Origin of the sequence: Micromonospora avicenniae, from assembly GCF_900156065.1 — a bacterium.
Taxonomy (GTDB): Bacteria; Actinomycetota; Actinomycetes; order Mycobacteriales; family Micromonosporaceae; genus Micromonospora; species Micromonospora avicenniae.
Window position 1 is genome coordinate 56,659 of record NZ_FTNF01000004.1, and the last position, 115,343, is coordinate 172,001.

Below are 115,343 nucleotides of genomic sequence, written 5' to 3' on the forward strand. Positions count from 1 at the left end.
GATCTGCTCGCAGTAGGCGGCGGTGACGTCGTCGAGGGAGCCGAGGTCGGCCGGGGCGTGATCGGTGCCGGCGCCGGCGGCAATCCGGCCGCCCACCTCGCGCGCGGTCGAGGCACTGCGTGCGATCAGTTCCCGGGTGCTGGCCCAGCCCAGACCCATGCCACGCTGGGCGGTGTCCATCGCCTCGGCCACCCCCAGGCCGTACGACCAGAGATGCCGGCGGAACGCCAGGGTGGCCTCCCAGTCGAGGGCCGCCGGTGCGCCGGGGGTGTTGTCGCCCAGCGGGTCGGCCACCACGTGCGCCGCGGCGAAGGCGACGCGGGAGGTGATCGGCCCGGACGGCCGCGGCCACTGGCCCGGCTCCGCCAGCCGCCGCTCCTCCACCGTCCCGTCGGAACGGGGCAACCGCACCGAGGCGCTCATGCCGTCAACTCGGTCAACTCGACGCGGCGTCCCTCCCGCGATGAGCGGAGCCCGGCCTCGGCGAGTTGCACCCCGCGGGCACCGGAGAGCAGGTCGTAGGGGTTCGGCGCGTCCTCGACGACATGCCGCACGAACTGTTCCCACTGGACCTTGAAGCCGTTGTCGATCAGGGCGTTGTCGGGTACCTCCTGCCACTGGTCGCGGAAGCGCAGGGTCTCCGCGAGGTCCGGGTCCCACACCGGCTTCGGGGTGAGCGTCCGGTGCTGCGCCCGGCAGCGGTGCAGCCCGGCCACCGCGCTGCCCTCGGTGCCGTCGACCTGGAACTCCACCAACTCGTCCCGGTTGACCCGGACGGCCCAGGACGAGTTGATCTGGGCGATCACTCCGTCGTCGAGTTCGAAGATGGCGTACGCGGCGTCGTCGGCGGTCGCCTCGTATCGCCGGCCCTGCTCGTCCCACCGTTGGGGAATGTGGGTGGCCACCCGCGCGGTGACCGCCCGTACCCGGCCGAACAGGTTCTCCAGCACGTAGTTCCAGTGCGGGAACATGTCCAGCGCGATGCCGCCACCGTCCTGTGCCCGGTAGTTCCAGCTGGGACGCTGGGCCGGCTGCCAGTCGCCCTCGAACACCCAGTAGCCGAACTCGCCGCGTACGGACAGGATGCGGCCGAAGAACCCGCTGTCGACCAGCCGCTTGAGCTTCATCAGGCCGGGCAGGTAGAGCTTGTCGTGCACCACACCGTTCTTCACGCCGGCCCGCCGGGCGTGCCGGGCGAGTTCGAGCGCGGCGGCCAGCGATTCGGCGCTGGGCTTCTCGGCGTAGACGTGCCGGCCGGCGTCCATCGCCTTGAGGAGCGACTTCTCCCGGACCTGGGTCACCTGGGCGTCGAAGTAGACCGGGTAGTCGGCGTCGGCCAGCGCGGCGTCCAGGTCGGTCGTCCATCGGGGCAGGTCGTGCCGTTCCGCGATCTCGCGCAGCTTGGTGGCGCTCCGCCCGACCAGCAGCGGGTCGAGCTGCACCCGGGTGCCGTCGGAGAGCGCCACGCCGCCCTGCTCCCGGATGGCTAGGACGGATCTGACGAGATGCTGCCGGTATCCCATCCGGCCGGTCACCCCGTTCATAACCACGCCGAGCTTGCGAGCGGCCATCGACGACCTCCTTGGGAAAGCGCTTACCGGGACGGTATGGCAGAGCGAGCCGCCGGTGCAAGCCCCGTCCACACCGGCCGGTCAGCACCGAAACCGATCGACTCCTGCACATGGAAGATGCGCAGGTCACCGGGTTTGACGGCGTGATCGGCCGGTTCCTAGGCTGACGGCGGACGATTTCCGACCGGCGTCCACCGGGAAGGACGGTGTCGTGACCGGTTCCGTCACGCTGCACGACGTGGCTCGGCGCGCCGGCGTCTCGCTGGCCACCGCGTCCCGCGCCCTCAACGGCAGCGCCAACCGGGTCGTCGGCGAGGAGCTGCGCGAGCGGGTGCTGCGGGCCGCGGCAGAGCTGCGCTACTCCCCCAACGCGCACGCCCAGGCGATGGCCCGGGGTCGCACCAACATCGTCGGCCTGTCGCTGCACGACATCGCCGACCCCTACTTCTCCGCCGTCGCCGCCGGCGTGATGCGCGAGGCCGAGGCACACGGCCTGCTGGTCACCATGGCGAGCACCGAGCGGCGGCCGGGAGCCGAGACCGACTACGTGGGGGCGTTCCGCCGGCACTGGGCCAGCGTGGTCATCGTGGTCGGCAGCCGCACCGACGACCGGGCGGCCACCGAGCAGCTGGCCGAGGAACTCGCCGCGTTCGAGGCCGAGGGGGGCCGGGCGGTCGCCGTCAGCCAACCCCGCCTCCCGGTGGACACCATCTCGATCGACAACCACGCCGGCGCACGGGACCTCGGCCACGCCCTGCACGACCTCGGGCACCGGCGGTTCGCTGTGCTCGCCGGCCCCACCGAACTGCTCACGGCGACCGAGCGGGTGGCCGGGTTCCGGGAGGCGCTGACCCGGCATGGCGGCCGGCTCGCCCCGGAGCACGTCGTACCCGGTCCGTTCACCCGCGACGGCGGTTACGCGGCGATGCGCGAGCTACTCGACCGGGACCCCGACGTGAGTTGCGTCTTCGCTGTCAACGACGTGATGGCGGTAGGCGCCATGGCCGCGCTGCGTGACCGGGGGATCGACCCGCCGACCGGAATGGCGATCGCCGGGTTCGACGACATCGCCACCCTCCGCGACGTCAATCCGGGGCTGACCACCGTGCGGATCCCGCTTGAGGAGATCGGCGCGCTCGCGGTCCGGCTGGCCCTCGACGACGGCGTGGCACGCCCCCGCGTGCACCGCGTCGCCGGCGAGGTCGTCCTGCGCGCCAGCACACCCCGCCTGTCACCACCCCGTTGATCAGGTCACCACCCTGTTGATCAAGAGGTCGGCGGCCGTGTCGATCTCCACGAACACCGCCAACCTCTTGATCGACGAGAGCCTCGCCGCCCGGACGGACGATCAGTCCGCCGGAGTGCCGCGGACCGTGAGATCACGCAGCCGACCGACGTTGTCGAAGGAGCCGAAGCCCACCCGACCCGAACCGAACGTGGTGTCCCGGGCCGTCATCAGCGGGTCCTTCGACCCGTCGACGTAGACCGCGATCTCGCCGGTGGCCGGCAGGTGCCGGACGCGGACGCTGTGCCAGTCGGCGTCCACGATGGCCGGCGCGGCACCCCGCGACCGGCCGTTCCACTGGTAGTCGATCCGTTCCCGGTCCGCGTTGTCGACCTTGAAGATGCCGTTGTGCGGCAGGATCGTGTTGTCCGTCGACAGGTGCGCGTAGTAGAACTCCGTGTCCGAGCGGTAACCGAACACGATGATCACATCACGGTTGGTCACCTCCACCGGGGTGTCCAGCCGCACCTGCGCGGTGATGTCCACCGCGCCGAAGGCCGGACCGGCGGTGAGCACGGCGTACTCGAACGGGCGGCGCGGGCCGGGCCGCTGCACGCCCGCCTCGGCCAGGATGACCTCCTCGCCGGTGAACTGCCACTTGGACGGGGTGACGGGCGCCCAGTTGGTCGGGCGCATCGTGTCCCGGACCTTCGTCGTGCCAGGCCGCCCGCTGGCGAACTCCCGCGTACCGGTCACCTTCCAGATCTTTCCGTTCGCCTTGGCCAGGATGTACAGCTCACCCTGCGCGTCGGTACCGAAACGCAGATCGACGCGGTTCGGGTCGCCCGGTGCGCCCGGGGCGGAGAGGTCCTGCATCCGCACCGGGGTGCCGGCGGCGTCGAAGAGAGCCAGCCGGTGGATCGGGGCGAGCCCCTGCCCCCGCCGCATCTGCTTCGCCTCGGTGTAGAGCACCCGGCCGTCGACCAGGTCACCGAAGACGTACTTGCCGCGCAGCGCGGGCACGTCCCGACCCCGGTAGACGAACCCGCCGGCCACCGCGACGCCCACGTCCGAGGTGCAGTTCCAGCCCGGAGCGGGGTCGTGGTCGTACGCGGCCACCGGGTAGGTGTAACCGTACTGCTCGTCGTCCGCGGGGAGCGGGAAGAGCTTGTCGCAGGGACTGGTCGAGGTCTTGTCGAAGACGAACGCACCCTCGCGCTCGCTCCAGCCGAAGTTGTCTCCGGCACGCACCTCGTAGATCGCCTCGATGGCGTGCTCGCCGATGTGACCGAGGTACATCTTGCCGGTCTGCCGGTCCCAGCTGAAGCGGTGCGGGTCCCGGAAGCCGACCGCGTAGATCTCGCCGAGCGCCCCCTCCCGTCCGACGAACGGGTTCGACGGCGGAACGCCGTACCGGCCGCTCGCGGCGTTGGTGCCCAGCGGGTCGATCCGCAGCAGCTTGCCGTGCGGCAGGGCCAGGTTCTGCGGATCGGTGTTGCGGACGCCCAGCCCGCCGTCGCCGACGGCGAGGTAGAGCATGCCGTAGTCCGGGTCGTGCTTCTTCGCCGTCGGGTTGAAGTTGATCTCCTGGATGCCGTGCACCTGGCCGCCGAAACCGACCCGCAGCACCTCGCGGCGGCTGCCCGCGAAGGTGTCGGCCGCCGGGTCGTTCGCCGTCCATTCGGTGATGACGCCGTGGAAGAGCGTGCCGGTCTGCGACCAGTCCGGCACCTCGGTGGCGAGCGACGCCTGCTCGGTGTGGATCGTGTAGAACTTCCCGCTGCGCTTGAAGTCGGGGTGGAAGGCCACATAGCCGAAGCCCTGGCCCAGCCCTCGGCCGGAGAAGAACTTCGGCGCGAAGGTCGACGCGACGTCGAGGTAGACGTGCGGGACGCCGTTCTGCACCACGTACAGCTTGCCGTTGAGGTCGGGCACCGCCCGGCGGCCGGAGCCGTCGGGGATCTCCATGATGGTGTTGATCCGGGCGTGCCGCATCAGCCGCGCATCCGTCGGCGTCGGCGTCGGCTCGGACTTCGGGAACGCGGCGTACTCGGTGAGGACCAGCCCGAGGCGACTCTGGATCTGCGCTTCGGGTACCGGATCGTAGATCGCGTCGGCGGCGCGGGCGGGCGCCGCGGCCACCAGCGACAGGGTGAGCGCGGCGGTCGCGAGCGCCGCCGTGGCCGCCGATCTGCGCAGGCGGCGAGGGAAGATGCGCACGGGTCACTCCGTTCTCGATGGACGGGGGACGGTGACGGGTCAGCGTCCGTGGGTCATGTGCCGGTACTGCCGCTCGATCTCCCGCGCGTCGAGCGCGCGGTCGAGGAACATCAGCGAGTCCATCCGGCAGTCACACGGGTTCTGCTCTCGGTTGTCCTGCGGGTAGCTGCCGCCGATCTTGATGCCGCGCGGGTCGGAGGCGGTGGTGACGTACGGGCCCGGTCCGCCGACGAGCCACGGGTCGTCGGTACGGGTGTAGAAGCCGGACAGCGGTTCGCCGTCGCGGTAGAGCGCCATCACGCCGGTGCTGAAGTCGAACGTGGCGGCGAGGTGCACCCACCGACCGGCCGGCAGCAGGGTGCGCCAGTCCTTTGCCGCCGCGAACGTCTGGGAGTCGCCGCCGTCGAGCCGGCGGCCGAGCGCGACCAGCCGCAGTTCCCCGTTCACGTCGATGAGTTCCAGCAGGGCGCGTACGCCGTGCCCGTCGGAGTCGCCGGTCAGCACACCGGCCAGCCCGATGGCGTTGTAGCGGTCGCCGGGATCGGCGGTGTTCGAGTTCGGCAGGGGCGCGGTCATCTCGACCTTGAACCAGCCCATCACCGTGGTGCCGCCGACGGCGTTGAACGCGCGCAGCGTACGCACCCCGCCGGCCGAGAAGATGCCGGCCTTCCAGTCGTCGTTGCCGGCGACCGTCGGCCCGATCTGCCGGGTCTGCAACGCCCGGCCGCTGCCGGCGTACGCGCGGTCGGGCACGCGCATCGCCGGACCGCCGTTCACCAGTTCGATCTCGGTGCCGGAACGGCCCTGGTCGCGTTCGAGCGCCTCGTCACCGGGGACCGGATGGTCGAAGTCGTAGAAGGCGACCAGATCGTCTCGTAGGGACGGGTGGACGTCACGCGGGCCCGGCCGGAAGGCCGACGCCTGTGGCGCCGCGACGCCGACCAGCACCCCGGCCGCCACGACGGCGGCGGTGGCGGCGGCGACGCGTCCTGCTCTGGACATCGCGTACACCTCTCTGTGCCACGAACCTCGGCGGTCCGGTCCTGGTAAGCCCTTACCCAGGTGGCCGGACCTCGCTATGTCGGTTGTGCGGTGATGCCGTGCGAGCTTTCAGCGTTTCGGAACGACCGGCGGCTCGGCGGGGCGACCGCCGAGGTAGAGCTCGCCGAGCTGCGGATCCGCCAGCAGTTCGGACGCGGGACCGGAGATGTGCACGCGGCCGAGGTCGAGGACGCAACCCAGGTCGGCGGCCTCCAGTGCCCGCCTGGCGTTCTGCTCGACCAGCAGAACGGCCGTGCCGGCGTCCCGCATCCGGACGATCTGCTCGAAGACGGTCGCCGTCGCGTTCGGGTCCAGCCCCATGGACGGCTCGTCGAGCAGCACGACCTTCGGGTCCACCATGAGCGACCGGGCGAACTCGACCTGCTTCTGCTGGCCGCCGGAGAGCAGCCCGGCGAGGCTCCCCCACCGCTGCGCGACCACCGGGAACAGTTCCTTGACGAACTCGGCCCGGCGGGCGGCGAACGCCTTGTCCCGCAACGTGTAGCCGCCCAGGAGCACGTTCTCGGCCACGGTCATCTCGCGGAAAACGCTGTGCCCCTGCAGCACGTGCGCCACGCCGGCGGCGAGCATCGCCTGCGGCCCCTGGCCGGTCATCTCCCGGCCGCCGACCAGGATCCGCCCGGACCGGGGCTTGAGCAGCCCGCTGGCTGCCTTGAGCACGGTCGACTTGCCGGCGCCGTTCGGGCCGACCAGGCAGACGATGGAACCGGCCGGCACCGCCACGGAGAGCCCGCGCAGCACGGGGGCGGCGCGCCCGTAGCCGGCCTGGATGTCGACGAGTTCGATCTCAGACGCCAAGGTAGGCCCCCAGCACGCGTTCGTCGGAACGGATGACCGACGGCGGCCCTTCGGCAATCGGTCGCCCCCGGTCGAAGACCACGATGTGGTCGCTGATGCTCATCACCAGGTCCATGTTGTGCTCGACGATGACGAAGGTGCGGCCCTCGGCGTTGAGTTCCCGGACCAGGCCGCCGATCCGGTCGAGCAGGGCCGGGTTGACGCCGCCGGCCGGCTCGTCCAGCAGGACCGTCTCCGGGTCGCTCATCAGCACGCCGGCCAGTTCCAGCAGCTTCTGCTGCCCCCACGACATGTTGCGCGCCTCGACGTCGACGAGGTGCTCGATGCCCAGCCGGGTCAGCCAGCCGCGCGCCCGGTCGACCTCGGCCCGGCCGCGCGCGCCCCGCAACCGACCGAGCACACCCCCCGGGCGTACGGCGGCGAGCACGTTGTCCAGCGCCGACATGCGGGGAAAGACCCGACAGAGCTGGAAGGTGCGGCCGATGCCGGCGTGCGCGACGGCGTGCGGCGTGGCGCGGGTGATGTCCCGCCCCCGGTAGACGGTGCGTCCCGAGTCGGCGCGGATCATGCCGGTGACGCAGTTGAAGAACGTCGTCTTGCCCGAGCCGTTGGGCCCGATGAGCGCGTTGACCTGCCCGTGCCGGAACGCCACGCCGGCGCCGTCGAGCGCCACCACTCCCCCGAACGCCTTGGTGAGGCCCTCGGTCCGCAGCGCCTGGTCGGTCATGCTCGCTCCCTGGTCGATGGTGTGCCGGGGCGCGTTGCGGCCAACTCGGTCTCCGCCCTGACGCCGCTCTCGCGCTGCTCGCGCAACTCGGCGGCGGTCACCTCACGGATCGACTGCTGTGCCGGGCGGAACCGGTCGAGCATTGCGGCGACCGCCGGCAGCACGCCGTCGGGCATGAAGAGCACGACGAGGGCGAGCAGCAGGCCGGTGGCGACCAGATGCAGCGGGGTGCCGCCGTACTCGACCTTGAAGTACTCCAGCGCCGTGCCGACGACCAGCGCCCCGAGCAGCGGCCCGAAGAGGGTGCGAACGCCGCCGAGCAGCGCCATGAGCACCAGGTAGGAGCCGGTCAGGATGGAGAACTGGAAGACCGGGTCGAGGTCGCCGAACCAGAGCGCGTACAGGCCGCCGGCGGCGGCGGTGAAGCCGGCCGACACCACGAACACCACGAGTTTGTAGGCGAACGTGGGGATGCCCAGCGACTCCGCCTTGTCCTCGTCCTCCCGGATCGCCTTGAGCCCGAGGCCGAACCGGGAGCGGTCGATCAGCCACCAGACCAGCAGCGCGAGCGCCAGCAGCCCGGCGAAGAGGAACCAGAAGACCCGGTGATGCTCGGGACGCAGCAGGTCGGGGAACGGGCGCGGCACGGTCAGCCCGCGCGAGCCGCCGGTGAACGAGGCCCAGCTCTGGAACACCAGCAGCAGGACCAGCACCAGCGCGATCGACACGATCACGAAGGAGGCGCCGCGGACCCGCAGCGCCGCGTAGCCGATCGGCACGGCGAGCGCCGCGACGACGAGGGCGGCGACGCCGAGCGCCAGGAAGCTGGGCAGGCCGGCCCTGGTGACGAGTAGGCCGGTGCCGTACGCGCCGAGCCCGGCGAGCGCCCCGTGCCCGAGCGAGATGTACCCGGTGAAGCCGCCGACGAAGTTCCACGACGTCGACAGCAGCGCGTAGTTCAGCACGAGGATGCCGGCCGAGAGGATGTACGGGTTGGGCGCCAGCGACGGGAACGACACCACCGCCGCGACGAGGACCACGAGCAGCACGACTCGGCCGGCTCGGGCGACGGTGACCGTCGGTCGGCGGATGGTGGTGGTCGAGCTCGGGTCAGAAGCGCTGGGCAAGCCGGCCTCCGAAGAATCCCTGCGGGCGGAACGCCAGCGTGGCGAGGAGCGCGAGGTAGAAGACGGTCTGCGCCCAGGTGGTGTTGAGCGGGATCTGCAGCAGGCTCTGGGTGAGGCCGAGCACCATGGCCGCGGCTGCGGCTCCGGGCACGCTGCCCAGCCCGCCGACCACGATGATCGCCATGAGCGGCCCGATCCAGTGCCAGTGCAGCGACGGGTAGATGGTGGTGTCCAGGGCCAGCGCGGTGCCGCCGACGGCCGCGGTGGCCAGCCCGATGCCGAAGCCGTGACCGGCGACCCGGTTGGTGTCGATGCCCACCAGCCGGGCCGCGTCGGGGTGCTGGATGGTGGCGCGCAGGGCCCAGCCGAACGTGGTGCGCTTCAGCAGCAGATAGAGAGTGAGCAGGGCGGCCGCCGCGAGCCCGAACGCGATGAGCTTGACCACCGCGATCCGCGCGCCGAACAGTTCGAGGTTCGCCGTGCCGTACCCGAGCTGGATGCGGCGCTGGGTGCCGGTGAAGGCGTACCCGAGCAGTCCCTCGATGATGACCGCGATGGCGAAGGTCAGCAGCACCGACATCATGGTCAGCGTGGCGGGACGCAGCCGGGAGAGCAGGCCCCGTTGCAGCAGCACCCCGGCGGCGAAGAAGAGCGGGACCGTGACGACCAGGGAGAGCAGCGGGTCGACGCCGAACCGGGTGTGTGACCACCAGGCCAGGTAGGCGGCGAGGATGAGGAACGCCGAGTGGGCGATCATCACCACCCGCATGATGCCGAAGTAGAGCGTCAGGCCCGACGCCAGCAGGGCGTAGAGCCCGCCGAGGAGCAGGCCCAGGACGACACTCTGGAAGATCAGCGCTCCGGAGGTCATCGCGCCTACCAGGCCGGCTTGGGGTAGACGATGTCGGCCTCCTTGGCGTCGCCCGGGAGCACGATCTGGATCTCCCCGCCGACCCACTGCTGGATCATGTGCGCGCCCTTCGGCTTGCCGGTGGCGTCCCAGCTCAGCGGGCCGACGACCGTCTCGACGGTATTGCCGCGGACCCATTCGATGAGCTTGCGCTGGCAGTCGCCCTGCTCCGCGCAGCCCACCGCGGTGATCGCCGCCGCGACCACCTGGCCCGTGGTGTACGCGTTCGCCTCGTCCTCCTCGGGCGGCGTGCCGAACTGGGTGGTGTACTTCTCCACGAACTCGACGTTGCTGGGGTAGGGCGCCTGCTGGGTGTAGCCGGTCGGCGCCAGTATCCCCTCGGTCTTGTTGCCGATCGCGGCGGCGAACTCCGGGCTGGTCGGGGCCGTGGAGAACGCGGCGAGCTTCGGCTGGTACGCGAGTTGCTGGAGCGCGACGATCAGGTTGACGCCGTCCTGGTACTGCGAGCCGCCCACCACGATGTCCGCCTTCGACGAGGCGATCTTCGCGGCGATGCCGCTGAACTCGGTGGTGTTCGGCGGGTACACCTCGTCGACGACGGTGCGGATGCCGCCCGCCTCGAGCTTCTCCTTCAGCCCGTACGCCGTGCCCTGCGCGAAGGGGTCGTCCATCGCCGCGTACGCCGCCGTGGTGGGCCGCTGCCCCGCCGGCAGGCCGAGGATGTACTCGGCGAGGTGGTTGTAGTGGTCGTTCGCGACCGCGGGGGCGGCGTAGAACAGGTTCTTGAAGCCCTGCTCGAAGACCTCCTTCGCCGCGCCCGCGGGCTCGACGAAGAGCATCCCGTACTCCTCGGCGACGCGGGCGGCCGGTACGACGAGCCGGGTCGAGAAGGGACCGACCACGACGTCGACCTGGTCCTGACCGATCAGCTGTTCGTAGTCGGAGACGACACGGTCGGCATTGGACTGATCGTCGAGGATCTTCAACTCGACCGGCCGGCCCAGCAGCCCGCCCTTCTCGTTCACGATCTTCGCCCAGGCCTGGTAGCCGCGCTGAACACCCTTGCCGGGCTCGGAGAAGTCGCCCGTGAGCGGCAGCGAGATCCCGACCACGATCGGGTCGTCGGTGGAGGCCGATCCCTGCTCGCCTCCGCTGCAGGCGGCGAGCGCGAGGGTGGCCACCGTCGCGCCGAGCGCCGTCGCCCATCTTTTCTTTGTCAACCGGGTGGACATGCTCGGACGCTCCTTTGCTCCGGGCTGGAAGCGCTTGCGAAAGCGCTTCCGTACTCTAGGGTGTGTCCTACGTCACTGGCAATAGATAGCCGTACCGACATCGATGTCTCGGGAGAGTCGCTGATGCCCAAGCCTGGCTCGAGGTTGCGCCTCGTCGACGTCGCCGAGCGGGCGGGAGTGTCACTGGCGACGGCGTCCCGTGCCCTGTCCGGCCGCGACGGGGTCAGCGCGGAGGTCGCCGACCGGGTACGGCGGGTCTCCCAGGAACTCGGCTACGTCGCCAACCCGTACGCCCGCACCCTCGCCGGAGGCGCCAGCTCGACCGTGGGGCTCGTCGTGCACCAGGTGGACGACCCGTACTTCTCCGAGATCGCCGGTGGGGTCATCGAGGTCGCCGCGGAACAGGGGTTGCTCGTGCAGATCTGCCACTCGGGGCGCGACCCGCACTTCGAGCTGCGCCAGATCCGCCATCTCATCGCCCAGCGGGTCGGCATCATCCTCATCGCCGGCTCCGGCTACACCGACAACCGGGTCGAGGCGGAGACGAAGGCGGAGCTGGCCGCGTACCAGAGCCTCGGCGGACGCGTCGCGGTCATCGGGCGGCACTCACTCGGCGCCGACGCCGTGCTGCCCGACAACGAGGCCGGCGGCCGTGCGCTCACCGAGCACCTGCTCGGGCTGGGGCACCGGCGAATCGCCGTGGCGGCCGGTACCGAGGGACTCACCACCGTCGCCGACCGGCTCGCCGGGGTCGCCACCGCGTTGCGCGGCGCCGGCCTGGACCTCGCCGAACTGCCGGTGGTGCACACCGACTTCACCCGGGAGGGCGGGCGGCTGGCGGCCGAGCGGATCCTCGGCGAGCACCCGGAGACGACGGCCGTCATCGCGCTCAACGACGCGATGGCGATGGGTGTGCTCGCGGTGCTGCGTGCCCGCCGCATCTCTGTGCCAGAACGCGTGTCGGTGGTCGGCTTCGACGACGTCTCGGTCGCCGCCGACCTGGCACCCAGCCTCACCACCGTGCGGCTGCCGATGACCGCGATGGGACGCACGGCCCTCGCCCTCGCCCTCAAGCCCAGGTCGACCCGGCCGCGTCGGCGCCCCACCGGGCACACCCTCGTGGTTCGCGACTCCACCGGCCCGGCGCCCGCCTGAACGACGGGCGCCGGGCCGGACTCGGCGTCAGAAGCCGGGGAAGACGGCCCGCAGCTCGTCCATGCTCAGCGGACCGGTCAGCCGCACGTCCTCCGGCGTGTACTGCGGGCCGAGCCGGCCCACCGTGAGGCGCAGCCACGCCTCGGCCGGCGCCACCAGCTCGCCGTCCGGCTGCTCCGGCGCGTCGGTCAGCTCGACCCGCTCGCCCAGCCGCAGCCCGAACACCCGGGACGGGTCGTCCAGCCGCACCGTGAGGGTCACCTGCCGTCCGCCGAGCACGTCCGGCCGGCTCGCCCAGGCGAGCATCATCCCCACGTTGTCGAGCAGCAGCGGCACCGCGTCCGCCGACACCGTCGCGGACGGGTCGAACCCGACCTCGACGTCCCACCGGTGCAGGGCGAACTCGCTGAGCCGCATCCGGGCCGCGGTCGCGACCTCCACGGGCTCGGGAAGGAAGCCCAGGTCGATCCGGAGCTCCGCCCGAGCCGCCGGGTCCAACGACTCGTACTCCTCGACGAGCCGCGTGTTGGCCTCGACGAACCCGGCGGCCTGCTCGTCCGGGGACATGGCGTCCCAACGTGCCCACACCGACTTGTTGAAGTCGCCGTCCGGCACCGCGCCGCCGGACGTCGCGGCGCGTACCGCCGCCAGGTTGATCTCCGCGCCGCTGCCGAGGTGACTGAGCACCTGCGACACCTGCCAGTCGCTGGCACCGGAGGGCCGGACCAGGTCCTCCTGGCTCAGCTTCCCGACGAACGCGACGAGCGCGTCGTGCCCACTACGCAGGGCCGATATCGTCTGGTCCGCGATCGAAGACATGTCTCTCCTGTTCATTGCTCGGTGCCACCGCGCCCCGCGACGTACGGAGCCGGCCGGTGATCGGCACCGCTGACCATCATGCCGCGCCCCGTCGGTGCCCCGCGCCGTGCTGCGGACCTTCCCATGCTTTACTCTCGACGCCTTCGATCCGGACGCGCCCGCAGGCGCCGAGGGAGGCACCGTTGGTGGCCCGCCGGCAACCGACCGTCCGCGGCTCGCGCTGAAGGCGACGGACGTCCACGCGCGACGGGCGCGCCCCCGCGGGAGGAGCGCCGGGTCGGTGATGGTCTCCGTCGGCACGGCGGTAGCGTTGCGCGACCCCATGCCCCGTGGGGACGGCAGGATCGTACGGAGGATGTCGGATGTCCAACGGCGAAGAGCCGTTCACGGTACGCGACCACCGCGTCTCGCGGCCCGCCTTCGAGCTGACGCTGCGCGGCTACGAGAAACGGCAGGTCGACCGGTACATCGAGCAACTCGACGCCCAGATCACGGCGCTGACCACCGACCGCGATCGGGTGACCGGTCAGGTCCGGGAGCTGACCGCCCAGATGCAGCAGCTGCACACGGAGCTGACCGAGCTGCGGCACCGCCCCACCCAGCCCGACCGCGCGTCGTTCCGCGATCTGGGCCCGATGGTCGACCAGATCCTGGCCCTGGCCGAGAAGCAGGCGGGGGCGATCGCCGACGCCGCCGCGCAGCGCGCCGGGGAGTTGCAGGCCGAGGCGGAGCGGACGCTGGTCGACGCACGCGAGCGGGCCACCCGGACGCTGCAGGAGCTGGAGGAGGAGCTCTCCGCGCGCCGCACCGAGCAGGAGAAGGCGTACGAGGAGCGCCGCACGGCGGTCGAGACCGAGATCGCCGAGATCCGTGAGGCGGCGGAGAAACTGCGCGCCGACGGTGAGGCCGCACACGAGCGGGCCCGCCAGGAGGCGAAGCGGATCAGTGAGCAGAGCGCCCAGCAGGTCGAGCAGGCTCGGGCCGCCTCCGAGGCGCTGACCCGCGCGGCCCGTACGCAGATCCAGCAGGAGCTGCAGGCCGCCCGGAACAAGAGCCAGCAGGAGCTGGCCCAGTGGCAGGCCAACATCGAACGGGACGTCAACGAGCGGCGGGCCGCCGCCGAGCAGGAGATCGCCGAGCAACGGGCGACCGCCGAGCGGGAGATCGAGAACCAGCGCAACGCCGCCGAGCAGACCATCGGCTCGCTCATCGCCGAGGCGCAGCAGTACGCGACGGAGGTGCGGCAGCGGGCGGACGAGCAGGCCACCGCCCACCACGAGCAGCTCACCGAGTTGCAGCGGGAGATCGCGCTACGCCAGCAGGCGCTGGCCCAGGTGGAGTCCGAACTGGGCACGGCCCAGCGCGACCTGGCCGGGTCGCAGCAGGAGCAGGCGGCGGCGGAGCACGAGCTGGGCACGGCGCAGCGGCGGCTGGAGGAGGTCCGCCAGCAACTCGCCGCCGAGGCGTCGCGCCTCGACGAGGCACGCCGGGCCGCCGATCTGGCCGAACGGCACGCCAAGGACGTCCGCGCCCGGGTGCAGCGCGAGGCGAAGCGGGTCGCCGACCTCGCTGCGGCGGCGGTGATGGCGGCCGCGGCCGGCGGTGCGGAGACGGCCGAGTATCCGACGGTGGCCGCGCGCGAGTCGGGCCGGCGGCGGGCGAACGGCGGGCCCGCGCACGCGGAGGTGGAGCCGTCGACCGCGTCGGGCGAGGAAGCGCAGGTGCGGCCCGCCGCCGAGCAGGGCGCGCCCGCCGAGGCGCAACGCCCGGCCGACCAGACCGCCCAGCCGCAGGCGCACCCCTCGGCCGAACAGACCGCGCCCGCCGAGGCGCACGCTCCGGCCGTACCGGCCGGGCACCCGATGCCGGAACAGCCGGGCGAGCAGCGACTCCCGGCAGCCGGCAACGTGATCGTCCCCGAGCGGGCGTAGGGCCTACCGGGCCGTGGGTGGGTCGGCGCGGGCGCGCCGAAAGGGTACGGCCCGTCGACCCACCCACGCCTGGGGACCGCTGGGGCGCGCTCGCTCCCCCGCCGTCAGGCCGTGCCGAAGAGCGCGGCGTAGCCCGACGGCAGCTGGGTGATCAGGTCGTTCAGCTCACCGTCGGTGATCGCGTCCGCCACCGTCGACAGCACGGCGCCCGCGTCCCACTCGGCCGTCCGGCTGGTCGCCCCGGTGCCGGCGGCGATGCGCTGCAGGAACTCCTGGACCGACAGTTGCAGCGTGGGCTCGTGCGCCTCCTCCATGATCTCGGCGACGCCGTGCGGCAGCTGGGCGGCGAGGTCGTGCGCCTCGTCGGGGGTCAGGCGGGCGGCGAGCACGACGAGTACGGCCCGGATGGCCTCCTCCGCCTCGGCGGCGCTGGCGTACTCACCGCGCTGACGTACCGTGGCCACGAACTCGTGGTACTTCACGACGTCCTCCTTCGCCGGTCGCCGACAGTCCCGCGCCCCGAGTCTGGCACAGCGGACGCGGACGCAAGCGCCATTCGCCATCCGCCCGCCGCTCGGGTGCCCGGTCAGCGGGCGCGGTCCAGCCACCGGGGAAGCGGCATCGTCCGCCACGGCACCCGCTGGAGCGCCCGCACGATCAGCAGGCCCAGCAGGTAGCCGCCGATGCTGTCGGTCAGCCAGTGGTAGCCGAGGTAGGTGGTGCCGATGAAGACGAGCACGCCCGGCACCCACATCAGCAACCGACGGACCAGCACCGGCAGGTACGGGGCGAGCAGCATGGCGAGCACGCCGAAGTAGACGATGCCGTTGCTGACGTGCCCGGAGGGGTAGTACTCCTCCCACCCGTCGCTGAACATCTCCACCGAGCCGTGGTGCGGGGCGCCCCGCGAGGTCCACCGTTTCAAGCCCACGATCAGCAGGGTGCTGATGATCGGTGCGAGCCCGGCCGGGATGATCGGACGTACCGACCGGTGTCGCCAGGCCAGCCAGAACGACACCAGCACTGTCACGGCGGTGAGCGCGCCGCCCTGGCCGATCCGGTCGAACACGTACATCATCGTGGAGACCGGCGGGGGCCGGTGCTGGTCGCACCAGTCGCGTACGACGATGTCCACCCGCAGCAGCGGCCGCCACCAGACCAGGGCCGCGGTGAGCGCGGCCAAGGCGGCGAGCAGCAGTCCGTCGAGCCACCAGCCGCCGGGGACCGGCGCGAGCACGGGCACACCGAGCGGCCGGGGTGGGCGGCGGCGCGAGGATCTACCCGTTGGCATGGCCCTCTCCGCTCCACCTCCGGGCATATCCGGCTGACAGTGCGAAAATAGCGCGAGCGCCACCGGCTGCGGCCGGTACCCGACGGATTGCCCCCGGACGCGTCCCGCGTCGGCTACGCGCCGCCGGCCGCCTCGGCCAGAATCCCGGTGCCCTGGCCGAGCTCGATCAGGTACCCGTCCGGGTCCCGCAGGTAACAGCGGATCTCGACGCCGTGGTCCTTCGGCTCGGTCAGGAACTCCCCGCCCCGGGAGCGCCACTGCTCGTACACCGCCCGGACGTCGGTGACCCGGACGTTCATCGCGCTGCTCAACACGTCCGGGTCCGCCGGGGCCTCGGCCCGTACCGTCGGTTTGTCGTCGGTCGGGCCACCCTCGTCGTTGATCACGATGTAGCTGTTGTGGAACCGCAGGATGGCCGGTTGCCGCTCGCGCACCACCGTCGCGCCCAGGACCCGCCGGTAGAACTCCCGCGAGCGCTCCACGTTCCGCACGATCAGCAGGTGGGTGAGCACCACCCCGTTCTCCGGCCGGAAATAGTCCGGCGCCTCGATCGCCATCCGCGCCTCCCGGAGCTCGTCCGGCAGCGCGGGTACCCGTCGACGACGCCGGCACACCTCACGGCTTGCGCGCGAGCCCGGCCCAGTAGTACGCGGCGTGCGGGTCGGCGGGCTGCCCGTCCTCCGGCCGCCACGCCATGACCGGTGCGATGCCCGGCTCGACCAGCTCCCAACCACCGAAGAGGCGCTCCACCTCGTCGCGGGTACGCGGCACCAGCGTCATACCGCCCTGGGAGGCCGCGGCAACGGCGGCGTTCATCTCGGCCGGGTTGAAGTCCCCGGTCGGGTGGGTGATCGCCAGGTAGCTGCCCGACGGCACGGCGTCCATCAGCGCACGCAGCTTGCCGGCCGGGTCGTCGCTGTCGCGCAGCAGCATCAGCACCGCGATGAGGGTGAGCGCCACGGGCCGGTCCAGGTCCAGGGTCTCGGTGAGCCGGGCGTCCGAGAGGATCTTCTCCGGCTCGCGCAGGTCGGCGTGGATGTACTCGCTGCGCCCCTCCGGCCTGCTGACCATCAGCGCCCGGGCGTGCGCCAGCACGATGGGGTCGTTGTCGACGTAGACGACTCGGGTCTCCGGCGCCACCGCCTGGGCCACCTCGTGCAGGTTGGGACGGGTGGGGATCCCGGTGCCGATGTCGACGAACTGCCGGATGCCGGCCTCGCCCACCAGGTAGCGGGCCACCCGGTGGACGAACCGCCGATTCTCCTTGGCCATGGTGCGCAGCGTCGGGATCGCCTCGATGAGGGCCGCGCCCATCGCCCGGTCGGCGGCGAAGTTGTCCTTCCCGCCCAGCCACCAGTCGTACACCCGCGCCGAGTGCGGGACGCTGGCATCCACTCCGGATGGCGGGGTCCGGTCGAGCCCAACGATGGCCTCGCTGTGCGACACGATCGTCTCCGTTCCTTCGATCGGCCGATATCGACGAGCGCAGCCTAGAGGATCCGTCGCGATCCGGCCGCCCGCGGGCGCGGCGGGACGGGCCCGCGGGCGGCCCGCCGCCCGGTGACGACGGCGGCGGGCCGGGGCAGCGCAGGTGGATCAGGCGCCTGGTGACGAGCGCGGCAGCCTGGAACAGCACGGGTGGATCAGGCGCTGCCGACCTGCGCCGGGGTGGGCTCACCGATCGGCTCGCCGGCGCCGACGATCTCGATCTTCCGCCCGACGCCGGCGCGGAACTGGTCGATCGCGTCGGCGTAGCTGCCCAGCGGGAACCGGTGGCTGATGAAGACGCCGGGGTCGAGGATTCCGGCGGCGAACAGTTCACCGGCCCGTTCGAAGCTGTGCAGCACCGCCATCGACCCGGTCACCGTGATCTCCTGGTTGTAGATCCGGTACGGCTCGATCGTCGCCCGCGTGCGGTACTCGGAGACTCCGAACTGGAGGAACGTGCCGGCGGGCGCGACCCGGCCGAGGCCGTCGTCGATGGCCGCCTGCACGCCGGTGCAGTCGATGACGACGTCCCAGCCGCGCGGCCGGGTCAGCTCGTCGGCGTTCGACGCCGACGCCGAGCAGCCCAGCCGGACGGCGGTGGCCAGCCGGGCCGGGTTCGGATCCACCACGCTGACGCTCGCGGCGCCGCAGCGCTTGGCGAGCTCCAGCATCATCAGCCCCATCGTCCCGGCCCCGTAGATCAGGTAGTGGTCGCCCAGCCGCCGGGGCAGGACGTCGAACCCACGGACCGCACAGGACAGCGGCTCGATCAGTGCGGCGTCCACCGGCGCCACCCCTTCGGGCAGCGGGAAGCAGTTCTTCACCGGAGCCACCGCGAACTCGGCGGCCCCGCCGGAGACGGTGACTCCGATGGCCGCCCAGCGCTCGCAGAGGTTGCCCCGGGCCCGGCGGCACTGGTAGCACTCGCCACAGTGCAGCGAAGGGTCGACCGCCACGGCGTCGCCGACCCGTACCTCGGTGACGTCGCGTCCCGTCGCGACGACCGTGCCGGCAAATTCGTGTCCGGGAACTATCGGGTACGCGGGAGCGAACTCGCCGTCGAGGATGTGCAGGTCGGTGCCGCAGATGCCGCAGCCGGCCACCTGCACCACGACGTCACGGGGTCCGGGTGTCGGGTCGGGTACCGACTCGATCGAGATCTGACCCGGCGTGACGATGACCGCTGCTTTCACTTGACCGCTCCCATCGAGAGTCCACGGACGAGCTGCTTCTGGGCGATCCAGCCGGCGAGCACGACCGGCAGCGACACCAGCGTCGCCGCCGCGCAGAGCCGCCCCAGGAACAGCCCTTCGGAGGTGATGAAGCCGACCAGGAAGATCGGTGACGTGCCGGCCCGAGTGGCGGTCAGGTTCACCGCGAAGAAGAACTCGTTCCAGCTGAAGATGAAGCAGATCAGCGCGGTCGCGGCGAGCCCCGGCGCGACGATCGGCAACAGGATCCGGCGGATGGTCAGCAGCACGCTCGCGCCGTCCACCGCGGCCGCCTCGATCAGCGCCGGCGGGACCTCCAGCAGGAACGACCGCATCATCCAGACCGCGAGTGGCAGGTTCATCGCGGTGTAGAGGACGATCATGCTCCAGACGTTGTCGAGCAGGCCGAACTCCTTGACCAGCAGGTAGATGGGGAGCAGCGCGGCCACCGCCGGGAGCATCTTGGTGCTGATGAAGAAGAACAGCACGTCGCGCCACTTCGCCACCGGCCGGATCGACAGCGCGTACGCCGCCGGGGTCGCCAGCAGGAGCACCAGCAGCGTCGAGAGCAGGCTGGCCATCAGCGAGTTGAGCAGGTACGGGGTGATGTCCCGGTCGAAGACCTGCCGGTAGCCGTCGAGTACCGGGGTGAAAACCCAGGTCGGCGGATTGCTGGCGGCGTCCACCTCCCGCTTGAACCCGGTGAGCACCATCCAGAGCACCGGAAGGAAGAACAGCAGCCCGACCAGCCAGGCGAGGACGGTCCAGGCGGCTGCGGCCGGGGCGGCTGCCCGCCGGACCCGGCGGCCGGTGGACGTGGCGGCGGTCGGACCGGGGCGTACGGCGGTCATCGGGCGTCCTCCATCCGGAACAGGCTGGAGATGACCCGCAGCGCGAAGGTGGCGACGACGATCGTGCCGATCACCACCACGACGCCGGCGGCGGCCGCCTCGCCGTACTCGAACTTGCGGAACGTGGTCAGGTAGATCTCGTACGGCAGGTTGGTGGTGGCGGTGCCCGGGCCGCCCTGCGTGATGGTGAAGACCGCGTCGAAGGTCTGCACCAGGTAGATCGAGCCGAGCAGGGCGCCGAGTTCCAGGTACGGGCGCAGGTGGGGCAGCGTGATCCGGGTGAAGATCTGCCAGCCTCCGGCACCGTCGACCCGGGCCGCTTCGAGGATCTCCGTCGACTGGCTCTGCAGCCCGGCGAGGATGATCAGCATCATGAACGGGGTCCACTGCCAGACCAGGGTGGCGACGACGGAGAGCATCGGGTACTGCGAGACCCAGTCGGTGCTGCCGCCGAGCACGCCGTTGATCAGGCCGTACGCGGGGTTGTAGATGGCGTGCTTCCAGAGCAGGGCCGCGGCCATCGGCATCACCAGGAACGGTGTGATGAGCAGGGTCCGGACGATCCCCCGGCCGGGGAACCTCCGGTCGAGCAGGATCGCGATCCCGAGCCCGAGCAGCACCGACGCGACGACCGCTCCGGCGGTGAGCACCACCGTGTTGGTCAGGGCCGCCCGCAGCCGGGAGTCGGTGAGCACCTCGGCGTAGTTGGCGAGCCCGATGAAGCTGCGCTCACCGGGACGCAACGCGTTCCAGTCGAGTGTGGACAGGTAGAGGGTGACCAGGAACGGGACCTGGGTCACGACGATCGCGAAGATCAGGGCGGGCAGCAGCGGCGCGCGGCGGCTCCACCTGTCGGCGGCGCGCCGTCCGGCCGGCGCCACGACCGGGGCACGGGGCGTCAGGCCCGGGCCGGTGGCAACTGTCTGTGTCATCGGTTCACCTCGGGTCGGGCTGGGAGCGGCCGCGGCGGCGGCCGCTCCCAGCCGGTGGCTACCGGTTCTTACTGGCGACTTCCTCGGCCAGCTTCTGGCCGTCGGCGAGCGCCTTCTCCACCGTGGTGCCGCCCGCGATCGCCGCGGAGACCTCCTGCGACACCTTGGTGCCCAGGTCGGCGAACTCGGGTATGCCGACGAACTGCACCCCGAGCGCGGGTCGCGGCTGCACGCCGGGGTTCTTCGGGTCGGCCTCCTGGATCGACTTCAGCGTCAGATCTGCGAACGCCGCGGCGGACTCCCGGTACTCGGGGATGGCGTAGGTGGACTGCCGCTTGCCGGCCGGGACCCGGGACCAACCGAGCGACGAGCCGATCATCCGCTCGTACTCCTTGCCGGTGGCCCAGGAGATGAACTTCCAGGCGGCGTCGGCGTGCTTGGTGGTCTTGGGCATCGCCAGCGCCCACGCCCACAGCCAGCCGGACGACTTCGTCTTGTTGACCGGTGCGTACGCGTAGCCGACCTTTCCGGCCACGGTGCTGGCCGAGGCGTCCTCGAGGGTGCCGGCGGCCGACGTGGCGTCGTACCACATCGCCGCCTTGCCCTGACCGAAGGTGTTCAGGCACTCGGTGAAGCCGGCCTGCGGCGCCCCGGGTTCACCGTGCTCACGGACCAGGTCCACGTAGAACTTCGTGGCCTCGAGGAACTCGGGCGCGTTGACCTTCGGCGTCCAGTCCTTCTCGAACCAGGTGCCACCGAAGGTGTTCACGACGGTGGTGAGCGGGGCGAACAGCTCCCCCCAACCGGGCAGCCCGCGCAGGCAGATGCCGGAGACGCCGGCCTTCTCGTCGTCCAACTGCGCCGCGAACTGCGCCACCTGCTGCCAGGTCGGTCGCTCCGGCATGGTCAGGCCCTTGGCGGCGAAGAGCTCCTTGTTGTACATGAGGAACGACGACTCTCCGTAGAACGGCGCGGCGTAGAGCTTGCCGTCCTCACCGGAGAGCGACGTGACCATCGGCTGGAGCAGGTCGGCCCGGTCGTAGCCGGCGTCGGCGTCGGCGTACGAGCTCAGCTCGTGCAGCCAGCCGTTCTTCGACCAGATCGGGGCCTCGTACGCGCCGATCGTCGCCACGTCGTACTGGCCGCCCTGGGTGGCCACGTCCTGGGTGACCTTGTCGCGCAGCTCGTTCTCCGGCAGGATCGTGAACCGGACCTCGATGCCGGTCTCCTTGGTGAAGTTGTCGGCGGTGACCTTGGCGAGATCCTCCATCTGCGGGTTGCCCACCATGAGCACGGTGATGCTCTTGCCGTCGCCGTCGTCGGAGGACCCGCCGCCGGCCCCGGAGCAGCCCGTGGCGGTGAGGACGGCCACTACGGCCAGGGCCAGTGCCTGTCGCAAGCGGCGCGGAGACCATCTTCTGGGCACAGCGAACCTCCAGGATCCGTATCGGTGGTGGTGAGGGGTGTGGCCGGGCCGGTGGTCAGACGCGCTGAACCACCGGGCCGAGCAGCGAGTAGCGGTGTGCTTCGGACGCCGGCAGGCCGACGTCCGTGACGACGGCGTCGACGTCGGCGACGTCCGCGAAGCGGCAGAAGCTGCTGGCACCGAACTTGGTGTGTACGCCGGCGAAGACGACGCGCCGGGACACGCTGATCACTTGCGCCTTCACTGCGGCGACGGCCGGGTCGGGGGTGGTGAGGCCGTGCTCCCGGGAGATTCCGTTCGCGCCGACGAAGGCCAGGTCGATCACGAAACCGGCGAGCATGTCGACCGCCCAGTGATCGACGGTCGCCCGGGTCCGGCCCCGGACCCGGCCGCCCAGCAGCAGGACCGTGGTGGCGGGTGAAGCGGCGAGGATCGCCGCGGTGTCCAGCGAGGCGGTGACCACGGTGAGCGCCCGCTCGGCCGGCAGCGCCTCCGCGATCAGCCGGGGTGTGTATCCCTCGTCGATGAAGACCGACTCGGCGTCGCCGAGCAGTTGCGCCGCCGCTGTGGCGATTCGGCGCTTCTCCGTCACCAGCCGGGTGGTTCGCGTGTCGAGGGTCGTCTCGAACCGGGCGGTCTCCACCGGATAGGCGCCGCCGTGGGTACGCCGCACCAGCCCCTGCTGCTCCAGCCGGTGCAGGTCCCGCCGGACCGTCTCCGGCGACACGGCCAGGTCGGCGGCGAGTTTCTGCACGTCGACGGCACCCTGGTCCCGGGCGAGAGCGAGAATGCGCTGCCGGCGTTCCATCGAGTTCATCGCTCACCTCCCGCCCATCGGTTGCTAATTTTTAACACCGTGACGCGGAGGTGACGCCTATCGGAGCGGGCAAATTCCGGAGGATTCCTGCCCGTTTGAGGCGAGCGGTCGTGCGCACCAACACCAACAACCCAGTCGATGGCCGGCAAATGGTGCGCCCGTTTGGGCAGGATGGATGCCCGAATGATGCCCATCCTCGTTCCGAGGGCACGAACGGGCACCTCGGCCCGATAGCAGCCGAGTGCATCGGCGGGCGCGACGACGGCGCGGAGGGCGACCGGGCGCACCACGGAACGCGACGGCCGGCGAGGCTTTCGCCCCGCCGGCCGCTCGAATCGAAATGTGCTCGGCAGAAAGCCGTACGGTCAGTGCGCCACCACGGTTACCGCTGACGCCGCGACGTCGCCGAGCCGCGCCGGGCGCACGACCACGAACAGCACACCTACCGCGGCGATCATGCCGCCGGCCACCACCACGGCCATCGCCACGACCCCCGTGCCGAGCATGCCGACCAGCGGCGCGGCCAACGCGCCGACGCCGAACTGCACCGCACCGAGCATCGCCGCGGCCGTGCCGGCGGCCTCACCGTGCCGGGACAGGGCGAGCGCGGGCGCGTTCGGCATGGCCAGGCCCGCCGCGAACAGGACCACCCACAGCGACGCCAGCACGGTCGGCAGGCCGCCGACGCCGGTCACGGCGAAGGTCGTCAGCACGAGGCCGGCCACGGTGCCCAGCCCCAGTGCGGCGATCAGGATCCGCTGCGGCGAGTACCGGCTGAGCAGCCGGACGTTCAGCTGGGTGGCCGCGATCAGGCCGATGGCACCCGCGCCGAACGCGATTCCGAACTGCTGCTCGTCGAGCCCGTACTGCTCCTGGAAGACGAACGACGACCCGGACACGTACGCGAACAGCGCCGCCATGGCCAGGCCGGTGACCAGGATCAGGCCGACGAACACGCGGTCACGCAGCAGGGAACCGTAGACCCGGGCCGTCGCGCCGACACCGCCGCGACGGCGCAGCGCGGGCGGCAGGGTCTCCGGGAGGCCGAACGTCGCCACCGTGATCAGGATGATGCCGAACCCCGCGAGGGCGATGAACACACCCCGCCAGTCCGACCAGCGCAGCAGCCCGCTGCCCAGGGTCGGGGCGAGCACCGGCGCCACGCCGACGACCAGCATGAGCCGGGAGAAGAGCCGGGCGAAGGCGGCACCGTCGAACAGGTCGCGGACCACGGCCATCGCCACCACCGACGCGGCCGCCACGCCCAGCCCCTGCAGCACCCGCAGCACGCCGACCACGGCGATGCTCGGCGCGAGAACGCACAGCACCGACGCCACGATGTGCAGGGCGACACCGGCGAGCAGCGGCACCCGCCGGCCGACCGCGTCGGAGAGCGGGCCGATCAGCAGCTGGCCGACGGCGAGCCCCGCGAGCGTCCCGGTCAGGGTCAACTGCACTGCCGCGGACGTGGTGTGCAGGTCAGCGGCGATCTCTGGGAGCGCCGGCAGGTACATGTCGATGGTGAGCGGCCCGATCGCGGTCAGCGAACCGAGCACCAGGACCAGTCGCAGCCGGCGCGCGGTGCTCATCAGGTCGCCGGAGGCCTTGACGGCGGGAACTTCGGTGGGGGCCGGCGTCATGCCTGCGCCCCCATGGGTCTCTGGCGGACGTGTGCGGGTCTACGTGCAGCAATCACACCTGCCAGCAAACCGTCGGCGGCTGATCTCATTCCCGGACGGACCGAAGGTGCCCCACCTCACACGTCAGGGCTATGATCACGCCATGACTGCCGGGTCGGCCACGCGCCGTGCACAGAACGGACACCCGGCTGCCGGTTGATCACCGTGCGGGCCAGAGGCCCGCCCCTGTCACGAGACGGCGTCCCCGCCACTCGTGACGGAAGGGAGGTGAGCACATGAGTTGGCAGGAGTTCCTCGCCCGGCACCAGGTCGGTGACGTCATCGAGGGCGTCGTGACCCAGCAGGCGCCGTTCGGCTCGTTCGTCGAGTCCGAGGGTTGCACCGGTCTCGCGTACCAGCAGACCTGGCCGGTCGGCGCCCGCGTGAGCGTCCGGATCCTCGAGATCGACCCGGCGAACCAGCGGTTCAGCCTGGCCGCGGCGTAAGCACGCGCTGGCCCGGGGCAGCTCATCGCTGACCCGGGCCGGCCCCGGCCGGGTACGGGCGACGCCGACCCGCCGGCCGGGCCGGCCGACGCGGCCCGGGTCAGCGGCCGAGGCGTTGCCACGACAGGAACTTCGGCACACACATCCGCCACGCCTCGGTCACCAGTTCGGTCATGTAGGGATGGTCGAGCCGCTCGGCGTGACAGCAGATCCAGTTGAAGCGCAGGTCGCTGGGGCGGGGCAGGAAGAAGACGTCCGGCTCGGCCGCGATCAGCGCTTCGCGTTCCTCTCTGGGGAAGCCGAAACCCATCGACGCCTCGTCGCGGCTGAACGCGACGTAGACGATCGCTCCGACCCGGAACTTCACCCGGTCACGGACCAGGTGCTCGCTGCTGCGGGGCAACGTGCGGGCGAGGGCCCGGACGTCGGCGACGGTCACCACGCCGGCACGGTAGCGGTCGCCACCGACGGTTTCGCCCACGCCCAGCCCGGGTCTGGTCGTCATCACCAGGGGAACGCCGTCGAGGACGAGCGCCGCGCACGCCGGAGGACTTCTGGCGCTCCATCGACGGATCGTGACCGTGGGTGGCGGGGTCAGTCGAGCGTGGGTTTCGGGGTACCGCAGATCTTGGTGCCCGGCGGCGTGATCTCCTCCTTGCTCCATATCTTGTACGGCGGTGGCCCGAGCTTTCTCTCGCCCGCGATGGGTTTCACCTTGATCAGGTTCAGGAACTTGTTGACGAGATCGACCACCGGCTGGAGGATGCTGTACCCGATGCCGTAGCTCGCCCACACTCCGAGCCCGACGCCCCGGCACTCCACGAAGTGCGAGCCGAGGGTGCCCACCGCGCCCAGGGCGGACCCGAGCGTGGTGCCGTACGCGGTGCGGACCTCGAAGAAGACGCCGGCCTTGAAGACGAAGGCGTTGAACCCGACGTCGAACTTGACCCGATGCTCGATGAGCAGCCCCATGACGCCGACGGGGACTCCGGTGAGCGAGTCGATGAGGCTGCTCTTGCGCTGCACGTTCGTGCTCACGCGGGGGCCGAACGCGTTGTTGGCGTAGCCGTAGCCGAGCGATCCCGCGAGGGAGAACTCACCCGAGCCCTTGATGGTCCCGGCCTTGGCGCCGAACGCCGTCGTGACCTTCAACGTCTGGCTGATGGTGAACATGAGCGGCACGCCCACGACGGTGCCGATCGGGAAGGCCGCCTCGACGGGGATCGGCAGGACCGCCTTGATGTTCTCCCCGCCCTGGATTCCGGCCTCGAAGGCGACCCGGATGCCGAATCCGCCGGTGACCTCCAGCTCGGCCCGGGTCACCCGGCCACCGCGGATGTTGAGGTGGAAGTTCGCGTCCGGCGACTTGAAGGTGAGCGCAGCTCGCCCGCTCAGCTTCAGGCCGTCGCGGTCGTAGTGGAAGCTGACCTCCGCGCCGTCGTTGAAGCTCACTCCGTTTGAGAAGTTGGCGGCGACGGTCCGGGCCTCCCGCTCGCGCGTCGGCGGGGGCTGCACGGGCCGTCCGGGCGCCGAAACCGCGGGCGCCGCGCGTAGCGGCACGCTCCGGCCGAACCGGCCGGTCGGCGACGGTGTCGCGGTGGCCGTCTCGTCGGTGTTCGCCCAGAACGGTTCCCCGGCCTGGTACAGGACAGGGTCGGTGAGCCGCAGCCCCTTCTTGACGAAGGTGCCGTCCCGGATCACCTCGGTCAGCGTCACGGGTCCCAGCGTGACGAGCAGATCACCGCCGTCCCGCTCCAGATGCAGCACTCGGCCGACACTGCGGCCGGTCACGAACATGACCTTGCCGACGGCCACCTCGTCGGCGCGTTCGGCTCTGCCGTCGATGCGCCAGGTCAGCCCGTCCGCGGTGACCGACCTGATCGACCGGCCACCCCCACCGACGATGACCACGTCGGGCTGGAACGTGACGTCCGGGTTCGGGACCGGCGCCAGCCCGTAGCGCAGCGCCGCTTCGCTGAACGGGTCCTCGTTGCCCGGGCCGGTCGGCGAGCCCCCCTTGCACGCAGCGGCCGCCAGCAGCATCACGACGACGAGGACGATCGAACCAAGCTTCCGCACGCCGGATCGTCGGGTCATGCGACGACGCTACGGCGACGGCGGTGCCGAGGAATCGGGAGTTTCCCTATGTTCTGCCCGCCGCGCACCCAGGGTGCACGGCGGGCAGGCCGGACGGGCGGGCTACCGCTCCCCCACCGGGCTCACCGTGGGCAGGTCGAGGCCGTCGACCGCCGCCGCCACGAGCTGCTCCGGGCTGAGCGAGACGTCGAGCACGAGCACCGGCTCGTCCGGCTCGGCCGGCTCGAGGGTGGCCAGCTGCGACTCGAGCAGGCTGGCCGGCATGAAGTGCCCGGTGCGGCGGGCCATCCGGTCCCGGATGACCTCCGCCGGCCCGTCCAGGTGCACGAAGTCCACGGTGGGTGGGCCCTGGCGCAGCACGTCCCGGTAGGACCGCCGCAGTGCCGAGCAGGCCAGCACAGTCGAGCGACCCTCCGCCGCCCGCGCGGCCATCCAGCCGGCGAGTTCACGCAGCCAGGGCAGGCGAGCGGCGTCGTCCAGGGGTACGCCGGCCCGCATCCGCGCCACGTTCTCCGCCGGGTGGAACTCGTCGGCCTCGGCGAAGAGCAGACCGGTCGCCTCGCTGATCCCCCGGGCCACGGTGGTCTTGCCTGCGCCGGAGACACCCATGACCACGACGTGCCGGGTGGGCCGCCGCTCACCAGTCATGGACGGTCCCGTCCTTGAGCCGGTTGAACGGCAGGTACGCGGGCACGTACGGGAACTTCGCGGCGGCCGCCTCGTCGAGTTCGACGCCGAGCCCCGGCTGCTCCCCCGGGTGCAGGTAGCCGTCGGTGAATGTGAAGGACTGCCGGAACACCTCGTCGGTGAGTGGCCCGTGCCGCATGTACTCCTGGATGCCGAAGTTGTGGATCGCCAGGTCCAGGTGCAGGGCGGCGGCCATCCCCACCGGGGAGATGTCGGTGGGGCCGTGGATGCCGCTCTTGATCTGGTACTGGGCCGCGTAGTCGAGCAGTTTGCGCATGGCGGTGATGCCGCCGGTGTGGGTGACCGCCGAGCGGACGTAGTCGATCAGCTGTTCGCGGATGAGCGTCTGGTAGTCCCACACGGTGTTGAAGACCTCGCCGATGGCGAGCGGCGTGGTGGTGTGCCGGCGGACCAGCCGCAACGCCTCCTGGTTCTCCGCCGGCGTGCAGTCCTCCAGCCAGAACAGGTCGTACGGTTCGAGCGCCTTGCCGAGCTTCGCGGCCTGGATCGGCGTCATCCGGTGGTGCCCGTCGTGCAGCAGCGGCAGCTCCGGGCCGAACTCGTTGCGTACCGCCTCGAAGACGCCGGGGAGGTGGCGCAGGTACGCGCGGGTGTCCCAGTCCTCCTCGGCGGGCAACGGGGTGCGCTGCGCCGGCTCGTAGTCGTACCGCTTGCCGTCCACGCTGGGCTGGGTGGCCACCCCGTAGACGGCGTTGATGCCGGGCACCGAGGTCTGCACGCGGATCGACTTGAACCCCTCGTCCAGGTGGCGGCGGATCGAGTCGAACAGCTCCGGCAGGTCCCGCCCGGAGGCGTGGCCGTACGCCATGATGCCGGTACGGGAGGCCCCGCCCAGCAACTGGTAGAGCGGCATGCCGGCGGCCTTGGCCTTGATGTCCCACAGGGCCACGTCCACGGCGGCGATGGCCGCCATGGTGACCGGCCCGCGCCGCCAGTAGGCGGAGCGGTACAGGAACTGCCAGGTGTCCTCGATGCGGTGCGGGTCACGTCCGATCAGCAGCGGGACGACGTGGTCGCGCAGGTACGACGCCACGCTCAGCTCCCGGCCGTTGAGGGTGCCGTCGCCGAGGCCGGTCAACCCCTCGTCAGTTGTGATCTTGAGAGTGACGAAGTTCCGGTCGGGGCTGGTGACGATGACATCGGCTGCAACGATCTTCACGAGGGGTGCCTTTCTTCCGGTGGTACGACGGTCAGCGCAGGACGCTGCCTGCCTCGTGGCCGTCGAGGAGGGCGAGTTCGGCACGGCGCGGGAGGCCTTCGCAGTCGCCCCGGGTGGAGACCGCGAAGGCGCCCAGGGTGGCCGCGCGACGCAGCCGACCGGTCAGATCCAAGCCGTCGAACCAACCGGAGAGGTAACCGGCGGTGAAGGCGTCCCCGGCGCCCACCGTGTCGACGGCGGTCACGCTCACCACACCGACCTCCTCGACACCGTCGACCGTGTACGCCCGGGCCCCGTCGGCGCCGAGCTTGACCAGTACGGTCTCCACGCCGCGCCGCAGCAGCTCCGCCGCCACGGCGGGCTCGTCGGCCCCCGGGTCGCCGACGAGGTCCAGTTCGTCCGCGGAGGCGATGATCGTCGAGGCGTGCGCTGCCAGCGGCGTGAGCACCTCCCGTGCGGCCTCGCGGGACCAGAGCCGGGCGCGGTAGTTCACGTCGAGGCAGATCGGGATCCCCGCCGCGTCGGCCGTCTCGGCCGCCCAGCAGGTCACCTCCCGTGCGGTGTCGGAGAGGGCCGGGGTGATCCCGGTCAGGTGCAGCATCCGCGCCCCGGCGGCGAGCGGGGCCCGCAGGTCGTCGACGCGCAGCGCCGAGCCGGCCGATCCGGCGCGGTAGTACTGCACCCGGGTCAGGTCGGCGGAGCGCTGCTCCAGGAACATCAGACCGGTCTGCCGCTCGGCGTCCCGGGAAACCCCGTCGACGCCGACGCCCTCAGCGCGCAGCTGCCGCAGGACGTACTCGCCGAACTCGTCGGTGCTCACCCGACCCACCCAGGCGGCCCGGTGACCCAACCGGGCCACCCCGATGGCCACGTTGGACTCGGCGCCGGCCAGGTGCATGCTGAGCGGCGTGCCGGTGGCCAGCGGACCGGCGGACCGCATCGACACCATGGCCTCGCCGAAGGTGAGCAGGTCGGGGGTCATGCGCGTGCTCCCTTGACGGCGGTGAGGTAGGTGCGGGCCCGCTCGCGCAGCGCGACCAGGTCGCCGCCGGACGCGGCGTCGCCGACCAGCGGTCCGCCGACGCCGACCGCGATGGCGCCGGCCGCCAGGTAGCCGGGCACGTCGTCGAGGCCGACCCCGCCGACCGCGACGAACGGGATGTCCGGGAAGGGGTCGCGCACCGCCTTGAGGTACGCCGGGCCGCCCACCGAGGCCGGGAAGAGCTTGACCGCCGACGCGCCCATCCGCATGGCCGTGTACGCCTCGGTCGGTGTGAAGGCCCCGGCGGCGACCGGGATGTCGCGGCGGCCGGCCTCGGCGATCGACTCGACCACGGCCGGTGTGACGACGAACTGCGCCCCGGCGGCGGCCACGTCGGCCACGTCGGCGGCGGTGAGCACGGTGCCCGCACCGACCAGGGTCCCGGCGGGCGCGACCGCGCGCAGGGCGGCGATGGCCCGGGCGGCGTCCGGCGTCGTGAGAGCGACCTCGACGACCCGTACGCCCTCCTCCAGCAGGGCGCTGCCGGCGGCGATCGCGCCGGAGCTCGACGTGCCGCGGATGACCGCGAGGATGCGGGCCGCAGCGAGTTCGGCAGTGAGGTTGAGCGTCATGTGATTCACCATTCCGCGTAGGAGCCGTCGAGGTGCCGCCAGGTCGGGCTGCGCCAGGCGTGCCCGCTCTTGTCGGCGGTACGCACCGCGTGTTCGTCGATCTCGATGCCGAGGCCGGGCGCCCGCAGCCGCTCGACGTACCCGTCGACGAACGTCAGCGGGGTCTTGTCGACGCAGTAGTCGAGCACGTCGGCGCCGAGGTTGTAGTGGATGCCGATGCTCTGCTCCTGGATCAGGTAGTTGGTCGTGGCGAAGCCGACCTGCAGGCACGCGGCGAGCGCGATCGGACCGAGTGGGCAGTGCGGCGCGAGCTGCACGTCGTACACCTCGGCCAGCGCCGCGATCTTGCGAACCTCGGTGATGCCGCCCGCGTGCGAGAGGTCCGGCTGCGCGACCGCGATGCCGGCCTGGAGCACCGGCAGGAACTCCTGCCGGTTGTAGAGCCGCTCCCCCGTCGAGACGGGCGTGCTGGTGGAGCGGACGAACTCGCCGATCAGGTGCGAGTTCTCCGGAACCACCGGCTCCTCGAGGAAGAACGGCCGGTACGGCTCGAGCAGCGGCGCGACCCGGCGGGCGTTGGCGAGGGTGAACCGGCCGTGGAAGTCGACAGCGACGTCCCGCTCCTCGCCGAGCACCTCCCGTGCGGCGGCGACCCGCCGCACCACACCGTCGAGTTCGGCGACCGAGGCGATCGAACTCATCCGTCCGGACGCGTTCATCTTCACCGCCGTAAGACCCGCGGCGACGGCCGCGGCGATCTGGTCGCGCACCTCCGCGGGCTCGTCACCGCCGACCCAGCCGTACACCCGGATCCGGTCGCGGACGGGACCGCCGAGCAGTTGGTGCACGGGCGCTGCGAAGTGCTTGCCGGCGATGTCCCACAGCGCCTGGTCGAGGCCGGCGACGGCACTGGCCAGGATCGGGCCGCCCCGGTAGAAGGACGCCTTGGTCAGCACCTGCCAGTGGTCCTCGATCCGCAGCGCGTCGCGGCCGATCAGCAGCTCGCTGAGCTGCTCGACGGCGGTGCGGACGGTCTCCGACCGGCCCTCGCAGGTCGCCTCGCCCCAGCCCACGACGCCGGAGTCGGTCTCCACCCGGACGAAGAGCCAGCGCGGCGCGACGAGGAAGGTCTCCACCCGTGCGATCGTCGTCATGACGTGCTCAACCCTTCGTGGCGCCGGCGGTCAGGCCGGAGACGACGTACTTCTGCACGAACAGCGCGATCACCATGATCGGCAGGGTGACGACGGTGGCCGCCGCCATCAGGCCACCCCAGTCGATGCTGGCGTACCCGACGAAGTCGAAGATCGCCACCGGGAGAGTCTTCGTGTCGGCGCCGGAGAGCACGAGGGCGAACATGAAGTTGTTCCAGGAGAAGATGAACGAGAGGATGCCCGCGGTGGCGATGCCCGGCACCGAGAGCGGCATGGTGATCCGCCGGAACGCGCCGATGTGGGTCAGCCCGTCGACGAGGGCCGCCTCTTCCAGTTCGGTCGGCAGCCCGTCGAAGTAGCCCATCATGATGTAGACGATCAGCGGCAGCGACACGAACATGTGGCTCAGGATCAGCACGGTGAACCCGCCGACCATCCGCAGGTTCGAGAAGACGTAGTACCAGGGCACCAGGAGCGAGACGCCCGGGATCACCCGGGCCATGAGCACCACCAGCGCCGAGCGGCGCATGTTGAACCGGCTCATCGAGTACGCCGCGGGCACACCGAGGATCAGCGACAGCACGGTCGCGGCGAATGCGACCCAGAGGCTGTTGCCGATGAACTGGACGTAGTTGGCCCGCTGCAGGACGTTGGCGTAGTTGTCCAGGGTGGGCGAGAAGGCGAACGCCTTGCCGGTGTCGTAGATGTCGACGTTGGTCTTCAGCGACGCCGTGATCATCCAGAGCAGCGGCGCCAGCAGACCGATCACCACGACGGCGAGGGCCACCGTCCGGAAGATGCGGAACGACCGGCTCGGTCTCATCGCTGCAGCCCCTTCTTGCGGTAGGTCAGCGCCCACATCACCCCGATGATGATCAGGAAGAAGATGATGAGGACGGTCGACGAGACGCCGTAGTCGTTGTAGTCGAAGCTGAGCCCGTAGGCGTACACGTTCAGGGTCTCCACCTCGTGGAAGGAGCCGCCGCCGCGGCCCTTCGTCGCGTAGAGGATGTCGAAGGTCTTCAGCGCGTCGATGCCGCGCAGCAGGATCGCCACGACCACGGTCGGCATGAGCAGCGGAAGGGTGACGTGCCGGAACCGCTGCCAGGTGCTGGCGCCGTCGATCAGCGCCGCTTCCTGAGGCTCGTCGGAGAGCGAGGTGAGCCCGGCAAGCAGGATCAGCACGACCATCGGGGTCCACTGCCAGACGTCGATGAACATCGTCGTCGGCAACGCCGAGTGCTGGCCGGAGAGCCAGGGCTGGGGGCCGATGCCGACCCAACTGAGCACCTGGTTGGCCATTCCGATGTTGGGGTCGAAGATCAGGCGCCACATCATGCCGACGGCCACCGGCGTGGCCACCAGCGGCAGCAGGATCGCCACGCGTACCCACCGCTCGCCGCGGAACGGGCGCCACAGCAGCAGGGCGATCGCCATGCCGAGGACGATCTCGAAGAGCAGCACCACGCCGGTGAAGGCGACGGTACGCCAGACCGCCGGCCAGAAGCGGTCGGTGTCGGCGAGCACGTCGAGGTAGTTCTGGAAGCCGATAAACTCACTCTCGGCGCGTACCGAGCCCTCGGCGTCGGTCAGGCTGAGGTACCCGGTCCAGGCCACCGGGAAGACGATCAGCACGGCGACGAACGCCATCGCGGGTGCCGCGAAGAGCCACTTGCGGTGTGCGTTGGCCCAGCGCGACCAGGCCGACCCGTCCGGAAGCGCCGGGCGGGCCTCGGGTGATCTGGTGTCGGGGGTGGTGACGGTGGACATCGGGGTCTCCGGTTCGCAGGGGCCGTGACCGGTACGGTGGCGGAGCACGTCAGCGCCCCGCCACCGTCACGGTCGGGCTACTTCGCCTCGTCGTCGAGGAACTTCTGGAACGCCTCGTTGGCCGCGTCCGCGGAGGCGGCCGAGTCCTTGCCGGTGATCGCGTCGACGATCGGCTGGCCGACGATCTCGCGCGCCTCGGCGACCTTCACGACCAGCGGGCGGTCGTGGCCGACGCCGTTGGCGGTGCTGACCGTGGTGGCCTCGGCGAGGTCCTTCGGGTAGGTCGAGGTGGCCTCCGGGTTGGCCCACACCGAGGCCCGGGCGCCGGGAACGCCCGCCTTCTGCTGCACCAACGACTGCTCCTTGCCAGCCGCCCACTGGATGAACTTCCAGGCGTTGTCCTTGTTCTCCGAGGCGTCGTTGACGCCGAGCGCCCACGAGGGGATGTTGTACGGCTTCGAGCCGGCCGGGCCGGCCGGGAAGGCCGCGAAGCCCACGGTGTCGGCCACCTTCGACTTGGCCGGGTCGGTGGCGTTCTTGTAGAGCGAGTTGGCCTCGGTGTAGAAGGCGGCCTTGCCCTGGGTGAAGATGGCCATCGCCTCGGACCAGCTCATGTCGGTGCTGATGTTCTCCGGGCCGTGGTCCTTGAGCATCCCGCCGTAGTAGGCGTACGCCTGCTTGGCCTGCTCGGTGTCGACCGAGGCCTTACCGCCGGCGTCGACGAAGTCACCGCCGAAGCTGTAGAGGAAGCTGGAGAACTGGGTGACGGCGGCCGCCTTGCCGGTGCGGGCCACGAAGCCGGCCACGCCCGGGTTGTCGGCCTCGACCTTCGCCGCCTGCGCCTTGAGTTCGTCGAGGGTCTTCGGCGGGGCGGTGAAGCCGGACTTCTCCAGCAGGTCCTTGCGGTAGTAGAGGACCTCCTGCTCGGTGATGATCGGTACGCCGACCACCTTGTCCTCGTAGGTGGTGGCCTGCACCGGCCCGGGCTGGAAGTCGCCGAACTCGAAGGCGGAGTCCGACTTGGTGCGGTCGGTCAGGTCGGCGAGGTACTTGTTCTTGGCGAACAGCTTCCCCTCCTGCAGGGGCCGGTACATCATCACGTCGATGTCGCTGGAGCCGGCGTTCAGCTTGACGTTGTACTGGTCGGAGAGCTGGTCCTCGCCGAGCTGGGTCACCTCAACCTTGAGACCCGACTGCTTCTCGAACTCCGGCAGGGCCTTCTTGAGGTTCTCGGTCCACACGTGATTCACCAGGGTGATCCGCAGCGTGTCGGAGCCCTCGCCGCTGTCCCCGCCGCCACAGGCGGCCACACCCATCGCGACGACCACGGCCAGAGAAGTGCCGAGTATCGATCTACGTCGCACGCTTGTCTCTCCTTCTGTCGCGGCCATCGCCTCGATGAGGCGCCACCTCGCTCTTTACATCCGCTTAACGTCGGGATGCTAGGCGCAAAAAGCAGACTTATTCAAGGTGTTGATCTAACTGATATGATCAGTGGCGTGGAAGCGTCCGCCTCAGGGGCCCCCGTCAGCGCCGCCCCTGCCGAGACCGGACTGCACGCGCGCGTCCTCGAACACCTCGGCACCGCCATCTGCGGCGGCGAACTGACACCCGGATCGGTTCTCAACATCGACGACCTGGTCGACCGGTACGCCGTGTCGCGTTCGGTCGTCCGCGAGGTGCTGCGCGTGCTGGCCTCGATGGGATTCATCGAGACACGGCGCCGAGTGGGCGTACTGATCCGTCCGGCCGGCTCCTGGAACGTCTTCGACCCGCAGGTCATCCGGTGGCGGCTCGCCTCGGCCGGCCGGATGGCCCAGCTCAGGTCGATCACCGAGCTGCGCACCGCCGTCGAGCCGCACGCCGCCCTGCTCGCCGCCACCCGGGCCAGCCACGAGGAGGCGAGCGATCTCATCGGCCTGGCCGCGAAGATGTGGGCCGCGGGCAAGGCCGGCGACGAGGAGCGCTTCCTGAGCCTGGACATCGAGTTCCACCGCCGGGTGCTGCACGCCTCCGGCAACGAGATGTTCCTACGGTTGCAGGATCTGATCGCGGAGGTGCTCACCGGCCGGCACAAGCACCACCTCATGCCGCACCACCCGCACGAACAGGCCCTTCAACTGCACGCGGAGGTCGCCCAGGCCATCCAGCGGCACGACGGCGAGCGCGCCCGCCGAGCCATGGTGCAGCTGATGGAGCAGGCGTTCGACGAGATGAGGTCGCTCTGGGAGCAGGCCGGCGAGCCCGAGCGCTAGTCCCCGATGGCCGCCTGCTCGGCCGGGCGTGGCCGCACCGCCTCGACGCCGGCGCGCAGGTCGATCTCGTAGACCTGGCCGACGAGATCCACGCCGAAGCTGTGATGCCGTTCCTGCTCGGCGAGGGTGAAGCCCCGTGACAGGTACACCCGCCGGGCGGCGACCAGCGGATCGTTCGTCCACAACGTCATGTGCGTGTAACCGCTGCGGCGAGCGAACGTCAGGCACTCGTCGACCAACCGACCGCCGAGGCCGTGTCCTCGGGCGGACGGGTGCACGAGGAGGATCCTCAGTTGCGCGGTGGCCTGGTCTGCGGCGACGCAGAAGACGCACCCGACCCGGCGCCCGTCCAGCTCGGCGATCCACGCCGCCTCCCGACGTGGGTCGTGATCGGTGGCGTAGTCGGCGACGATCCGGCTGACCAACGCCTCGAAGGTCGCATCCCAGCCGAACTCGGCCGCGTACAGCTCGCCGTGCGCCATCACCACCCAGCCGAGGTCACCGGGCTGACCCAACGGACGGATCCTGAATCGCTCGTTCATCACGACCCCCAAGGCCACTGAAACGACTGTTTCAGTGGCAGAGTAACGCCATGAGCGACGCGACACGAGCCCCGTCCGGGCGCCGGGAGGAACTACTCGAGAGCGCCTACCGGTACGCCCTGCGGTGCGGCCTGGCCGATCTGTCGCTACGCCCCCTGGCGACCGCCATCGGATCCAGCCCGCGCGTGCTGCTGTTCCTGTTCGGGTCCAAGGACGGTCTGATCCGGGAACTGCTCGCCCGAGCACGCCGCGAGGAACTGGCGTTGCTCGACCAGGTGCGGTCAGACCCGGAGGGTGGTGATCCGACCACCGTCGTGCGGGCCATCTGGCGGTGGCTGGTCGCTCCGGCGCACCGTCCACTGCTGACCCTCTGGCTGGAGGCGTACGCACGGTCCCTCGTCGATCCGCGCGGCCCCTGGGCGGGCTTCGCCCGCCAGACCGTCGACGACTGGCTCACCGTCCTCGCCGGTTCACCTGACCACGAGGACACGGCTGACGCCCGCGCCGAACGCACCCTCACGCTGGCGGTTCTCCGCGGCGTCCTGCTGGACCTGCTCGCCACGGGAGACGTCGACCGCACGACCGCCGCCGTCGAACGACACCTGAACCTCGTCGACGCCGTGGTTCCTGGGCCTGCGGGCTCCGGCCCGAGGTAGCCGCCGCCGGCGACGGCGGCGTCAACGACGCTCAGTGCGGCATGCGCAGCCCTGCCGCGACCGCGCCCCGCTGGTCCACCAGGCCGGCGATCCGCCGGAGGACAGCCGCGTACCGGGCGCGCAGCAAGGCCGGCGACCCAGGGTCGGCAGCGGCGGCGGTCACGTCGACCACTCGCGCCAACGGCCGGTACTCCATGAAGGTCGGCAACACGTCCACGCCGGTGACCTTCCAGCGACCCGCCGCAGTACGAGTGAAGGTGAACTGCGGTACGACCGCGTCCTGCGAACGCTCCTCCGAGCCGTCGGCGAACCGCGTGATGAGATTCCCCATGCCGTAGGCGACCCACTTGTCGCCCACCTTCTCGAACGGCTGCACCACGTGCACGTGGTGACCGACGATCAGGTCGATGTCGGGCGAGGCCAGCAGATCGTGTGCCAGGTCCACCTGGTCGGCGGTCGGCTCGTGCTGGTACTCGGTGCCCCAGTGCATCGACAGGATGACGATCTCCGCGCCGGCCTCCCGGGCCCGCCGAGCCTCGGCCCGGATGGCGTCGGCGTCGATCAGGTTGGCCGCCCACGGCCGGCCCGCCGGGAGCGGGATGTCGTTGAAGCTCAACGTGTACGACAGGTGCCCGACCTTAACGCCCTTGACGTCCAGGATGGTGGGCCGGATCGCCTCCTCGCGGGTCCGGGCGGTCCCGGTGTGCCGCAGACCCACCCGGTCCAGGTTGTCCAGCGTGCGGGCGATGCCCTCGACCCCGGTGTCGAGCGAGTGGTTGGAGGCGGTGGAACAGGTGTCGAAGCCGGCCGAGGCAGCGGCGTCGGCCAACTGGGGCGGGACGCTGAAATTGGGCCAGCCGGTGAAGGGGCCGGCGGGCTCGGCGAGCGGTGTCTCCAGGTGACAGATGGCGAGGTCGGCGGCGCTTACCCTCGGCCGCACCGCGGCCAGGATCTGGGTGAAGTCGTGCCCGTCGCGCCCTGCCCGGCGCGCGTCGGCGGCCGCCTGCTCGCTGAGCGCGGGGTGCACGAGCAGGTCACCGGCAGCCACCACGGTGAGCGTGGTCGGTGGCGCGGCGCTGGTGGGCTGGGCGGACGGAGTCACCGGCCGGACGAAGGAATCCGGCTCGGGCGCCTCGCAGCCCGCCGTCAGAACGGCAGCCAGTATCGCCGCTACGGCGGGCAACTTCCTCATGACAGATCATGATGCCGGTCGCGCCCGGCCCGGCGGCGGGAACGGCGAAACTCCCCTTCCACCTGCCTGATTGACTTAACGGGCCGGGGGGTGAGGCGGTGCCATCGGCCGAACGGACGAGTGCGGACGAGCCGCCCACCACTTGATCCTCCAGGCATTACGTGCTAATATGCCCGTTTGGGACTGTTAGCGTGGCGGAGTCTTCGTGCTCCTGCCCCGCCGCGGCCCGGAGCGCCCCTCGTCCGCCGCCTCGTGCGGCGCGCTCCGGAAAGGGCCTGACATGCACGACGCTTCGCCCGCCACCCTCGACGACCGCGTCCGCGCCTTCCTCACCACCTTCTCCCGGGACACCGACCCGGCCGCGGTCGGCGAAACCTTCGCCGACCCGTTCCTGCTGGCCGACGCCACGGGCGCCCGACCGGTCCCCCGCGCGGCCTTCCTCGCCGCACTGCCCGGCCGGGAGCACGCGTTCCGCGACGCGGGCCTCGGCACGCCGGTCCTGACCCGCATCGACTGCCAACGGCTCGACGAGACCTACGTGCTGGCCCGGGGCGACTGGGATGCCCCGCGCACCCAGGGCCGCAAGCCGGTACGGCTGGCGTCGTCGTTCCTGCTCCACGACGACGGCGACGCCTTCCGCGTCGTGCTCTACCTCAACCACCAGGGCCTGCCGACGGCGTGACCGCAGCGCCCGTCGGCGGCGGCACGACCGCTGGGAGTACGGCATCGTCGGCGTACGGCGGCCGGATGTCGCCCACCGTTCCGCGACGTGGCATGCGCGCCGGGAGTCATCGAACCGGCACGGCCACCTGCAGCAGCGTCGGCGTGCGACCCGTGACCAGGTAGCCCCGCCCGGGCGGGTCGGTGAGGTACTGGTCCGGGTCCAGGGGGACGTTGTGCGCCAGCGCCGTCGCGCGGTCCTCCGGTGTGAGCAGCAGGCGGTACCCGGTGGTGAGCGCGGTGTTGATCAATCGAGCGGACGGGCCGGGGAACCCGGTCAGTACCGGCCGGGCGTCCGCGGTCAGGACGAGGGCGCGCCTACCCCGGGCCGTCGGCTGGGCGACCTCCTCGAGCAGGGTGGGTGTGTTGGTGAACCCCTGCTCGGTGGCGAGCACCGCGAGTTGGTCGATGTCGTCCACGATCACCACGTATCGGCTGTCTCCGAAGCTCGCGGCCACCTCACGCAGCTCGCCGTCCTTGACGGCCGTTCCGGTCAACACCCGTACGCCCGGGTTCTCGGGCAGCAGCAGCGGCAGGGGTGATCGCGGCGGCGCGACGACGAGTACGCCGACGTCGAGCCGCCGCAGGCCGTGTGCGACGACGGCCGCGGCCGTGCTGCGCCCGGCTCCGGCCGGCCCGGAAACCAACAGCAGGTGCGGCCCGGCCTCGAAAAGATCGACACCGACGCTGGCGTGCTCGTCGGCGCCGCGGCCGATCGGGATCCAGGCGCTACTCCGCTGCGGGTCGGGCCCGGGCAGCTCGGCGAGCGTGATCCGGGCGGGCAAGGCTGGGAACCGTCGCGGAAGCCGGGCCGGATCGACGTCCTGGGTCCTCGCCCGTGCCTCAGCGATCAGCTTGGCGGCCTTGCGGTCGGGCTGGCAGATCTGGATATGCCGACCGCTCGCCGCGTCGATGGCGCGGCCGGGTAACGGGGGTGGGCTCGCCATCGCCGAGCCGAGATGCGCCCGGCGGGTGTCCTCGTTGGGGAACGGCAGGAGCAGCCGGCGATTGTAGAGGCTCGGCAATTTGTGGTTGAGCATGTCCTGGCCACCGATGGCGATCACGTGCACGCCGAGCGGAGCACCCCCGGTGACGACCCCACGCAGCATCGTGAGCAGCGACGTCTCCACGAACTGCGGATCGGTGTGGTCCTCGAAGTGCTCCCAGCCGTCGACGATCACGACGACACGCGGCGGGGGTGCGGCATCCGGGGTCCGGCTGCTCGTCCCTCGGACACGTACCTCGTGGTGCAGCCAGGTGACGAGGCGGCGGATCCGGTCGGGGTGCGCCGGGCTGAACACACCACCGCAGTGCGGCAGGTCCGCGTAGTCGGCGAGGCCGCCGGGCCGGCGTTCGACGAGGTAGAGGTGCGCCTCGTCCGGCCCGAAGCGGGTGACGAGCCCGGTGACCAGGGACCGGGCGAATGTCGTACGACCGGACTGCGCGCCGCCGGCGACCAGCAGCCGGTCCGCCGCCGCGAGGTCGAAGAACTCGGCCGGCTGCGCCTGCACCCCCGGCTCGTCGGCGAGGGCGAACGGAACGCCGCTGGCCGGCGGCTCCTCGGTCTGCCGGCGCCGCAGGTCGTCGAGGGTCAGCAGCGGCGGCAGCGGGGGAAGCAACGGCCGGAAGGGGGCGGCCAGGCCGGCGATCCGGCCGGCTTCCTCGACGGCCGTGATCGCCAGCTCCTGATCGGTGACGGCCTCTCCCACCGGGACCGGATCGGGCGGCCTCGGCGCGCCGAGATCGACCCAATTCAAGGTACGAACGGTGACGGCGGCGGCTCCGGTGGGCGGTGGATCACCGAGGTAGCCGGACTGGAACTCCTGCGGCACCCGGGTCTCGGCGGTGGTGCAGAAGATCATTCCCCGGCCGCGCAGCGCACCCGGGATCCTGGCGGCGTCCGGGACACCGAGCACCTCGACCGAGTCCGACGCCTCGTTCTGCCGCAGACTGATCCGCAGCGAGACGTTGTTCTTCAGCTCCGGCGACAGCTTGCCCTGCAACGACTGGGTGGCCAGCACCAGGTGCATGCCGAGGGAACGCCCCTTGGCGGCGACGTTCACCAACTCCCGGACGAAGTCGGGTACGGTGTCGAGCACCCGGGCGAACTCGTCGAAGATCAGCACAAGCCGCGGCAGCGGCGGCAGGCCGGCACCCGAGCGCCGCTTCTGCCAGTACCGATCGATCTCCCCGTCGTACCGGGCCAGCAGTGCCTCCCGGCGGCTCACCTCCGCCCGGATGGACGCCAGCACACGAGCTGCGGCGGCGTCGTCGAACACGTCGGCGACCGTCTCACCCGTGGAACGGATGAGCGCCACGACGTGCGGACACCCCTCGAACGGCAGGAACGCGCTGCCGCCCTTGAAATCCACGAGCACCATGTTGAGTTCGTCGGGCCGGTTGCCGAGCAGCAGCGCGGTGACGAGGCTCTGCAACAGGACACTCTTGCCGGCACCGGTGGCACCGCCGAGAATCGTGTGCGGTCCCTGCTCTGCCAGGTCGACGTGGACCGGCCCGCTGGCGTCCACCCCCAACAGGACCCGGGTGCGCGGTCCCCGCCCCTCGCCCCAGAGCGCGAGTACGTCCCGCCCCTCGGGCACGCCCAAGCCGAACAGGTCGAGCAGCCGTACCCGGTTGGGGATGGCGTGCTGGGTGCCGGCCAGGGTGGCCCGGTCGCGCATCGGAGCCAGCGCACGGGCAAGCCGTTCCGCGGTGGGCATGTCCAGCCCCTCCCGCCGACCGCTGATCGGCGGATCGCCTTGGCCACGGGTGAGCTTCATCGAGTGCGGGCCGACCTCACACACGTCTCGGCACTCGTTCATACCGTGGCGGTCGGCGCAGATCACGTAGACCCCGACCGCCGGACCGTCGCGCAGCACCTCGTTCATTCCGGGCAGTTCGCGCAGGGCGAGCGCGCCGTCCAGGACAACGACCACTTCCTCACCGTACGAGCCGGCGGAGGCCCGGTCGGCACTACGGGCAGCGATCGTCCGCCGGAGCTCCTCCACCCGGGCGGCGCGGGTCTGCGCGGTGTTGCCGATCAGACACGGCACCGAAGCGGCGGCGCCGGGGTCGAGGTGCGGCAACCACCGGACCCAGCCCAGCCGATCGGCGTCCCCCGTGGTGATCAGCACCAGGCGCAGGTCCTCAGGCCCTCGCAGGGTGGCCAGCTGGATCACCAACCAGCGCAAGGTGTCGTCGACGGCCTCCTCGGGCCCTACCACGCCGAACACACCGGTGGTCCGCAGGTCCACGGTCACCGGCGCGGCGCGCATCGTCGGTTGTTCGAAACCCGGCCACGGGTCCCCGCGCAGCGTGACGGCGGCCGGTTGATCGGCGGTGCCGACGCGCAGCGTGAGACCGTGCTGTGCGTCCGACCGCCGCGTCCACAGGTCCCCTCGCTCACCGGACGCCGCCGCGACGACCTCCGCCGGCCCGGGTGCGAGCACCCGGCGGGCGGCTGCCTCGGCCTTCACCTGCGCGGCGATGCGGTCCTCGATCGCCCGCTGAGCAGCGGCGAAGGCCTCCTTCTGCTCGTTGGTCTGCTTCTCCTCCGACGAACTGACGACCAGGTAACCGACGATGGCCGCGACCGCGCCGAGCCACGCCAACGGGTGCTGGGTGAAGAGCGCGGCCACCACGGCCACTCCCGCCCCGACCAGGACCATCGTGGCCGATCCCCGGACGGCCGGCTGCCGCACCGGGAAGGTCACCTCGAGGTCGGGCACCACCGGCGCAACGGCGAAAGCGCGGTCGAAGTCGAGTCGCCCGTCGGGGGCGCGGGTGACCCGTAGGCCGTCCGGCGGGATCCGCTTCCAGTGCAGCTCGTTCGCGCCGATCCCGAGCACGCTTCGTGGGGTCAGCCGGGCCGTCCCAGTGATCCGAGCCCCGTCCACGAAGGTTCCGTTGCTGGACCCGGCATCGGTCACCTCGACGCGGCCGTCCTGATGGATCGTCAGCTCGGCGTGGGCGCGCCGAGAGACGTCCGGATCGCGAAGCGGCACCGCGACCGTGGAGTTCCGTGCGACGACGTGCCGGCCCGGGCGCAGGGCGACGGTGAGACCGCGGTCCGGGCCGTGCACGACTTCCAGCACCCCGGCCGCACCGACGTCGACGAGGCGACCGACCGGACCGGGACCGCCGACGCTGACGACCGAGCCCGGCATCAGCGGACTCTCCGCGAGGGTTGCCCGAGGATCCAATCGCTCGGTGCCCACGAAGCATGACCGGCCGTCGATCGCCACCGGCAGAGCCGACAACAGTGATCCGAGGTCGCTGTCCGGTGCCGCGGTGACCTCGACGTCGTCGCACTGCCCGGTCACGACGTCCCGCACCGTCAGGCGGAGGATCATGCCCGGTCCTCATGCTCGAACGCCCAGAGCCGGAGACCCTTCTCGCCGGCGCAGGCGATGCTCCGTCCGTCGGGGTTCAGGGCGATGACATCGCAACCGGGACCGCTGAGCGGGAACAAGCCGGTTGCGACGGCCTGCACCAGGTGACCGTCACTGACGCGCCACACTCGGATGCCGGCCTCGGCCGCGGTGGCGAAGAGGTCGCCGGCCCCGAAGGCGTACGCGTCGATGACGTCGTTGTTGCCGCGGAGCGTGACCAGGATCTGATCCGACCTGGCGTCGCGGATGAGGACGGAGTGGTCCGGCTGTACGTCCGCCAGCGGTGCGAACGTGCCGGACGGGCGGGTTGTGGCGCCGTTGCTCGTCTGCCAGAACCGCCGCGTGCCGGTGCTCTCGTCGAGGCCGAGGAGGACGCGGTTGTCCGCACTGAACCGGATGCTGTCGACATCCATGTCCTCGGTGTCGATCGGTATCAGCTTGGCGGGGTTGTTGAGGCGCCACAGCCCGACGTCTCCGAGCTCGTCGAGTGCCGCGACCGCCGTGCCGTCCGGGCTGAACTGGACGCTAACGATCTCATACTTGTCGGTCTCACGGATGCTGACGGTGGCCACGGCGCGTCGCGCGGCCACGTTCCACAGCTTGATGTTCCCCGAATCGTCGCCACTGACCAGGAGCTTCCCGTCAGGGCTGAAGCCGAGCGCGGTGACGTCGTACTGTCCGCCGAGCAGCACGTCGGCCCGGCGGGTCGCCAGATTCCAGATCGTGATCACGCCGGGGGTGGCGCCGGCGAGGGCAGTGCCATCGGGTGCGTAGGCCACCACCGAGGTCGCGTCCTTGGAGAGGGCGTAGGCGTCCTTGAGCTCGTACCGGTAGTAGTGGGTGCCCCCGATCAGGCCGAGGATGAGCAGCAGACAGAAGACCAGAGCGCCCCGGCGTGGCCGATGTCGGACCGCCCGGGAAGGCTCGTCGGCCACGGACTCGACCCGTACATGGTCGGGTGCCACGGCGAGGATCGCCGCCGCCACGTCGTCGGGAGCAGCACGCAGGTCCCCCACCGTCCATACCAGGCCGCCTCCCGGGCGCACCCGCAGGAACCCCTTGAACTGCCCTGCCGTCTCGGGGCTGGGCCAGTCCCCGCGCGCCAGCCCGACCGCGAGCACACTCCGATCGGTGGATCCGGCAGCAGGGGCGACGACGACGTCGCCGACGTCTTTCCAGCTCAACTTCACCTGACCGCCTGGCCGCCCCGCCGGGAACCGCCCGATGGCGAAGACCAGCGTCTCCTCGCGGATGTGCAGCAGGCCCGGCGGAGAGGAGTGGACGACCTTGAGGGCCACGAACATGAAAGCCAGCAGCGCCGCCCAAAAAGCCATCACAGGCGGCACACCCAACGTCTCGTACAGCAACAGCCAGCTCGCCCAGCCGCAGAGCAGCGGCAGGATCACGCGGAGGATCAGGTTCGTACGACGGATCCGGGGCGGTGTGGAAACCGGGAAGCCGGCATCCGCATCGGGAGGCGCGGGCATACGACGTTGCCGGGGTACGGGGCGACGACCGGCTGAGTCGTGCACCCGGGTCCGATGTTGTTCCCACTCCTCGCCCTCGGGCGCTGCGGCGGCCGGCACCGGCGGGCCCGGTGGCTCCTGCGCCGCCACGGCGTCGCCGATGAGTACCGCACGGGTCTGCTGGAGCGTCGACCGCCGGTCGGGGTCCCGCTGCAACAGCGCGGTTATCGCGGTGGCCAACGGCGGGTCGCAGCTCACCTCCGGCAGGTCTTCATAGAGGACCGCGTGGATCGTCGCCGCGGTGGACGGTCGCTCGAACGGAGCCTGACCGGTGACGGCCTCCAACAGCGTGACCCCGACCGACCACAGATCAGACGCCGGGCTCGGCTCAGCACCGTGGAACAACTCCGGGGCGAGATAGCCGCCGGAGCCCATGACCCCGCTCTTGGTCATTCGCTCCTCGCCGACGCCCTGCGCGACGCCGAAATCGACCAGCTTCACGTCGTCGCCGCCCAGCAGCATGATGTTGCTGGGTTTGATGTCACGGTGGACCACACCGATGGCATGCGCCGCGGCCAGCGCGTCCAGGATCCGGACCGCGATCGCGCAGACCCGGGCCGCCGGTATGGCTCCGTCCGCAGCGAGGACGTCGGCGAGGTTCGGTGCGTCCACCAACTCCGAGACGATGTAGACCGCGTCGTCTTCGGCGTCGGGAGGCACCACGTCGTGAATGGTGACGACCGCCGGGTGGTGGATGCGTCCGGCGGTCCGTGCCTCACGTAGCGCCCGTTTCCCGGACACGACACGTTCGGCGGGCGACAGGCCCGGACCGGGACGGATCTCCTTGACAGCGACGTCCCGGCCGATGAGCTCGTCGGTCGCCCGCCAGACCCTGCCCATTCCACCTCGGCCGAGCAGACCGGAGAGCCGGTAGCGCCCCGCCACCAGCCGCTGCGAGGCCGGGGACTCCTGCACACCCACTCCTTGCCGTTCACCTCTAAAGTCACTTTGGACAGTACCGGGACACGACCGGTGGCACGGCCCCTGATTCGGCGACGGATCGCTCGGGCTGCCGCGCTCGCGACGGCCGGGGAGGTGGCGAACCATGGCGGACCGTTTCAGCCTCGACCCCGAGGGGGTCCGGCGACTGTCCCAGGAACTGAGCAGCATCAGATCCGAGGCGACAGGAGCGGCGCTACGCCCGGATGCCGCAGGCATCGCCGGTTCCTCCGCCGTGGAGGACGCGGTGCGCCGCTTCGGAGATGCCACGGCGCGATCGCACCAGGAGTTGGACGACTCGCTGGAGCTGCTCGCCCGGTGGCTCAAGGACGTCGCCGCCGGGCAGCACTCGATCGACAGGATGCTGACACAGCACCTCTCTCGGGATTCGATCAGGACGAGGAGCGAGAAGTGACGGATGTGAACGTCGGCTACGACGGCCTGCAGCGAGCGGCGTCGCAGTTGCGGTCCGGGCAGACCGAGATGACCCAGCGCCTCCAGGCCCTCAAGTCGATGATCGACCAGTTGGTCGGCAGCGAGTTCCGGACCCAGCTCGCCTCGGGTCGGTTCCAGGACTCGTACCAGCAGTGGTCGACCGGTGCACAGAACATGATCGACGGCCTCGAGGGCATGTCGACGTTCCTCAACGACGTGGTCCGGGAGTACCAGGACCTCGACAACCGGCTCGCCGGCGGGCTCGGCTGAGCCCGCCGGATGGAGAACTGGTCGGTCCTGGATCGGACCAGCGACCCGGCACCCGGGTCACCCGAACAGGTCCGGGCGCTCGCGGAGCGGCTGCGGCAGCAGGCCGAACTGGCCCGCCGACGGGGTGACCGGCTCCGCGCGGTGATAGCCGACCGGGCGCGGCTGCGGCTCTGGGGCGACTACGCGGAGCTGCTCGACGGGCGGCTCGATCCGCTGCCGAAAGAGGCCGCCGCGTTGAATGCCGCGTACGGCGATTGCGCGACGGCTCTGCTCGTCTACGCCCAGGAGTTGGATCAGCTCCGGATCGCGTCCCGGGCGGCCCTCCAACGCGGGATCCAGGCCCACGAACAGTACGTGAGCCTGCTGAGGGCATATGCGCAGCATGCGCCGGTGCCTGCGGGCGTCGGCGGCCAGGTCTGGCGAGGCCTCGACGAGGCCGTTGCCTTCCGGCAGTGTCAGGCTCTTCAGGAGCCGTTACGGCAGTACCTCCTGGGACTCGGTCGCAACGCGGGCATGTGTGAGTTCGAACGGAAGATGGCCCGCCACACGGCAACGCAGATCGAGTACCGCCACCGGGACGCCGCGAACCGGTGTGCCCGGGCGGTCCTCGCCGCGGCCCCTCGGCCCCTCGGCGGATCGGGGGGTTCCGTCGATCAGCCGCGCGGTGTGGGCGGCCCGAGTCAGCAGCTGCTCGACCGGCTACGCGCCGCGCTGCACGGCGACCCGGAAGCGCTGACCGCCTTCGACACGGTGGTCGAGTGGATCGGCGCCGAGGACGCGGCGAAGCGCCTCGAGAAGATCCACGCGGCTGGTCGGCTCCGGGAACGCACTCTCCAACTCGCAACGAGCTTCAAGGACAAGGCGCCGCCGACCGGAGAGCGACGCGACAACGTCGACGTCTGGCTCAGGAATGCGGAGACCCTCGGCCGGAAGATCGACGAACTCGAGCGACGGTTCCCGAAGGCCAACATCGACGGACTGAAGAAGGACTTCCGGGAGCTGCGCCGGGATCTGGACCAGATGGGGCGGGACGGCAGCAGGTACGACGAGAAGCGGGGCGCGCGCGTGCTGACCATGGAGTGGGAGGTGGACGTGGCGCTCGCGCACCCGGACGTCCGGGCTGTGTCCGTCTACGTCAAGGGCATCGGGGAGACCAGGCGTGAGATCGACGTCGTCGGCTTCCGCGACGGACGATTCGAGTGGATCGACGCCAAGCGAGAGCGTCTGATCCAACTGAACGACGTGGACAAGCACTGGGAGCAGCTACGGGGGCAGATGAGCGCGGCCGAGAACCCGGATCCCGGGTGGCCGGTCTTCGACAATCCACGCATCATTCTCTACCCCCGCAACGGAATAACCAGGGACGCGGCGGAGGAGTTGCAGAGTCGGGTCGGCCCGGGCGGACGCCGGACGACGGTGCTCGGGCCGTGGATCGACGGAGGCGACCGATGACCGAGTGGCGCGACGCCACCGCGTTCTACCTTGCCTCAGGTGCGGACGACGACGAGCAATGGCTGCGGGGCCTGTCGAGTCGTATCGACCTTCGTTCGGACAGGCTCGTCTTCGACGAGCACTCGTCGATGTTGAACTGCGAGTGGGCGGGGCTCGACTGCCGGGCACAGCTGACCAGCGGTCCGACCGGAACAACGCTGATCATCAGCTACTTCGCTCGCGATTTCCGTGAGCATGTCGCCGCCGAGTCCGAGCGCTGGCGCGACTTCTGCCGGCTCTTCGCGCGGGCCTGCCTCGAACTCGACCCCGCTGTCGCGGTAGCTCTCGGCACCATCTCCGACGACGTTCTGTCCGACGTCCGCGACTTCGACTCGCTGGTCGCGGAGGGGAACGCTGCCGGACTTCAGGATCGGTGGCACGCTCTGCTGTACCTCTCCCCCGCGCTGGCGCAGTCGGCGGAACCCTCCCGGGCCACGGCGCCACTCGCCCGCCTGCTACCCAACGGTGGACGCGTCAGCTGGGACTGGAGGTACGACGACTTCCCGGAATGATCGCCGCAGTCCTGGCTACCGGCCGAACGCGGCGGCGAGTTCGTCGTCGAAGGTGGCGATCGGGTGGCCGCCCGCGTCATAGGCGACCAACCACCCATGCACCATGGTCGCGGACCGGAACGAGAAGACCCGGGGGCCTGGGTAGGGCGACAGCAGCGGAATGACGCGCGGTGGACCGCCCGGGGCCGAGTGGTACTCCAGTCGGGCCACCTCCGCCGACACCACCCCGTTCACCCGCACCTTCGTCTTCTCGGCCCGGGTGCCGAAGGTGACCGGCCCGCCCGTGTCGTAGGACGCGCACTCGACGGCGCTTCGGCAGACGAAGAAGTAGCGCGGGTTCGCCACGTCGTCGAGCGCGTACGCCTTGAAGGTCGGGTCCGCGCCCGCCGGCAGCGGCTGCACGGCGAAGAACGCGACGGCCGTCGCGGCCGCGACCCCGGTGCGCAGCCAGGCCCGGCCGGTAATCCGCGAGCGTCTCGTCCGGGCCGCGACGACCGCCACCCCGCCGAAACCGGTGAGGCAGAGCGCCACGACACCGAGCGCGCGGGCGTTCTCGAGCAGGAACTGCACCCCCGGCCGCATCGAGACGGCGCTCAATGCGGCGCCCAGCGAAACCACCATCGTGGTCAGCAGCGCGACGCCGGCCGCCCTGCGGGCCACCCCCGTGGTCCCGATCAGCAGCATCGCGGCCAGCACCGGCCAGACCTGGTGATGCGTCCAGGAGACCGGCGACGCGGCGACGGTGGCGCACCCGACGAGCACCGCGGCGTGCCCCGGGCACCCCTGCGTTGCCAGCTGGCGGGCGCGCAGTAGCGCCACCGCGCAGACGACAGCCACCAGGCCGGCCCAGACCAGCGGCAGGGAACCCGCGTCGAGCCCGAGCCGCAGCAGCATCCCGTGCAGGGACTGGTTGCCCAGTGAGGCGAGATTGCCGATCCGACTGGTCTCCAGCACCGTCCCGGCCCAGTAGGTCCAGCTCTCCCCCGGCAGGACGGCGGCCGCGAGCCCGGCGCAGGCCAGGAACGTGGCCGCCGCGCGGGCCGCGTCCCGGTAACGCCCGGCGGCCAGGTAGTAGACCACGAACAGCAGCGGGGTGAGCTTGATCGCCGACGCCACGCCGACGAGCACTCCCCGCAGGCGCGGCGGAACGACCTCCATGCCGTCGAGCAGTGCCAGCAGCACGACGAAGATGCTGACCTGACCGAAACGCAGGTTGCTCTGCACCGGGGCGGAGAGCATCAGCGCGAGCGCCACGACAGCCACCGCCGCGTGCCGCCGCGACCGGCCGCGCGCCAACACCCTGCCCACCGGCACCGCGACGACGACGACCGCCGCGCAGGTCGCCAGCAGCCACCCGACCTGCACCACCGACTCGGGCACGAGCGTGATCGGCCAGAGCGCGAGGGCCGCGAACGGCGGGTAGGTGAAGGGGCCGCCGTTCTCCGCGACGTACCCGTACAGCGGGCGCCCGGCGCGCAGGTCGAGCAGCGCCCCGTAGTAGATGTGCAGATCGGAGAGTCGGTCCTCGCGCCGCAGGACGAGCGCGGCGGAGACCAGCGCGACGGCGGCGAACGCCGACCACAGAAGTACCACCCGTCGATCCCGCACGGATGCCAGCATAGGGTTCCGTGCCGGGACGTAGGCCCCGCGGACCGCCTGGGTCCGACCGGCCGACCCGGCTACGGACCGGGCGGGGTGACGGCCGCAGCCGCCGCCCGTCCCGGTCCGCGCCGTCGGGTCAGCCCCAGTTCTGCGGGGCCGGCTGGCGGGTGGCGGCGTTGATCCGGTTGAAGAAGTTGGTGGTGGCGATCCAGAGCACGATCGCCGCCAGTTCCTTCTCCCCGAAGTGCCGGGCGGCCTCCGCCCAGACGTCGTCCGGTACGGCGTCGGCCCGGTCGGCGAGGCGGGTGGCGGCCTCCGCGAGCGCGAGCGCGGCCCGCTCGGCCTCCGTGAAGTACGGCGTCTCGCGCCAGACGGCCACCGCGAACAGCCGCTCGTCGGTCTCCCCCGCCTTGCGCATCTCCCGGGCTCCCGAGTCGACGCAGGCGCTGCACCCGTTGATCTGGCTGGCTCGCAGGTGCACCAGTTCCAGGGTGCGCTGGGGCACGCCGGCCGAGTGGGCCGCCTTGTACAGCAGGTTGACGGCCTTCACCGCGTCCGGCAGCAGTCCGGCGGGGTTCGCGATACGCGGTTCGATGATCATCTTGTTCGTCCCTTCCTCTAGGCTGGCCGGGTGTCCACCGTGGCGCGACGTCCGGCCCGTTCACCGGTATGTCGACGGCCGGCCCGAGTCCGTGACAGATGTGGCTGCGGTCACATCGACGCCCGTGTGAAGAGGTGTGCAGACATGCGCGATGCGGACCTGTTGGCTCAGCGCTTCGAGGAGCACCGACCGCACTTGCGGGCGGTGGCCCACCGGATGCTCGGGTCCGACGCCGAGGCGGAGGACGCCGTCCAGGACACCTGGCTGCGGCTGACCCGGGCGGAGACGGACGGGATCGACAACCTTCCCGGCTGGCTGACGACCACGGTCGGCCGCGTCTGCCTGGACCGGTTGCGGTCTCGTACCGTCCGGGCCGAGCAGCCGTGGGACGACGGCGAACCGGCGACCGGTCCGACGGACGGCGAACCTGCCGACCCGGAGCGGGAGGCCGTTCGCACCGAGTCGGTCGGACGGGCACTGCTGGTCGTGCTGGACACTCTCGCGCCGACCGAGCGGTTCGTCTTCGTGCTGCACGACATGTTCGCGGTCTCCTTCGACGAGATCGCCTCCGTCGTCGACCGCAGCCCCGCCGCCGTACGGCAGATCGCCAGCCGGGCCCGCCGACGGGTACAGGCCGGCGGCCAGGTCCGGGAGACGGATCCGACGCGTCAGCGGCAGGTCGTCGAGGCGTTCCTCGCCGCGTCCCGCGAAGGCCGGTTCGACGATCTGGTCACCCTGCTGGACCCGCACGTGGTGCTGCGGGCGGATCCGGTGGCCGTCGGCATGGGGTCCGCCCCGCAGACCCGTGGCGCGGCCGCCGTCGCCGCGTTCTTCAACGGCCGGGCGCAGGCCGCGGTCCCCGCGTACGTGGATGCCGCGCCGGGCGCGCTCGTGGTGGTCGGTGGCCGGACCCGGATCGTGCTGACCTTCATCGTCACCGACCGGATCATCGGCATCGAAGCGGTGGCCGACCCGGAGCACATCGCGTCACTCGACTTCGTCACGGACGACCTGGCGCGGCGGTGACCGGGCGAGAAGCCACGGCAGGCCGGCAGGCGGCGGACGGCGGCGTCAGGGAGCCAGGAGGACGACGTGCAGGTTCCGGGGGCCGTGCACTCCCTCGACCCGGTTCAGTTCGATGTCGCTGGTGGCGGAGGGACCGCTGATCCAGGTCAACGGGCGACGCGGGTCGAGCCGGGCCACCGCGTCCGGCACCCCCGCGACCACCTGCTCGGCACGCAGCACGCAGAGGTGCACGTCGGGCAGGAGCGTGATGACCCGCCGGCCCTGGTCGGGGGCGCCGTCCAGGACGATCGTGCCGGTCTCGGCGACGGCCACGGCCGCGGCGGTGACCACCCCGTCGGTGGCGGCGATCTCTTCGGTGGTGAGGTTGTCGTCGGTCACCGCGGTGACCGAGGCGGGCAGCCACCGCCGGGGCAGCGCCGGCGGGATCACGATCCGGCGGCCGCCGAGGACGGCGTCGACGACCCCCGGCACCTCGGGCTCGGCGCACCGGTGCACGGTCGCCCGGTAGTCGGTGAGCCGGTCCACCAGCAGGTCAAGGTCGACGGTGGCGCCGGCCGGCCGGTAGTCGCGTGGCACCTCGGCCGGTTCGCGCGGCTGGGCGCCGCGGGCGGCACGCAGCCGGGCGAGGACCTCCTCCCGGCCGTTCACCGCTGCGCCCACCATTCGCGGAACGTCCGCGGTGGCGGCTGCGGCAGGTCACGGCCGATCGTCCACCCGGACAGCGGTGGCGGCAGGCCGCGACCGCGGCGGCCGGCGAGACGGCTGAGCCGGGCCGCCCGCTGCGCCGCCGCGTAGAGCGCCGGCCGGTCCATGACGTACGCGGCGGCGGCCATCGCCGCGGCCTCGGACCTCGGATGGGGTACCTGGTCACGCAGGTGCACCAGCAGCTCCGGAATGTTGATCTTCACGGGGCAGGCGTCGTAGCAGGCGCCGCAGAGCGTCGAGGCGTACGGCAGGGAGGCATTGTCCTCCACCCCGGTGAGCTGCGGCGACAGCACGGCACCGATCGGACCCGGATAGACCGACCCGTACGCGTGCCCGCCGGTCCGCTCGTAGACCGGGCAGACGTTGAGGCAGGCGGAGCAGCGGATGCAGTGCAAGGCCTGCCGGCCCACCTCGTCGGCCAGCACGGCGCTGCGCCCGTTGTCGAGCAGGACCAGGTGGAACGCCTGCGGTCCGTCGCCGGGCGTCACACCGGTCCACATCGACGTGTAGGGGTTCATCCGCTCCCCGGTGGACGCGCGGGGCAGCAGTTGCAGGAAGACCTCCAGGTCACGCCACGTCGGCACGACCTTCTCGACGCCCATCACGGTGATCAGCGTCTCGGGCAGGGTCAGGCACATCCGTCCGTTGCCCTCGGACTCGACGACGGCGAGGGTGCCGGTCTCCGCCACGGCGAAGTTGACGCCGGAGACGGCGACCCGCGTGGCCAGGAACGTCTCGCGCAGGAAGCGGCGCGCGGCGGCGGCGAGGGCGGGCGGGTCGTCGGTGAGCGACGGGTCGACGCCCGGCATGGCGCGCAGGAAGATCTCGCGGATCTCGGCCCGGTTCCGGTGGATCGCCGGGACCAGGATGTGGCTCGGCCGGTCCTCGCCGAGTTGCACGATCAGCTCGGCGAGGTCGGTCTCCACCGCCGCGATGCCGGCCGCCTCGAGCGCCTCGTTGAGGCCGATCTCCTGGGTCGCCATCGACTTGACCTTGATGACCCGATCGCTGCCGGTCGCGGCGACCAGGTCGGTGACTATCCGGTTCGCCTCCACCGCGTCGGCCGCCCAGTGCACGGTGCCGCCGGCTGCGGTGACCGCCGCCTCCAGTTGTTCGAGCAGCTCCGGCAGGCGGGCCAGCACGTCCGCCTTGATCGCCGAGCCGGCCGCGCGCAGGGCCTGCCAGTCCGGCAGCTCACCGATGACCGCGCCGGACTTGGCGCGGATGGTGGTGGTGGCGTGTCCCAGGTTGCGCCGCAGCTGCGGGTCGGCGAGGCCACGCCGGGCGGCGGCCGGGAAGGGCTCCTCACCACGCAGGTGACCGACTCCGCGGGGCGCGGTCGCCGGCATGCCGAGGAAGGTGCGGCTCATGCCCGCACCGCCGTGCGGCCGGTCCGGCCGGTGGTGCCGTCGCGCTCGGTCGCGGCGAGGATCTCCGCCAGATGCACCGTGCGTACGCCGGTGCGCAGCCGGGACAGCCCGCCGCCGATGTGCATGAGGCAGGAGGCGTCACCGGCCGTGCAGACGTCGGCGCCGGTGGACAGGACGTGGCGCAGCTTGTCCGCGAGCATGGCGGTGGAGGTGTCGGCGTTCTTCACGGCGAAGGTGCCGCCGAAACCGCAGCACTGCTCGGCCTGCGGCAGCTCCACGAGGTCGAGGCCACGCACCTCCCGCAGCAGCCGCAGTGGCCGGTCCGCCACGCGCAGCATCCGCAGCGAGTGGCATGTCGGGTGGTACGTCACCCGGTGCGGATAGTAGGCGCCCACATCGGTCACCCCGAGCACGTCCACCAGGAACTCCGACAGCTCGTAGGTGCGTCCCGCCACCGCCTCGGCGCGCTCGGCGAGCCGCTCGTCACCGGCCCCGCGGGCCACCGCGGGGTGCTGGTGCCGTACCGAGCCGACGCACGAGCCGGACGGGGCGACCACCACGTCGTACGGCTCGAAGGTGCGCACGTGGCGGCGTACCAGCGGCAGGGCCTGCGCCGAATAGCCGGTGTTGACGTGCATCTGCCCGCAGCAGGTCTGCTCGGGCGGGAAGACCACCTGGTGGCCGAGCCGTTCCAGCAGCCGCACGGTCGCCTCGGCCGCGGCCGGGAAGAGTGTGTCCGCCAGGCACGTCACGAAGAGCGCGATCCGCATCGTCACCCGCCTCTCGGGTTCGGGCCGGCCCGACGCGCACCGGCCGCGGTTATTCGATCAGTTCGGCCACCTTCACGCAACGGTCGGACCGGGGGCCGGCCAGGACGGCTGCCGGCGTCCCGGCGGGCGGCGGAGTCAGCCGAAGGCACGGCTCTGCCACGTGCTGACCGCATCGGCTGGGAGCGCCTCGGGCAGGATGGCCATCCGGTCCACCTCGCCGGTGAGCCGCTGCCCGCCGCCCTGATCGGCGGCGAAACGCAGCTCCCGGGTGGCGCAGCCGACGATGCCGCCGTCCGGGACCTTGGCCGTGCCGGCCTGTCGACCGTCGAGGTAGACGGTGACGGAGCCGGCGTCGTCCATGGTGACCACCAGGTCGACGTACCGGCCGAGGGGCACGGTGGCGTTGGTGGTGACGCCGGTGCCGGAGCCGATGAACCGCACCTGGTTGGCAGGGGTCAGGTCGATCAGCACCCCGTCGGTGCCCGGATCGCCGCTGGGCTGGAAGTCGAACAGGCGCCGGTAGCTGCCGCTCGTGGTCACCTTGACCTCGGCGGCGAAGGTGGCGGTCTCCAGGAAGCCCAGCGTGGTGGGGGCGGTCCGCAGGTAGCGGGCGCCGTCCAGGGCCAGCGCGGTGCCGGTCGGCCCGTCGGCGACGTACGCCGCACCGGTCTGCACCGTGGCCGTGCGTCTGTTCGGCGACCGGTCGGCGATGGTGTCGCCGCTCTCCGGATCCCAGGCGACGAGCGGCCGGCCCGGGTCCGGCCGGGCGCACGGCGGCGGTACGGGCAGGGCGATGGCCGTCCACGCGGATGCCCGCCACCTGTCGTTGACCAACCGCGCCTCGATCCGGTTCCTGCCGGGCGCGGCGTCCCGGGTCGGGGTGACGGTGAACCGGTAGACCTGGGAGTCGCCGGAGCGCAGGCGCGGCACCTCGAACCGGGCGGGACGCACGTTCCATCCGGTCGGCAGGGCCGGCGTCAGCCGGGACGGCGGCAGGTTCTGCGCGGCGTCGACCGTCACCGAGACCGTCCCCGGCTGGTCGGCTTCGAGCATCGCCGGGGCGTCGATGGTGAAGCGGACTCCGGCGGTGGCGACGTAGCGGTGCCCGGCCTTGGCCGCGAACGTGAGCCGTTCGCCGCGGGCCTCGGCGTCGACCCGCTTGCCGGTCGTGGCGTCCACCATCCGAAACGGCCCGGCGAAGAGCGGGCTGCGCAGCTGCACCTCCCCGGTCCGCCCGGCGGTCACCGCGATCTCGGTCGCGGCACCGGCCGACCACGTCGTGTCGACGGTGAGGTCGCCGCGGGCGCGCAGCCCGCTGATCGAGCCGTCCTGCCAGGCGCTGGGCAGCGCCGGGAGGACGTGAACCTCGCCGCTCTGGCTCTGCAGCAGCATCTCCGCGACGCCGGAGGTGGCACCGAAGTTGCCGTCGATCTGGAACGGCGGGTGGGTGTCCCACAGGTTGGCGAGGGTGCTCTGCCGTAGCTGCTCGGTGAGCATCTTGTGCGCGTGGTCGCCGTCGAGCAGCCGGGCCCAGAAATTGATCTTCCAGGCCTTGCTCCAGCCGGTGCCGCCGTCGCCGCGCGCGGTGAGCGAGACCCGGGCCGCGTCGGCCAGCTCCGGGTCGTCCAGCGCCGAGATCTCGGCGCCGGGGTGCAGGGCGAACAGGTGCGAGACGTGCCGGTGCTCGTTCCCGGGGTCGTCCAGGTCCTCCTTCCACTCCTGCAACTGCCCCCACGAGCCGACCCGGATGCCCGGGTCGAGGTTGGCCAGCGCGGCTCGCAGCTCCTTGCGGAAGGCGTTGTCGCCGCCAACGATTCCGGCGGCCTCGACCGTGTTGGTGAACAGGTCCCAGACGATCTGCTGCGACATCGATGCGCCCGCGGTGAAGTCGCCCTGCTCCGGTGAGTAGCTCGGTGAGACGACGAGCTTGCCGTCGCGTGGGTCGACGACAAGCTCGTCGAGCCAGAACTGCGCCAGCTGCTTCATCACCGGATACGCGCGGTCGGACAGGAACCGCTGGTCCCGGGTGAACTGGTAGTGCTGCCAGTAGTGCTGGGCGAGCCACGCCCCGGCCTCCGGGAACCAGAACGAGGAGGCCCAGTTGTGCAGCCCGGTGAACCCGTAGATGTTGGTCTCGTTGTTCACCACCCAGCCGCGGTTCCCGTAGATCTCCCGGGCGGTCACCTGGCCCGGTGGGACCATCGAGTCGACGTAGTCGAACAGCGGCGCGGTGGTCTCCGAGAGGTTGGTGAGCTCGGCCGGCCAGTAGTTCATCTGCAGGTTGATGTTGACGTGGTAGTCGGCGTCCCAGGGTGGGTTGGTGGAATTGTTCCAGACTCCCTGGAGGTTCGCCGGCAGCGAGCCGGCCCGTGACGACGCGATCAGCAGGTAGCGGCCGTACTGGAAGAAGAGCGCCTCCAACGCGCGGTCGGCCGGGGCGGCGCCGCCGGTGTAGGCGCGCAGCAGTTCGTCGGTCGGCACGTCCGGCATCGCCTGGCCGATGTCCAACCGGACCCGGTCGAACAGGGCACGATGGTCGGCGGCGTGCGCGGCGAGCAGATCGGCGTACGTCCTGCGCGCCGCCGCGTCCGCGGTGGCGGTGACCGCCGCGTGGGGGTCGGCGCCCCGGTAGCTCGGGTAGCGGGACGCGTAGTCGGTGCCGGCGGCCAGGACCAGCGTGGCCGCGTCGGCCTCCCGTACGGTGACCGTGCCGTCGGTGCCGTCGGTCACGGCGCCACCCTCCGCGGTCACCTGGATCTGGGACTCGTACCGGAGCTTGTTGTCGTTGAGCGCGCCGGCGAACGTGATGCGTCCGCCGCTGGCGGTGATCGCCTTGGACCGGTTGCCGGGCGCGGTGACACCGGCGGTGAAGCCGATCCGGCCCGGCTGGTCGGCGGTGAGTCGGACCACCAGGACCTTGTCGGGGTGGCTGGCGAAGTACTCCCGGGTGTACCGCACCCCGTCGTCGAGGTAGGACACCTTCGCCACGGCCCGGCCGATGTCGAGCTCGCGGCGGTACTCCTGGACCGGGCCCGGGTCCTCGGCGAGCCGCAACGACAGCTCCCCGAAGGTGTTGTACGAGCCGAACCCGCTCTTGGGCTGGCCGAGCCGGCTCGCCACCTCCTCCGGAGCCAGCCGGCCCCGTTCGTTGATCAGTCGCTGGACCTCTTCGATGGCGCCCGGGCGCGGGGAGGTCCAGTTGCCGAAGTTGTAGCCGGCGGCCGAGCCCGGTCCGCCGGTCCACAGCGTCTTCTCGTTGAACTGGACTGTCTCGTCGGCGACCCGGCCGAAGATCATGCCGCCGAGCGCGCCGTTGCCGATTGGCAGCGCCTGGGTTTCCCAGTCGGCGGCCGGTTCGTCGTACCACAGGGTGAGCGGGTCGGCGGTGGCGCTGGTGGGGGTGGCAGCCGTGGCAGCGGCCGAAGGCGGTGCGGACCAGACGGGAAGCGTCGCGACCAGCACGGCCACCAGAAGGATCGCTGCCGAGCGCGGCGGGTGTCGCCACCGGGAGAGGTCGTCCATGGGTGTCTCCGGATCGTCCGAGGGCCGGGATGGACTTTGGCGGGCTGCGCTGCCAAGGGCCGAGCATCGCGGCACCTCGGATGTCTCAGCTCGAGGCTACAAAGGATGCCGCGCCACAACAAGAACTCATCTTCATCGATCTATCGTCTGGCGGCGTTGCACAACCTCGCTGACAACAGGAGCACGCACGCCCGCTCAGCGCTGTCGATGCGACTTTCGTCTATCGTTTGGTCTTGTGGAGCACCATGGGTCGCTGATAGACATCGGATGTATTGCTGGGCAACTGCGACACAGTCCTGGGAGCGACGCGTGAGGTTGTTGCGGGTGGGTGCGCCGGGCCGGGAAACTCCGGCGCTACTGGACGAGACCGGACGGTTACGCGACCTGCGCGGGGTGGTCGACGACCTCGACGCCGCCTTCCTGGCGGCCGGTGGACTCTCCCGGCTCGCCGCGGTCCCGGTGGACGAGCTGCCGGTGCTCGACAGCGCCGGCTTACGCGTGGGGCCGCCACTGCGTCCCGGAAAGATCGTCTGTATCGGCCTGAACTACCGGGACCACGCCGCCGAGACGGGCCTCCCGCTGCCCGTCGAACCGGTGGTCTTCCTGAAGGCGCCCGACACGGTCGTCGGCCCCGACGATGCCGTGCTGATCCCCCGAGGCAGCACGAAGACCGACTGGGAGGTCGAGCTCGCGGTGGTCATCGGCCGACCGGCCCGCTACCTGGCCACCGCCGAGGAGGCGCTGACCTGCGTGGCCGGGTACGCCGTCGCGAACGACGTGTCCGAGCGGGAGTTCCAGCACGAACGCGGCGGCCAGTGGGACAAGGGCAAGTCCTGCGAGACCTTCAACCCGTTCGGCCCCTGGCTGGTGACCGCCGACGAGATCCCGGACCCGCAGGACCTCCGGCTCCGACTCAGGGTCAACGGCGTGACCCGGCAGGACGGCACCACGAAAAACATGGTCTTCCCGGTGGCGGAGATCGTGCGCTACCTGAGCTGGTTCATGGTGCTGCACCCGGGTGACGTGATCAACACCGGCACACCCGCCGGGGTGGCTATGGGCCAGCCGGACCCGAAGCCGTATCTGACGGCGGGCGACGTCGTCGAGGTCGAGATCGACGGCCTGGGCCGGCAGCGTCAGGTGGTGGCGCAGGCATGATCTTCACCGAGCTGGAGATCTCCGACGTCCGCTTCCCGACCTCGCGGTCGCTGGACGGCTCCGACGCCATGAACCCCGATCCGGACTACTCCGCCGCGTACGTGGTGCTGCGCACCGACGTCGGGGACGGCCACGAGGGGCACGGGTTCGCGTTCACGATCGGACGCGGGAACGACGTCCAGGCGGCTGCCATCGCGTCGCTGCGCCCCTACGTGGTGGGCCGGCCGGTGGCCACGGTCCTCGCCGACCTGGGCGGGTTCTGGCGGGAACTCGTACACGATTCGCAGCTGCGGTGGCTGGGCCCGGAGAAGGGCGTCATGCACATGGCGATCGCGGCGGTCGTCAACGCGCTCTGGGACCTGCGGGCCAAGCGGGAGGGCCTGCCAGTGTGGCGCCTGCTGAGCCGGCTGAGCCCGGAGGAACTCGTCGACCTCGTCGACTTCCGCTACCTCGACGACGCCCTGACCCGCGAGGAGGCGCTGCAGCTCCTGCGGGCGGCGCAGCCCGGCCGGGCCGAGCGCGAGGAACACCTGTTGCGAGCCGGCTATCCCGCGTACACCACCTCACCGGGCTGGCTCGGCTACGACGACGAGAAGCTGCGCCGGCTCTGCAAGGAGGCGGTCGCCGACGGCTTCGGCCAGATCAAGCTGAAGGTCGGCGCGGACCTGGCCGACGACGTCCGGCGGATGACCATCGCCCGGCAGGCCTGCGGGCCGGACTTCCCGATCGCGGTCGACGCCAACCAGCGGTGGGACGTGCCCACGGCAATCAGGTGGATGCGCGAGCTGGCACGCTTCGACCCGCACTGGATCGAGGAGCCGACCAGCCCCGACGACCTGCTCGGCCACGCCACGATCGCCCGGGAGCTGGCACCGATGCGGGTCGCCACCGGCGAGCACGTCGCCAACCGGGTGGTCTTCAAGCAACTACTCCAGCTCGACGCGATCTCGTACCTGCAGATCGACGCGACCCGCGTCGCCGGGGTCAACGAGAACGTCGCGATCCTGCTGCTGGCGGCGAAGTTCGGCGTACCGGTCTGCCCGCACGCCGGCGGGGTGGGTCTCTGCGAGCTGGTGCAGCACCTGGCGATGTTCGACTACGTGGCGGTCTCCGGCGAGATGACCGACCGGGTCATCGAGTACGTCGACCACCTGCACGAGCACTTCGTCGACCCGGTGGTGATCCGCGACGGCCGGTACGTCGCGCCCGTTGCGCCCGGGTTCAGCACGACGATCCGGCCCCGGACGCTGGCCGAGTACGCGTACCCGCACGGCCGCGTCTGGTCGGGGGCCGCCCCGGCCGAGGAGGCGGTCGGAGGAACCCCGGAGCCGGGACGACCCGGACCGGAGATGGCATCGTGAGCGGCCTCCGTGACGAGTTCGCCGGCCTGGCGGCGCTGGTGACAGGCGGGGCGTCGGGCATCGGCCTGGCCACCGCGACCCTGCTCGCCGAGCGTGGCGCCCGGGTGGCGTGCCTCGACCTGAACCCGGAGGGCGTGCCCGAGCCGCTGCTCGGGCTCGCCGCCGACGTGACCGATGACGAGAGCGTACGGGCGGCTGTCGCCGCCGCGGCGGACGCGCTGGGTGGCATCGACGTGCTGGTCAACAACGCCGGGATCGGCGCGCGCGGCAGCGTCGAGGACAACTCCGACGAGGAGTGGCACCGGGTGCTCGACGTCAACGTGGTCGGGATCGCGCGGGTGACCCGGGCGGCGCTGCCCCACCTGCGTGCCTCGGCACACGCGGCGATCGTCAACACCTGCTCCATCGCCGCCTCGGCCGGCCTGCCGCAGCGGGCACTCTACAGCGCCAGCAAGGGCGCCGTGCAGGCGCTCACTCTCGCCATGGCGGCCGACCACATCCGGGAGGGCATCCGGGTGAACTGTGTGAGCCCCGGAACTGTCGACACGCCCTGGGTGCGCCGGCTGCTCGACGCCGCGGCGGATCCACCGGCGGAACTCGCCGCGCTACGGGCCCGCCAGCCCACGGGCCGCCTCGTCCGGGCGGAGGAGGTGGCCGCCGCGATCGCCTACCTGGCGGGTCCGCTCGCCGCGGCGACCACCGGCAGCGTGCTCGCCGTGGACGGCGGGATGCACGGGCTGCGGCTGCGTCCCGATCCGCCGCCCCGCTGACGACGTGGGCGGTCGCCGTGCTCCCGGAACATCCGATGTACGTCGTACGACCAGTGCCGGACCTGCTCCGCAAGCGTCCGCATCGCCCCTTGCCGGGCATGGACATTCATTGATAGGCATCGGAGGTATGAACTGCCCGCGTCCGGCTGCCACCGAGAACCCCACCGCATCCACACCGTTGGAGGACCACCGTGAGACATGCCGCCAAGACCCCGATCGGACTAGCGCTGGCCGCGGTCCTCGCCCTCGGCACCGTCGCCTGTGGTGACTCGTCGTCGGGTGGTGCGGGCGGCCAGAGCGGGTCCGGCCCGCAGATCGGTATCGACCTGCCCCGCGCCGACTCCGACTTCTGGAACTCCTACACCAAGTACGTCCCGAAGTTCGCCGACGAGTACGACATCAACCTGATGTCGCCGACCAACTCGCAGAACGACGTCTCGAAGCTCGTCGCGAACGTGCAGGCGATGGTCAGCCAGGGTGCGAAGGCGATCGTGATGGCCCCGCAGGACACCGGTGCGATCGCCTCCACCCTGGGCAACCTGGAGTCCCGCAAGATCCCGGTGGTCTCGGTCGACACCCGTCCCGACAAGGGCAAGGTCTTCATGGTGGTGCGCGCCGACAATCGCGCGTACGGGCAGAAGGCCTGCGAGTTCCTCGGCGAGAAGCTCGGCGGCAAGGGCAAGGTGATCGAGTTCCAGGGCTCGCTCTCCTCGATCAACGGGCGGGACCGCTCGGAGGCGTTCGCGGAGTGCATGAAGACGAAGTTCCCCGGGATCACGATCTTCGAGGAGCCGACCGAGTGGGAGGGGGCCAAGGCCGCGGCCGCACTGCAGACCCGCCTCGCCCAGCACCCCGACATCAACGGCGTCTACATGCAGGCGGGCGGGGTGTTCCTGGCCCCGACGCTGCAGGTGCTCCGGTCGAAGAACCTGCTGGTCCCGCCGACCGACCCGAAGCACATCTTCATCGTCTCCAACGACGGGATCCCCCAGGAGTTCGAGGCGATCCGCAAGGGCGAGATCGACGCCACGGTCTCCCAGCCCGCCGACCTCTACGCCAAGTGGGCGCTCTACTACGCCAAGGCCGCAGCCGAGGGCAAGACCTTCCAGGCCGGTCCGACCGACCACGACAGCACGATCATCGACATCGACAACGGCCTGGAGGACCAGCTCGCCGCGCCGCTGGTCACCAAGGAGAACGTCGACGACCCGGCGCTCTGGGGAAACCAGATAGGCAAGTGATGACCAGTCACGAGCAGACCGCGGGCACCGCGGCCGGGCCCCCGGCCGCGCAGGCACGCGATGTGTCGAAACGGTACGGGGCGACCGTGGCGCTGCACTCCGCCGGCATCGCCGTCCAGGCAGGTGAGACCCACGCGCTGGTCGGCCGCAACGGCGCCGGGAAGTCGACCCTGGTGTCGATCCTGACCGGGCTCCAGCGGCCGGACAGCGGCGAGATCCGGTTCGACGGCGTTCCGGCGCCGTCGCTCGCCGACCGGGACGCCTGGCGGCAGCGCGTCGCCTGCGTCTACCAGAAGTCCACGATCATTCCCACGCTGACCGTCGCGGAGAACCTCTTCCTCAACCGGCAGGCCGGCCGTGGCGTCATCGACTGGCGCGGGCTGCGACGCCGCGCCGCGGACCTGCTGGCCGGCTACGGGGTCGACGTCGACCCGGCCGCGCTCGCCGGCGCGCTCACCGTCGAGCAGCGGCAACTCGTCGAGATCGCCCGGGCGCTCTCGTTCGGCGCCCGGTTCATCGTCCTCGACGAGCCGACCGCGCAGCTCGATGCCGCCGCCATCGACCGGCTCTTCGACCGGATGCGCGAACTCCAGTCGACCGGGGTGACCTTCCTGTTCATCTCGCACCACCTCCAGGAGGTGTACGAGGTCTGCCAGCGGGTCACCGTGCTGCGCGACGCGCGGCACATCCTCACCGAGCCCGTCGACGCGCTCTCCCGCGACGAACTGGTCACGGCGATGACCGGCGAGACGGGCCGGGCGCTCGCGGCAGGCGGTACGCGGCCACCGGTACCGGCCACGGCACCCGTCGTCCTCGACGTACGCGGCCTGCGGCTCGCCGGGCACTACGAGGGCGTGGACCTCACGGTGCGCGCCGGCGAGCTGGTCGGGCTCATCGGTTCGGGCAGCAGCGGCAAGGTGGCCCTCGCCGAGACGATCGCCGGGCTGCGCCGGGCCGACGCCGGAACGGTGACCATCGCCGGCAACGCCCCGAAGCCGGGCCGGGTGCCCGCCGCACTCGCCGCCGGGCTCGGCTACCTGCCGCAGGACAGGCACCGGGAGGGCCTCGTGCCGTTGCTGTCGGTGGCCGAGAACGCCACGATGCCGATCGCCGGCCGCCTCGGCCCCGCCGGGATCATCGCCCCCGCACGGCAGCAGGCCACCGCCGAGCGGATGATCCGGAGGTACGACATCAAGACCGACGGGCCGCACCAGCCGGTCAGCGACCTCTCCGGCGGCAATGCCCAGAAGGTCGTTCTGGCCCGCGCGCTCGCCAACGACCCGAAGGCGCTGGTGTTGGTGAGCCCCACCGCCGGCGTGGACGTCCGGTCCAAGGCGTCCCTGCTCAGCGCCGTCGACGAGGCCGCGGCCGGAGGCGCCGGCGTGCTGGTGGTCTCCGACGAACTGGACGACCTGCGCTCGTGCGAACGGGTGCTGGTCATGTTCCACGGACGGGTGATCCGGGACGTGCCCCGGGGTTGGACGGACGCCGACCTGGTGTCCGCAGTGGAGGGAATGGAGCAGCCGTGACCGGCACCGAGACGATCGCCAAGCCACCGAGGACCGGCGGCACCCGGCCGGGTGGCGGTCGGTTACCCCTGGCCCGGCTCCGGGACTTCGCGCTCGTTCCCGCGATCCTCCTGCTCGTCGTGGTGGGCGCGCTCATCGACCCGGTGTTCCTCAGCGCGGCCAACATCACCAACGTGCTGCAACAGCAGACCGAGCTGGCACTGCTGGTGCTCGCCGAAGCGATCATCCTCATCGCCGGGAAGTTCGACCTCTCGCTGGAGTCGACCATCGGGCTGGCACCGGCGCTGGCCGTCGCGCTGGTCATCCCGGCGGCAAGCAACGGGCTCGGCACCGAGCTTCCGGCCGGCCTGGCCATCGGCCTCTGCCTGCTCACCGGGTTGGCGATCGGGGCGTTCAACGGGCTGCTGATCCTGCGGTTCAAGCTCTCCGCGTTCATCGTCACGCTGGGCATGCTGATCGTGTTGCGTGGCCTGCAGATCGGGATCACCGGTGGGCAGAACCTGTTCGACATCCCACCCTCGGTGCTCTACCTGGGCAGCGCGGTGTGGCTCGGCGTACCGGCCTCCATCTGGATCAGCGGCAGCCTCTTCGTGCTGGGCATCGTCGCGCTCGGCTACTTCCGGCACGGCCGGTCCGTCTACGCGATCGGCGGGAACACCGACGCGGCCCGGGCTGCCGGTATCCGCACCGACCGGGTGGTCTGGGTGGTCCTGATGATCGGTGGCCTGCTCGCCGCGCTCGCCGGCCTGCTGATGACCGGTCGCCTGGGTTCCGTCGCAGCGGCGCAGGGCGACGGCATGATCTTCACCGTCTTCGCGGCGGCGGTCATCGGCGGGATCAGCCTCGACGGCGGCAAGGGAACCCTCTTCGGCGCGCTCTGTGGCGTCGTCGTCCTCGGCCTGATCAACAACATCCTGACCCTCGCCGGGGTCTCCGCCCAGTGGATCCAGGCCATCTACGGCGCCATCATCCTGGTCGCGCTGATCCTGGCCCGGCTCACCTCCGGCAAGGCCCAGGACTGATCACCCCGGCCGCCGCCGGCGGCCCCCGACGGCAGCGGAGAGGAGCGCGCCGATGCGGCGGATCGCCCTGCACACCCGGCTCAAGCCCGGCCGCGAACACGAGTACGACGACGTCCACGCGACCATTCCGGCGGAACTGGCGGCCGCGATCCGCGCGGCGGGCGTACACGGTTGGTGGATCTGGCGGGACGGACTCGACCTGTTCCACCTGGTGGAGGTCGAGGACTACCGCCGGATGCGAGACGAGCTGCGCGACCACCCGGCGAACGTCGCCTGGCAGGCCCGCATGGCGGCGCTGCTCGACGTCACGGACGACTACTCGGGCACGGACAGCGGGCTCGCGCTGGTGTGGGCGCTGCCCACCGCGGCGGATCGGGCGCCGTCGTGACAGGCGTCCGGCTGGGACGGTCCGAGGTGACCGTGAGCCGGGTCGGTCTGGGCTGCGCACAGCTCGGCAACCTCTACACGCCGATCGGTGCGGCGGACGCGACCGCCACCGTGCGAGCCGCCTGGAACTGCGGCATCCGCTACTTCGACACCGCGCCGCACTACGGTCTCGGGCTCTCCGAACGCCGGCTCGGTGACGCGCTACGCACGATGCCCCGGGAGGCGTACGCGGTCAGCACGAAAGTGGGTCGGCTGCTCGTACCGGACCGGTCCGGGGCCGGCCGGCGGGACCCCGAGGGGTTCCACGTGCCGGCCGACCAGCGGCGGGTGTGGGACTTCACGGCGGACGGGGTGCGCCGGTCGCTGGAGGCGAGCCTGACCCGGCTCGGCCTCGACCGGATAGACGTCGTGCTGATCCACGACCCGGAGGGTCACCAGGCGCCGGCTCTGGAGCAGGCGTATCCGGCGCTGCACGAACTGCGCGCCCAGGGCGTGATCGGCGCCCTCGGTGTCGGGTCGAAGCAGTCGCAGGTGCTGCACCGGTTCGTCACCGAGACCGACGTCGACGCGGTGATGGTCGCGGGCCGCTACACGGTGCTGGAACAACCCGCGCTCGACGCGCTGCTGCCGGAGTGTCAGCGGCGGGCCGTCTCGGTGCTCAACTCCGGAATCTTCAACAGCGGCCTGCTCGCCGTCCCGGACCCGCATCCCGGGCTCCCGTACGAGTACGCCGCGGCGCCGGACGCGGTGCTCACCCGGGCCCGGGCGATCGCCGCGGTCTGCGCCCGGCACGGGACGACGCTGCCGGCCGCCGCGCTCGCGTTCGCCGCCGCGCACCCGGCCGTCGCCACGGTCGTGGTCGGCGCACACGATCCGGCACAGGTCCGGCGCAACGCCACGCTGGCGGCGGCGCAGCCGCCACCCGGCGAGTTCTGGGCGGAGCTGGTCGCCGAGGGGTTGCTGCGCCCGGATGCCGCACTGCCCACGTCCCCGGTGGTGGCGGCATGATCGTCGACGCGCACCACCACCTGTGGCGGATCGAGGACGGCTACCGCTGGCTGGACGCACCCGAACTCGACCCGATCCGGCGCTCGTTCGGCCCGGAGGACCTGGCATCCGAGCTGGCGGCGGCCGGCGTCGACCGGACCGTCCTGGTCGAGGGCGGCCGTTGCGACGCCGACGAGGCGGCCCTGCTGCTCGGGTACGCGCACCGGTCGACCGTGATCGCCGGGGTGGTGGCCTGGGCGGACCCCGCCGACCCCGCGCTCGCCGACGTGCTCGCCGGATACCGGCGGCTGCCCGGCGGCGACCTGCTCGTCGGCGTACGTCCGCAGCTGCAGGCCGAGACGGATCCGGCGTATCTGGACCGGCCACCGGTCCGGCGCGGTCTGCGCACGATCGCCGACGCGGGGCTGGCCTTCGACGTGGTGTGCCGGGTCGACCAGCTTTCCGCCGTGGCCCGGGCCGCCCGGGACGTGCCCGAGCTGCGGTTCGTCCTCGACCACCTGGGCAAGCCACAGATCCGCGACGGCGCGGACGGACTGGCCGCCTGGTCGGGTGCGTTCGGCACGCTCGCCGCGCGACCGAACGTGACGGCGAAGCTCTCCGGGCTGGTCACCGAGGCGGATCGGGACCGGTGGCTAGCGGCCGACCTGCGGCCGTTCGTGACCGAGGCGGTCGACCGGTTCGGCCCGGACCGGCTGATGTTCGGTTCGGACTGGCCGGTGTGCCGGCTCGCCGCCGATTACCTGAGCGTGCTGTCCGCGCTGGTCGAGGCGCTGCCACCACTGACCGCGCGGGAGCGGTCGGCGGTGTTCGGCGATACGGCCGTGCGGACCTACCGGCTCCGGCCCTGAGCAGTCCCATACGCTGCGGTGCGGAAGAAGGCGGAGGCGAACGTGGCTGTCACGGACGAGGCGATCGACAAGATCAAACAGATGATCCTCGCCGGGGAGCTGCGCCCCGGCGACCGGCTACCACGCGAACCGGACCTGGCCGAACGGCTCGGCCTGTCCCGCAACTCCCTGCGCGAGGCCGTCAAGGCGCTGTCGCTCATCCGGGTGCTCGACGTACGGCAGGGCGACGGGACGTACGTGACGAGCCTGGACCCCGCCCTGCTGCTCGACGCGCTGAGTTTCGTCGTCGACTTCCACCGGGACGACACCGTGCTGCAGTTCCTCGAGGTCCGGCGGATCCTCGAGCCGGGCGCGACCGCGCTGGCCGCGCAGCGGGCGACCGAAGAGGACATCTCGGTGCTGCGCGGCGTCCTCGACGGGCTCGGCGACGATCCGACCATCGACGAGCTCGTCGCCAACGACCTGGAGTTCCACCGGCTGATCGCGGTGTGCGCGGGCAACAACGTGCTCACCTCGCTGCTGGACAGCCTCTCCGGCCCGACCACCCGCGCGCGGGTGTGGCGGGGCCTCACCCAGGAGGGCGCCGTCGCCAAGACCCGCGAGCAGCACGCCGCCATCCTGGACGCGGTCGCCTCCGGGCAGGCCGACCTGGCTCGGTCCTGGGCCACCGTGCACGTCGCCGGCGTGGAGGAGTGGCTGCGCCGGGTTCTCTGACCGGCCTGTCCGGTGCGCTCCCCGTCAACCGGCCATCCGGTCCTCCGCGGCGCGCCACGCCGCCTCCGTCCCGCGCGGCTCGTACCGCACGACGTGCTGGGTCTCGCGCAGCAGGGCCCGCAGCGCCGCCAGGTCGCCGCCGACGGCGCCGGCCGTCCTCGCCTGCACCAGCACGTTGCCCAATGCGGTCGCCTCCACCGGGCCGGCGAGCACCGGCAACCCACAGGCGTCCGCCGTCAGCTGGCAGAGCAACGAGTTGCGGGCGCCGCCGCCGACGACGTGCACGGTGTCCACGTGCCGGCCGGAGAGCTGCTGCGCCTGGCGTACCGCACGACGGTGCGCCAGCGCCAGGCTGTCGAGGATGCACCGGACGGTGGCGGCGGGCGTGGTGGGCACGGGTTCGCCGGCGCGGCGGCAGGCCTGCGCGACGCGTGCCGGTATGTCGCCCGGTGGCAGGAACGCGGGATCGTCGGGATCCACCACCGACCGGAACGCGGGTTCGGCGGCGGCGCGGCGCAGCAGGTCCGGCAGGTCGGCGCCGCCCCAGGCCCGCACCGACTCCTGGAGCAGCCACAGGCCCATGACGTTACGCAGGTAGCGGATGCTGCCGTCGACTCCGGACTCGTTTGTGAAGTTCGCCCGCCGGCTCGCCTCGGTGAGCACCGGGGCGTCGAGTTCGACCCCCACCAGCGACCAGGTGCCGCAGGAGATGTAGGCGAAGTGCTGCCCCGACGCCGGTACGCCCACCACCGCCGACGCGGTGTCGTGCGAGCCGACGGCCACGACGTCGGGCGCACCCGGCAGCCCGAGCGCGGGCAGGACCGGCCCGATGCGGCTGCCCGCCTCGCGCAGCGGCGGGAACAGCTCCGGCCGGATCCCGGCGTCGGCCATCAGGTCGGTGGCCCAGGCGCGGCGACGCACGTCGTAGAGCTGCGTGGTGGAGGCGTTGGTGACTTCCGCACCGATCTCGCCGGTGAGCCAGTAGACGAGGAGGTCAGGAATCAGAAGCAGCCACCGCGCGACGTCGAGCTGCGGGGTACCGCTCGCGGCGGCGAGCTGGTAGAGGGTGTTGAACGACAGCTGCTGCAACCCGGTCGTCGCGTACAGCCGTTCCGGCCCCAGCCGCGTCGCCAACCGCTCAGCCACCCCGTCGGTACGCGCGTCGCGGTAGTGCACGGGGTTGCCGAGCAGCGCGCCGGACGCGTCGAGCAGCCCGTAGTCGACGGCCCAGGAGTCGACACCGACGCTGGTCACCGGCCCGGCGGCCCGCAGACCGTCGAGGACGCCCCGGGCGAGGGCGAGGATGTCCCAGTGCAGGGTGCCGGCGAGCCGCACCGACTCGTTGGCGAACCGGTGCACCTCGGTCAGGTCGAGGACGCCCGGACCGGCCCGCCCGACCATCACCCGGCCACTGGACGCGCCGAGGTCCGCGGCGGCGAACCGGGTGCTCACAGCAGCCCCCGCCGGACCGCCCACACCACCGCCTGGATCGGGGCGGCCACGTCGAGCCGGTCGCAGACCGCCCGTACCCGTCGGCGTACGGTCCGCTCGGAGAGCCCCGTCCGCCGGGCCACCGTCTCCAGTGGCAGGCCGGTCGCCAGCAGCCGCAGCAGTCGCAGGTCCCCCTCGTCGAGCACCGGCTCCACCACCCGCGCCGTCGTCGTCATTCCGCGCCGGCCCGGGTCAGCGGAGAAAGGCCGCGGCGACACCGGCGTCGACCGGGACGTGCAGTCCGGTCGTGTGCGACAGCTCCCCGGAGGTGAGCACGAAGACGGCGTTGGCGACGTGCTCCGGCAGCACCTCTCGTTTGAGCAGGGTGCGCTGCGCGTAGAACTCCCCGAGTTTCTCCTCCGGCACGCCGTAGACGGCGGCGCGTTGGGCGCCCCATCCCCCGGCGAAGATGCCGGAACCGCGCACCACGCCGTCGGGGTTGACGCCGTTGACCCGGATGCCGTGCCCGCCGAGTTCGGCCGCGAGCAGGCGTACCTGGTGCGCCTGGTCGGCCTTCGCCGCACCGTACGCCACGTTGTTCGGGCCGGCGAAGAGCGAGTTCTTGCTGGAGATGTAGACGATGTCCCCGCCCATCCCCTGGGCCGTCATGATCCGTGCGGCCTCCCGGGAGACCAGGAACGAGCCCTTGGCCATCACGTCGTGCTGCAGGTCCCAGTCCGCCTCGGTCGTCTCGAGCAGCGGCTTCGAGATCGAGAGCCCGGCGTTGTTGACGACCAGGTCCACCCCGCCGAACGCGAGCACCGCCGCGCGCAGGGCACGGGCGACGGCCGTCCCGTCGGTGACGTCGGCCGTGACGGCGACCGCCACGTCGGCGCCGCCGATCTCGGCGGCCACGGTGGCCGCCGCCTCGGCGTCGCGGTCGGCGACCACCACGCAGGCGCCCTCGGCCGCGAGCCGGTGGGCGGTGGCCCGGCCGATACCGGAGCCGCCACCGGTGACGAAGGCGACGCGGGTGGCCAGCGGCTTCGGCTTGGGCAGCCGCTTGAGCTTCGCCTCCTCCAGCGCCCAGTACTCGATGCGGAACTTCTCGGCCTCGTCGATCGGGGCATACCGGGACACGGACTCCGCGCCGCGCATCACGTTGACGGCGTTGACGTAGAACTCGCCCGCCACCCGGGCGGTCTGCTTGTTGGCGCCGAAGCTGAACATGCCGACGCCCGGCACGAGGACGATGGCGGGGTCGGCACCGCGCATCGGCGGGCTGTCCGAGGTGGCGTGCCGCTCGTAGTAGGCCCGGTAGTCGTCGCGGTAGGCGGCGTGCAGTTCCCGGAGCCGGTCGAGCGTCTCGGGCAGTGGCGCGGTGGGCGGCAGGTCGAGCACCATCGGACGCACCTTGGTGCGCAGGAAGTGGTCCGGGCAGGAGGTGCCGAGCGCCGCGAGCGCGGGATGCCGTTCGCGGGCCACGAAGTCGAGCACCACGTCACTGTCGATGAAGTGGCCAACCTGTGGCCGGTCGGTGGAGGCGAGGCCGCGCAGGACCGGTGCGAGGGCGGCCGCGCGGGCCCGCCGCTCGTCCGGCGGCAGCGGCGCGTACCCGTCGATCACCGGGCCGAACGGCTCCGCCCGGCCGTGTTCGTCGAGGTACGACTGGGCGGTCCGGATGATTTCCAGCGAGTGCCGCTCGCACTCCTCGCTGGTCGCCCCCCAGGCGGTGATGCCGTGCCCGCCGAGGATCACACCGATCGCCTGCGGGTTGGCCCGCGCCACCGCGGCGATGTCGAGCCCGAGCTGGAAACCCGGCCGGCGCCACGGCACCCAGAGCACCCGGTCGCCGAAGATCTCCTTGGTCAGCTCGGGCCCGTCGGCGGCGGCGGCGACGGCGATGCCGGCGTCCGGGTGCAGATGGTCCACGTGCGCCGCGTCGACCAGCCCGTGCATCGCCGTGTCGATCGACGGCGCGGCTCCGCCCCGGCCGTGCCGGCAGTAATCCAGTAGCGGGACCATCTCGTCCTCCCGCTCAGGATCGACCGGGTTGCCCGAGCCGGCATCGGCCGGGTAGACGTCGACGAGGGCGCGCAGCCGGTCCAGTCGCAGCACGGCCAGCCCGGCCTCGGTGAGCGTCCCGAGGTCACCGCCGGAGCCCTTGACCCACAGCAGGTCGACGGGCCCGCCGGTGACCGGGTCGGTGACCTGGGCCTTGGCCGAGGTGTTGCCCCCGGCGTAGTTCGTGGTGGTCGGATCGGCGCCGAGCCGGTTGCTCCGCGCGATCAGCGCCTGAACCTCGGAATGCATCGTCCTCACGTCCCTGTTCGCGTTCGTTCGGTGGTGGTCAGGCGCCCCAGCCGGCCTGCTGCCCGCCGGCCCGCTCGGTGCGGATGCGCTCGAAGTAGCCGGAGCGGGCGTACGCGGCGATCGGATCGGGGTCCAGGCCGAGCTCGGACCGCAGCTCGGCGAGCAGCGGCCGGACGTCGGTGTGGTACGCGTCCATCAGCACCGCGTTCGCCCCGAGCACGTCGCCGGCTCGCTGGGCGGCCGCCAGCGCGTCTGCGTCGACGAGCAACGCCTTGGCGGTGGCCTCCTGCACGTTCAGCACCGACCGGATGATCGCCGGGATCTTCGGCTCGATGTTGTGGCACTGGTCGAGCATGAACGCGATCCCGCCCTCCGGCCGCAGCGCGTCGCCGCGGACGATCTCGTGCATGATCCGGAACAGCTGGAACGGGTCCGCGGCGCCGACCATCAGATCGTCGTCGGCGTAGAAGCGGGAGTTGAAGTCGAAGCCGCCGAGCTTCCCGGCGCGCAGCAGGAACACCACGATGAACTCGATGTTGGTGCCGGGCGCGTGGTGGCCGGTGTCGATGACCACCTGCGCCTTCGGCCCGAGTTCCAGGCAGTGCGCGTACGCGGTGCCCCAGTCGGGCACGTCGGTGGTGTAGAAGGCCGGCTCGAAGAGCTTGTACTCCAGCAGCAGCCGCTGGTCGTCACCGAGCCGGTCGTACGCCTCGCGCAGCGCGGCGGCGAGCCGGTCCTGCCGGGCCCGGATGTCGTCCTGACCGGGATAGTTGGTGCCGTCGGAGAACCACAGCTTCAGGTCACGCGAGCCGGTGCGATCCATGATGTCGACGCACTCGAGCAGGTGGTCGATCGCCTTGCGCCGCACCCCCGGGTCGGGATTGGTGACGCTGCCCAGCCGGTAGTCGTTGTCCTGGAACACGTTGGCGTTGATCGCACCCAGCGCGACCCCCTGGTCCGACGCGTACCGGGCCAGGTCGGCGTAGTCGTCGACGCGGTCCCACGGGATGTGCAGCGCCACCGTGGGGGCCACCCCGGTGAGCCGGTGCACCATCGCCGCGTCGGCGATCTTCTCGTACGGGTCACGCGGCACCCCCTCCTGCGGAAACACCTTGAAGCGGGTGCCGGAGTTCGCGTACGCCCAGGACGGGGTCTCGATGCGCTGGGCGCGCAGGGCCTGCGTGACCCGCGCACGGGTCGGCGCGTCGGGGTGGGTCATGGAGTTTCTCCCGTCTGCGCGGCGAGCTGAGCCGCAAGGTTGAAGACCTCGTCCAGTGGCCGCACGGCGCGGTCGGGGGTGTCGTGGTCGAGGTCGAGGAGGAACGACGACATCTCCGCCCGCCGGCGGCGTGGTGCCGGTGCCGGGGCACCGGCACCACCCGCGGCGATCAGAAGTCGAACTTGTCGATGTTGTTCTTGTCGAACACGGTGGGCGGGCCGAGGACGACCACGCCGTCCTTGCCGACGGTGTACTCGCCGAGCTTGCCGGCCGTGAACTTCTCGCCCTCGGCACCGGTGATCTGCCCCGCTGCCAGGGCGGCACCGGCGTACGCCGCGAGGTAGCCCAGGTCGGCCGGGTTCCACAGTGCGAACGCGTCGACGGTGCCGTCCTTGACGTACTGGCGCATCTGGTTCGGGGTGCCCAGGCCGGTCAGCTTGACCTTGCCCTTGTACTGGGAGCCGCTCAGGTAGCGGGCGGCCGCCGCGACGCCGACGGTGGTCGGCGAAATGATGCCCTTGAGGTTGGGGTACGACTGCAGCAGACCCTGGGTCTCCTGGAACGACTTCTGGTCGTCGTCGTTGCCGTACGCGACGGTGACCAGCTTGATCTTGCTGTACTCGGGCTTCGTCAGCTGCTGCTTCATCAGCTCGATCCAGGCGTTCTGGTTGGTCGCGTTGGCGGTGGCGGAGAGGATCGCGATCTCGCCCGCGCCGCCGATCTGCTCCGAGATGAGCTTGACCTGGTTCTCGGCGATGCCCTCGGCGGTCACCTGGTTGACGAAGATCTGCCGGCACTCCGGCTTGGTGTCCGAGTCGAAGGTGACGATCTTGGCGCCCGCCGCCTTCGCCTGGTTGAGGGCGCCGCAGATCGCGTTGGGGTCGTTCGCCGAGGTCACGATCACGTCCATGCCCTGCTGCGACAGGGTGTTGATGTAGCTGACCTGGGAGGACGCGCTCGCCTCGGAGGGACCGACCTCCTTGAACTCGCCCTTGATCTCGGTGACCGCGGTCTTGCCGCCGTTGTCGGAGACGGTGAAGTAGGGGTTGTTCACCTGCTTCGGCAGGAAGGCGATCTTGAGACCTTCCCTGATCTGCGCGTCGGGGTTCGCGGCGCCGCTGGCCTGGTTGCCGGCGCCGGGGTCGTTGCCGGAGTTCTCCCGGGTGGTGCCGCCGCAGGCCGTGGCGCTGAGCAGCAGGGCGGCGAGGGCGAGGCCGGTGGCCCCGAATCGGAAACCTCTGCGGTGCGCGGACATCGTTATCCCTTCCGGGGGTTGGTGGCGGGGGAATCAGGGCGCGACGGGGTTCGCGCGCTGCCGTCGACGGTGCAGCCGCGCGCGGACGTCCGCGACCGCGTTGGGGAGCACGACGGAGGCGACGAGCAGGGCCCCCGTGACGATCGTCAACGCGTTGGCGTCGACGTCGGCGAGTTGCAGCGCGTTGCGGAGCACACCGAGGAGCAGGACTCCGGCGACCACGCCGAGCAGACCGCCCCGGCCGCCGAAGATCGATACACCGCCGAGCAGCACGGCGGTCACCACGGTGAGTTCGAGACCCGTGGCGTTGTCGCCCCGGGCGCTGGCGTAGCGCAGGGTCCAGAAGATCCCGACCAGCCCGCAGACTGCGCCGGAGGCGACGAAGAGCCAGAACTTCGTCCGCGCCACCGAAACGCCGGCGAAGGTGGCGGCCTGGTCGTTGTTACCCATCGCGTAGAGCGCCCGCCCGGCCGCGGTCGCGTGGAGCACGACGCCGAACACCAGCGCCAGCAGCAGCACCGGCAGCACCGCGACGGGGATCGAGGTGCCCGGGATGTCCCGTACCGCCGCCGCGGTCCAGCTCGCCGGGAAATCGGCCACCGCCTGGTCGCCGAGCACCACGAACGACAGTCCCCGGTACAGGGCGAGGGTGCCGATGGTCACGGCCAGCGAGGGCAGGCCGAAGCCGGTGACGAACACACCGTTGACCGCGCCGAGCACGGCACCGAGGAGCACCACCAACACGCAGATCAGCTCCAGCGACAGCCCGCTGGACAGCCACAGCTGTCCCATCACGGTGCTGCACAGACCCACCGTGCTCGCCACCGACAGGTCGATCTCGCCGGTGATGACGATCAGCGTCATGGGCAGCGCGAGCATGGCCAGCGGCACCAGGTCGAGCAGCAGGAACTGGACGTTGCGGCCGGTGGCGAAGCTCTCCACCGACACGCCGGCCAGCAGCGCGGCCACCACCAGGGCCACCACGACGGCCACGTCCCAGGAACCGAGCACGCCACGCAACCCGGTCAGGCGGCCCGTCCGCCGCTCGGTCTCGGCGCTGGACGACGACGGTGCGGCGTACAGGCTGTCATGCGCCATGGGCGCTTCTCCCTCGGAGCCGGGCCGCCATCCGCAGGGCCAGGAGCCGGTCCAGGCCGATGGCGGCGAGGATGAGCGCGCCGACGACTGCCTGCTGCCAGAACGGGTCGATGCGCAGGACGGCCAGCGAGCTGCCGATCGTGGTGAGCAGGACCGCGCCGAGCGCGGCGCCGTACGCGCTGCCGCTGCCGCCGAAGATGGCCACCCCGCCGACCACGGCCGCCGCGACGACCTGCAGCTCGAGGCCCGTTCCGGCGGCCGCGTCGAGGGTGCCGAACCGGGCCGCGTAGAGCACGCCGGCGAGGCCGGCGAGCGCCCCGTTGGCGACGAACACGGCGAAGACGCGCCGGCCGACGGGGATCCCGGAGAGCCGGGCGGCCGCCGGCTCCGAGCCGATGGCGTAGAGCTCCCGCCCGCTTCGGTAGGAGCGCAGGTAGTAGCCGACGACGGCGACGACGACCACCGCCGCGAGGAAGAGCAGGGGTACGCCCAGCACCGTCTGGTTGCCCAGTCGCAGGAACGACCGGGGCATGTCGGCGGCGTTGATCTGGCGGCCGGACGCCCAGTAGTAGTCGATGCCGCGGAAGGCGTAGAGGGTGCCGAGCGTGATGACGAGCGCGGGGACCTTCGCGACCGCGATCAGCCCGCCGTTCACCGCGCCACATCCGGCGCCCAGCGCGACGCCGAGCAGCACCGCCACCGGCCAGGGCGTGCCGGGTGCGGCGAGGAAGAGGGACCCGGTCGCGAAGGCGACCAGGCCGAGGATCGAGCCGACCGACAGGTCCACGTTGCGGGTGACGATGACCAGGGTCTGCCCGACCGCGAGGATGACCAGGATCGCGCAGCCGAGCAGCAGGTCCTTGACACTCTGCCCGCTCAGGAAGCGGTCGTTGCGCAACGTGGTGACCAGGATCAGCGCGCCGAGCGCGAGCAGCAGGCTCAACTCGCGTACGGCGAGCAGCCGTTCGGTGAGCCCGCGGCGGTGCCGGCCGGCACCGGTCGGTGGGTTCCCGGTGCGGCGGTGCGGCGTCCCGGTGTCCGTGAGACTCATGCCGGCACCTCCCTCCGCTCGGCCGCGGTCGCGACACCGCACTGACGATCCACTCGCCGTCGCTCGCTCATGCGGTCGCTCCTTGACCGGTGGCGGCGAGCATGACCGAGGTCTCGTCCGCCTCGGCCCGGGACAGCTCGCGGACCACGCGTCCCTCGTGCATGACGAGAACCCGGTCCGCCATGCCGAGCACCTCGGGCAGTTCGCTGCTGATCATCAGGATGGCCAGCCCCTCGTTCGCCAGTTCGGAGAGCAGTCGGTGGACCTCGGCCTTGGTGCCGACGTCGATGCCACGGGTCGGCTCGTCGATGATCAGGATCCGCGGCTCGGTGGCGAGCCACTTGGCGAGCACGACCTTCTGCTGGTTGCCGCCGGAGAGGGTCCCCACCGGGGCGGTGAGCCGGGACGCCTTGACCTGCAACCGTCGGGTCCACCGCTGGGCCTCGGCCCGCTCGGCGCCCCCGATCAGCAGCCCCAACCGGCTCAGCGCGCGGCGGCGGGCCAGCGTGGCGTTGCGCTCGACCGACAGTTCCATCACCAGGCCCTGCTGGCGGCGGTCCTCGGGGACCAGGGCCAGGCCGGCGGCGATGGCCCGGCGCGGGCTGCCGGGTGGCAGGGGCCGGCCGGCGACGCGTACCTCACCGGCGTCGTAGCGGTCCACGCCGAAGACGGCCCGGGCCACCTCGCTGCGGCCGGCGCCCACCAGCCCGGCCAGGGCGACGATCTCACCACCCCGGACGGTGAACGACACGTCGGAGAAGACGCCGGCACGGCTGAGACCACTGACCTCCAGCAGGGTGCCCCGCACCGGGGCGTCCTGCTTCGGGTAGAGCGACGAGACGTCCCGGCCCACCATGCGCCGCACCACCTCGTCCACGGTGAGGTCGGCGGTCCGGTCGGTGGAGACCCAGGCCCCGTCGCGTAGCACCGTGATCCGCTGGCAGAGGTCGAAGACCTCGTCGAAGCGGTGCGAGATGAACAGCACGGCCGCGCCGCGCTCGCACAGCGACCGGGCCACCCCGAAGAGCCGTTCCACCTCGACGCCGGAGAGCGCGGCGGTCGGCTCGTCCATCACCAGGATCCGGGCGTCGAAGGAGAGCGCCTTGGCGATCTCGACGAGTTGCTGGTCGGCGATGGACAGCCCACGCGCGGGACGGGTCGGATCGATCCGGACGCCGAGCCGCTCGAAGAGCCGCTCGGCGTCGCGGTTCATGGCGGTCGTGTCGATGCGGCGCAGGCCGCGCAGCGGCTGCCGGCCCATGAAGATGTTCTCCGCGACCGACAGGTCGGGAAACAGGGTCGGCTCCTGGTAGATGACGGCGATGCCGGCGGCCCGGGCATCCGCGGGCCCGCGCAGTTCGAGCGGGCGGCCGTCGAGAGCCATCCGGCCGGTGTCCGGGGTGTGGGCTCCGGCGAGGGTCTTCACCAGAGTGGACTTTCCGGCCCCGTTCTCACCGACCAACGCGTGCGCCTCGCCGGGATGCAGTGCCAGGTGCACTCCCCGCAGCGCGGCGACGGCACCGAAGGACTTCGTCACGCCGTCCAGTACCAGCAGCGGAGCGTTGTCAGCTCCCGGTGCTTCGGGGCTCATCCGACCCCCTCCTGAATCGTTTCACGGGTCGTGCATGGACGGTAGGGGCAGGCATTCGTGACCGTCAAGGCCTCCTCGCGATTTCCTTCCCGCTGCCGAACGGGCAACTGGATGAAACGTTTTAGCCGCTATAGACTCCTCGACGTCGACCCGGAGCCGGGGCCGCCGCGCGGCGTCCCCGTTCCACGTTCCGGGGATCAGGTGGCGTGCTTCGGTGTCCGCGGTGGGTGAGCGGGATCATCCGACCGCAAGGCGGGACCAGCCAACAGACGCTCACCGAGCGCACTGAGAGGTAACGGAACGATGGCAGGGGCAAGCATCAAGGAGGTGGCCCGCCACGCCGGCGTGTCCCTCGGCACGGTGAGCAACGTGCTCAACCGGCCCGACATGGTCTCCCCCGGCACCCGCCAGCGAGTGCTCGACGCCATCGCCGAACTCGGCTACGTACGCAACGACTCCGCCCGCCAGCTGCGCGCGGGCCAGAGCCGCACGATCGCCATCGTCGTGCTGGACGTGACCAACCCCTTCTTCACCGACATGGTCCGCGGTGCGGAGCGGGTCGTAGAGGCGACCGGCGCCATGCTCATCGTCTGCAACAGCGGCGAGGACGGCGCCCGCGAACGCCGGCACCTCGAACTGCTGGAGGAGCAACGCGTACGCGGGGTGCTCATCACCCCGGTCGGCGACGGGCCGCAACCCCATCTGGAGAAACTCATCGACCGTGGCATCCCCGTCGTCCTCGTCGACCGCGGCACCGGCCGGGCCAGCCGTTGCTCGGTGGCCGTCGACGACGTCCTCGGCGGCCGGCTCGCCATGGACCACCTGCTCGACCAGGGTCACCGCCGCATCGCCTACGTCGGCGGCCCGCTCTCCATCGCCCAGGTCGCGGAGCGGCACGCCGGGGCCGCCGCCGCCCTGGAGGATCGGGGGGCGGACGCCGAACTCCGCGTCGCCGCGACCACCAGCCTGACCGTCGCGGCCGGGCGGCGGGCCGCCGAGGATCTGCTGGCCCTGCCCGCGCGGCAACGACCCACTGCCCTCTTCTGCGCCAACGACCTCCTCGCTCTCGGCGTGCTCCAGGAGCTCACCGCGCGCGGTCTGCGGGTGCCCGCCGACATCGCCATCGTCGGCTACGACGACATCGAGTTTGCCGCCGCGGCGGCGGTGCCGCTCTCCTCCGTACGGCAACCCCGCGAACAGCTCGGACGCACCGCGGCCGAACTGCTGCTCGAAGAGGCCGAGCACGGCGAGGCACACCAGCACCGGCACGTCGTCTTCCAGCCGGAGCTCGTCGTCCGCCGCTCCAGCGACCAGCCCCGACGCGCCCGGCGCTGATCGCGCGGACACCGAGGCGGTCACCGCCGGGGTGAGGCGGCACACCGAGCACCCGGGCCTGCCGTGTCGATCCCCGCCGGTGAGCCCGGACACCGCGTACGGCGGGCGGGCCGGGCCCGGCGTCCCGACATGGACGCCAGGCCCGGCCGCAGCGACTATCGCGCGACGGTGAAGGAGTACGAGCCCGCCCCGACGCGGTAGACGGCGTGGTCACCCTCGACCCGCACGAAGTCGGCCCGCTCCGGCGCCGCGGCCACGTGGCCGCCGTTCAGCGGTACTCGGACCTCCGCGGTGGTATTGGTGGGCACGGTGACCGCGAGCCGGAACCGACTGTCGGTCCTGGACCATTCGGAGCGGACGAGCCCGGCCGGCGTCCGGTAGCTGCCCTTCACAAAGGTCAGGTCGCCGACGACCTTCGGCTGGATGACCAGCTCCCGGTAGGCGACGCTGCCCTCCGCCGCACGGATCCCGGCGAGCCCGCTGTGGAACCACTCCTCGATCTGGGCGAGGATCATGTGGTTCTTCGAGTCGCCGCGGTTCCACCGCTCCCCGATGGTGGTCATGCCGCCCGGATTGGCGGTGGTGGACGCCATGAAGTACCCGTAGCTCGGCTGATCGTCCTCCTGGAGCAGGTCCCACAGCACGTCGTCGCGGCCACCGGCGGCCAGTGCCCGGACGGTGGGGCCCATGCCGATGGTGCCGCCGCTGAAGTGCGGCCCGTCACCCTCGGGGTGGAACGCGTAGACCAGGTCGACGAGGGCGTCGAGGACCGCCGCGCGTTCCCCGTCCGGGACGAGCCCGGCGTCCAACGCGAGTGCCTGGGCCGTCTGGGTCGCACCGGCGGTACCACCGTTGCCGTCGGTGGTGTAGCGGCGCAGCTGGGTGTTGTAGAAGTGCGCGTTGAACGCCGTTTTGATGTCGTCGGCGAGCGTGCGGTACCGCTCGGCGTCCGCCTGGTGTCCGGTCAGCTCCGCCATCATGGCCAGCTTCGTGATCATCACGTGGTAGCCCCAGGTGCCGGTGATCCGGCCCGAGGTCTGGTCGGCCGACACCCAGTCGGCGAGGGCCGCATCGACGATGTGCGCGTCGGCGCCGGTGCCGACCTTCTCCCGCTGGATGTAGTCGGCGAAGTCGACCATCCGGTCGTAGTAGCGGGCCATGGTCTGGGTGTCGCCGTAAAGCTCGTAGAGCATCGCCGGCACGAGAATGATGGCGTTGCCCCAGTTGATCTCGTCACCGAAGCGGCCGCTGTAGCCCCAGTCGTACACCGGAGTCTTCAGGGCCACGTTGCCGGACATCGGTGTATCGGCGACGGACTGCCCCTCCACCAGGTGGTGCATGGTCGTTCGCAGGTACGCCGCGAGCTGCTCGTTGCGATGGATGGCGCCCATCGGCATGGTGTAGTCCGCCGGGTACGACAGCTTCTCCCGGCCCGGGCAGTCGGTGAACACCGACATGATGTTGCTCATGAAGGAGTACCGGGACATCGTGTGGATCCGGTTGACCCGCGCGTTGGAGGTGAGCAGCTCCCCGGCCGTCGGGGTGTCCGCCTGCAACCGCAGGCCCTGGATGGTGTCCCTGGTGGGCACGTACCCCTCCGGCAGCCCGGTAACCTGCACCCACTGCATCCCGAAGTAGTTGAACTCGGGGTGCCAGGTCTCGCCGCCCGGGAGACCAGCCGTCGTGTACGTGTTGAACAGGTCCCGGCCTCGGCTGCCGCCGCCGCCCATCAGCGAGGCCTGGTCGACGGTGCCGTCGGCGGCGAGCGACTCGGCCGGGGACATGCGGATGGTGGTGCCCGCCGGCACCTCGTCCGGCAGGTGCAGCTCCGGCCATCCGACGATGTTCTGTCCGAAGTCGAAGACCCAGGTGCCCGGCGCGGGACTGCGTACGGACCGCGGGGTGAACTTCTCGACGACCTTGACCGGCTCGGCCGCGCGGGCGACGAGCTTGGTGGCCAGGTTGGGCGGTGGGGCGATGCCGGCGTCGATCCAGCCGGTGTTCGAGCCGTCGCGGCGTTTCGCGGTGGACGAGAGGTCGGCGGCCGGACCGTCCCAGCCGGGCTGCTCGCGGCGGGCGTCGTAGTCCGCACCGGAGTACCACGCGTCGGTGACGAGTGGCCCCAGGGCGGTACGCCAGCTGCGGTCCGAGACGATGACGTCGGTCGCCCCGCTGTCGTACGAGATCTCCAGGCGCGCGATGAGGCGCGGGGTGACCGCCGCGCCGGCGCTCGCGTCACTCGCGGCGACGTTGTTGCCCGACCCCGTGACCAGCGCGCCAGCGGTGTGCGGTTCGGCCAGGCCCGGCGTGAAGGCAATGCCGGTGCCGGCGGCGCCGGCGGTGCCGATCGCGGTGATCGTGCGGGATTCGAGGCGGTCGCCGCCGTCGCCGGTGTCGATGTTGATGCTGCCGCCGACGTGGTAGTTCGCCACGTCGGTGACCTTCACCGTGGTGGCGCCGGCCGCCGCGTCCGCCGCGAGGGCGCCGCTGCCCTTGAGCTGACTCTGCCACCAGGAGTACGGCGCGGTACGGCCGACGGTCGGGTTGGTGACGCTGCGGCGCACGTACGCCGGGCCGTTGCCGAGCTGCACTCCGAGCGTGTTGCCACCGGCGCGCAGCTCCTTGGAGACGTCGTAAGCGCGGTACTCGCTGGAGAGCTGGTAGTTCGAGTTGCCGGGGGCGAGCACCTCGTCGGTGAGTGTCCGGCCGTTCAGGCTCGGCTTGTGCAGGCCGACACCGGACAGGTACAGGCGGGCATCCCTGATCCGCGCCCGACGGTCGATCGTGAACTGGCGGGCGAAGATCGGCATGGGCTGGTTCTCGGCGCGGCCCGGGTACTCGATCCAGCGGGCCGGCGCCCAGTCACCCTGCCGCAGCAGGCCCATCTCCCAGGAGGACGTCTCGCTCCAGCCCGAGGGGCGATCGTCGGCGTCCCAGACGCGTACCCGCCACACGACCCGGTCACGGGACTCCAGGGGCTCGCCCGCGTAGCGGACACCCGTCTGCACGTCGGACCCGACCCGGCCGGAGTCCCAGATCAGCCGTCCACGATCGAGGTCCGACTCGCTGGCCGCCGCCTGGACCTGGTAGGCGCTCTGCCTGTCTCCCGGGCACGCCTGACGGGCCCCTGGCCGGTGACACGGGTGCGCCGCGGCCCTGGGCGTCTCGACGAGCTGCCAGGCGAGCGTCGGCGCCGGATTGTCGATGCCCAGCGCTTCGTCGTACCTGCCGTCGACCTGGAGGTTGACGACCCGGAGGTCGGGGGCGCCGCCGCGCCCTGCGGCGGCCGGGGTGGCGGCCAATGCCTGCGACGCGAACAGGATCAGGCAGACGCCCGCCCCCATGAGCCCGCGCGTCCGATGTCTCGCTCTCGACACGATGCTCTCCCTCCCGTCGACGCACCCGGCGCCGACGCTCCGCCTCTTCGACGTCAGGCGGTCGGTGCGGAGCTGCTGACGAAGCGCCAGGTCCCCGAGCCGACCGTGTGCACCAGGTAGCCCGCCGTCATCCGCCGGGCCGCCACCAACCCACCGGGCGACGCCTCGACGTCGCCCGGCCGCGCCGTGGGCACGTGAACCTCGGCCGTGGCCCCCACCGGCACCTGCACGGTCAGCTCGAAGCGGCCGTCGTCACGGCGCCAGGCGGCAGAGGCCCGCCCGCGCACCGTGTCCACCGCCACCGAGGCCGCGGACAACTCGGCCCGCGCGTCGGGCCGGACGACGAACCGGGCCCATCCGTCGGCGACCGGCCGCAGGCCCGCGACGTGCTCGTAGAGCCACTGCACGACCGTGCCGTGGAAGTAGTGCTGGCGGGAGCGGGTCGAGGTCGGCCACATCTCCCACATGGTGTCGGCGTCGTTCTCCACCCAGTAGCCCCAGCTCGGGTACGTCCGCTGCGACGCCACCCGGGCGGCCACGTCGGCGTGGCCGTGCTCGGTCAGCACGGGCAGCAGGACGCTGGTGCCGAGGCAGCCGGTGTTCAGGTGCCAGCCCCGGTCGCGGATGTCCGCCACCAGGTTGTCCACCACCGCCTGCACCAGTTCGTCGGGCACCAGACCGAACGCCAGCGGAACGGCGTTGGACGTCTGCCGGTACCCGGGATCACGGTCGGTGCGGTACAGCCCGCGTCCCCGGTCCAGGAAGGTCTCGTTGAGCCGGTCCCGCAGCCCGGCCGCCGCCGCGCGGAACCGGGCGGCCTGCGCGTCCTCCCCGATCAGCTCACCCACCTCGGCGCTCGCCAGCAGCGCCCGATGCAGGTACGCCGTGGCGGTCAGCCGGGTGTCCTCGGGCGGATTACCGCCGGTGCCCGGCGACAGGTAGTCCCCGAGCGCCGTCACCGCCAGCCCGTCGCTGAGGCGGCCCAGCTCCCACTCCAGATAGTCGGTCACCGCCTGCCAGTGCTGCCGCGGCAACCGGTCGTCGCCGTACCAGCGGTGCATCTCGCGCAGCAGGTACGGGTAGACGGTGGTCCACTCGGGCGCCGGGGCCAGCTCCTGGTATCCCCAGCCGCCGCTGGGCACGATCACCGGCACCTGGCCGGTGGCGACCTGGGCGTCCCGCAGGTCCCCGAGCCACTTCGTGAAGAACCGCGACAGGTCGAGCTGACCGGCCATCGTGGCGGCGGCGACCTGGGCGTCCCCGGTCCAGCCGTTCTTCTCGTACATCGGGGTGTCGGTGGGGATGCCGTGCAGGTTGCTGCGCACCGTACGGCGCATCATCCGCTCGAACTGCTCGAACAACGGTTCGCTGCACCGGAACTCGCCGACGTCGCGGACGTCGGAGTGCACCACGCGCATGGTCACGGTGTCGGTGCGGGCCGCCCCCGGCAGCCCGTCGAGCTGTACGTAGCGGAATCCCTTGTACGAGAAACGTGGCTCCCAGACCTCCTCGCCGCCGCCCCGGGCCACGTACTCGTCGAGTTGGAAGCGGGCGCTCTGGACGTTGCCGTTGGACGCCTCGACCGTTCCGTCGGCGCGCAGCTTCTCGCCGTACAGAACGCGCACGACGGTGCCGGCCGGCGCGGTGACCCGCAGCCGTACCCAGCCGGCGGTCGTCCGGCCGAAGTCGGCGACCCAGACGCCCGCGCGCGGGGAGCTGAGCCGGGCCGGGGCGACGGACTCGACGACTCGGATCGGTTCGTGTTCCTGGGCCCGCAGCGTGCCGGCCGGGGCGTCCAGCACACTCGCCAGGTCCCAGTCGGAGTCGTCGAACCGGGCTGTCGACCAGCCCGGCAGCTCCAGCCGGGCGTCGTAGGTCTCCCCCGCGTACAGGGAGTTCGACAGGGTTGGGCCGGTGGTCACGCGCCAGCTGTCGTCGCTGACCACCTCGGTGCGCGACCCGTCGGGGTGCTCGACGACGAGCCGGGCCAGCACTCGCGGCTCGCCGTGCCAGGGCGGTTGGTGCCAACGCCACACGTTGCGGGTGGTCATGCCGTAGAAGCCCCGGCCCAGCTCCACGGCGAGCGCGTTGCGGCCCTGCACCAGCAGCTGCGGGACGTCGTGCGTCACGTACAGGACGGTGTCGTCGTAGTCGGTGAACCCCGGGTCCAGCACGGCCGTCCCGACCCGCTCACCGTTGAGGTGCAGCACCTGGTAGGCGAGGCCCGCCGCGTACAGCCGGGCCCGTTCCACCGGCTTGTCGAGCTGGAAGGCGCGCCGTAGCAGCGGCGCGGGCCGTTCCTGCACCGGCGGTTCGACACCGCTGCCCCACGGCCCCTGGCCGTACGGCGCGAGGACCACCACCGGCGACCAGGCGGAGTCGTCGTGGTCGGCCTGTTCCCAACCCGTTTCGACGCTGCCGGTCGTCCGCCAGCCGGCACCGGTGACGAGCACCAGCTCCCCGCCGTCGGTGGTGCCGACCACGAGCTTCGCGATGAGGCCGCCGGGGTTGACCGACGCGCCACCACGGTTGGTGGCGATCGCGGCCAGCACCAGGTCACCGCCGACGGCCGCGCGGGTCAGCTCGGTGACGTCCGCGACCCGGGCGGTACGCCAGCCGTCGGTCTGCTGGGGCGCGGAGAGGACGAGCTGGCCGCAGAGGTACGCGGTGAAGTCGTCGTCGGCGCTCATGATCAGCCGGGCGGAGCTGACGCCGGTCCCCTGGGGCAGGGCCAGGCGGCCACGGAACCAGCGCGGGCCCGCGGGTGCACCGCCGGTCGTCGCGCCCGGGCCCCACACCCACGACGCGCCGGTCAGGTTCAGCGCGTGCGGCTGCGGGACGTCCACCTGTCCGCCCCACGGTCCTTGCCCGTACGGGGCGAGCACCGCCACCGGCGCCCAGCCGCTCTCGTCGTGTCCGGGCTCCGGCCAGCCGGCCTGCTCGGTGTCGCAGCTGCGCCAGGAGCCGTCACTGACGAGCACCGACCGCTCGCCGGCGGTGGAGGTCACCACCAGCTTGGCGATCAGGCCGCCGGGGTTCACCGACGGGCCGGGGCGGTTGGTGGCGACCACGGCGAGGGTGAGCGGCCCACCGGCGTCGCGGACGAGGTCGGTGACGTCGGCGGCCCTGGCGTTCTTCCAGCCGTCGGTCTGCTGCGGCGCGTGCAGCACCTGCTGCCCGTCGAGGTACGCCGTGAAGTCGTCGTCGGCGGTCACCACGAGCTGCGCGACCGCGATCCCGGTGCCGGCGGGGAGCGTGAGGCTGCCCCGGAACCAGCGGGTGCCGGCCGGGGCGTTTCCGGCGGTGGCGTCCGGCGACCAGATCCACGAGGCGCCGGCGAGGTCCAGCCGCTCCGCCGCGTGGTCCGGTTCCGCGCCCACCCACCGGGCGGCGCCGAAGCCCTCGTCGAGCAGGCCGGTCTCGAACCAGGTCGGGGTGCTCCACCGGGTCGCGCGACCGGCCTGGTCCCAGAGCCGCACCCGCCAGTGGTACCGGGTCCGTGGGGCCAGCCGCGGACCGGCGTACGCCACGCCCAGGGACCGCTGCGAGGACACCCGGCCCGAGTTCCAGACGTCGGCCGCCTCCGGGGTCAACCGGTCCGGGCGGGTGGCCACCAGCACCTGGTATCCGCTCTGGCCGGCGTTGTGGCCCGGCGCGGTCGCGGTCCAGGAGAACCGGGGCTCACCGATGTCCGTACCGAGTGGACGGTCGGCGTACTCGGTGCGCAGGCGGTCGACCGCGAGCGGCCCGGCGCCGGCACCGCTGGGCGGGGCGGCCGACGCGGGCTCGGTGCTGGCCGCGCCGAGCGCCACGGCGCCGGCACCGGCTACGCCCCACCCGATCAGGGATCGGCGGGTCAGTTCCGGCCCCGGTGCCGGGGCCGGTCGTGGGGTCTGCGCCATCGGGTCTCCTCCTCGATGCGGGGGCGGTGTGCGATCAGGGCTGAGTGCCGGTCGGCAGCGGCGCGGACCACACGTCGGCGATCGACGGGTCGTAGCCGTCGCCGGTGTCCCGGAACCGCACCCGGACCGTGCCGTCGCGGGTGGCGTCCGGCAGGTCGACGACGAACTGGTAGCTGACCGTGCCGGCCCCGCCGGCGGTGCGTCGCCAGGACCGGGTGTGTACCGCCGTGCCGTCGACGACGACCTCGTAGTCCTTCAGCTGCGCCTGGTCGTACGTCTCGACGGCACGCAGCACGAACGGCGCTCCAGGGGTGACGGCGAGGTCGAACTCGAACCACCCGTCGGGCTGGGTGACGTTGGTGTAACGGCGGGTCAGGCCGGCCTCGGTGCTGGTGCCGGAGTAGGTCGAGGCGGCGAGCCGGTGCGCCTGCTCTGACGCCGCGTCACCGAGATCGACGTGGTCGTACGCGCCAGCCGGCGGGTTGGTGAGCCGGACCTGGACCGGCACCGCCAGCCGTTCGGCCTCCGTGTCCCCCGTGGCGACGGTGACCGTCACCGGTCCTTCCGTCGTCGACAGCGGCGCGGTGACGGCCGTGGACACGGTGGTCTCCGCCCCCGGGGCGAGGTCGTACCCGACGGCGGGTCCCACCGTCCAGCCGTCCGCCGCCACGGTGGTTAGCCGCCCGGTCACCGGCGCCGTGGACCGGTTGCGCAACACGGTGGTGACGGTGGTCGCGGCGCCGGGGGCGACGGGTTCCGCGGCGGCGGACACGATCTGCACCGCCGGCACGGTGCTGACCGTTCCCGACAACGGCAGGGTCGCGGTGCCGCCCCGGTATCGGTAGCCCACGGACCCGTCGACGGTCGCGGTCCCCGGCGACTGACCGAGAGGAATCCGCAGGTCGTAGCGGTGGCGGACAGTGGCACCCGGCGCGACCGTGGTGGGCTGGGCACCGGCGGGGGTCGCCGTCCAGCCGTCCGGGACCCGCAGCGCGGACGTCACCGCGGTGAGCGGCCCGGTTCCGCCGTTGGTGACGGCGACCGTGGCGTGCAGGAGGTCGCCGGGCAGCCGCTCCCCGACCGGCAGGTCGAGGGTCACCACCGCCCCGAGCAGCGCCGAGGAGGCCGCGGAGAGCCGCTGGTCCACGGTGCCGAGCAGGGTGATGAGGCGGTCGGCGTGGGCGGCGCTGATCCTTCCGCCGTCGACCTGGGTACGCAGCCACCGGCCCACGTCGTCCGCCGTGGCCAGCGCCCGGTGCGCGTGCGTGGCGGCGGCCCGGGCATCGCCCGCGAGGTGGGCCGTGCGGGCTGCCGTCGTCGCGGTGGCGAGCTGACCGAACCGGGCACGCAGGTACGCCTCGGCGGGCCGGCCCAGCTCGTCGGCGAGTTCGTCGGCCAGCGTCCGGAGCGCCGTCACCGCCCCGCCGCCGTTGCCGAGGTCACCGAGCACCCGGTCGACGGCGAACGAGTAGGTGCCGGATCCGATCTCGTAAACGGCGATCGGGCCGTCCGTGCGGAGGAAACGCACCCCGTCGGCTTCCGCCGCCGGCCGGCCGCCCTCGGTGACCGCGTGCCGCGTCGGCGTCGGGATGCGTACGGTCGCCGTCACGTTCGCCGGGACGGTGAGGCGCAGCCGCATGTCGCCACGGGCGTCGAGGCTCCAGTCGCTGCCGATGGCACCCTGCGCCGCGCGGTACGAGGCACGGGCGGAGGTGAGGCCGCCACCCGGCTGCGGCGCGAACGTGAGGTGCGTATACCCGGGGCTGCCGGGGTCGGGTTGGATGCCGGCGACGGTCCGGTACATCCAGTCACCGACGGCGCCGTAGGCGTAGTGGTTGAAGGAGTTCATCGACACGTCGCCGAAGCTGCCGTCCGGCATGATCGAGTTCCACCGCTCCCAGATCGTGGTCGCGCCCTTGGCGATCTCGTAGCCCCACGACGGGTAGGTGTCGTTGAGCAGCAGCCGGTACGCGACGTCCAGGTGCCCGGTGTCGCTCAACGCCGGCAACAGGTCAGGGGTGCCCAGGAAGCCGGTGGACAGGTGCCAGTCGTGCCGCCGCACGTTGTCAACCAGCCGGTCGGCGGCCTTGGCGCGCACCGGCTCGGGCAACAGTCCCATGCCGATGGCCAGCACGTACCCGGTCTGGCTGTCGCCCGCGACGGTGCCGTCGGCCGAGACGTACGCGTCGACGAACGCCTCGGCGATGTCCCGGGACAGCGCCGCGTAGCGTGCCGCGTCGGCGTCCCTGCCGATCGCGTCCGCCATCTCTCCCAGGAGGCGGATGCTGTACGCGTAGTAGGCGGTGCCGATGACCCCGGCGGGCGTCGGGTCGTCGAGGTTGAGCCAGTCGAGGTACGGGCCGGCGTTCGCGCGCAGGTGGCCCGAGCTGGTGCTCTCCAGCCAGGACGCGTACCGCGTCATCGACGGGTAGTGCTCCTCGACCACCTGGGTGTCCCCGTAGCGCTGCCAGAGCGTGTACGGCACCGTGATGCCGGCGTCGGCCCAGCCCGTCGCCCCGTCGCCGCAGCAGGCCCGGGGTGCCACATCGGGGTACGCCCCGTTCGCCGACTGCGCGTCGCGCAGGTCCCGCAGCCACTTGGTGAGGAAGGTCAGGCTCTCCATGTTGAAGGTCGCGGTCTTCGCGAAGACGTTGATGTCGCCGGTCCAGCCCAGCCGCTCGTCGCGGGCCGGAGTGTCGGTCGGGATGGAGAGGAAGTTGCCGCGCTGGCCCCAAGTGATGTTGGAGTGCAGCTGGTTGACCATCGCGTTGGAGGTCTCGAACTCGCTGGTGAGTTCCCCGTCGGTGTGCATGACCAGGCCGGTGACGGCGGCCAGGTCGGGTGTGCCGGGGAAGCCGGTCAGTTCGACGTAGCGGAAGCCGTGGAAGGTGAACGCCGGCTCGTAGACCTCCTCCCCGCCACCGCGCAGCGTGTAGTGGTCGGTGGCCTGCGCCGAACGCAGGTTGGCCGTGTACGCCGTACCGTCCGGGTTGAGCACCTCGGCGTGCCGGATTCGGACCGTGGCGCCTGCCGGCCCGGAGACGCGCAGCCGGACCTTGCCCACCATGTTCTGCCCGAGGTCGAAGATCCAGGTGCCAGGAGTGGGCTGGGTCAGTGCCCGGGCCGGCAGCTCCTGTACGACTCGTACCGGCGGGTCGACCTGGGCGACGATCCGGCCGGTGGCACCGGTCTCGTCCACCGTGGCCGGTGACCAGCCGGAGTCGTCGAAGCCGGGACGGTCCCAGCCGGCCGGTAGCCGGCGGGCGTCGTACGTCTCGCCGTGGATCAGGTCGCTCTGGCGGAAGGGCCCGGGCGTGGCGCGCCAGGAGCCGTCGGTGCCGACGGTCTCCGTACGCCCGTCGGCGTAGTCGACGACCAACTGCGCGCTCAGGTGCGGACGGGAGCCGTAGTGGTCGGTGCCGAACGAGGCGATGGTGCCGGCGTACCAACCGTCGCCGAGCAGGCCGCCGAGGACGTTGTCGCCCGGCTGGAGCTGCCCGGTCACGTCGTACGTCTGGTATTGCACCCGCTTGTCGTAGTCGGTCCAGCCGGGCGCCAACTCGTGGTCACCGACCCGCCGGCCGTTGACCGACAACTGGTAGACCCCGAAGGCGGTGGCGTAGATCCGGGCGCGGGAGACCTTCCCGTCGACCCGGAATCCCCGGCGTAGCAGCGGACTCGCGTCCAGCGCGGTGAGCATCGCCTCGGTACCGCCGCTGACCCGCAGCCCGTCGGCGGTAGGTGTGCCACCGCCGAACGGATTCTCCCCGTCGGTGAGCGACGCCGCGAACAGGGAGTTGTCGCCGCTGGTCACGGAGAAGTCCGAGAAGACGCCGGATTCGGCGCCGTCGGTGCGCAGGCCGACCGAGCCGGCCCGGTGTGCGCCGTCGCGCGTGACGTCGACCTGGGTGCCGTCGACCCAGGTGGTGAAGGTGTCGCCGGCCGCGGTGATGCGCAACCTGTGCGGTGCGGTCAGCCGGTCGGCCGGCACCACGTCGCCGAGCGGCACCTCTTTGAGCACGCGCCAGGCGCCGTCGACGCGGACGTGCGGGCGCAGTTTCGCGGCGCCGCCGACGATGGAGAACTGCCACATGTAGGCGTTGGCCGGGCCGGTGGCGCGCAGGTAGACGCCGGCCGCGTCCCGGTCGAGGCGGAGGGTGGTCTGCACCGTGTAGTCCGCCCAGGACTCGGTGGGCGACGGAAGCCCGATCCAGTCCGCTCGCCAGCCGGACGCGCCCATGACACCGGTCTCCCAGGAGGCCGGTTCGCTCCAGCCCGAGGTACGGCCCGCGGTGTCCCACACCCGCACCTGCCAGACGTACCGGGTGCGGGGATGGAGTTCGGGACCGGCGTACGGGACGAGGACGCTCTGCCGCGACCGGACCCGCCCGCTGTCCCAGACGTCGGGGTCGCCGAGTCCGGCCGCGCTCGTGGCCACCCGTACCTGGTAGGACTCCTGGATCACGCCGCGTGCGGCGGAGTCGAGCCGCCAGCCCAGCCGGGGTCGCGGCACGTCCAGCCCGATCGGGTTCGTCGCCCGCTCCGCGGTCAGGCCGGCCACCGTGAGCGCGGGGGCCGATGATCTCGCGGCGGCGGCGGGCCCGGCCGACACGATTGCGGTCGTCGGCCCGGCGAGCAGCAGGAGCGCCGTGGTGAGCGCGAGGCGGCGCCGAGTTGGGAGCTTCATACCAGGTCCTCACCCTTCTGTACGACGACGGCCGCTGCGGGCCGGGCCACCGGAGCGACCCGGCCGGTTGAGTCAGCGGGGTTGGGCGGCCGACGCGGAGACCGGGCGGAAGCTGGAGCGACCCGAACCCACCTCGAACACGGCGCGACCCTTCTCGATCCCGAGGAAGGTGGCTCTGCCCGGTCCGGCCGAGCGGTAGGACTTCCCGGCCGTGACCGGCAGGGCGACCCGGGCCGTGACGTTGACCGGCACGTCGAGGTCGACCCGCAGCCCGGAGCCGGTACGCCGCCAGTCGACGCGCACCGGTCCCCGCTGGGTGGGCACGACTCCGGACGCGCGGTCCAGGCCCACGGCGGGCGGCGCGACGTCGACGCGGGCGGCGCCGGGGCCGGCGGTACGCACACCAAGCAGGGTCTCCTGCACGTCGACCACGGCCTGCGCGCCCCAACCGTGGGACTGGCTGAAGTTGCTGCCGGGGTCGAGGGTCCACGCCTCCCAGGTGAAGGTGCCGCCCTGAGCGAGGATGTCGGCCCAGCCGAGGTCGTCGGCGTTGGTAAGCAGGTGCAGCACCGCGTCCGGACGGTCGGCGTCGGCCAGCGCCCGCAGCAGCCAGTGCGCCGTCATCGGGCCCTGCTTCATGCCCATCGACGCGAGGTGCTCGGCCAGCGCCGGCAGATCCGACCGCGGGGCCACTCCGTGCGCGATGGCGTACGAGGTCGAGTGCTGACCGGCGTGGGCGCTGGGCTCGCCGGTGGCCGACAGCCCGTCGACGTAGACGCCGTCGGCTCGGCGCAGCTTCGCGTTGATCGTCTCGGTGAGATCGGCGGCGTGCCCGTCGTAGGTGGCGACCTCGGCGGCGGGCCGGTCGAGCGCCGCGGCCATCCGGGCGGTGGTGCGGAGCACGTCGACGCCCTGCGCGTTGATGGTGGTGCGGGCCGCCGCGCTCATGTCGTACCCGAACCGGCCGGGTTCGGGCCAGTCCACGATGCCGAAACGGTACGCGCCGCTGCCGCCGGCCAGTTCGGTGACGAGGCCGGCGGTGGGGCCGGTGGCCGGGATGTGGCGCAGCACGTAGTCGGCGGTGTCCCGGATGGCCGGGTACGCCTCGGCGAGCAGCGCCCGGTCGCCGGTCTCGACCCAGTAGCGCCACACCCAGTCGACGAACATCAGCGAGTAGTCGGGGATGTCCCGCTTACCGTCGCCGTTGGGGTAGACGGCGTTGTAACGGCCCCGGTCGTCGCCGGTGTTCCAGTAGCGGGCGGCCGAGCGGAGGAACTCGCGGATTGCCTGCTGCGTGGCGTCGCGCTCGCCGTACGCGCCCATGGTGGCGTAGGAGATGTTCGCGGCGTCGCCGAGGAACTGCCCCTTCTCCCGGGTGGGGGTGTCGACGAACGCCTCCTGGACGGAGTAGAGCGCGGAGCGCGCCATCATCGCCCATACCTCGTTCAGGGTGGCGTCCGAGCTGGCGAAGGTGGCCTCTGCGCCGGGCGGGACGTCGGTGTGCACCACGATGGCCGAGACGTCGTCGAGCGCGATGTCCTCGCCGGCGTCGGGGATCTCCAGGTAGCGGAAACCGAGGTGGGTGAAGGCGCGGAACTCCTGCGCCCCGTCGGTCTGGATGTAGGGGAAGCTCATGTCGGTGCCCTGCGACAGCAGGGTGGACGTGGCGACCCGGCCGCTGTCGGTGAGGGTGTAGCCGGCCCGGATGGGGACCGTGTGACCTGTCACGCCGGCGTGGAACCGTACGACCGGTCGGGCGGGGATGACCACGCCGAAGTCGGCGACGACCGTGCCGTCGGCGGCGGTACGCAGCGCGACCGGGGCGACCGTCCGCTCCGCCAGCCGCGTCTCCTGGCCGATCAGGTGCGGCGAGGACGCGGTGGGGTGCGCGCCGACGGCCTCGGCGGCGGTGAACGGGGCGACGTCGTCGTCGTAGCCGGGCCGCGTCCAGCCGGTCACCTCGGCCCGGGCGTCCTGCCGCTCGACCCGGTCCCCCTCGCCGTTGCGCCGCTCGGCGCCGGCGACGAACCGGCTGTCCCGGGCGACCCGCCAGGACCCGTCGGTGACGAACACCTCGCGGGTGCCGTCGGCGTGCTCGACGACCAGTTTCAGCAGCACGCCGCGCGATCCGGCGGGACGACCCTGGCCGCTGCCGTACCAGTGGTACCGCAGCCCGATGGCCAGCGGCTTGCCGGCGGCGACCAGGCCGGTGACGTCGGCGGCCTGGTAGTAATCCTCGCCCGGGTAGCCGAAGGAGGTGCCCCGGTCGGCGCGCACGCCGTTGAGGTAGAGCTCGTAGGTGTGGTCGGCCGCGGTGTAGGCGCGGGCCCGCACGACGCGACTGGCGGCGAGCCGGACCTCAGTGCGGGCGAGGGTGTGGTCGTCGGCCTCGGTGGTCGCGCGGCGGATCCAGCTGGCGCCCTCCCACTGGCTGTCGGCGATGCCGGTCTCGAATTCGCCGGTGGCGGGCGGGGACTGCCGGCCGGTGCGGTCCCAGGTGCGTACGGTCCACCGGTACGCCGCTCCGGCGCGCAGCCCAGGCCCGGTGTACGGGACGTACGACTGCTGGTCGGAGGCGACCTTGCCGGAGTCCCAGACGGGGCCGCCGTCCCGCCGGGCGACGGTGATCCGGTAGGCGGTCTGGACCTCACCGGGGTCGGCGTCGCGCGGGAGCCAGCCGAACCGCGGCGTGCCCTCCACGTTGAGCGGGTGGGCACGGTCGTCGACCGTGAGGGCGCCCGGCGCGTCCGGGGCGTGCCCCCGGGCGGCGTACGCCGGCGGAGCCCCGGCCAGCACGGTCCCGACGACGGTCGCGACCGCCGCGATGGCGACCTTACGGCGTCTTCCGGAAAGCGGCCGGTGGTCGACGATCCGAGGGATCACGCCTGCCTCCTCCACCCTATGAATCGTTTCAGGCAGGCTACGTGCTCGTCAGCGTCGTGTGAAGGTGTCCTTCATGGCCGGATCCGGCCAGCAGGGACATCGACGAGCGTCTCCGCAGGACGTGAGGACCCTTCCGTTGCGTGATCAAGGGCCTACCGTATGTTCCGGCGATGCCGGCGATAGGGGGCGCCTCGTGGAGAAGTACGACTACATCGTGGTCGGTGCGGGCGCAGCACGACCGGCGCACGGCCTGGCACTACCCCGCCGAGGTCACACCCGGGCAGCGCGAGGTCTGGCAGCGCGGCCGGATCATCGGCGGCTCCAGCTCCATCAACGGCATGGTCTACGGGCGCGGTGATCGGCTCGAGGAGATCATCGCCAGCGGCGAGGAGCTGGGCTGGCGGCGCGTCGACGACCTGAACGCCGGCGACGACGATCGGATCGCGTACGCGGCGTACAGCGGCTACGGGTCGTCGACGCGTCGGTGCTGCCGGTGCTGGTCTCCGGCTACCTCAACGCCCCGGTGATGGCCCTGGCCTGGCGGGCCGCCGACCTGATCCTGGCCCGCTGAACCGCGCGGAAGGACGCCCTGGCGACGCGGTCCGGGCGGACGCGGAGGCTCACAGCCCTTCGCAGGGTCGTCCGTCGATGGCGCAGCTCGCAGGTCCCTTGGCGAACGCCGCGGAGTCACGTACGTCGAACCGGATGGTCTGCGACTTCCCGGCCGGTACGGCCGACCCGGTGAACGTGACGGTCTGGCCGTCCTGCCGCCACTCGGCACCACTGACCTTGCCGATCTCACTGTCGTCGGAGAACGTCACGACGACCGTCCAGTCCGCGCCCGTCCCATCGCCCGGGTTGGTGACCACCACCTCGGCGGTGTAGCCGAGCAGGCGGCTGTTGACGTTCTCGTAGTGCGCAGTCATCACCGGTCCGGGTGGCTGCGGCGGCGGCGCGGAGCCGGGCGTGCGGGAGGGCTTCGCCGTGGGCGTACGGCTCGGCCGCGGGCTCGCGCTCGCCGTACGGCTCGGCCGGGCGGACGAGGTGCCCGGGGTGGGACGGCTCGACGCCGCCGTCGAGCCGGTCATCGTCGCCGTCGCCGTGGGAGAGGCCTGCGCCCCGGTCTGCTCCGGCGGCTCCGACCGCAGCGCCCAGACCGCCCCGCCGCCGGCGAGCAACACGCCGACCCCGGCGGCGAGGAGCACCGCTCCCCGACGGCCTCGCGGCTTCGGCGCGCCCGCCCACTCCAGCACCGGCAGCTCCGCCGTCATCCCGGCTTCGCCACGGCGCAGGTCGACCTGCTGGAACGCGAACCAGTCGAGGATCGCGGGCAGCCGGTTGGCCAGTGCCTGCTGGAAACTCTGTTCCCGGGCGGCACGTAGCTCGGTGCTCCACTCTCCGTCCTGGAGGGTCTCCCGCAACGACAGCCGGCAGCCCTCCGCGGTGGGCGTCAGCGTGCAGGTGAGCAGGCTCCGCCGGCCGGCCTCCAGGCACCGCATGGTGACCATCTCCGGGGCCCGCTGCTCGACCACCTCGGCTCCGACGACGTCGTCGAAGCCGGGCAGCTCCGCCGTGGCGAACAGCAACCGGCCCGGCGCGTCGACCGCCGCCGTGGTGTCGGCGAACCACCGATTGAGCAGTTCCCGGTCGGTCAATGCGTGCCAGACCCGGTCAGCGGGGTGGAACAGGTCGACCTGCGCACTGATCTCGATCACGGCGAGACTCTACGATCCAGGGTGGTCGGTCGCACGGCACGGGGGTCCGTTCCGGCGTACCGGGCGCAGCCGGCGCCGTCAGATCCCGGCCGGCGCCGGCTGCGCCCGGTGGGTGGCGCGCGGCGTGCCGGCGCCACGGATCGGCGTGCACAGTCCACCGAGCGCGACCAGGACGCAACCGGCGCCCGCCACGAGCATCACGGCGGTGACCCCGAACCGTCCCGCCGCCCAGGTCAGCACCGCGGCGCCGGCCGGTCCCAGTGAGTAGTGGGTGCTCCAGAAGGCGGACGTGACCCGGCCGAGCAGATGGTCCGGGGTGATCTCCTGCCGCAGCGACATCGAGGAGATGCCACCGACGCTGATACCGCACAGGTACACGGCGGTCAGCACGGTCACGGCGCGCACGTCGCCCACCAGGCCCACACCCGCGAGGGCGAGGCCGCACACAAGTTGCGCACCGACCCACGCCGTGCCGAAGCCGCGGCGGCGGCGCAGTGGCGCCACCAGCAGCGCCCCGGCGACGGTGCCCAGCGCGGCCAGACCGAGTACGGTGCCGACCGTACCGTCGGTGCCGCCCAGGTCGTGCTTGACGTGGTAGACGAGCACGTCGGTGAAGCCGTAGGTCAGGAAGATGAAGACCGCCAGCAGCACGGTGAGGGCGCGCAGCACGGGTTGCCGCCAGAGGAACCGCGCTCCCGCGAGGAACTCGGCAAGCGGCTTCTCCCGCCGTACGACGCCTTGCACCTCGCCGCGCGGCCGGAACCGGATCATCCGCAGTCCGGCGGCCGACACGGCGAAACTCAGGGCGTTGACGGCGAGCGCCACCGAGGGGCCGAGCCGGGCCGAGACCACCCCGGCGAGCAGCGGCCCGGCCACCGCCGCCAGCGCGAAGGTGGCCTGCAACCGCCCGTTGGCCTCGGTGATGCGGTCCCGGTCCACGAGGGCCGGTACCGAGGCGACCGCGGCGATCTGGAAGAGCATCCCGGCCGCCTCGCAGATCGGCAGCACGACGAAGAGCAGCCAGACCTGCGGCCCGGCGAGCCAGGCCAGTGGAATGAGGCCGTAGAGCACGAGGCGTACGACGTCCACGACGATCATCAGGGTGCGCCGGTCGTACCGGTCGACCAGGACGCCGCCGAACATCCCCGCGCCCACCGACGCGACGCCGGCCACGGCGGTCAGCAGGCCCATCTGCGCGACCGACCCGGTGGCGTGCAGCACGAGCAGCGGGACGGCGAGGAACGCGAACGCGTCGCCCGCGGCCGAGAGCGACTGCGCGAACCAGTACGTGCCGAAGGCGCGGTCCCGCCACAACGAGCGGGAAGCCGTCGTGCCACTGCTCATGGCCGCAGGCTACCGGGACGCCGAACGGAACGTACAACTCGCGAGCTTGATACCGCAGAGGAATTTTTATGACTCTGAGGTATCAAGCTCACCAGGTAGACAGGCTGCTCCGGGCGCGGCCGTCCGGGCCCGGGCACGACCGGCGGCGTGCGGGAGCCGACGGGGATCAGCGCACCGGCATGAGCGGCGCGTAGTCGGCGGCGCCGAGCGGGTCGCGGGAGAGGGAACCGTCACCCCGCGGTACGTCCAACGGCCGCCCGTCGCGTCGGAACGAGACCCGCCGCACGTCCGACCGGGTGGTCAGCGTACAGACGATCTGACCGAAGGCGAGCACCTCGTCGCTGCGGCCCGTCTCCTCACCGGCCGCCCGCACGTCCACCTCGGCGAGGGTGCCGTTCATCCGTACCCCCGCCACGGTGACCGTGCCGGGCAGCGCGCTCGCGAAGCCGGCCTCCCGCTCACCGGCGGCCGGTCCGGCCAACAGGTGCTGGAGGTGGACGTCGACACCCGGCAGGGCGTCCACCCGCCGTACCGCGCGATCGAGCCGGTCCTCACGGACGAAGCAGAGCGTCTCGGTGACCCGCCCCGAGGCGGCCGTCGGCCCGGCGGTGCCCGTCGTCGGGAACGAACCGGGCGGCGGCTGTACGCGGCGAGGCTCCTCGTCGACCGGCACCCCGCAGCCGCCGAGGAGCCCGACGAGCAGTGCCCCGGCCAGGAGGCGGCGGCTCACGGCAGGACCCCCGGCAGCTCGACCCGGAACCTCGCGCCACCCTCCGGACGCTCGGTCACGCCCGCGCGTCCACCGTGCGCGGCGGCGTGCTGGGCGACGAGCGCAAGTCCGAGACCAGTACCGTCGCTGTTCGCGCGGGCGTGCGCCGCCCGGCCACGGACGAAGCGGTCGAAGATCACCTCTCGGTCGGCGGCGGGCACACCGGGGCCGTCGTCGTCCACCTCCAGCACACCCGTGTCGGGCGGCCGGACGGACAGGCGGACGGCGACCGCGCCGCCGCCGTAGCGGGCCGCGTTGTCGAGCAGGTTCAGCAGGATCTGCTCGAACCGGCGTCGGTCCACCCGCCACTCGGTCGCCGGGCCGGGCCCGGCCGCCACCAGGCCGTCGGGAAGGGCGCGTGCCCGGCAGGTCTCCCGGGCCAGCGTCACCACGTCGACGAGTTCCCGCTGCGCGGGCTGCTCGGTGCGGGCGAGCTCGATGAGGTCGTCGACCAGGCGCTGGAAACGGCTGATCTCCTCGGCGACCAGCCGTGCCGCGGTCGCCGTACGCTCGTCGTGGTGTTCCCGCCGGCGGGTCAGGACGCTCGCCGCCGCGGCCAGGGTCTGCAACGGCGAGCGCAGCTCGTGGCTGACGTCGGCGGCGAAGCGGCGGTCCCGGTCGATGCGTTCCACCAGCTCGTCGACCATCCGGTTGAACGACGTCGACAGCCGGGTCAGGTCCGGGTCGGTGGCCGCGTCGAGGCGGGTGGTGTAGTCGCCGGCCGCGATCCGTTCGGCGGCGTCGGCCACCGCGGTGAGTGGACGGACACTGTGCCGGGTCGCGTACCACCCGAGGGCCGCGCCGGAACCGGCGGTCATGATGGCCACGGCGGTCAGGGTGAGCGCCACCACCTGGAGCGTCCGCGCGACCTCGCGCAGCGACGTGAGTTCGTAGTAGCTGGTGGTGTCGGACAGTGGGACGCCGACGAGCAGGGTGGGCTGCCCGGCCACCGTGATCCGCTGCACCGCGGCCTCGCCGGAACGGACGACGCGTTGCAGGTCGGCCGGGATGGGGCTGCCGTCGGTCTCGGCGGAACGGCTGTGCCACTGGCCGTCCCGGTGCAGCAGGGGACGGCGACCGGTGCCGGTGTCCAGGGACCGCAGCACCTCCACGACGTCCGGGTCCTCCGTGTCGAGCCCGGTGCGCACCACGGCCGCGTCGAAGTAGGCCGCGCGTACCGCGGTGCGCTCGCGCTCCTCCAGCAGCGAGTGCCGGGTCAGGTCGTACGAGAAGAGCGCCATCGACGCGGCCAGCAGCAGCGCACCGACGGCGAACGCGGCGGTGACCCGAGCACGCAGTCCGAGCCGCTTCATCGTTGCAGTTTGTAGCCGAGGCCCCGGAGCGTGACCAGGTGCCGGGGGTTGGCCGGGTCGTCCTCGATCTTCTGCCGCAGCCGTCCCACGTGTACGTCGACCAGGCGCTCGTCGCCGGTGTCGTAACCCCAGACGCGTTGCAGCAACTGGCGGCGGGACAGCACCCGGCCGACGTGCTCGGCCAGCTCGCAGAGCAGTCGGAACTCGGTTCGGGTGACCGGCACGATCCGCCCGGCCCGGCGTACCTCACCCTCCTCCGGGCTGACCTCCAGCTCACCGACGACGTGACTGCTGACCGGCGTAGTCCCGGCGCGGCCCCGACGCCGCAGCGCCCGCAGTCGCGCCGACAGTTCCTTTATCGCCACCGGCTTCACCACGTAGTCGTCGGCGCCGGCCTCGAGTGCGGCGACGATGTCGTGGGTGTCGTCCCGGGCGCTGACCACCACGATCGGCACGTCGTCGTCGCGGCGTAGCTGCCGGATGTACTCGAAACCGTCCATGCCAGGAAGCATCAGGTCAACCAGCACGTTGTCCGCCGGGTCGGCGCGCTGCCGTTGCAGCCCCTCCTCCGCGGTCGCCACCCCGTACGCCCGGTAACCCTCCTCTTCGAGCGCGAGCAGCAGTGCCAGCCGGATACGGTCGTCGTCCTCGATCACCAGAACGGCCGTCATACCGGCATCATCCCCAACCGGCGCGGGCTGGCCCAACCGTGACCGCCGTTCCCCTGATTTGTCACACAACTGTCATGGAACCGAGCGACCACCTCCAAGATCGTCACACAGGGTGGTATTCGGGTCGCCTGCCCGGCGACGCGACGAAGGAGGGGCACGTGAGTGGCAGGGTGCTGGTCAGCGCGCTGGTCGTCGGGCTCGCCGTCGGCCTGATCGGGCGGTGGGCGGTACCCGGGCGGCGTGCGGCGCCGCTCTGGCTGACGGTCTCCCTCGGCGTGGCCGCCGCGCTGCTCGGTTCGATCGTCGCGCGGCTGGCGGGCACGGACATCAACGAACTTCCCGGCCCCCGGCTGACCATCCAGGCAGCGTGCGCGGCGGGCGCGGTGCTGCTCGCTCTCCTGACAGCCGGCCAACGTGACGGCGGCCACTCCACCGTCGCGAACCCACCCGACGCCGGCCGACGCCACTGACGAACCGCTCACCCGCGGGCCACCCGGCCGATCTCCGGCAGGGGCCGGCGGAACGAACGAAAGGAACTGGCGATGACCGTCGTACCTGCGGATCACCTGATGACTCTGATCTGCGACGGCTGCGGCGACACGATCACCGGCGCGGCTCCCGTCCTGCCGGACGCGGAGGTCGTCTGGACCTTGGTGTTCTCCAACGACTGGGTCGGCTCCCCGTTCGCCTCCGGCCCGCACCACTGCCCCCGGTGCAGCCTGAACCTGCCGGCGGACGGCACGGCCGCCGGGGACTTCGTGGGGCGGGAGCGGGCGCTCGGGATCGACTACCTGGACGAGGTGGGCGGCGAGCCGGCCGCCACCGAACGCGACCCGCAGGAGGTGCTCCGGCGCGCGCTGCGGGAGGCGGTGGAGCACGGCGACCGGGTCCTCGTCGACCTCAGCGAGGTGCAGGTCATCGACTCGGCGGGGCTCGGCCTGCTCGTCCGCGCCCATCAGGAGGCACGGCAGCGGGACATCACGCTCTGCCTGGTCGCGCCGTCCCGGTTCGTCCTGACCGTGCTGCACACCATGCGCCTCGAAGGGATCTTTCCCGTCGTGGAGAGCCGCGCGGCGGCCCTGCGCGGGCTCGCCGACACCTCCCCCTGACCCAGCCCGGCACGGCCGCCTCGAACCGGATCCACCCAGTTGGCCCACCCTCGGAGGAACGATGATTCTGCCCTGGCCCGACGACGCGCTGTACCGCTACCTCCAGGAACCGGAGCCGGCGAGCGACGACGTGCGGCTCGCCGCGCTCGTCGCGCAACGACTGGCCATCGACTGGACCACCCGTCACCAGCAGATCGAGGTCACCGTGCAGAACCGGGTGGTGATCCTCTCCGGCACGGTCGCCAACCTGGAGGTCCGCCGGGTCGCCGGTGAGCTCGCGTGGGACGTCCCGGGTGTCCTCGACGTCTGCAACACCCTCCGGCAACCGGGCCGCCGGCGCCTACGGGGATGACCGGTTCGGCCCCACCCACCGCCTTCGGGCGACGTGGCGTACGCCGGTCATGCTGTACATCATGATCCGTTTCGTGTTGAACGTGCTGTGGCTGATCTTCGGTGGCGGCATCGTCCTGGCGGTCGGCTACGGCATCGCCGCGCTGATCTGTTTCGTGCTGGTGGTCACCATCCCGTTCGGTGTCGCCGCGCTACGCCTGGCGAACTACTCGCTCTGGCCGTTCGGCCGCACGCTGGCGCCGAGGCCCGGCGCGGGCGTCGCGTCGGGGCTGGCCAATGTCCTGTGGGTGGTGCTGGCGGGCTGGTGGCTGGCGTTGTCGCACGTCGTCGCCGGGATCACGCTCTGCATCACGATCATCGGTATCCCGTTCGGCATCGCCAACTTCAAGTTGGTGCCGGCGGCATTCTGGCCGCTGGGACGCGAGGTCATCGATACGCCCTGAGCCGGGGCGGAAACCGACCAACCGGTCGCCTCGGCAGAATCCGTGCATGCCCGCCGTTCACCTTCAAGCGGGCACGGACCGCACACGGACGAGAGGGCGATGTCGGGCCCTCAGGATGGCCTGCCATGATCATGCCTGCCGCGCGGCCGGCACCGGAGGACCCCGGTTCCGAGTCAGGCCCGGAGACGCGACGACGAGCGTATGCCCACCGTCACTATCTGCTACGGGTGTGGCACGGATCGCACCGTCCGACGTGGTGACCAGGGCAGACGCGGGTTCATTATTACCGGGTTGTTACGGAATTAATGGGCCCCCAGCTTGCGAACGGTCCTCTGGTCCAAATACGTTGCCGACGGCAACAAAACCAGTAGGGCCAGACGCTTCCCGGAGGCATCCATGACGTTGGCGAGGTGGTGCGAACAATGAGCGACGTACCGATCCTCCTGGAGATGCGCTCCATCACCAAGGAGTTCCCCGGGGTCAAGGCCCTGTCCGACGTGAACCTGGTGGTGCGCGCCGGCGAGGTCCACGCGATCGTCGGGGAGAACGGCGCAGGCAAGTCCACGCTGATGAAGGTTCTCAGCGGGGTCTATCCGTACGGCAGCTATGACGGTGACATCGTCTACCGGGGCGAGGTCTCCCGTTTCGGGGACATCCGGGCCAGCGAGCGGGCCGGGATCGTGATCATCCACCAGGAGCTCGCCCTCATCCCGCACATGTCGATCACCGAGAACATCTTCCTCGGCAACGAGCCTCGGAAGAACGGTGCGATCGACTGGAAGGCCGCGAACCGGCAGGCGCTGGAGCTGATGGCCCGGGTCGGCCTGCGGGAGGACCCGGACACTCTGATCAAGGACATCGGCGTCGGTAAGCAGCAGCTCGTGGAGATCGCGAAGGCGTTCGCCAAGAACGTCAAGCTGCTCATCCTCGACGAGCCGACCGCGGCGCTGAACGAGGACGACTCGCAGCACCTGCTGGACCTGCTGCGCGGCTTCCGCGAGCGCGGCATCACCTCGATCATCATCTCGCACAAGCTGAACGAGATCGAGGCGATCGCCGACCGGATCACCATCATCCGCGACGGTCACACCATCGAGACGCTGGACGTCAAGGGCGACGGCGTCGACGAGGACCGGATCGTGCGCGGCATGGTGGGTCGGGAGCTGCACAGTCGCTTCCCGGACCACGAGCCCAAGATCGGCGAGGTCTTCTTCGAGGTCCGCGACTGGACCGTCCGGCACCCGATCTCCGCCGAACGGCTGGTCGCCAAGCACTCGAACTTCGTCGTACGCCGCGGCGAGATCGTCGGGTTCGCCGGCCTCATGGGCGCGGGTCGCACGGAGCTGGCGATGAGCGTCTTCGGCCGCTCCTACGGCGTCTACGAGTCCGGCACGATCTACAAGGACGGCAAGGAGATCGTCCTCAAGACGGTGGCGGACGCGATCGCCAACGGGCTCGCGTACGTCAGCGAGGACCGCAAGGCGATCGGCCTCAACCTGCTCGACGACATCAAGACGTCGACGACCGCCGCCAAGCTGTCCAAGATCACGCACCACGGCGTCATCGACGAGGTCGAGGAGTACCAGGCGGCCGAGGCGTACCGCCAGAGCCTCCGTATCAAGACCCCGACGGTCGACGAGGGTGTCAACAAGCTCTCCGGCGGCAACCAGCAGAAGGTCGTCCTGGCGAAGTGGATGTTCACTGACCCGGACCTGCTGATCCTGGACGAGCCGACCCGCGGCATCGACGTGGGTGCCAAGTACGAGATCTACGGGATCATTCAGCGGCTCGCCGACCAGGGGAAGGGCGTCATCGTCATTTCCTCGGAACTGCCTGAGCTGATCGGGCTCTGCGACCGCATCTACACGGTGTCGGAAGGCACCATCACCGGCGAAGTCGCCCGGCAGGACGCAGACCCGGAGAACCTCATGAAGCTGATGACCTCGACTAAGAAGATGCAGACACGATGAGCCGACTCAAGGATCTTCAGAAGAACCTCTTCGGAGGGACCACCTCCAACGCCCGTCAGTTCGGGATGATCTTCACGCTGGTCGCGATCGTCGTCCTGTTCCAGATCCTCACTGACGGCCTGACCCTGCGATCGGACAACCTGATCGCGCTGTTCCAGCAGAACTCGTACATCCTGATCCTGGCCATCGGCATGCTGATGGTGATCGTCGCCGGGCACATCGACCTCTCGGTCGGCTCGATCGCGGCGTTCACCGGCATCATGGTGGCCAAGGCGATGGCGGAGTGGAACCTGCCCTGGCCCGTGGGGATTCTCTTCGGCCTCGCGATCGGCGCGCTCATCGGCGCCTGGCAGGGCTTCTGGGTCGCCTACATCGGGGTGCCGGCGTTCATCGTGACTCTGGCGGGCATGCTGCTCTTCCGCGGCGGCAACCAGTTCATCGGCAACGCGAACACCGTCCCGGTGCCGGAGGGCTTCCGGGTGATCGGCTCCGGCTTCCTGCCCGAGACCGGCCCGGACACGGGTTACAACAACCTGACGCTGCTGCTCGGCCTCGCGGCCGTCATCGCGATCGTGTGGCGGGAGCTCAAGGGGCGCCGGACCCGCAAGGAGATGAACGCCGAGCCGATCCCGATGTGGATCTCCATCCTGCGGATGGTCGTCATGGTCGGCGTGATCGTTTTCGTCACGCTGCGCTTCGCCAGCGGCCGGGTGGGCACCAGCTTCCCGGTCTCCGGCATCATCCTGGCGGCCCTGGTGCTGGCCTACTCCTTCTACACCCGCAACACCGCGGGCGGCCGGCACATCTACGCGGTCGGCGGCAACCCCCGCGCCGCGGAGCTCTCCGGCGTGAAGCTCAAGCGAGTCAACTTCTACGTCATGATGAACATGTCGGTGTTGGCCGCACTCGCCGGCATGATCTTCGTGGCCCGCTCGGCGGCCTCCGGTCCGCAGGACGGTAACGGCTGGGAGCTCGACGCGATCGCCGCGGTCTTCATCGGTGGCGCGGCCGTCACCGGCGGTATCGGCACCATCAGCGGCTCGATCGTCGGCGGCCTGGTCATGGCCCTGCTCAACAACGGCCTGCAGCTGATGGGCGTCGGCACCGACCGCGTGCAGATCATCAAGGGCCTGGTCCTGCTGCTGGCCGTCGGCCTGGACGTCTACAACAAGCGGCAGGGGCGCTTCTCGATCATCGGGAGCATCACCCGCTCGTTCCACCGGGACACACCGGCCGTACCCACTCCATCGTCGGGAGCGGAGCGCGAGCCCGCCAAGACGACGGTCGCCGGCTGACGACCGCCGGTCGCAATCCACACCACCCCTCAAGAAAGGCAACCACCCAATGCGCAAGCTTCTCGGCAAGTCGATGGCCGTCGGCGCCATCGCCTTGCTTGCCCTCACCGCCTGCGGCTCCGGCCGCGACGGAGGCTCCAGCGGGTCGGACAGCGGCGGGAGCAAGGGCTTCGCGGCCAACTCGCTGATCGGTGTCGCCCTGCCGGCCAAGACCTCGGAGAACTGGGTCCTCGCCGGTGACCTGTTCACCAACGGCCTGAAGGAGGCCGGCTTCCAGCCGAACGTGCAGTACGCGGGCGCGTCGACCACGGTCGCCGACCAGCAGGCCCAGATCACCTCCATGGTCACCAAGGGCGCCAAGGTCATCGTCATCGGCGCGACCGACGCCGCGCAGCTGTCGACCCAGGTCGCCGCCGCGCACCAGGCCGGCGTGAAGGTCATCGCCTACGACCGGCTGATCCTGAACACGCCGGACGTCGACTACTACGTCGCGTTCGACAACTTCAAGGTCGGCCAGCTCCAGGGCCAGGCCCTGCTCGACGGCATGAAGGCCAAGAAGCCGAACGGCCCGTACAACATCGAGCTGTTCTCCGGCTCGCCGGACGACAACAACTCGAAGGTCTTCTTCGACGGCGCGATGAGCGTCCTCAAGCCGGAGATCGACAAGGGCAACGTCGTCGTCGCCTCGGGTCAGAAGGACATCAAGCAGACCGCCATCCAGGGCTGGAAGGCCGAGGGTGCGCAGGCCCGCATGGACCAGCTGCTGACCTCGACCTACGGCAACAAGGAGCTGGACGGCGTCCTCTCCCCGAACGACACGCTGGCCCGCGCGATCCTCACCTCGGTGAAGGGCGCCGGCAAGCCGATCCCGGTCGTCAGCGGCCAGGACTCCGAGGTCGAGTCGGTCAAGTCGATCGTCGCCGGTGAGCAGTACATGACGATCAACAAGGACACCCGCACCCTGGTCAAGCAGACCATCGACATGGTGAAGGCCCTGCAGGCCGGCAACGCCCCGCAGGTGAACGACACCACCACCTACAACAACGGCGCGAAGGTGGTCGACACCTTCCTGCTCCCGCCGGTCGCCGTCACCAAGGCGAACGCGGCTGAGGCGTACGCGAACGACCCGAAGCTCGCGCCGCTGACCAAGTAAGTAGCACCACAGGTAGAGACGTCGGGTCCCGGGATATTTCCGGGACCCTTCGTCTTCCTGGAGCCGACGGCACCGACAGACGGAAGGAGGTGCGGCTGTGCGCCCCCCGCTGTCCGCTCTCCACCGAACCGGTGGTACCCCGGCCGTCCCGGCGCCCCCCACGTCCGGTGCCAGCCAGGAGGAGATCCGCCGCCAGAACCTCGGAGCCCTGCTGCGTCACGTCCACGTCCACGGTCCGACCTCCCGGGCCGAGTTGACCGCGCGGCTCGGCCTCAACCGCAGCACCATCGGCGCGCTCGCCGCCGACCTCGCCGCCGCCGGCCTGGTCACCGAGGGAGCGCCCGTCACGACCCGCCGCGGACGCCCCTCGCTCGTGGTGACCCCCCGCTCGAGCCGCGTGTACGCGCAGGCGCTCAGCATCGAGCCGGACAAGTTGCGCGCCGCCCGAATCGGCCTCGGCGGTCGGGTCCTCGACCTCCGTGACACCCCGCGACCCGCCGGAACGTCCGCCGTCGACGCCGTCGGCACACTGGCCGCCCTGGCACACGAGATGGACCGCGACGTCGCGGCGGATTCGATCCGGGTGGGCATCGCGGTCGCCGTCACCGACACGACCCGCGACCGGGACGGACGGGTTCGCATCGGCGGCCCGGACGAGAGACTGCGCGCCGCGATCGGCGCGGCCTTCGGTGACGGCCGGACCGGACCCACCGTCCTCGCCGGCGACCTGGCCGACATCGCCGCGCTCGCCGAACACGTCCGGGGCGCCGCCGCCGACGTGGACGACCTCATCTACCTGCACGGATCCAGCGGCGTCAGCGCCGGCATCATCATCGAGGGCCGGCTCGTCGTGGGCCATGGAGGTCGCAGCGGCAAGGTCGGCCACATGGTGGTCAACCCCGACGGCCTGCCCTGTGAATGCGGCTCCCGTGGCTGCTGGGAGACCGAGATCGGCGAGGCCGCGCTGCTGCGGCACGCCGGGCGCGATCCCGGTACGCCCGACGGGGTGTCCGAGGTGCTGCGCGCGGCGGCCGACGGGGAGCCGGCCGCCACCGCCGCGGTCGAGCGGGTCGCCGACTGGCTCGGCTTCGGCGTGGCCAACCTGGTCAACGTGGTCAACCCCGACGCCGTGGTGTTCGGCGGATCGCTGCGCGAGGTCTACCTGGCCGGCGCGGACGTCGTCCGGCGGCGCCTGGACGAACTGGCGCTGCCGGCCTCCCGCGAGCACGTGCAGCTACTACCGGCGGCGCTCGGCCCGGACGCCGCCCTGATCGGCGCCGCCGAGCTCGCGTTCGCGCACCTGCTGGCCGACCCGCTGCACATCGGCACGGCCGCCTGACCCGACCAGCCGGGTCGGGTCTCCGGACCCGCCCGTGGACCTGCCACGCCTCCGCGCCGCCGCCCGGCCTCGAATGCGACAGGCGAAGACGGCGAAACGCCCGCGCCGGGCCCGTGGTCGACGTCGCCGCCCCCAGCGCGGGACGTCCCACCGGGAATGCAACCCGCGGTCGGCGTGCGCGCGTGTTCCTTCTCGACAGCGATGACGGGCACGTCCACGACGCCTGGAGGTACGGCAATGGGGTTCCCGAGGGTACGCGGCGGCGCCGTCGTGACCTGCGCGGCGATGATCCTCGCCGGGCTCACGGCCTGCGGACCGGACGGCAGGCCCGACGCGCCAGCCGCCTCAGGTGCCGCGTCGGCGCCCGCCACCGGCGCGCCGCCGACACCTGCGGCAGTGGATCGGGAGTTCCGCCGACTGGAGACCGAGTTCGACGCCCGGCTCGGCGTCCTCGCCGTCGACACCGGGACCGGAACGACGGTGCAGCACCGGGCCGACGAGCGGTTCGCGTACGCCTCGACGTTCAAGGCGCTGGCCGCCGCCATGCTGCTCGACCGCACCTCGGCGACCGAGCTCGACCAGGTCGTCCGCTACTCGCGGAGCGACCTGGTGGCGCACTCCCCGATCACCGAGCAGCGCGTCGCGACGGGGATGCGGCTGCGCGACGTGGCCGACGCCGCGGTCCGCTACAGCGACAACACGGCAGCCAACCTCATGCTGGGTCACCTGGGCGGCCCGGACGGATTCGAGCGGGAGCTACGACGGCTCGGCGACACGACCACGGAAGCCGACCGCTACGAGACGGCGCTCAACGAGGGACGGCCCGGTGACCGGCGGGACACCACCACACCCCGGGCCTTCGCCACGGATCTGCGTGCGTACGCCGTCGGCGACGCGCTGAGTCAGGAGGACCGGGACGTCCTCAACGGGTGGCTGCGGAAGAACACCACAGGTGACGCCCTGGTCCGCGCCGGCGTGCCCGCGGGTTGGACGGTCGGCGACAAGACCGGCGGGGGCGGGTACGGCACCCGCAACGACATCGCCGTTCTCTGGCCGCCGGAGGGGGCGCCGATCGTCCTCGCCGTGATGTCGAGCCGCGACGCGGAGAACGCCGCGTACGACGACGCGCTCATCGCCCGGGCCACCCGGGTCGTCGTCGGCGCGCTGCGGCCCTGAACCGGTTGCCGCCGACCTTCTCGCCCGGCCGGCGGCTGATCGGCGGCACGTCGAGCCGAGTGACCGGACCGGACGGGCGAAGTCGGCGGACCGGCCGGGTCGAGCGGCGGAACAGCCGGTCGGGGCCGCCGGGATGTTCTCCCGGCGGCCCCGGGGGCGTCAGTGGATGCCGACGGGCGTACGGGTCTGCTCGCCCTGACCACCGTCGAGCAGGTCCGGCCGCTCACGCCGGCGGGACAGGAACGCGGCCGGGATGAACGTGAGCACCACGAGCGCGAACGCGACCCAGAACGTGCCCCCGAACGAGTGGGCGGCGAAGTCGAGCCCCCGGTCGATGAGCTCCCGTGGGACCGGGAACTGTTCGAGCAACTGTGGCCGCTGCTGGCTGGCGATGGCCAGCCCCGCTTCGGTCACCGGCTTGCCGCTCTCCGGGTCGGTCACACCGGGGATCACGGTGGAGCCGTTCAGCTCGTTGGTGAGGATCACCGACATGACCGCGGCGCCGACCGAGCCACCGATCTGCTGGAGGATGTTGACCAGCGTCGAGCCGCGCGCCACGTCATGAGCGCTCAACGTCCGCAGCGCCGACGTCATGATCGGCATCATGGTGCCGCCCATGCCCAGCCCCATGACGAACAACGAGCCGCAGAGCAGCACGTAGGACGTGTTCGGGTCGACCTGGGTGAACGAGAAGAACCCGAGGACGATGAGCGCCAGCGCGAAGGGCACCGTACGCCCCACGGGCACCCGGTCGGCCAGCGTGCCGGCGATCGGCATCGTGATCATCGCGCCGATCCCCTGCGGCGCCATCAGCAGGCCCGCGGCCAGCGTCGACTCGCCACGAACCTGGAGGAAGTAGCTCGGGAAGAGCAGGCCCGCCCCCATGAAGGCGATGATGAAGACGAAGAGCGTCACCGCCGCCACCGTCAGGTTGCGGTTGGCGAACAGCCGCAGGTCGAGCAGCGGGTGCCGGGGCCGGAACGAGTACAGGACGAACGCCACCAGTAGCGCGGCCCCGGCCAGCATCGGCCCCCACACCTCCGGGTCGCCGAACGTGCCGGCCTCCGGCAGCGAGGAGATGCCGTAGAGGAAGAGCGCGAGGCCCGGGGAGAGCATCAGCATGCCGAGGAAGTCGAAGGACTCCGACGGCTCCGGCGCGTCCTTCGGGAGCGCGACCTGTGCGTAGATGAGCGCGATGACACCGATCGGCAGGTTGATCAGGAAGATCCAGTGCCAGCCGACCGCGTCGATCAGCCAGCCGCCGAGGATCGGCCCGGCGATCGGGCCGAGCAGCATCGGAATGCCGAGCACGGCCATCAGCCGGCCGATCCGGTTGGGGCCGGCCGCGCGGGTCATGATCGTCATGCCGAGCGGCATCAGCATGCCGCCGCCGAGGCCCTGCAGGACCCGGTAGGCGATCAGTTGCCCGATCGAGTCGGCGCTGGCGCAGAGCGCCGAGCCGATCGTGAACAGCGCCAACGCGGTCATGTAGAGACGCTTGGTGCCGAACCGGTCGGCCGCCCATCCGGCGAGCGGGATCACCGTGGCCAGCGCGAGCGTGTAGCCGGTCATCGTCCACGCGACTCGGGCGTACGAGGCGTCGAAATCGTTCTGGAACGTGGGCAGCGCGACACTGACCACCGTCACGTCGAGGATCGACATGATCGCGCCGAGGACGACGACACCCGCCACCTTGAGGACCGCGGCGTCCAGTTTCGCCGGCGCCGCGGCAGCTTGCTGGGTCACAAATTCTCCTGAAGTCGGTCGTGCTGACGGACGGTGAGCGGTGGGGGTGGCGCCGCGCCGTGGTGCGGGACGAAGCACGGCGCGCGGAGGGCGAATGCTCGCAGGCAGAGTAGCGACCGCCCCCGACAGGCCGCCCCCGTTTTAGCCCGACCGCCTCGGCCGGCACCGGTGACCTTCCGTCGCGATACGGCGGTGTTCGTCCGGGTTCTCAACCTGGTCAACTCGGCCTTCACCCGGGTGTGACGTCAATCCGATCGTGACTTCACCCACACGGTGGGCGACCATGGCCGCACGACGAAAGGGGGCTCGGATGCGGCGACGAACGGAAAGCACACCGGCAGGCTTCGGTGCGGCGACCCGCGCCGCCCTGCGCCGTAGTGCCGGCACCAAGCCGCGGCGCTGGCTGATCACAATCACCCTGCTGCTCGGCCTACTGACCGCGGTGGCCCTGACCGCGGCCACCCCGCCGGACGAGCTGACGTTCGCCGCGCTCGCGCATCCGGTGCAGAGCCTCATGTCGGTCGCCGTGCCGTTCCTCGGCATCCTGCTCGCCCATGACCTGCGGCGCTCCCCCGGCAACGTCCGGCTCGCGCCCACCCTGCTGGCGACGGCGCTGCTCGCCGCCGCCGTCGGGCTCCTCGGCGCGCTGTTCTGCGCTGCCGCGCTCGCGCTCGCCCCGGAAGGCGTCGCATCCGACGCGTGGCGGTACGCGGGGAACATCGTGTTGGGCGGCGTCCTGGTCCAGGTCGTCGCACGGCTGATCGGCGTCGGGCTGGGCCTGCTGCTGAGCTCGTTCGTCGTTGCGGCTCTCGCCAGCATCGTGCTCCCGCTCGGTCTCTACGGCCTGCTGGGTGCCGTCGGCGCGGTTCGGCCCGCTCGGGCGTGGCTCACCCCGTACGCGACGGTCCAGAACCTCCTCGCCGGTGACATGAGTCTGCTCGAGTGGGCGCAGTGGGTGGCCGTACTCCTCATCTGGGGAGTGGGGCTGACCGCCGTCGGCATGGCGCGGCTGCGGCCTCAGGGCGCGGCCGCCGGGTCGCCGACACCGGCGACCGCGCCGGAGCGCTCCCACCACTGACCGTGTCCCCTGCTCACGATCGGCCGGGGAAGGTTCTAGGCTTGGGGGCCGCCGCAGGGGCGACGAGGGGAGACTGCCGTGAGTGAGACCGACAACATCGACCGCGTCGAGGAGTGGAACGTCGCCGAGGACGACGGGGTCTTGGACGCTTCCGACACCCTCGACGGCGATCGGATCACCGATCCGCTCGACACCGGCATCGCCGCTCCGGACCACTGGTACGGCGCGAACCGGTACGGCACGACTCCCGCCGAGGAGCGGGCGGGCGAGTCGCTCGAGCAACTGCTCGCCGAGGAGGAGCCGGACATCGACCCGTACGCGGAGCAGGTCGACGACGAGGACGAACTGATCCGGCGGGGCTACGAGCAGGACCCGCGGGCGGGCCGGCTCGTCGAATACGACGAGGGCTTCCGCGACGACGAGGAGCCCGACTCGGTGGCCTGGGACGCCGGGATCGACGCCGGCGCGGCCAGCGCGGAGGAGGCCGCCATCCACGTGGTGGACGACCCGAACGGGATGGGCGACGGCCCGCTGCGGTGAGACGGGGCCACTGACCCGGTGTCCGTTCCGCCGTCACCCGATCCGGGGCGGCGGCGTCGTACGCCCCGGTGACGTCGACGGACCTCCCGGCGGTGAACCCCTCAGCCCGCCCGGCCACGCTCCCGGGGCGGAATGGGGTCGTCGTACGTCCCCGAGCGTCCCCGGTGGGGCTCGCCGTCGAGGTACGGCTTGGCGTTGGCGGTGCAGCCGTGCAGGCCGAGCGTCTGCTGCTGCATGACGGGCGCCGGTTCGCCGCGGCCCGGGCAGCGCTCGTGCCCGTGGCCGAGCCGGTGCCCCACCTCGTGGTTGACCATGTACTCGCGGTAGATGGCCAGGGGTGCGCCGTACCGCGGCACGCCCTTCACCCAGCGCGCCACGTTCAGCACCACCTTGGCGCCGTTACGGCACGACGTGTAGCCGTCCGGCACGTCGCCGCAGAGGTCGTCGCGGGTGCCCGGGGTGGCCAGGTAGATGGTGAAGTCGGCGGCCTGGCCCGGCCCGACCCGGCGCAGGGTCAACGTCCCGCCGCCGGTCCAGCCCTGCGGATCGGTCAGGAATCCGGTGACCTCCGCCGCGAAGGCCGACGTCTCGATGCCCCGGATGTCACGCTCCACCGCCACTCGGTAGCGCATGATCTCGCCCTCGCCCCGGCGGGCGGGGGACTCGGCGGCCGCCGTCTGCCACCGGTTGCTCCCCTCGGCCGGGTAGCTGATCGGGGCGGGCCGCGGCCGGACGGGGGCCGACGGCGAGGTCACCGGCCCGGCGGGGTCGACGAACCCGACCGGCGGACGGTCCGTCGGGGCGCCGCCCGCCACCGGCTCGCCGCCCGCCGCGGGCTGGGCGCATCCGGACGTCAGCAACCCCAGCACCGCCACCACCGGCAACGCCGGCAGCCAGCCCCGGCGGGTACTCTTCCCGGCCATGCGTCTCCCCTCGCCGCACACCGTTCGCTGGTGGCGCACGGCAGGTAGGACGGGTGAGACAGGTGAAAAGTTGTTCGCCCGCGGACTCAACCTTTCGCGCTTCCCGCTCGTCCTGAACGTCGTGGAGCGCGAAGCGGGCGGACATGGCACGAGATGACGCGGAGTTCGTCGAGTTCGCCCGGGCCGCCTCCCGCCGGTTGGTGCACGCGGCCTTCCTGATGACCGGCGACCGCCACGAGGCCGAGGACGCGGCGCAGACCGCGCTGGCCCGGACGTACGCCTCGTGGTCGCGCGTCCGTGGCGACGACGCCTACCGGTACGCCCGGTCGGTGCTCGTCAACCACCTCGTCGACCGATGGCGGCGACCGATTCGGGAGTACCCGACCGAGGAGCTACCCGAGCAACGTGACGCGGACGTCGCCGACTCGGTGGCCACCCGGCGCTGGCTGTTCACCATCCTGGGCACGCTCAGCCCGCGCGAGCGCGCCATCGTCGTCCTGCGGTATTACTTCGACCTTCCGGAGGCCCAGGTGGCCCACGAACTCGGCGTCTCGGTCGGGACGGTGAAGAGCACCAGCTCCCGTGCTCTCGAGAAGCTGCGCGGCGCCGAGGCCGGGATGCCGCAGGTCCACGGGAGCTGCCGATGAACGAGGCGGAGCGGCTCCGCGAGGCCATGCTCGCGACCGAGCGGGCGGACCAAGACCTGCTCGACCTGGCCGCTGTCATGCGCGAGGGTCGGCGCCTGCGCAGGCGCCGACGGGTCGCTGGCACCGGGGCGGCCGCCCTCGTGCTGGCGGTCGCGGTGTCCGTACCGGTTGCGCTGACGTCGACGGACCCGGAACCGCAGCGACCCGCGGACCCGGCCGCGGGTGCCCACACCGCCACGCCCACGACCGCGCCCACCCCCGGGCCCACGACGACTGCCGCGCCAACTGCCACCACCGGCTCCGGGAGGTCGACCCCGAAGCCGGTCGGCACGGTGCTCTTCAGTGGCATCCGGTACGGCGTCGAGGAGCGGGTGTTCTACGTCGTCGGGGTCGACGTCCCGAAAGCGCCGCAGGTGAAGATCGGGTTGGTGGCCGGTCGTCGCGACGCCGCCGGCGAGCTGACGCCCGACGTCCTGATCAACGACGTCGTGGGGCGTGACCGTCACGCGGGCTTCCACGAGATCGGCTACGACCAGCAGGGCGACCGCCGGGTCCACCCGCCGGTACCCACCTTCGGGTACTTCGTCGGACCGGCCGCGCGGATCATCGGCACCGTCGACGGCCGTGAGGTGTCCGCCACGCTGGCTCGCTGGAGCGAGGATTCACGCGTGGTGATCTTCTGGTTCGATCCCACGGTGCTCGCCCCGGGCATACGGCTGGACGGCATCGTCGCCCGCGACAAGCGCGGCAAACCGCTCTGAGCCGACGGCTTCCCCATCCGTACCCACCGGTAGGCTCGGGCGCATGGAAGATCCCTTCCGGGTGCGTGTCGTCGTCCGCGGCTACGAGCTCGACACCCAGGGTCACCTGAACCAGGCCGTCTACCTCCAGTACGGCGAGCACGCCCGGTGGGAGTGCCTCCGTGCCGCCGGCATCTCGCAGGACCGGCTCCTCGCTACCGGCGTGGGTCCGGTCGCGCTGGAGGTCACCCTGCGCTACCTCAGCGAGTTGCGTGGCGGCGACGAGGTCGACGTGTCCTGCTCGTTCCGCTGGGGCGAGGGCAAGACGTTCCACATCGACCAGGACTACACCCGGCCCGACGGCACCCGGGTCGCGGCCCTGACCGGGGTGGGCGGGCTGCTCGACCTGTCGGCCCGCCGGCTGGTGCCCGACCCTCGGGAGCGATTCCGCGAGCTGGCCACGGATCCGGCGCCGCTCGGTCTCTGAACCTCCGTCCGACCCACCCCGCTTCCACACGGCCGGCTCCATCCGACAGCGGGCTCGACCCGACGGGACTCCACCCCACCGCCGGCCGGAAAATCAGCGGGCACGGCATGTCTGGTGGCATAGATTGGCCGGATGACTGGGGCGGTTGAGGTGGTCGACCGGGTCGTGACCGACCGCGGCGAGCTCGTCCTGCGGCGGTGTGCCGAGCACTTGGAGATCATCAGTAACGGGGTGTTCCTGATGGACACCCGCGCCGGCAGTTCGGAACGGCTCCTGGTACGAGAGTCGTTGAAGCTCGTGCCGGCGGGGGCCCGGATCCTGATCGGCGGTCTCGGGGTGGGCTTCTCCCTGGCCGAGGCCGCGGCGTCGCAGGTGCCGGCCGAGATCGTGGTCGTCGAGATCGAGCGGGCGCTCATCGACTGGCACCGGGACACGCTGGCTCCGTTCA

97 protein-coding genes and 1 pseudogene (2 of these 98 only partly in view) are annotated in these 115,343 nt (G+C 71.6%); 39 read left to right on the plus strand and 59 right to left on the minus strand.

Annotated features, from left to right (window positions below; translation table 11 throughout):
• Together BXA10_RS08265 and BXA10_RS08270 are read right to left on the minus strand one after the other, a co-directional pair.
• Positions 1-423: the start of a dihydrodipicolinate synthase family protein gene (locus tag BXA10_RS08265; protein WP_076469429.1), read on the minus strand. 741 nt of this gene lie to the left of the window's left edge; 423 of the gene's 1,164 nt are visible here — the first part of the coding sequence; the start codon lies at positions 421-423; its stop codon lies off the left edge, out of view.
• On the minus strand, positions 420-1,571 hold the full coding sequence (locus BXA10_RS08270) for a Gfo/Idh/MocA family protein (protein ID WP_076469432.1): 1,152 nt from the start codon (positions 1,569-1,571) through the stop codon (positions 420-422). Before BXA10_RS08270 ends, BXA10_RS08265 begins: the two co-directional genes overlap by 4 nt.
• Positions 1,572-1,782: 211 nt before the next feature.
• On the opposite strand from BXA10_RS08270, the gene BXA10_RS08275 reads away from it, so the two are divergent.
• A complete protein-coding gene (locus tag BXA10_RS08275) occupies positions 1,783-2,817 on the plus strand; it encodes a LacI family DNA-binding transcriptional regulator (protein WP_076469436.1) in 1,035 nt (344 codons plus the stop codon).
• 102 nt (positions 2,818-2,919) lie between these two features.
• Here the strand turns inward: BXA10_RS08275 and BXA10_RS08280 are convergent, their stop codons facing one another.
• The 7 genes from BXA10_RS08280 to BXA10_RS08310 form a co-directional block, all read right to left on the minus strand.
• Positions 2,920-5,016: a PQQ-dependent sugar dehydrogenase gene (locus tag BXA10_RS08280; protein WP_084752343.1), complete on the minus strand. Its 2,097-nt coding sequence runs from the start codon at positions 5,014-5,016 to the stop codon at positions 2,920-2,922.
• A gap of 39 nt (positions 5,017-5,055) precedes the next feature.
• Positions 5,056-6,018, minus strand: coding sequence for a LamG-like jellyroll fold domain-containing protein (locus BXA10_RS08285; protein WP_076469930.1), 963 nt, complete (start codon positions 6,016-6,018; stop codon positions 5,056-5,058).
• 108 nt (positions 6,019-6,126) lie between these two features.
• Positions 6,127-6,876, minus strand: coding sequence for an ABC transporter ATP-binding protein (locus BXA10_RS08290; protein ID WP_076469438.1), 750 nt, complete (start codon positions 6,874-6,876; stop codon positions 6,127-6,129).
• Entirely contained in the window at positions 6,866-7,603 is a 738-nt protein-coding gene (locus BXA10_RS08295; protein WP_076469441.1) for an ABC transporter ATP-binding protein, read from the minus strand. Before BXA10_RS08295 ends, BXA10_RS08290 begins: the two co-directional genes overlap by 11 nt.
• Positions 7,600-8,730, minus strand: coding sequence for a branched-chain amino acid ABC transporter permease (locus BXA10_RS08300; RefSeq protein ID WP_245828170.1), 1,131 nt, complete (start codon positions 8,728-8,730; stop codon positions 7,600-7,602). The genes BXA10_RS08295 and BXA10_RS08300 overlap by 4 nt, the downstream gene beginning before the upstream one ends.
• Positions 8,714-9,601 carry a branched-chain amino acid ABC transporter permease gene (locus BXA10_RS08305; protein WP_076469443.1) on the minus strand — a complete coding sequence of 296 codons (888 nt, stop codon included), beginning with the start codon at positions 9,599-9,601 and terminating at the stop codon, positions 8,714-8,716. Before BXA10_RS08305 ends, BXA10_RS08300 begins: the two co-directional genes overlap by 17 nt.
• A gap of 5 nt (positions 9,602-9,606) precedes the next feature.
• Complete coding sequence (locus BXA10_RS08310) at positions 9,607-10,833, minus strand: amino acid ABC transporter substrate-binding protein (RefSeq protein ID WP_084752346.1); 1,227 nt, start codon at positions 10,831-10,833, stop codon at positions 9,607-9,609.
• A 123-nt stretch (positions 10,834-10,956) separates the two neighbouring features.
• Between BXA10_RS08310 and BXA10_RS08315 the strand changes: the two genes are divergently transcribed.
• Positions 10,957-11,988 (plus strand): LacI family DNA-binding transcriptional regulator, encoded by a 1,032-nt coding sequence (locus BXA10_RS08315; RefSeq protein ID WP_076469447.1) that lies wholly within the window; start codon positions 10,957-10,959, stop codon positions 11,986-11,988.
• A 27-nt stretch (positions 11,989-12,015) separates the two neighbouring features.
• Here BXA10_RS08315 and BXA10_RS08320 read toward each other — a convergent pair whose 3' ends face one another.
• On the minus strand, positions 12,016-12,807 hold the full coding sequence (locus tag BXA10_RS08320; protein ID WP_076469450.1) for a maleylpyruvate isomerase family mycothiol-dependent enzyme: 792 nt from the start codon (positions 12,805-12,807) through the stop codon (positions 12,016-12,018).
• Between the two features lie 362 nt (positions 12,808-13,169).
• Here BXA10_RS08320 and BXA10_RS08325 point away from each other — a divergent pair, with 362 nt between their 5' ends.
• On the plus strand, positions 13,170-14,738 hold the full coding sequence (locus BXA10_RS08325) for a coiled-coil domain-containing protein (protein ID WP_076469452.1): 1,569 nt from the start codon (positions 13,170-13,172) through the stop codon (positions 14,736-14,738).
• Between the two features lie 104 nt (positions 14,739-14,842).
• Here the strand turns inward: BXA10_RS08325 and BXA10_RS08330 are convergent, their stop codons facing one another.
• From BXA10_RS08330 to BXA10_RS08375, 10 genes are all read right to left on the minus strand, one after another.
• A complete protein-coding gene (locus tag BXA10_RS08330; RefSeq protein ID WP_076469454.1) occupies positions 14,843-15,220 on the minus strand; it encodes a DUF2267 domain-containing protein in 378 nt (125 codons plus the stop codon).
• A 104-nt stretch (positions 15,221-15,324) separates the two neighbouring features.
• Positions 15,325-16,029, minus strand: coding sequence for a phosphatase PAP2 family protein (locus tag BXA10_RS08335; protein ID WP_084752348.1), 705 nt, complete (start codon positions 16,027-16,029; stop codon positions 15,325-15,327).
• A gap of 113 nt (positions 16,030-16,142) precedes the next feature.
• Positions 16,143-16,586, minus strand: coding sequence for a VOC family protein (locus tag BXA10_RS08340; RefSeq protein ID WP_076469457.1), 444 nt, complete (start codon positions 16,584-16,586; stop codon positions 16,143-16,145).
• A gap of 58 nt (positions 16,587-16,644) precedes the next feature.
• Positions 16,645-17,457 (minus strand): SAM-dependent methyltransferase, encoded by an 813-nt coding sequence (locus tag BXA10_RS08345; protein ID WP_076469932.1) that lies wholly within the window; start codon positions 17,455-17,457, stop codon positions 16,645-16,647.
• Positions 17,458-17,672: 215 nt separating this feature from the next.
• On the minus strand, positions 17,673-18,710 hold the full coding sequence (locus BXA10_RS08350) for a zinc-dependent alcohol dehydrogenase family protein (RefSeq protein WP_076469459.1): 1,038 nt from the start codon (positions 18,708-18,710) through the stop codon (positions 17,673-17,675).
• Positions 18,707-19,579, minus strand: coding sequence for a carbohydrate ABC transporter permease (locus BXA10_RS08355; RefSeq protein WP_076469461.1), 873 nt, complete (start codon positions 19,577-19,579; stop codon positions 18,707-18,709). The genes BXA10_RS08350 and BXA10_RS08355 overlap by 4 nt, the downstream gene beginning before the upstream one ends.
• Complete coding sequence (locus BXA10_RS08360; protein ID WP_076469462.1) at positions 19,576-20,511, minus strand: carbohydrate ABC transporter permease; 936 nt, start codon at positions 20,509-20,511, stop codon at positions 19,576-19,578. The genes BXA10_RS08355 and BXA10_RS08360 overlap by 4 nt, the downstream gene beginning before the upstream one ends.
• Before the next feature lie 58 nt (positions 20,512-20,569).
• The gene (locus tag BXA10_RS08365; protein ID WP_076469464.1) at positions 20,570-21,910 is read right to left on the minus strand and encodes an ABC transporter substrate-binding protein; all 1,341 of its coding nucleotides are present in this window, start codon (positions 21,908-21,910) and stop codon (positions 20,570-20,572) included.
• Positions 21,911-21,992: 82 nt separating this feature from the next.
• Positions 21,993-22,754 carry a DeoR/GlpR family DNA-binding transcription regulator gene (locus BXA10_RS08370; RefSeq protein WP_076469466.1) on the minus strand — a complete coding sequence of 254 codons (762 nt, stop codon included), beginning with the start codon at positions 22,752-22,754 and terminating at the stop codon, positions 21,993-21,995.
• A gap of 365 nt (positions 22,755-23,119) precedes the next feature.
• Positions 23,120-24,343 carry a multidrug effflux MFS transporter gene (locus BXA10_RS08375; protein ID WP_076469933.1) on the minus strand — a complete coding sequence of 408 codons (1,224 nt, stop codon included), beginning with the start codon at positions 24,341-24,343 and terminating at the stop codon, positions 23,120-23,122.
• 326 nt (positions 24,344-24,669) lie between these two features.
• Here BXA10_RS08375 and BXA10_RS08380 point away from each other — a divergent pair, with 326 nt between their 5' ends.
• Positions 24,670-24,879: a hypothetical protein gene (locus BXA10_RS08380; RefSeq protein ID WP_076469468.1), complete on the plus strand. Its 210-nt coding sequence runs from the start codon at positions 24,670-24,672 to the stop codon at positions 24,877-24,879.
• Positions 24,880-24,979: 100 nt separating this feature from the next.
• Here BXA10_RS08380 and BXA10_RS08385 read toward each other — a convergent pair whose 3' ends face one another.
• The 10 genes from BXA10_RS08385 to BXA10_RS08430 form a co-directional block, all read right to left on the minus strand.
• Positions 24,980-25,384 (minus strand): MmcQ/YjbR family DNA-binding protein, encoded by a 405-nt coding sequence (locus BXA10_RS08385; protein ID WP_245828172.1) that lies wholly within the window; start codon positions 25,382-25,384, stop codon positions 24,980-24,982.
• A gap of 89 nt (positions 25,385-25,473) precedes the next feature.
• Complete coding sequence (locus BXA10_RS08390; protein WP_139337921.1) at positions 25,474-26,976, minus strand: hypothetical protein; 1,503 nt, start codon at positions 26,974-26,976, stop codon at positions 25,474-25,476.
• 102 nt (positions 26,977-27,078) lie between these two features.
• Positions 27,079-27,624 (minus strand): gluconokinase, encoded by a 546-nt coding sequence (locus tag BXA10_RS08395; RefSeq protein WP_076469472.1) that lies wholly within the window; start codon positions 27,622-27,624, stop codon positions 27,079-27,081.
• Positions 27,614-28,843 carry a D-mannonate dehydratase ManD gene (gene manD / locus BXA10_RS08400; protein WP_076469474.1) on the minus strand — a complete coding sequence of 410 codons (1,230 nt, stop codon included), beginning with the start codon at positions 28,841-28,843 and terminating at the stop codon, positions 27,614-27,616. Before manD ends, BXA10_RS08395 begins: the two co-directional genes overlap by 11 nt.
• 31 nt (positions 28,844-28,874) lie before the next feature.
• On the minus strand, positions 28,875-29,825 hold the full coding sequence (locus tag BXA10_RS08405) for a sugar kinase (RefSeq protein WP_076469476.1): 951 nt from the start codon (positions 29,823-29,825) through the stop codon (positions 28,875-28,877).
• The gene (locus tag BXA10_RS08410; protein ID WP_245828173.1) at positions 29,822-30,457 is read right to left on the minus strand and encodes a bifunctional 4-hydroxy-2-oxoglutarate aldolase/2-dehydro-3-deoxy-phosphogluconate aldolase; all 636 of its coding nucleotides are present in this window, start codon (positions 30,455-30,457) and stop codon (positions 29,822-29,824) included. The genes BXA10_RS08405 and BXA10_RS08410 overlap by 4 nt, the downstream gene beginning before the upstream one ends.
• A 5-nt stretch (positions 30,458-30,462) precedes the next feature.
• Positions 30,463-31,611, minus strand: coding sequence for a galactonate dehydratase (gene dgoD / locus BXA10_RS08415; protein ID WP_076469480.1), 1,149 nt, complete (start codon positions 31,609-31,611; stop codon positions 30,463-30,465).
• Positions 31,612-31,618: 7 nt separating this feature from the next.
• The gene (locus BXA10_RS08420) at positions 31,619-32,434 is read right to left on the minus strand and encodes a carbohydrate ABC transporter permease (RefSeq protein WP_076469482.1); all 816 of its coding nucleotides are present in this window, start codon (positions 32,432-32,434) and stop codon (positions 31,619-31,621) included.
• Positions 32,431-33,381, minus strand: a complete 951-nt coding sequence (locus BXA10_RS08425; protein ID WP_084752357.1) for a carbohydrate ABC transporter permease — start codon at positions 33,379-33,381, stop codon at positions 32,431-32,433. The genes BXA10_RS08420 and BXA10_RS08425 overlap by 4 nt, the downstream gene beginning before the upstream one ends.
• Positions 33,382-33,458: 77 nt before the next feature.
• Positions 33,459-34,745 carry an ABC transporter substrate-binding protein gene (locus BXA10_RS08430; protein WP_245828174.1) on the minus strand — a complete coding sequence of 429 codons (1,287 nt, stop codon included), beginning with the start codon at positions 34,743-34,745 and terminating at the stop codon, positions 33,459-33,461.
• A 135-nt stretch (positions 34,746-34,880) separates the two neighbouring features.
• Between BXA10_RS08430 and BXA10_RS08435 the strand changes: the two genes are divergently transcribed.
• Positions 34,881-35,636 (plus strand): FadR/GntR family transcriptional regulator, encoded by a 756-nt coding sequence (locus BXA10_RS08435; protein ID WP_245828175.1) that lies wholly within the window; start codon positions 34,881-34,883, stop codon positions 35,634-35,636.
• On the opposite strand, the gene BXA10_RS08440 is transcribed toward BXA10_RS08435, so the two are convergent.
• Positions 35,633-36,178: a GNAT family N-acetyltransferase gene (locus BXA10_RS08440; RefSeq protein WP_076469937.1), complete on the minus strand. Its 546-nt coding sequence runs from the start codon at positions 36,176-36,178 to the stop codon at positions 35,633-35,635. The two genes, BXA10_RS08435 and BXA10_RS08440, sit on opposite strands and share 4 nt — an antisense overlap.
• A 50-nt stretch (positions 36,179-36,228) precedes the next feature.
• Between BXA10_RS08440 and BXA10_RS08445 the strand changes: the two genes are divergently transcribed.
• Positions 36,229-36,834, plus strand: a complete 606-nt coding sequence (locus BXA10_RS08445; RefSeq protein ID WP_076469486.1) for a TetR/AcrR family transcriptional regulator — start codon at positions 36,229-36,231, stop codon at positions 36,832-36,834.
• 31 nt (positions 36,835-36,865) lie between these two features.
• On the opposite strand, the gene BXA10_RS08450 is transcribed toward BXA10_RS08445, so the two are convergent.
• The gene (locus BXA10_RS08450; protein ID WP_084752363.1) at positions 36,866-38,026 is read right to left on the minus strand and encodes a CapA family protein; all 1,161 of its coding nucleotides are present in this window, start codon (positions 38,024-38,026) and stop codon (positions 36,866-36,868) included.
• 280 nt (positions 38,027-38,306) lie between these two features.
• Here BXA10_RS08450 and BXA10_RS08455 point away from each other — a divergent pair, with 280 nt between their 5' ends.
• On the plus strand, positions 38,307-38,708 hold the full coding sequence (locus BXA10_RS08455) for a hypothetical protein (RefSeq protein WP_076469488.1): 402 nt from the start codon (positions 38,307-38,309) through the stop codon (positions 38,706-38,708).
• Between the two features lie 106 nt (positions 38,709-38,814).
• Here the strand turns inward: BXA10_RS08455 and BXA10_RS08460 are convergent, their stop codons facing one another.
• Together BXA10_RS08460 and BXA10_RS08465 are read right to left on the minus strand one after the other, a co-directional pair.
• On the minus strand, positions 38,815-43,098 hold the full coding sequence (locus tag BXA10_RS08460; RefSeq protein ID WP_076469490.1) for a type VII secretion EssC family protein: 4,284 nt from the start codon (positions 43,096-43,098) through the stop codon (positions 38,815-38,817).
• Positions 43,095-45,578: a serine/threonine-protein kinase gene (locus tag BXA10_RS08465; RefSeq protein WP_076469492.1), complete on the minus strand. Its 2,484-nt coding sequence runs from the start codon at positions 45,576-45,578 to the stop codon at positions 43,095-43,097. The genes BXA10_RS08460 and BXA10_RS08465 overlap by 4 nt, the downstream gene beginning before the upstream one ends.
• 130 nt (positions 45,579-45,708) lie before the next feature.
• On the opposite strand from BXA10_RS08465, the gene BXA10_RS08470 reads away from it, so the two are divergent.
• From BXA10_RS08470 to BXA10_RS08485, 4 genes are read left to right on the plus strand one after another with little or no spacing between them, the layout of a single operon-like run.
• Positions 45,709-46,017, plus strand: a complete 309-nt coding sequence (locus tag BXA10_RS08470; protein ID WP_076469494.1) for a hypothetical protein — start codon at positions 45,709-45,711, stop codon at positions 46,015-46,017.
• Positions 46,014-46,307, plus strand: coding sequence for a WXG100 family type VII secretion target (locus tag BXA10_RS08475; RefSeq protein ID WP_076469496.1), 294 nt, complete (start codon positions 46,014-46,016; stop codon positions 46,305-46,307). The genes BXA10_RS08470 and BXA10_RS08475 overlap by 4 nt, the downstream gene beginning before the upstream one ends.
• Before the next feature lie 9 nt (positions 46,308-46,316).
• The gene (locus tag BXA10_RS08480) at positions 46,317-47,759 is read left to right on the plus strand and encodes a hypothetical protein (RefSeq protein WP_076469498.1); all 1,443 of its coding nucleotides are present in this window, start codon (positions 46,317-46,319) and stop codon (positions 47,757-47,759) included.
• Complete coding sequence (locus tag BXA10_RS08485) at positions 47,756-48,310, plus strand: hypothetical protein (protein WP_076469500.1); 555 nt, start codon at positions 47,756-47,758, stop codon at positions 48,308-48,310. Before BXA10_RS08480 ends, BXA10_RS08485 begins: the two co-directional genes overlap by 4 nt.
• A gap of 15 nt (positions 48,311-48,325) precedes the next feature.
• Here BXA10_RS08485 and BXA10_RS08490 read toward each other — a convergent pair whose 3' ends face one another.
• Both BXA10_RS08490 and BXA10_RS08495 read right to left on the minus strand, forming a co-directional pair.
• Positions 48,326-49,918, minus strand: coding sequence for a glycosyltransferase 87 family protein (locus BXA10_RS08490; RefSeq protein WP_139337922.1), 1,593 nt, complete (start codon positions 49,916-49,918; stop codon positions 48,326-48,328).
• Between the two features lie 130 nt (positions 49,919-50,048).
• A complete protein-coding gene (locus tag BXA10_RS08495; RefSeq protein ID WP_217696740.1) occupies positions 50,049-50,513 on the minus strand; it encodes a carboxymuconolactone decarboxylase family protein in 465 nt (154 codons plus the stop codon).
• 144 nt (positions 50,514-50,657) lie between these two features.
• On the opposite strand from BXA10_RS08495, the gene BXA10_RS08500 reads away from it, so the two are divergent.
• Complete coding sequence (locus tag BXA10_RS08500) at positions 50,658-51,539, plus strand: sigma-70 family RNA polymerase sigma factor (protein ID WP_076469504.1); 882 nt, start codon at positions 50,658-50,660, stop codon at positions 51,537-51,539.
• Positions 51,540-51,584: 45 nt separating this feature from the next.
• Here the strand turns inward: BXA10_RS08500 and BXA10_RS08505 are convergent, their stop codons facing one another.
• The 4 genes from BXA10_RS08505 to BXA10_RS08520 form a co-directional block, all read right to left on the minus strand.
• Positions 51,585-52,202, minus strand: a complete 618-nt coding sequence (locus tag BXA10_RS08505; RefSeq protein ID WP_076469506.1) for a LutC/YkgG family protein — start codon at positions 52,200-52,202, stop codon at positions 51,585-51,587.
• Positions 52,184-53,614, minus strand: a complete 1,431-nt coding sequence (locus BXA10_RS08510) for a lactate utilization protein B (protein ID WP_076469508.1) — start codon at positions 53,612-53,614, stop codon at positions 52,184-52,186. Before BXA10_RS08510 ends, BXA10_RS08505 begins: the two co-directional genes overlap by 19 nt.
• Entirely contained in the window at positions 53,611-54,384 is a 774-nt protein-coding gene (locus tag BXA10_RS08515) for a (Fe-S)-binding protein (protein WP_076469940.1), read from the minus strand. The genes BXA10_RS08510 and BXA10_RS08515 overlap by 4 nt, the downstream gene beginning before the upstream one ends.
• Before the next feature lie 135 nt (positions 54,385-54,519).
• Entirely contained in the window at positions 54,520-57,906 is a 3,387-nt protein-coding gene (locus BXA10_RS08520) for a glycosyl hydrolase family 95 catalytic domain-containing protein (RefSeq protein WP_076469511.1), read from the minus strand.
• A gap of 309 nt (positions 57,907-58,215) precedes the next feature.
• Between BXA10_RS08520 and BXA10_RS08525 the strand changes: the two genes are divergently transcribed.
• From BXA10_RS08525 to BXA10_RS08570, 10 genes are all read left to right on the plus strand, one after another.
• A complete protein-coding gene (locus tag BXA10_RS08525) occupies positions 58,216-59,064 on the plus strand; it encodes a fumarylacetoacetate hydrolase family protein (RefSeq protein ID WP_076469514.1) in 849 nt (282 codons plus the stop codon).
• Complete coding sequence (locus BXA10_RS08530; RefSeq protein ID WP_084752369.1) at positions 59,061-60,425, plus strand: L-fuconate dehydratase; 1,365 nt, start codon at positions 59,061-59,063, stop codon at positions 60,423-60,425. Before BXA10_RS08525 ends, BXA10_RS08530 begins: the two co-directional genes overlap by 4 nt.
• Complete coding sequence (locus tag BXA10_RS08535) at positions 60,422-61,195, plus strand: SDR family NAD(P)-dependent oxidoreductase (protein ID WP_084752372.1); 774 nt, start codon at positions 60,422-60,424, stop codon at positions 61,193-61,195. Before BXA10_RS08530 ends, BXA10_RS08535 begins: the two co-directional genes overlap by 4 nt.
• A gap of 191 nt (positions 61,196-61,386) precedes the next feature.
• The gene (locus tag BXA10_RS08540) at positions 61,387-62,436 is read left to right on the plus strand and encodes a sugar ABC transporter substrate-binding protein (RefSeq protein ID WP_084752375.1); all 1,050 of its coding nucleotides are present in this window, start codon (positions 61,387-61,389) and stop codon (positions 62,434-62,436) included.
• A complete protein-coding gene (locus BXA10_RS08545) occupies positions 62,436-63,965 on the plus strand; it encodes a sugar ABC transporter ATP-binding protein (protein ID WP_076469516.1) in 1,530 nt (509 codons plus the stop codon). Before BXA10_RS08540 ends, BXA10_RS08545 begins: the two co-directional genes overlap by 1 nt.
• Positions 63,962-64,987 (plus strand): ABC transporter permease, encoded by a 1,026-nt coding sequence (locus BXA10_RS08550; protein ID WP_076469518.1) that lies wholly within the window; start codon positions 63,962-63,964, stop codon positions 64,985-64,987. Before BXA10_RS08545 ends, BXA10_RS08550 begins: the two co-directional genes overlap by 4 nt.
• Positions 64,988-65,039: 52 nt before the next feature.
• On the plus strand, positions 65,040-65,375 hold the full coding sequence (locus BXA10_RS08555) for an L-rhamnose mutarotase (protein ID WP_076469520.1): 336 nt from the start codon (positions 65,040-65,042) through the stop codon (positions 65,373-65,375).
• A gap of 32 nt (positions 65,376-65,407) precedes the next feature.
• On the plus strand, positions 65,408-66,382 hold the full coding sequence (locus tag BXA10_RS08560; RefSeq protein WP_245828176.1) for an aldo/keto reductase: 975 nt from the start codon (positions 65,408-65,410) through the stop codon (positions 66,380-66,382).
• Positions 66,379-67,230: an amidohydrolase family protein gene (locus tag BXA10_RS08565; RefSeq protein ID WP_076469522.1), complete on the plus strand. Its 852-nt coding sequence runs from the start codon at positions 66,379-66,381 to the stop codon at positions 67,228-67,230. The genes BXA10_RS08560 and BXA10_RS08565 overlap by 4 nt, the downstream gene beginning before the upstream one ends.
• Before the next feature lie 42 nt (positions 67,231-67,272).
• The gene (locus BXA10_RS08570) at positions 67,273-67,944 is read left to right on the plus strand and encodes a FadR/GntR family transcriptional regulator (RefSeq protein WP_076469944.1); all 672 of its coding nucleotides are present in this window, start codon (positions 67,273-67,275) and stop codon (positions 67,942-67,944) included.
• Between the two features lie 24 nt (positions 67,945-67,968).
• Here BXA10_RS08570 and BXA10_RS08575 read toward each other — a convergent pair whose 3' ends face one another.
• The 8 genes from BXA10_RS08575 to BXA10_RS08610 all read right to left on the minus strand — a co-directional run bounded on the left by BXA10_RS08575 (position 67,969) and on the right by BXA10_RS08610 (position 77,902).
• Positions 67,969-69,396: a rhamnulokinase gene (locus BXA10_RS08575; protein WP_245828177.1), complete on the minus strand. Its 1,428-nt coding sequence runs from the start codon at positions 69,394-69,396 to the stop codon at positions 67,969-67,971.
• Positions 69,393-69,611, minus strand: coding sequence for a helix-turn-helix domain-containing protein (locus BXA10_RS08580; protein ID WP_076469524.1), 219 nt, complete (start codon positions 69,609-69,611; stop codon positions 69,393-69,395). The genes BXA10_RS08575 and BXA10_RS08580 overlap by 4 nt, the downstream gene beginning before the upstream one ends.
• A 16-nt stretch (positions 69,612-69,627) precedes the next feature.
• Entirely contained in the window at positions 69,628-71,688 is a 2,061-nt protein-coding gene (locus BXA10_RS08585) for a bifunctional rhamnulose-1-phosphate aldolase/short-chain dehydrogenase (protein WP_076469526.1), read from the minus strand.
• 37 nt (positions 71,689-71,725) lie between these two features.
• Positions 71,726-72,907, minus strand: a complete 1,182-nt coding sequence (rhaI, locus tag BXA10_RS08590; protein WP_076469527.1) for an L-rhamnose isomerase — start codon at positions 72,905-72,907, stop codon at positions 71,726-71,728.
• A 169-nt stretch (positions 72,908-73,076) separates the two neighbouring features.
• Positions 73,077-74,162 carry a rhamnose ABC transporter substrate-binding protein gene (gene rhaS, locus BXA10_RS08595; protein WP_076469529.1) on the minus strand — a complete coding sequence of 362 codons (1,086 nt, stop codon included), beginning with the start codon at positions 74,160-74,162 and terminating at the stop codon, positions 73,077-73,079.
• A gap of 33 nt (positions 74,163-74,195) precedes the next feature.
• The gene (locus BXA10_RS08600; RefSeq protein WP_084752379.1) at positions 74,196-75,260 is read right to left on the minus strand and encodes an ABC transporter permease; all 1,065 of its coding nucleotides are present in this window, start codon (positions 75,258-75,260) and stop codon (positions 74,196-74,198) included.
• On the minus strand, positions 75,250-76,311 hold the full coding sequence (locus BXA10_RS08605; protein ID WP_076469531.1) for an ABC transporter permease: 1,062 nt from the start codon (positions 76,309-76,311) through the stop codon (positions 75,250-75,252). The genes BXA10_RS08600 and BXA10_RS08605 overlap by 11 nt, the downstream gene beginning before the upstream one ends.
• Before the next feature lie 67 nt (positions 76,312-76,378).
• Complete coding sequence (locus BXA10_RS08610) at positions 76,379-77,902, minus strand: sugar ABC transporter ATP-binding protein (RefSeq protein WP_076469533.1); 1,524 nt, start codon at positions 77,900-77,902, stop codon at positions 76,379-76,381.
• Between the two features lie 303 nt (positions 77,903-78,205).
• Here BXA10_RS08610 and BXA10_RS08615 point away from each other — a divergent pair, with 303 nt between their 5' ends.
• Entirely contained in the window at positions 78,206-79,237 is a 1,032-nt protein-coding gene (locus BXA10_RS08615; protein ID WP_076469535.1) for a LacI family DNA-binding transcriptional regulator, read from the plus strand.
• Between the two features lie 155 nt (positions 79,238-79,392).
• On the opposite strand, the gene BXA10_RS08620 is transcribed toward BXA10_RS08615, so the two are convergent.
• The 4 genes from BXA10_RS08620 to BXA10_RS08635 form a co-directional block, all read right to left on the minus strand.
• Positions 79,393-82,614, minus strand: coding sequence for an alpha-L-rhamnosidase (locus BXA10_RS08620; RefSeq protein WP_245828178.1), 3,222 nt, complete (start codon positions 82,612-82,614; stop codon positions 79,393-79,395).
• Positions 82,615-82,667: 53 nt separating this feature from the next.
• Positions 82,668-86,516 carry a family 78 glycoside hydrolase catalytic domain gene (locus BXA10_RS08625; protein ID WP_076469538.1) on the minus strand — a complete coding sequence of 1,283 codons (3,849 nt, stop codon included), beginning with the start codon at positions 86,514-86,516 and terminating at the stop codon, positions 82,668-82,670.
• A 34-nt stretch (positions 86,517-86,550) separates the two neighbouring features.
• Positions 86,551-91,203: a family 78 glycoside hydrolase catalytic domain gene (locus tag BXA10_RS08630; RefSeq protein WP_084752381.1), complete on the minus strand. Its 4,653-nt coding sequence runs from the start codon at positions 91,201-91,203 to the stop codon at positions 86,551-86,553.
• A gap of 72 nt (positions 91,204-91,275) precedes the next feature.
• A complete protein-coding gene (locus tag BXA10_RS08635; protein ID WP_217696741.1) occupies positions 91,276-94,086 on the minus strand; it encodes a family 78 glycoside hydrolase catalytic domain in 2,811 nt (936 codons plus the stop codon).
• 442 nt (positions 94,087-94,528) lie between these two features.
• On the opposite strand from BXA10_RS08635, the pseudogene BXA10_RS30765 reads away from it, so the two are divergent.
• Positions 94,529-94,657: pseudogene (locus BXA10_RS30765) on the plus strand (GMC oxidoreductase); the annotation flags it as partial.
• Positions 94,658-94,706: 49 nt separating this feature from the next.
• Here the strand turns inward: BXA10_RS30765 and BXA10_RS08650 are convergent.
• From BXA10_RS08650 to BXA10_RS08670, 5 genes are all read right to left on the minus strand, one after another.
• On the minus strand, positions 94,707-95,801 hold the full coding sequence (locus BXA10_RS08650; protein WP_076469540.1) for an SRPBCC domain-containing protein: 1,095 nt from the start codon (positions 95,799-95,801) through the stop codon (positions 94,707-94,709).
• Positions 95,802-95,879: 78 nt separating this feature from the next.
• Positions 95,880-97,145 carry an MFS transporter gene (locus BXA10_RS08655; RefSeq protein ID WP_076469541.1) on the minus strand — a complete coding sequence of 422 codons (1,266 nt, stop codon included), beginning with the start codon at positions 97,143-97,145 and terminating at the stop codon, positions 95,880-95,882.
• 166 nt (positions 97,146-97,311) lie between these two features.
• Positions 97,312-97,875 carry a GerMN domain-containing protein gene (locus BXA10_RS08660; RefSeq protein ID WP_076469543.1) on the minus strand — a complete coding sequence of 188 codons (564 nt, stop codon included), beginning with the start codon at positions 97,873-97,875 and terminating at the stop codon, positions 97,312-97,314.
• Positions 97,872-99,227 carry a sensor histidine kinase gene (locus BXA10_RS08665; protein WP_076469545.1) on the minus strand — a complete coding sequence of 452 codons (1,356 nt, stop codon included), beginning with the start codon at positions 99,225-99,227 and terminating at the stop codon, positions 97,872-97,874. Before BXA10_RS08665 ends, BXA10_RS08660 begins: the two co-directional genes overlap by 4 nt.
• Positions 99,224-99,898 (minus strand): response regulator transcription factor, encoded by a 675-nt coding sequence (locus tag BXA10_RS08670; RefSeq protein ID WP_076469547.1) that lies wholly within the window; start codon positions 99,896-99,898, stop codon positions 99,224-99,226. The genes BXA10_RS08665 and BXA10_RS08670 overlap by 4 nt, the downstream gene beginning before the upstream one ends.
• A 158-nt stretch (positions 99,899-100,056) precedes the next feature.
• Here BXA10_RS08670 and BXA10_RS08675 point away from each other — a divergent pair, with 158 nt between their 5' ends.
• The 9 genes from BXA10_RS08675 to bla all read left to right on the plus strand — a co-directional run bounded on the left by BXA10_RS08675 (position 100,057) and on the right by bla (position 108,734).
• Positions 100,057-100,368: a GlsB/YeaQ/YmgE family stress response membrane protein gene (locus tag BXA10_RS08675; RefSeq protein WP_076469549.1), complete on the plus strand. Its 312-nt coding sequence runs from the start codon at positions 100,057-100,059 to the stop codon at positions 100,366-100,368.
• A 72-nt stretch (positions 100,369-100,440) separates the two neighbouring features.
• Positions 100,441-101,007, plus strand: a complete 567-nt coding sequence (locus tag BXA10_RS08680) for an STAS domain-containing protein (protein WP_076469551.1) — start codon at positions 100,441-100,443, stop codon at positions 101,005-101,007.
• Between the two features lie 61 nt (positions 101,008-101,068).
• Positions 101,069-101,359, plus strand: coding sequence for a BON domain-containing protein (locus BXA10_RS08685; RefSeq protein WP_076469553.1), 291 nt, complete (start codon positions 101,069-101,071; stop codon positions 101,357-101,359).
• Positions 101,360-101,420: 61 nt separating this feature from the next.
• Complete coding sequence (locus tag BXA10_RS08690; protein WP_076469949.1) at positions 101,421-101,801, plus strand: YccF domain-containing protein; 381 nt, start codon at positions 101,421-101,423, stop codon at positions 101,799-101,801.
• Between the two features lie 422 nt (positions 101,802-102,223).
• Positions 102,224-103,771 (plus strand): multiple monosaccharide ABC transporter ATP-binding protein, encoded by a 1,548-nt coding sequence (gene mmsA, locus BXA10_RS08695; RefSeq protein WP_076469555.1) that lies wholly within the window; start codon positions 102,224-102,226, stop codon positions 103,769-103,771.
• Positions 103,768-105,066, plus strand: coding sequence for a multiple monosaccharide ABC transporter permease (mmsB, locus tag BXA10_RS08700; protein WP_076469557.1), 1,299 nt, complete (start codon positions 103,768-103,770; stop codon positions 105,064-105,066). Before mmsA ends, mmsB begins: the two co-directional genes overlap by 4 nt.
• Positions 105,067-105,115: 49 nt before the next feature.
• On the plus strand, positions 105,116-106,219 hold the full coding sequence (locus BXA10_RS08705; protein ID WP_076469558.1) for a substrate-binding domain-containing protein: 1,104 nt from the start codon (positions 105,116-105,118) through the stop codon (positions 106,217-106,219).
• 109 nt (positions 106,220-106,328) lie between these two features.
• Positions 106,329-107,558 (plus strand): ROK family protein, encoded by a 1,230-nt coding sequence (locus tag BXA10_RS08710; protein WP_076469950.1) that lies wholly within the window; start codon positions 106,329-106,331, stop codon positions 107,556-107,558.
• A 237-nt stretch (positions 107,559-107,795) separates the two neighbouring features.
• Positions 107,796-108,734: a class A beta-lactamase gene (bla, locus tag BXA10_RS08715; protein WP_076469560.1), complete on the plus strand. Its 939-nt coding sequence runs from the start codon at positions 107,796-107,798 to the stop codon at positions 108,732-108,734.
• Between the two features lie 159 nt (positions 108,735-108,893).
• Here the strand turns inward: bla and BXA10_RS08720 are convergent, their stop codons facing one another.
• The gene (locus BXA10_RS08720) at positions 108,894-110,480 is read right to left on the minus strand and encodes a DHA2 family efflux MFS transporter permease subunit (RefSeq protein ID WP_076469562.1); all 1,587 of its coding nucleotides are present in this window, start codon (positions 110,478-110,480) and stop codon (positions 108,894-108,896) included.
• A gap of 310 nt (positions 110,481-110,790) precedes the next feature.
• Here BXA10_RS08720 and BXA10_RS30770 point away from each other — a divergent pair, with 310 nt between their 5' ends.
• Positions 110,791-111,558: a hypothetical protein gene (locus BXA10_RS30770; RefSeq protein WP_076469564.1), complete on the plus strand. Its 768-nt coding sequence runs from the start codon at positions 110,791-110,793 to the stop codon at positions 111,556-111,558.
• Positions 111,559-111,636: 78 nt separating this feature from the next.
• A complete protein-coding gene (locus BXA10_RS08730) occupies positions 111,637-112,098 on the plus strand; it encodes a DUF5709 domain-containing protein (protein WP_076469566.1) in 462 nt (153 codons plus the stop codon).
• A gap of 101 nt (positions 112,099-112,199) precedes the next feature.
• Here the strand turns inward: BXA10_RS08730 and BXA10_RS08735 are convergent, their stop codons facing one another.
• Positions 112,200-113,021, minus strand: coding sequence for a DUF3152 domain-containing protein (locus tag BXA10_RS08735; RefSeq protein ID WP_084752393.1), 822 nt, complete (start codon positions 113,019-113,021; stop codon positions 112,200-112,202).
• Between the two features lie 143 nt (positions 113,022-113,164).
• Between BXA10_RS08735 and BXA10_RS08740 the strand changes: the two genes are divergently transcribed.
• The 4 genes from BXA10_RS08740 to BXA10_RS08755 form a co-directional block, all read left to right on the plus strand.
• The gene (locus tag BXA10_RS08740) at positions 113,165-113,668 is read left to right on the plus strand and encodes a SigE family RNA polymerase sigma factor (protein ID WP_076469569.1); all 504 of its coding nucleotides are present in this window, start codon (positions 113,165-113,167) and stop codon (positions 113,666-113,668) included.
• Entirely contained in the window at positions 113,665-114,429 is a 765-nt protein-coding gene (locus BXA10_RS08745) for a hypothetical protein (RefSeq protein WP_076469572.1), read from the plus strand. The genes BXA10_RS08740 and BXA10_RS08745 overlap by 4 nt, the downstream gene beginning before the upstream one ends.
• Positions 114,430-114,472: 43 nt before the next feature.
• Complete coding sequence (locus tag BXA10_RS08750; RefSeq protein ID WP_076469575.1) at positions 114,473-114,895, plus strand: acyl-CoA thioesterase; 423 nt, start codon at positions 114,473-114,475, stop codon at positions 114,893-114,895.
• Positions 114,896-115,027: 132 nt separating this feature from the next.
• Positions 115,028-115,343, plus strand: the 5' end (the start) of a protein-coding gene (locus BXA10_RS08755; protein WP_076469578.1) for a spermine/spermidine synthase domain-containing protein. It continues 344 nt past the right edge of the window; the window shows 316 of its 660 coding nt (coding positions 1-316); the start codon lies at positions 115,028-115,030; its stop codon lies beyond the right edge, outside the window.

Excerpts from the sequence above, each read along its gene's own strand:
- BXA10_RS08440 (WP_076469937.1), bottom strand. The coding sequence starts at position 36,178 with ATGAACGAGCGATTCAGGATCCGTCCGTTGGGTCAGCCCGGTGACCTC.
- BXA10_RS08405 (WP_076469476.1), bottom strand. The coding sequence starts at position 29,825 with ATGACCCCCGACCTGCTCACCTTCGGCGAGGCCATGGTGTCGATGCGG.
- BXA10_RS08615 (WP_076469535.1), top strand. The coding sequence starts at position 78,206 with ATGGCAGGGGCAAGCATCAAGGAGGTGGCCCGCCACGCCGGCGTGTCC.
- BXA10_RS08340 (WP_076469457.1), bottom strand. The coding sequence starts at position 16,586 with ATGGCGATCGAGGCGCCGGACTATTTCCGGCCGGAGAACGGGGTGGTG.
- BXA10_RS08605 (WP_076469531.1), bottom strand. The coding sequence starts at position 76,311 with ATGAGTCTCACGGACACCGGGACGCCGCACCGCCGCACCGGGAACCCA.
- BXA10_RS08665 (WP_076469545.1), bottom strand. The coding sequence starts at position 99,227 with ATGAAGCGGCTCGGACTGCGTGCTCGGGTCACCGCCGCGTTCGCCGTC.
- BXA10_RS08320 (WP_076469450.1), bottom strand. The coding sequence starts at position 12,807 with ATGTCTTCGATCGCGGACCAGACGATATCGGCCCTGCGTAGTGGGCAC.
- BXA10_RS08750 (WP_076469575.1), top strand. The coding sequence starts at position 114,473 with ATGGAAGATCCCTTCCGGGTGCGTGTCGTCGTCCGCGGCTACGAGCTC.
- BXA10_RS08505 (WP_076469506.1), bottom strand. The coding sequence starts at position 52,202 with ATGGTGGGCGCAGCGGTGAACGGCCGGGAGGAGGTCCTCGCCCGGCTG.
- BXA10_RS08610 (WP_076469533.1), bottom strand. The coding sequence starts at position 77,902 with ATGAGCCCCGAAGCACCGGGAGCTGACAACGCTCCGCTGCTGGTACTG.
- BXA10_RS08520 (WP_076469511.1), bottom strand. The coding sequence starts at position 57,906 with ATGGACGACCTCTCCCGGTGGCGACACCCGCCGCGCTCGGCAGCGATC.
- BXA10_RS08295 (WP_076469441.1), bottom strand. The coding sequence starts at position 7,603 with ATGACCGACCAGGCGCTGCGGACCGAGGGCCTCACCAAGGCGTTCGGG.
- BXA10_RS08655 (WP_076469541.1), bottom strand. The coding sequence starts at position 97,145 with ATGAGCAGTGGCACGACGGCTTCCCGCTCGTTGTGGCGGGACCGCGCC.
- BXA10_RS08420 (WP_076469482.1), bottom strand. The coding sequence starts at position 32,434 with ATGAGACCGAGCCGGTCGTTCCGCATCTTCCGGACGGTGGCCCTCGCC.
- BXA10_RS08585 (WP_076469526.1), bottom strand. The coding sequence starts at position 71,688 with ATGCATTCCGAGGTTCAGGCGCTGATCGCGCGGAGCAACCGGCTCGGC.
- BXA10_RS08460 (WP_076469490.1), bottom strand. The coding sequence starts at position 43,098 with ATGATCCTCCGCCTGACGGTGCGGGACGTCGTGACCGGGCAGTGCGAC.
- BXA10_RS08325 (WP_076469452.1), top strand. The coding sequence starts at position 13,170 with ATGTCCAACGGCGAAGAGCCGTTCACGGTACGCGACCACCGCGTCTCG.
- rhaI (WP_076469527.1), bottom strand. The coding sequence starts at position 72,907 with ATGACCCACCCCGACGCGCCGACCCGTGCGCGGGTCACGCAGGCCCTG.
- BXA10_RS08395 (WP_076469472.1), bottom strand. The coding sequence starts at position 27,624 with ATGACTGGTGAGCGGCGGCCCACCCGGCACGTCGTGGTCATGGGTGTC.
- BXA10_RS08370 (WP_076469466.1), bottom strand. The coding sequence starts at position 22,754 with ATGAACTCGATGGAACGCCGGCAGCGCATTCTCGCTCTCGCCCGGGAC.
- BXA10_RS08425 (WP_084752357.1), bottom strand. The coding sequence starts at position 33,381 with ATGTCCACCGTCACCACCCCCGACACCAGATCACCCGAGGCCCGCCCG.
- dgoD (WP_076469480.1), bottom strand. The coding sequence starts at position 31,611 with ATGACGACGATCGCACGGGTGGAGACCTTCCTCGTCGCGCCGCGCTGG.
- BXA10_RS08735 (WP_084752393.1), bottom strand. The coding sequence starts at position 113,021 with ATGGCCGGGAAGAGTACCCGCCGGGGCTGGCTGCCGGCGTTGCCGGTG.
- BXA10_RS08310 (WP_084752346.1), bottom strand. The coding sequence starts at position 10,833 with ATGTCCACCCGGTTGACAAAGAAAAGATGGGCGACGGCGCTCGGCGCG.
- BXA10_RS08530 (WP_084752369.1), top strand. The coding sequence starts at position 59,061 with ATGATCTTCACCGAGCTGGAGATCTCCGACGTCCGCTTCCCGACCTCG.
- BXA10_RS08450 (WP_084752363.1), bottom strand. The coding sequence starts at position 38,026 with ATGAGGAAGTTGCCCGCCGTAGCGGCGATACTGGCTGCCGTTCTGACG.
- BXA10_RS08495 (WP_217696740.1), bottom strand. The coding sequence starts at position 50,513 with ATGATCATCGAACCGCGTATCGCGAACCCCGCCGGACTGCTGCCGGAC.
- BXA10_RS08285 (WP_076469930.1), bottom strand. The coding sequence starts at position 6,018 with ATGTCCAGAGCAGGACGCGTCGCCGCCGCCACCGCCGCCGTCGTGGCG.
- BXA10_RS08515 (WP_076469940.1), bottom strand. The coding sequence starts at position 54,384 with ATGCGGATCGCGCTCTTCGTGACGTGCCTGGCGGACACACTCTTCCCG.
- BXA10_RS08565 (WP_076469522.1), top strand. The coding sequence starts at position 66,379 with ATGATCGTCGACGCGCACCACCACCTGTGGCGGATCGAGGACGGCTAC.
- BXA10_RS08485 (WP_076469500.1), top strand. The coding sequence starts at position 47,756 with ATGACCGAGTGGCGCGACGCCACCGCGTTCTACCTTGCCTCAGGTGCG.
- BXA10_RS08500 (WP_076469504.1), top strand. The coding sequence starts at position 50,658 with ATGCGCGATGCGGACCTGTTGGCTCAGCGCTTCGAGGAGCACCGACCG.
- BXA10_RS08455 (WP_076469488.1), top strand. The coding sequence starts at position 38,307 with ATGCACGACGCTTCGCCCGCCACCCTCGACGACCGCGTCCGCGCCTTC.
- bla (WP_076469560.1), top strand. The coding sequence starts at position 107,796 with ATGGGGTTCCCGAGGGTACGCGGCGGCGCCGTCGTGACCTGCGCGGCG.
- rhaS (WP_076469529.1), bottom strand. The coding sequence starts at position 74,162 with ATGTCCGCGCACCGCAGAGGTTTCCGATTCGGGGCCACCGGCCTCGCC.
- BXA10_RS08390 (WP_139337921.1), bottom strand. The coding sequence starts at position 26,976 with ATGACCCGACGATCCGGCGTGCGGAAGCTTGGTTCGATCGTCCTCGTC.
- BXA10_RS08600 (WP_084752379.1), bottom strand. The coding sequence starts at position 75,260 with ATGGCGCATGACAGCCTGTACGCCGCACCGTCGTCGTCCAGCGCCGAG.
- BXA10_RS08445 (WP_076469486.1), top strand. The coding sequence starts at position 36,229 with ATGAGCGACGCGACACGAGCCCCGTCCGGGCGCCGGGAGGAACTACTC.
- BXA10_RS08380 (WP_076469468.1), top strand. The coding sequence starts at position 24,670 with ATGAGTTGGCAGGAGTTCCTCGCCCGGCACCAGGTCGGTGACGTCATC.
- BXA10_RS08630 (WP_084752381.1), bottom strand. The coding sequence starts at position 91,203 with ATGAAGCTCCCAACTCGGCGCCGCCTCGCGCTCACCACGGCGCTCCTG.
- BXA10_RS08510 (WP_076469508.1), bottom strand. The coding sequence starts at position 53,614 with ATGAGCCGCACCTTCCTCGGCATGCCGGCGACCGCGCCCCGCGGAGTC.
- BXA10_RS08360 (WP_076469462.1), bottom strand. The coding sequence starts at position 20,511 with ATGACACAGACAGTTGCCACCGGCCCGGGCCTGACGCCCCGTGCCCCG.
- BXA10_RS08385 (WP_245828172.1), bottom strand. The coding sequence starts at position 25,384 with ATGACGACCAGACCCGGGCTGGGCGTGGGCGAAACCGTCGGTGGCGAC.
- BXA10_RS30770 (WP_076469564.1), top strand. The coding sequence starts at position 110,791 with ATGCGGCGACGAACGGAAAGCACACCGGCAGGCTTCGGTGCGGCGACC.
- BXA10_RS08375 (WP_076469933.1), bottom strand. The coding sequence starts at position 24,343 with ATGAGCACCGCGCGCCGGCTGCGACTGGTCCTGGTGCTCGGTTCGCTG.
- BXA10_RS08670 (WP_076469547.1), bottom strand. The coding sequence starts at position 99,898 with ATGACGGCCGTTCTGGTGATCGAGGACGACGACCGTATCCGGCTGGCA.
- BXA10_RS08305 (WP_076469443.1), bottom strand. The coding sequence starts at position 9,601 with ATGACCTCCGGAGCGCTGATCTTCCAGAGTGTCGTCCTGGGCCTGCTC.
- BXA10_RS08545 (WP_076469516.1), top strand. The coding sequence starts at position 62,436 with ATGACCAGTCACGAGCAGACCGCGGGCACCGCGGCCGGGCCCCCGGCC.
- BXA10_RS08705 (WP_076469558.1), top strand. The coding sequence starts at position 105,116 with ATGCGCAAGCTTCTCGGCAAGTCGATGGCCGTCGGCGCCATCGCCTTG.
- BXA10_RS08555 (WP_076469520.1), top strand. The coding sequence starts at position 65,040 with ATGCGGCGGATCGCCCTGCACACCCGGCTCAAGCCCGGCCGCGAACAC.
- BXA10_RS08680 (WP_076469551.1), top strand. The coding sequence starts at position 100,441 with ATGACCGTCGTACCTGCGGATCACCTGATGACTCTGATCTGCGACGGC.
- BXA10_RS08480 (WP_076469498.1), top strand. The coding sequence starts at position 46,317 with ATGGAGAACTGGTCGGTCCTGGATCGGACCAGCGACCCGGCACCCGGG.
- BXA10_RS08270 (WP_076469432.1), bottom strand. The coding sequence starts at position 1,571 with ATGGCCGCTCGCAAGCTCGGCGTGGTTATGAACGGGGTGACCGGCCGG.
- mmsB (WP_076469557.1), top strand. The coding sequence starts at position 103,768 with ATGAGCCGACTCAAGGATCTTCAGAAGAACCTCTTCGGAGGGACCACC.
- mmsA (WP_076469555.1), top strand. The coding sequence starts at position 102,224 with ATGAGCGACGTACCGATCCTCCTGGAGATGCGCTCCATCACCAAGGAG.
- BXA10_RS08685 (WP_076469553.1), top strand. The coding sequence starts at position 101,069 with ATGATTCTGCCCTGGCCCGACGACGCGCTGTACCGCTACCTCCAGGAA.
- BXA10_RS08315 (WP_076469447.1), top strand. The coding sequence starts at position 10,957 with ATGCCCAAGCCTGGCTCGAGGTTGCGCCTCGTCGACGTCGCCGAGCGG.
- BXA10_RS08740 (WP_076469569.1), top strand. The coding sequence starts at position 113,165 with ATGGCACGAGATGACGCGGAGTTCGTCGAGTTCGCCCGGGCCGCCTCC.
- BXA10_RS08625 (WP_076469538.1), bottom strand. The coding sequence starts at position 86,516 with ATGGCGCAGACCCCACGACCGGCCCCGGCACCGGGGCCGGAACTGACC.
- BXA10_RS08580 (WP_076469524.1), bottom strand. The coding sequence starts at position 69,611 with ATGACGACGACGGCGCGGGTGGTGGAGCCGGTGCTCGACGAGGGGGAC.
- BXA10_RS08470 (WP_076469494.1), top strand. The coding sequence starts at position 45,709 with ATGGCGGACCGTTTCAGCCTCGACCCCGAGGGGGTCCGGCGACTGTCC.
- BXA10_RS08355 (WP_076469461.1), bottom strand. The coding sequence starts at position 19,579 with ATGACCGCCGTACGCCCCGGTCCGACCGCCGCCACGTCCACCGGCCGC.
- BXA10_RS08745 (WP_076469572.1), top strand. The coding sequence starts at position 113,665 with ATGAACGAGGCGGAGCGGCTCCGCGAGGCCATGCTCGCGACCGAGCGG.
- BXA10_RS08335 (WP_084752348.1), bottom strand. The coding sequence starts at position 16,029 with ATGCCAACGGGTAGATCCTCGCGCCGCCGCCCACCCCGGCCGCTCGGT.
- BXA10_RS08690 (WP_076469949.1), top strand. The coding sequence starts at position 101,421 with ATGATCCGTTTCGTGTTGAACGTGCTGTGGCTGATCTTCGGTGGCGGC.
- BXA10_RS08410 (WP_245828173.1), bottom strand. The coding sequence starts at position 30,457 with ATGACGCTCAACCTCACTGCCGAACTCGCTGCGGCCCGCATCCTCGCG.